We start from the raw sequence: 112,091 nt of genomic DNA, 5'->3' as shown, positions 1-112,091 counted from the left end.
TTTATCGATTAACGGGCATATTTTCAGGTAGCCTTGTGAAGGGGCTACCTGAAACATGATGCCGTATGGCCAAACATCTGCTTCCCGTGGCTTGCTGCCCGGCGGAATCATGGGCTGTTTGGCTTTTAACGTTGAATAACTATTCTACAGGAAACTTGATGCAACAATAAAACCCGGCCGCCGAAACAGCAGGGTTTGGTTGTGTTAGGATTGGTAAAATTCCAACAGATTGCCGGCGCAAGGCCGAATTGTGCCACATTGTTTCACTTTTTGAGAATGTGCGGGCATAAGATTGCCGGAATGTAAAAACCTCCCAGCAATTTGCCGAGAGGTTTGAAATTGGTTGCGGGGGCAGGATTTGAACCTACGACCTTCGGGTTATGAGCCCGACGAGCTACCATGCTGCTCCACCCCGCGTCAGGGAAGGCGAACTATACGCGCCTTGGTGGGGCTTGTCAAGTTTGTGCGCCACCTAAAGGCTATTGGCCTGCATGGTTTGATTAATTTTATTTGCGCAATTTGGCTAGCCAACACAGCGCAGGCTACCTGAAAGCGATGTCTTGGCAAAGCCAAGGCTGAGCTTCTGCGAAGCTAAAGCGATGATTGGGCGAGGGCAAAGCTGAGTTTCTGCGGGCGCAAACCTGATTCACTCAAACAGCCGCCCCTGCGCCAAGATTTCCCGCACAGGAGCAAAACTGCGGCGGTGTTCGGGCAGCGCGCCGTGGCGTTGCAGGGCGGCGAGGTGTTCGGCGGTGCCGTAGCCTTTGTGCCGCTCGAAGCCGTATTGCGGATAACGTTCGGCCAGGGCATACATTTCCGCGTCGCGCGCGGTTTTGGCCAGCACGGAGGCGGCGGAAATCTGGATGATTTTGCTGTCGCCTTTCACCACGGCTTCGGCCTCGCAGCCCAAATCGGGCGGCACGCGGTTGCCGTCTATCCACGCTTTTTCAGGTAGCCTTTCCAGCCCGTGTACGGCGCGGCGCATGGCCAGCATGGTGGCGTGCAGGATATTGAGCCGGTCGATTTCTTCCACCGAGGCGGCGGCCACGCACCAAGTCAGCGCCTGCTGTTTAATCAACACCGCCAATTCGTCGCGGCGGCGTTCGCTCAGTTTTTTCGAGTCGGTGAGCCCTGGCAAATCGTATTCGTCCAGCAGCACCACGGCGGCGGCAAACACGCTGCCAACCAATGGCCCGCGCCCGGCCTCGTCCACGCCGGCCTGCCAAATCATGGGTTTGCCCCTGCGGCGGCCAGCACTGCCGCTGCAGCTTCGGCGGCGGTATCTTTGCGCAATAAACGGTGCAGCTCGGTGAAATCCTGTTGCAGCGCAGCGGTTTTCTCCGGCGAGCGATACCAGTCCAGCAGCGCGGCGGCCAGCTTTTCCGGCTCGGCATCGTGCTGCAGCAGCTCCGGCACGGCGGCGCGGCCGAGCAGCACATTGGGCAGCCCCACATAGGGCACTTTGATTTTGTGCTTCACCAGCGCATAGGTGAGTGGCGAAATTTTGTAGCTGATTACCATCGGCCGCTTGCACAGCGCCACTTCCAGCGTGGCCGTGCCGCTGGTGACCAACACCGCATCGGCCGCCGTGCAGGCCTGCGCCGTGCTGCCCGGGAGCAGTTGCAAGGGCAGGCGGCAATACGGCTCGGCAGTAAGCAGGCTTTGCAGGCGCGCGTAGGTGGCTTCGGTGGCATAGGGCAGCAGGAACTGCGCCTCGGGAATTTGTTGCCACACCAGCTGCGCAGCTTGCAGAAACAGCGGCGCCATATAGTCGATTTCGCTCACGCGGCTGCCGGGCAGCAGGGCGAATATGGGCTGAGTTTTAGGTAGCCCCAACTCACGGCATGCGGCGGCGCGGTCGGCTTCCAAAGGCAGGGTTTGCGCCAACGGGTGCCCCACAAATCGCGCCCGCCCGCCGGCTTGTTGGTATAGCTCCGGCTCCATCGGGAACAGGCACAGCACTTCATCTGCCTGCTGCACGATTTTGTGCACCCGCTCGCGCCGCCACGCCCACACCGAAGGGCTCACGTAGTGCAGCGTGGGGATGCCCGCCGCCTTGAGCGCGGCAGCCACGCCCAGGTTGAAATCTGGCGCGTCGATGCCCACGAACACATCTGGCTGCTGCCGTTTCATTTCGGCAATCAAGTCCTTGCGGATGCGCCAAATCGCCGGCAGGTTTTTCAGCACCTCCACATAGCCGCGCACCGCCAGCGTTTCTTGGTCGAACAGGCTTTCCAGCCCCACCGCCTGCATACGCGGGCCGCCGATGCCGGTAAACCGTGCCTGCGGGCAGCGCGCGCGGATGGCCTCAATCAGGTGTGCGCCGAGCAAGTCGCCCGAGGCCTCGCCTGCGCACAGGGCGATAAGGGGGGAAGTGTTCATGGTGGGAACGGCTGGAAATGAAGATGCGGTATTGTACCTAATAATGCGGCTGCGGGCGGATGGAACGTTGAAGGCTACCTGAAAAATTCAGCTTCGCAAGAAGTTCACTTTGACTGCGCTAGAGCCTCGTTCTAACTGCGTTGAAGAGCTTGCACTTTATAGTGGATTAACAAAAACCGGTACAGCGTTGGCCCGCCTTGCCGTAACGTGTGTACTGTTTGCGGCTCGCCGCCTTGTCCTGATTTTTGTTAATCCATTATAGTTTCGCAGAAGCTCGGCCTTGTCTTTGCCAAGACATTGCTTTCAGGTAGCCTCAAATCCGTTTCGATGGCTGCAAAAAAGGCTACCTGAAACCGGCGGCAGCTGTTTTCAGGTAGCCTTTAATCAGAAAACTGCGTTCAGAATGATAAAGCAAATCGAAGCCAGCAGGCCGGCGGCCGGCACGGTGATGACCCAGGCCAGGGCAATCGGCTTCATCAGCCGCCAGTTGGCGTTGCGGTTGACCAGCCCGATGCCGAGCACGGCGCCCACGAGGATGTGGGTGCTGGATACGGGCAGCCCAAGCGCGGAGGCCAGCATCACGACGGTGGCGGCGGAGAGCTCGGCCACGAAGCCGGAGGAGGGGTGCATTTTGGCCAGGTTTTCGCCCACGGTGGCAATCACTTCCCGCCCGATAAACCACAGCCCCACCACCAGCGACACGCCGAAGGTGAGCATGGTAATCGGCGGAATGTCGCCGCTGCTGCCGATGGTGCCGCTGCGCAGCACGTCCATGATGGCGGCAAACGGGCCGATGGCGTTGGCGATGTCGTTCGAGCCGTGGCTGAAGGCGAAGCAGCAGGCGGTGAACACTTGCAGCCAGCTGAACATGATGAAGGTGGCACGGTCGAGGTTGGCGCCGGTTTTCAGGGTGCGGGCGTAGGCAAATGTGCCCATCCACAATACCGCGCCCACCATGCCGACGATTAACAGGTTATCCAGCGTGCTCAGGCCTAAGTTGAGGTGTTTCAGGCCTTTAAACAGCAGCATCGCGGCCATCACCATGCCGCCCACCGCGCCCGCCAGCGGCACCCACAGTCGCAGGGCACGGAAGGCGTTGATTTCATCTTTGCGACAGTCGATTTCGTGCAGGCCGCGATAGTAGTCGGATACCAGCTCTTCGGGCCGGTAGTTGCCTTCGTTGTAAAGCTGGGCATCGCGCACGATGGTGGCGGTGTAGGCCATCTGCTGCAATTCGCTCATCTGCTCGAAGCGAGTTTTGTGTTCTTTTTTGTAGGCCAATTTCTGCTTGCGCAGGCGCTGCACATGGCGGCTGGAGGCCACGTTGTAGCCCAGGATATAGGTTTTGATGTTTTTAAACACCAAATAGGAAGTGACCCCGCCCAAGAGCGGCGAGAGCACCCAGGAAATGGCGATTTCGCCGATTTTTTCCCAGCGCACCATGTTCAAACCGGCCAGGCCGCTGTTGTAAAAGCCCAAAACCAGCGCCGCGCCCACAATGCCGCCGATGATGGAATGCGTGGTGGACACCGGCAGGCCTTTTTGCGAAGCAAACAGCAGCCACAGCGAAGCGGCGGCCAGCGCGGCCATCATGATGTAGACAAACTGCACCGGCTCCAGCGACAGGCTGCCCAAATCCACAATGCCGTTGCGGATGGTGTCGGTTACGCCGCCGCCGGCCAGCATCGCGCCGCTCACTTCAAACACTGCTGCCACGGCCAGCGCCTGCGGGATGCTCAGCGTGCCGGCGCCCACCGAAGTGCCGAAGGAGTTGGCCACATCGTTGCCGCCGATATTGAATGCCATAAAGATGCCGAACAGTGCGGCGAGCACGAACAGCGCGGAATGGTGGTGTTGGATATAGCCCAGCCCCCAATAGATAAAATAGCAGGACACGCCGAACAGCACGGCCATACCGATGAAATTGATGCTTTTCAAACGCAGCGGGGCAGAAGAACCGGGCATGGTAAAGGCTTCGCAAACAAAATGTTGAATAGGGCGGCTGAACATATAGCGAGTTGAAGTCGGAATGGGCAAGACGAGCCGACGCTGTAGCATCCTTATGCTCGTTCACTCTATTTCGGCGCAGCCGGGCAAACGGGGCGATTATACCAAAAGCCCATAGCGGCACGATAAAAATAGGCTGCCTGAAACGCTGCCTGAACATTCAAACCATCCGCCCGCCGGGACATTTAAATTCGCTGCCGCCTTCGGCGATGAAATTTCCATGTTTCATGCCCGAATCGTAAGCCTTTGGGAAACTTTGGCAAGAAGGCCGATGAATAGGTTGCCCAAGGCATTTCCCCGGCTTGCCTGCTATGCGATGCAGGTTTAAACTCAGGCCGTTTATTCGCGCCGATGCGTTTGCCAAACGGTATCGGCTCTTGCTTTAGCTACATTTTCAGGTAGCCCGTCATTCCCCAAAGGAGACCCCATGAATCCGCTTCATTCTTTGCAGCCGCAGGCTGTTTGGCAGTGGTTTGCCGATATTTGCGCCATTCCGCACCCCACTTATCAAGAAGCCACGCTGGCCGAAATGATTGTTGCCCGCGCCAAGGAAAAAGGCCTGGCGGTGCGGCAAGACGAAAAGGGCAATATTTATATCCGCAAGCCGGCGCACGGTGCGGGCATGGCCGATAAGCCCGGCGTGATTTTGCAGGGGCACATCGATATGGTGGCGCAGAAAACCCCCGATTCGCCGCACGACTTCGCCACCGACCCCATCCGGCCGCAAATCATCGACGGCTGGGTGCACGCCATGCACACCACGCTGGGCGCGGATAACGGCCTCGGCTCGGCCATGGGCTTGGCCGTGGCGTTTGCCGACGATATCGAACACCCGCCCTTGGAAGTGCTGCTCACGGTGGAAGAAGAAATCGGCATGGATGGTGCGCGCCAAATGCGTGGTGATTTGCTGCAAGGCCGCTATTTGATCAACTTGGATACCGAAGAAGCCGGTTGCGTGTATGTGGGCTGCGCGGGCGGGCGCGATGCCGATTTGAGCCTGCCTTTTACCACCGAAGCCGCCGAAGGGCAGCATGTGCGCATTACCGTGTCTGGTTTATTGGGCGGGCATTCCGGCATCGATATTCACCGCGGCCACGGCAATGCCATCAAGGTGTTGGCCGACCTGTTGGCACGCCTGCCGGAAGAAAGCGGCTGGCGGCTGGCTGCTTTCCACAGCGGTGCGTTGCGTAACGTGATTCCCTCCGAGGCAGAGGCCGAAATCGTGCTGCCACAGGCATTTGTTGGCGCGCTGACCGAACTGGCCGGCACCGTGCGTGCCGAAACGCAAAACGAATTGGGCAAGTTTGCCGACAAACTGGCGATTCAGGTAGCCCCGCTCGGCCAGGGTGTACAGGCCGCCAGCCATGCCGACAGCCGCCGCATCGTTGATTTGCTCGTTGCCGTTCCCAGCGGCGTGCTCAAATGGAGCGAAGAGTTCGACGGCGTGGTGGACACCTCCAACTGCCTAAGCGTGGTGCACACGGAAGACGGCAAATTTACCGCCGCCATGCTGTTGCGTTCACTGCGCGAACGGCCGAAAGACGACTTCTGCCGCCTGCTCGGCTCAATCGCCCGCCTCTCCGGCGCCGCGCTGCACACTGATCAGGACTACACCGGCTGGGAGCCGCATATGTCGTCTGCCTTGCTGCAGAAAACCATCGAATCCTTCGTCGCCGTACGCGGGCAGCAGCCGCAAATCGAAGTGGTACACGCCGGCCTGGAATGCGGCCTGATGCAAAAACACCTGCCGCACACCGAAATGATTTCCTTCGGCCCCACCATCAAAGGCGCGCACTCGCCCAAAGAGCGGGTGCAGATTGATACCGTGGAAGAGTGCTGGCACATTTTGCTGGATTTGCTCAAACGGATTGCTTAACGAATTGAGCCAAGCATTGAAAATTCCTGCCGACCAGCGATTTTGGTCGGCATTTTTCATGCAAAATTATATTTTTTAGGGGAAATACATGCCGAAAAACGGCTTAGGAAGGGTTTTTAAACGGTGATAGACTAATATTATTCATAAAAATCAGTTGCCTGCGCGCTATTTGCTGGGTTATAGTGAATTAAATTTAAACCAGTACAGCGTTGTCTCGCCTTGCCGTAACGTGTGTACTGTCTGCGGCTCGCCGCCTTGTCCTGATTTAAATTTAATCCACTATATATTCCGCTCCGGGCTGCCGCACTGTTTCGGCGGCCGATTAAATTAGGGCGGATGAAGTTCAAATTTCATCTGCGATAGGAAGTACAAAGGAATACCATGAGCACCAACCAAGAAACCCCGCATAGCCTGCAACGCAACCTGAAAAACCGCCACCTGCAACTCATCGCCATCGGCGGCGCCATCGGCACCGGCCTGTTTATGGGTTCGGGCAAAACCATCCATCTGGCCGGCCCCTCCGTGATCCTCACCTACATCATCATCGGCGCTTTCCTGTTTTTCATTATGCGCGCCATGGGCGAGCTGCTGCTTTCCAATCTCGAATACAAATCCTTCACCGATTTCACCCACGATTTGCTGGGCCCGGCCGCCGGTTTCTTTGTGGGTTGGACATACTGGTTCTGCTGGGTCGTTATCGGCATGGCCGACATCATCGCCATTACGGGCTACACCCAATTCTGGTGGCCGGATGTGCCGCTGTGGCTGCCCGGGCTTTTCTGTATCGTGGTGATGGCGGGCATGAACCTGCTCACGGTGAAACTGTTCGGCGAAATGGAATTTTGGTTCGCATTGATTAAAATCATCGCCATTTTGCTGCTGGTGGTGGTCGGCCTGTTCTTGGTATTCACCGGCTTTATCGACCCCTCTTCCGGCGAAAAAGCTTCGTTTGCGCACTTGTGGAACAAAGGCGGCTTCTTCCCGAACGGCATTGGCGGTTTCTTCTCCGCCTTCCAAATCGCCGTATTTGCCTTTGTCGGCATTGAATTGGTCGGCACGGCGGCTGCGGAAACCAAAGACCCGGAAACCAACCTGCCCAAAGCCATCAACCGTATTCCCGTCCGCATCATCGTGTTTTATGTGCTGGCGCTGGGCGTGATCATGACGGTAACGCCGTGGAGCGAAATCGACCCCGCCAAAAGCCCGTTCGTGAATATGTTCACCCTCATCGGCATTCCGATTGCCGCAGGCTTGGTGAACCTGGTGGTGCTCACTTCCGCCCTCTCTTCCGCCAACGGTGGCATATTCTCCACCGGCCGTATGCTCTACGGCCTCTCCGAGGCCGGCGTGGCGCCGCGCATGTTCAGCCGCCTCAACCGCAACGGCGTGCCCGCCACCGGCCTGCTCTATTCCTGCCTCTACCTGATTGTGGCCGTATTCCTGCTGTATCAGGAGGGCGACATCATGGCCATGTTCACCGTGGTCACCACCCTCTCCAGCATCGGCTTCATTTTCGTGTGGATGATTATCCTGCTAGCCTACCTCAAATACCGCAAAACCCGCCCGCATCTGCACGAAAAATCCATCTACAAACTGCCCGGCGGCACCGCCATGGTGTGGCTGTGCCTCGCCTTCCTCGCCTTCGTGCTGGTGCTGTTCTCGCGCGATGCCGACACCCGGCTGGGGCTGATGTGCATGCCCATCTGGTTTGCCGCCTGCGCCGTGCTGTATTGGGTACTGTACCACCGCAAACACGGCGGCAATAAAACCTTGCCGCCGCAATAAGGATTCGGCCAAAGAAAGGCTACCTGAAAATTTTCAGGTAGCCTTATTTACGCAGGCTGGCGAAGATGGCCAGAATGGCTATGGCGCCCAGCGTGGAGGCAATCCAGCCTGCGGGCTGGCCGATGGCATACCAGCCCATCGTCTGCCCGACCCAGCTGGCCAGCACCGAGCCGCCGATGCCGAGCAGCGTGGTCATGACGATGCCCAGGCGCTGCCCGCCCGGATACAGGAATTTGGCCAAAACGCCGATGATGAAGCCGATGATAATGATGCCGATCATGGTGGGTTCTCCTCTTATGGTGTGGATAGGTAGCATACATATCAGGCAAATGGCTGGCTTTTCAAGAGAAAGGCTACCTGAACTTCAGCTTCGCAGGAACTCGCGGGGCTCGTTTTAACTCCGTTTAACTCCGTTGAAATTCACGCTTTCAGGTAGCCTTTTTATACCAAGGCAGCAAACTAAATGCCTACCAAAGCTGTTCCTGCGAAACTTCCTGCAGGCCTTGGCGCACGCTGGTGCCCACGCCTTTGCCGAACAGGCGGCTGATGTCGTCGGCGGGGGTGTAGTCCACCAGCTCGGGGGCTTTGATGATGTCGCGCGATACGCTGTAGATGTCGCCCAGGCTGTCGATGAGGCCGGTTTTGAGCGCTTCGTTGCCGGTGTACACGCGGCCGCTGAACAGGTCGGGATTATCCGCTTCGTTCAGGCGTTTGCCGCGCCCGTCGCGCACGGCTTTGATGAATTGCTGGTGGATGTCGTCCAGCATGCCTTGCCAGATGGCGGTTTGCTCGGGGGTTTCCGGGCTGAAGGGGTCGCCCATGCCTTTGTTGCTGCCTGCGGTGCGCTGGCGGCGCTGGATGCCCATATTGCGCATCAGGCCGGTAAGGTCGAAGCCGCTGCCAACCACGCCGATGCTGCCGACGATGCTGGATTGGTCGGCATAAATTTTGTCGGCGGCGGCGGCGATGTAGTAGCAGCCGGAGGCACACATGTCTTCGGCCACCACATACACGGGGATATTGGGATGCTCGGCGCGCAGGCGGCGGATTTCGCGGTAGGCCACGCCGGATACCACGGGTGAGCCGCCGGGGCTGTTGGCGCGGATGATGATGCCGCGCACCTGTTTGTTTTTATAGGCAGCTTCCAGACCTTGTCGCAGTTTGCCAGCCTGGTTTTCGCCGGCGGTAATCGTGCCTTCGAGGCGGATTACGGCAGTGTGCGGCTCGGCGGAAGCGGGGTTGAGGCTGCCCATCTTGCCGAAAACGGCAAACAAATAGAGTGCCAGAAAGGCGATGAGCAATAGTCGGAAAATGAGCTTCCAAATGCGGGCACGGCGCTGCTCGCGGTAGGCTTCAAGCAGGAGTTTTTCCAGCGTGTCGCGCTCCCAGTTGCCGCTGTTGGGCTCGCTATTGCGGCGGATGATGTGTTTCATGGGGTAACTTTCTTTGCATGATGTGGAAAGCCGGAAAGGCTGCCTGAAAGCATTCGCTTCAACGGAGTTAAAGGTATGCGCCTGATTCCGGCGGGGAAGAACGGCTATTGTAACACGCGAGGGCAACAACAGTTTCAGGTAGCCTTAGGCAAGCTGCTCGCGGAATGGAGGTATTCATTCATATTCGCCACCCACTGTTGCCTACAGGCTACCTGAAAGGCAGAAATGAAGTAAAACAAGCAGATATTGATTATTCATGTTACAATCAACCCCTTCATAAATTCAAAGAGACACACACCATGCGCCACCGCAAACTAGGCCGGCAACTCGCCACCTTCCGCCACACCCTCACTTGGACCTTTCTCGCCACCATTATCTTCCTGCTCCTGATGTTTATCCTGAATGCGGCCATAGGCAAAGACATCCGCGCCTCAGGCGACCCGGCCAATGTTGTGGGCTGGTTTAACATATTGTTCATCGCTTGGTATGGCATTTATGTAGTGGGGCAGTTCAGATCGCGCCTCACGCTGTACGAACACGGCTTTATCCTGCAAACCCTGTTTAAAGAACACGTTGTGGTGTATCGGGAAATTCGCGGCATTAAATCCAAATTCTCGCAAATCGAATCGCCCGGCTCGTTTATGCACGCCCGTATCGATACGCCGCAAGGCCGCGTGCTGCTGAAAAACAACTGGAAGCCGCGTAGAGATTTCTACAATTTCATCGCGCAATTCCTGTTTCAGGATGATGAAGACGACATAATCTTCCACTAAGCGGATTCAGAAAAAGGCTACCTGAAAATTTCAGGTAGCCTTTTATTCATCTGATCACAACAAACTATTTTTCAGCCTGCTTTTCAGCTTGAAGCTGAGCCTTACGCTCTTCCAGCCAGTGCTCCAGATAATGGATGCTCACGCCGCCTTTGGCGAAGCCGGGGTCGCGGAACAGGTCGTCGTGCAGCGGGGCATTGGTTTTGATGCCGCTCACGGTGAGCTCGGCCAGTGCCACGCGCATTTTGGCCATGGCTTGCGCGCGATCTTTGCCATACACGCAGATTTTGCCGATGAGGCTGTCGTAGTTCGGCGGGATGCGGTAGCCCTGGTAGATGTGGCTGTCCACACGCACGCCGAAGCCGCCAGGCAGATGGCAGCTGGTGATGCAGCCCGGGCTGGGGATGAAGCTGTAGGGGTCTTCGGCGTTGATGCGGCACTCGAAGGCATGGCCTTGGATTACCACGTCTTTTTGCTTGTATTGCAGCGGCAGCCCGGCGGCGATACGCAGCTGTTCCTGCACGATGTCGATGCCGGTAATCAGCTCGGTTACGGGGTGTTCCACCTGCACGCGGGTGTTCATTTCGATGAAGAAAAATTCGCCGTCTTCATACAGAAATTCAAATGTGCCGGCGCCGCGGTAGCCGATGCGTTTGCAGGCGGCCACGCAGGCTTTGCCGATTTTCTCGCGCTCTTTGGCGGTGATGCCGGGCGCGGGCGCTTCTTCGATTACCTTTTGGTGGCGGCGCTGCATGGAGCAGTCGCGCTCGCCCAGATAAATGGCGTTGCCGTGCTCGTCGGCCAGCACCTGCACTTCCACGTGGCGCGGGCGTTGCAGGAAGCGTTCCATATACACCATCGGATTGCCGAAGGCGGCTTCGGCTTCGGCCTTGGTCATTTCCACGGCCTTAATCAGGTCTTCGCGTTTTTCCACCACGCGCATACCGCGCCCGCCGCCGCCGCCGGAAGCCTTGATGATCACGGGGTAGCCCACGCGTTCGGCGGTTTTCAGGATTTCGTCGGGATCGTCGGAAAGCGCGCCGTCCGAGCCGGGCACACAGGGTACGCCGGATTCGAGCATGGCTTTTTTGGCAGACACTTTGTCGCCCATCAGGCGGATGGTTTCGGCACGCGGGCCGATGAAGATGAAGCCGGATTCCTCCACCTGCTCGGCAAAGCGGTCGTTTTCAGCCAGGAAGCCGTAGCCGGGGTGGATGGCGTCGGCGCCGGTTACTTCGGCGGCGGCGATGATGGAGGGAATGTGCAGATAGCTCTGTGCAGAGGGGGCGGGGCCGATGCAGACGGATTCGTCGGCCAGCTTAACGTGCAGGCTGTCGTTGTCGGCAGTGGAATGCACGGCCACGGTGGCGATGCCCATTTCGCGGCAGGCGCGCAATACGCGCAGAGCGATTTCGCCACGGTTGGCGATGAGGACTTTTTTCAGCATGAAATTCACTCTTTCATTCGGATACCACTGAATTTAATGGTTAAATAAGCTGATTACAGCTTCTCGGTTTTTTCCTGCGGCGGCATAGAATGCTTTCAGGTCGATTAGTAAGGGCTGTAAATCGTCCCATGCTTCATCATCATTTGCCCAAGCATCCGACAAATAAACATCGGCTTCTGCCATAGCCGTTACATTGCAGCGTTGCCTAGCCTCTTCCAACGATAGTTCGGATAGCGCCCAATTGAAGAAACCAACTTTTTTCACAGATATGTAAAACGTGGGAATATGTTCGAAACGATATTGGATACGGGAATAACCAAGAATAACATGGGTAAGCAACTCCCCCTCGTTTTCAGCAGTACGGGGCTGTCCGCTTACGAGAAAAGTCAGCGCATCCCAATATTTATCCACATACAGCACGCTCGGATCGTCAAACGGCCACTCTTTGTCCAAAAACTTCCGAAAACGGCGGGAATCGGAGGCATATGCCCTGAGTTTCTCCTCCGATACCCTATGCATTTCAACAGTCATTCCCATAGGCATGCACCGATAAAACAGGCAAAAAGGCTACTTGAAAAATTATTCGATGATAAACAGCGGCTCACCAAACTCTACCGGCTGGCCGTTTTCCACCAAAATTTCTTTCACCACGCCGCTGCGTTCGGCTTCGATTTCGTTCATCAGCTTCATGGCTTCGATGATGCACAAGGTGTCACCGGCGTTCACGCTCTGGCCCACTTCCACAAACACCGGCGCGTTCGGGCCGGGGGCGCGGTAGAAAGTGCCCACCATGGGCGAGGTTTGCGCCTTGCTCAAATCGCGCTCGGGCACGGCAGGCGCGCCTGCGGCTGCAACGGGCGCGGCGGCGGGAGCCGGAGCGGCGGCCACGGCAGGCGCGGCGGCATACACGGGCTGCGGCGCGGCCAGCGAGCGGGTGATGCGCACTTTTTCTTCGCCTTCGGTTACTTCAATCTCGGCAATGCCGGATTCTTCCACCAAGTCGATGAGTTTTTTGAGTTTGCGTAAATCCATAATCAGAGGTCCTTTTAAGGGATTCAGAGCCGGGCTTTAACCGGCTTGTTTTTGTTGCAAGTATTCAATGGCGAAATCCAGCGCGGCGGCGTAGCCGTGTGCGCCCAGCCCGCAAATCACGCCCTGCGCCAAATCGGAAAAATAAGAATGGCGGCGGAAGGGCTCGCGGGCGTGCACGTTGGAGAGGTGGACTTCGATAAAGGGTTTGCCGGCGGCGGCGAGCGCATCGCGCAGGGCGACGCTGGTGTGGGTGTAGGCTGCCGGGTTGACGATGATGAAGGCGGTATGGTCGGCCATGGCCGCCTGGGCACGCTCCACCAGCACGGCTTCGGCATTGCTCTGCACGGCTTCAAAGGCAAAACCGGCGGCTTCGGCGCGCGCCTGCAGGCCGGCATTGATGTCGGCAAGGGTGGTGCGACCGTAGATTTCCGGTTCGCGCCGCCCCAAAAGATTGAGGTTGGGGCCGTGCATAACGAGGATGGCGGGTTTCATGCTGGGGGGCAGTTTAAATTCGGTTGAAATGAATAATCGCGCCTGAAAACGCGCTTTGCCGCCGGTAGGGCAAGATGCGCATTTTCGGCGATAGTGGGGGAAATGTCCAGTTTTTGTATTTATCTGTATGGAAACAGCAGGGTTTGTAAAGCAGGAGGCTACCTGAAAACGCTGGCGGCGCAGAAATCCTGCCGCGCTGCATTTTCAGGTAGCCTCCGTTTTTTGGGGCGAATCAGGCTTTATTTATGGTCGTGCTGTTTCAGAATCTGATAAAGCTGGTCTTTCAGCTGCAATTTCTGTTTTTTCAACACTTCCACTTCTTCCAGATTGCCGGTAATCGGGTTTTTGGCCAAGTTGGCGATTTTTTCGTCCAGCTCGTTGTGTTCGTCGAACAGGCGGGCGAAGCGTTTGTCGGATTGTTTGAGCTGGCTGATGAGGTCGCGGTATTCGGGGAACATTATTTTCTCGCTTTCGGGTTGGTTAAGGGTTGAACAAACTTTTTATCTTGCCTGCCACTTTACCATAGCCGGCGGGAAAAATCGAACGGCTCACGCCTTTATTCGTTTTATAATGAAACCCCCGAAACTATTGCCTTGCCGCCATGCCCGAAATCGAAAGCCACCCCTTCCCCGCCCTGCTGCCGCCGGATGCCACCGTGATGATGATGGGCACCTTCCCGCCCAAGGCGGAAAAGCATGCCATGCAGTTTCACTATCCCAATTTCATCAACGACATGTGGCGCGTGTACGGGCTCGTGTTCTTCAACGATGCCGCGCATTTCCAAAAAACGGGCGAAAAAGCATTTGACGCGGAAAAAATCAAAGCCTTCCTGCACGAGCGCGGCATCGCCTCCTGCCCCACCGTGCTCAAAGCCGTGCGCGAGCAAGATAATGCTTCCGACAAATTCCTGCGCGTGGTGGAAACCGTGGATTTGCCCGCCGTACTCGCCCGGCTGCCGCGCTGCCGCCATATATGCACCACCGGCGGCAAGGCCACCGAAGTGCTGCTCTCCCTGCTGCCCGATGCGCCGAAAATGCCGAAAACCGGCGAAACGCTGCCCTTCACTTTGGCCGATCGGCACCTCACCCTCACCCGCCTGCCTTCCACCTCGCGGGCGTATCCGCTGAGTTTGCAGAAAAAGGCAGCGGCATATCGGGCGTTTTTCGAGATGGCGGGATTGGTATAGTTTTCAGGTAGCCTTTCACGGCGGCTTGAGGCTACCTGAAAATTGGAAGGACGGCAGGCGTAGTTTGGTTACACCAACGGCTAATCCAACCTAATCTTGCCACCAAGAAAAAATATGGCCATTAGAAGCAATTCAAAACAATCTGTTAAACACGGAGCCCTTATGTATTTATCCCAAATTCAATCCATTCCTGAAATCAAAGCATGCTACGATTCGCTATTTGAGCGCTACAAATATTATCAAGACCACCCTGAGGAATTAAAAGCGATTGTTGAAAAAACGTTTACTCAGGTAACATCTTGGAAAATTGCTAAAAATGGCACTGCCGCCTATCCTACGCCATACATCATGGAACTGATGGGGCAAGGATTTAAAACGCCAAGACTATTGAAAAAACCGTTTATTTCATTGGCAGAGGAAGCAAAACGAGGTTATGACAGTTATGGTTTCTGCGGCGAGAAATTATTATTGGACATCAACCCATTACAAGATGACGCAGATGAAATCCTATCATGCTACATTTATGAAAATGAAAAGATAACCAGATTTGGTATCCGTTATAGGCATTTTGAATTATTAAACAATAATTGCCTTACTTTTCCTTACAGGAATCAATTTTCACGTTTTGAAGTTCTGGCTGTGCACGATTTTTTCTGGTTATCGGATACCGTGCAAGTTTCAGTTAGTATTAATTACCATCTTGGTTATTACACCAGTGCATTCGTATATGATGCAAACAAACAATTAAAATACGTTGTCCAAACCGTACATTACCATGATAGCGTACGAAAGCAGAATTTGGGGCGCGCGCGTGCCGAATTTGTATCTGTGCTGCATTATGATGAAAAAGGAAAACTGAGCCATATTACGGCTGTACCAAATACTTGATTCTTTAAACGGGCAGGAAAACACTTGCTGCCTGCATCCCCTTTCAGGCTACCTGAAAAGGCAATAGAGAGCAGGCCGGGTTGATAAGCCCAACGTTTTTCAGGTAGCCCATCCCTTCTTTCGGGCTACCTGAAAAGGCAGCCCCAACGAAATTAAACCCGCACGGGCAGCAATGCCCGCCTATCCTTATGCCAAGCGCCGGTTCGGCAAAGCCGCCCTACTCAAAGCCGTTACCCAGGGCTATAATCCGCCCCTTGAGTCGGGGTGCTGCCTTGTGCGGCTGAGAACATACCCGTTGCACCTGAACCGGTTAATGCCGGCGGAGGGAACTCGCGGCCGGTTTGGGCGGGATGCTGCCCGGTTTGATTGGCCGCAGGCGGCAGAGCAGATTCTGCCGCGGCAACGTGATGATGCGCTCCGATTGATCGGGGCGTTTTTTGTTGCCTGCCGTCCTGAGCATGGCATGCAATATTTGTCCGTAAGTAGCTGTGTTTTAGAAGTAAATGTTTTTCAGGTAGCCTTCCATCAGTAGCGGCGGGCTGTTGCAAGAGGAGCAAACCATGCGTTTCCGTATTTGGCAGGCAAACGGCCTGCCGCACCCTTATGTGATGCTGTTTTTGGCACCGGCGTTCTGGGCCACGAGCAATGTGGCGGGCAAGCTGGGCAAGGCTTGGCTTTCGCCTGATGAGTTTACGTTTTGGCGCTGGGTGCTGGCGGCTTTGCTGCTTTCGTGGCTGTTCCGCGCGCGGATTCAAGAGGATTTGCCTGTGCTCAAAACGCGTGCGTTGTGGCTGTTGCTGGTGGGCGGCAGCGGGTTTGCGCTGTTTAATATTGTACTCTACAGCGCGTTTGCACGCGGGGCGGCGGTGGTGAATGTGTCGATTATCACGGCGCTGATTCCAGTGATGGTGTTGCTCGCGGAGGTGCTGTTTTGGCGCACGCGGGCGCATGGGCTGCAATGGCTGGGGGTGGGGCTGTCGTTTGCGGGCGTGGTGTGGGTGGTGGGCCGGGGCAATCCGGCCGCGCTGCTGGAAACGGGTTTGGCGCAAGGGGATGCGCTGGCATTGGCTACTTCTTTGATTTATGCGGGCTATTCGCTGGCGCTGCGTGCGGCGCCGAAGGTGCATTGGGCGAGCCTGCTGTGGGCGATGTGTGTGGCGGCGGTGGTGGCGAGTGCGCCGTTTTATGTGTGGGAAGGGGTGGAGAGGGGCTTCCGGCTGCCGCCGTGGCAGGCTTGGTTGCTACTGCTCTATGTTTCTGTGTTTATTGCGATTTTGTCCAAGCTGTTTTATATGGAAAGCGTGATTGCGATTGGCGCAGGGCGGGCGGCGCTCACGATGAACCTGCTGCCGGTGTTCGGCGCGCTGGTGGGCGCGGCGACCTTCCCAGACGAGCGGCTGGGCGGCTATGTGCTCACGGCCTTAATCTTGGTGGCGGCGGGGATTGCGGCTTCGGAATGGGGCGCGGCGAGAAAACGGGCTTTGGAAAGCGCGGGATAAGCGGTTAGAATGGAGTCCTTCATATTCATGAAGGCTACCTGAAACAGGTTTGGCATTTTCAGGTAGCCTTTCTACCCCATTACTAAAGGACGAACCATGCAAAACTACCAAGCCCCCGACGAGAAGGGCTTTTTCGGCGAACACGGCGGCGTGTACGTTGCCGAAACCCTGATTCCCGCCCTGCAAGAATTGGCAGCGGCCTACCAAGCTGCGAAAAACGACCCCGCGTTTTGGGAAGCGTTCCGCCATGATTTGAAGCATTATGTCGGCCGCCCCAGCCCCGTGTACCATGCCGCGCGATTGTCCGAGCATCTGGGCGGCGCGCAAATCTGGTTGAAGCGCGAAGACTTGAACCACACCGGCGCGCACAAGGTAAACAACACCATCGGTCAGGCACTGCTTGCCCGCCGCATGGGCAAAAAACGCGTCATCGCCGAAACCGGCGCGGGTCAGCACGGCGTGGCCTCCGCCACTGTCGCCGCCCGCTTCGGTATGGAATGCCATGTTTACATGGGCGCAGACGACATCATCCGCCAAGCGCCCAACGTGTTCCGCATGAAATTGTTGGGCGCAAACGTGGTCAGCGTCGATAGTGGCAGCCGCACGCTGAAAGACGCGATGAACGAAGCCATGCGCGAATGGGTCGCCCGCGTGGACGACACGTTCTACATCATCGGCACCGCTGCCGGCCCCGCGCCGTATCCCGAAATGGTGCGCGATTTCCAATGCGTTATCGGCAACGAAGCCAAAGCGCAGATGCAGGAAGCCATCGGCCGCCAGCCTGATGTTGCCGTGGCCTGTGTCGGCGGCGGCTCGAACGCCATCGGCCTGTTTCACCCGTATATCGGCGAAGAAAACGTGCGCCTCGTCGGCGTGGAAGCCGGCGGACGCGGCACGGACACCCCTGACCACGCCGCGCCGATTACCAGCAAAGCCCCCATCGGCGTATTGCACGGCTTCCGCAGCTACCTGATGCAGGACGAAAACGGCCAAGTCTTGGGTACACACTCCGTGTCCGCAGGCTTGGATTACCCCGGCATCGGTCCGGAACACAGCCACCTGAACGACATCAAGCGCGTCGAATACACCGTCGCCAAAGACGACGAAGCACTCGAAGCCTTTGATTTGCTGTGCCGCTTTGAAGGTATCATCCCCGCGCTGGAGAGCAGCCACGCCGTGGCTTGGGCAGTGGAAAACGCGCCGAAGATGGGCAAAGACCAAGTGATTCTGGTGAACCTGTCGGGGCGCGGCGATAAGGACATCAATACCGTGGCGAAGTTGAAAGGGATTGAGTTGTAAGGTTTCAAGTAGCCTTTGGGCTACCTGAAATTTTACCTGCATCATCATGCTGGATATTCACCGCCTCCCCGCCCCTCTACTCAAAGCTTGGGATAAAGTGCAAGCCGAACGCGAGCGCGAACAATTCCGCGACAGCGTAAAACGCCAATGGCTGGAACAGTTATTCAAAGCCGAACTCAAAACGCGCGGCTTTCAGACGGCCTCCGGCGGTTTTATTTATTGGGTTAAAGACGGCTACATTTTCAGCGTTGTCCAGGCCTATTTGGTGGCCGTGTTTGACGGCAAACCCATCAGTGAGCGTGTATCCATCCGCATAGAAGCCAAACCGGATTGTCTGGATTCGTTGTTTTTCAAACTGTTTGGCGAAGAAGAGATGATAAAAAGCTTCAGCAGCCGGCTCAATGGCGAACCGTCGCTGGGTTTAACGGGGATACAAGACGAGTGGTGCATACAAGAACCCGACTTCGCCCACTTTACACTTGAGCAAATGCTGGATTGGGTACGGCAGCCTGCCGGGCAAATAGAAGCCGACATTGCCCGCTTTACGCAGCAAGTGCCCGACTTAGGGGGCTTCTGCCGCTTCATGCAGAGCCGCCCGTTAGCAAGCGGCATGGAAAACGAACTCTATGCGCTGGTATTGTTCCGCCTGCAGCGATACGGCGAACTGCGCCGCTTCCTATCCGGCAGCCCCGATTTCTACCAATTTGCCAACGGCACAACCCTGTTTGCCGCCCTGCAAAAAATGTTGGATGAGCAAGCGTAGTCCGCATGGGTAGAGCAAGCGTAGCCTGCACAGGTAGGGTGTGTGCGAAACGCACGCACGCGGTTTCAGCTTTCAGGTAGCCTTTTCGTGTCTTCTGCCAAACGTCCTAGCGCGGATGGCGCATGATGATGCGCAGCAAGCGGCCCGTATGAGTAGAGTGTGTGCGAAACGCACGCAGTCTTAGTTTTCAGGCAGCCTGAAAGCTCAGTTTCAACGAAGTTAAAAAACGCGTGGGCATAAATGGCTACCTACCTATACTAAGCTTGCCAGCTTATTATCTGATTGGGTTAATTATGGGTTTTCTCACTAGATTTATTCATTATATAAATAATCATTTTTATGTAGATTATTCATGGTTTTCATTAATTGCATTTTTCTTTGCATTGGGAGGTAATTTGATTTGGTTGGGAGATTCTTGGTATCAGCGAAAATTGCTCCCACCAACCGAGATTGAAATAGTGGCTGATAGAATCACCCTAGTGTCCAATAGGACGGGAAGTAGGATGGATAGTGATACAGTGTTTCTTTATATAGATGATGAGCTTTCACCTAAATACTCTGCACCATGCGGAGGGAATGTTTCCTTATCCTTTTGTGGTTACCGTAAAGAGACTGTAATAAATAATGCGAAGATGAAATTTATGATTTTATTAGTTGACAACAGAGACAGGAGGAATAAAAGTTATTATGGGAATATATTATCATTAACGGGTAATGATGATAATGTAATTATTAAATATGATGTAGGAAGTGTTGGGCCTACAAGGAAAAGAGTGGTAAATAAACGTATTTTTGGGTTGTTTTCAATAATTTGTTTTTTTGTTGCTTTTTTTATCTTATTAATCAGAATGGTTAATAAGTTTCAGAAAGGTTGGTAGCAATCAAGCGCAGCCCGCACAAGGTAGGGTGTGTGCGTCCCGCACGCACGCGGTTTCAGCTTTCAGGCAGCCTGAAAACGCAGTTTCAACGAAGTTAAAAAATGCAGGCTGCTTTCAAAGCCCTCAAACGGTTCAAAAAGCAGCCTGCACAGCAAACACGGTTCGGATTCCCAAATCCACCGCCCGGCCAAAGCCGTCTGAAAAAAATCGTTCGGCTGTGTGTAGCTCATGGCAATCTTTCTTGCAGGAAAGGCCGTATGCTACCGCATACTGGCCTTTTTCTGTTATGGAAAGTTGCACTTCAAATGCGAATCCGCCGCCGTCTGAAAAGTTGCAACGGCATTGAAGCTGCATTTTCAGACGGCCTCCAATCCTTTCAAACCCGCCTAGCGGAAAAACGACGGTACCTTTTGCATTCTCATGCCTTTGTCGGGGAAGATGATCCCGGGGTCTTCGTAGCGGCAGGATTTGTTGGTGACGACGTTGCAAGGGACGGCGCAGGAGGGAGTTGCCCCGACGGTGGGGTGGCAGCCTTGGCCGCCCTGGTTTTGGCAGTTGCCCGTTGCCGTTATTTTGGCAAACTCGTGGGTGGGGCCGTAGCCCATTGCGTCAAAGCCTTTGCCGTTGCGTCGCCCCTGCGCCATGGTAAAGCACAGATTGCTGTAAAGAACGGCGGTTTGGCAGTTTCTGCCGCCGGCCTGGCGGCATTGTTTGAGTGCGTCTGCCGAGGCGGCTTCGGGGGTGTCGAAGGCTTTGTCGGTTGTCCATAGCATTTTTATCTCGGGCGAGACGGCATATCCGCCCCATTTGCGCGGGTGCATTGGGCGCGTGGCCAGTTCCGCTTTGGAAGGCAAACCTTTCATTGCTTCCACAATCGGCATCATGGATTCGACATCCTGTGCGGAAGGGCCGTTGTTTCCTTTGGCAGCCTGCAACACTTCGTAGGCAAGCGAACCCTGGCAGCCCGCCAGCAGAGTAGCCAGCGCGGCGGCGGCCAGCAGGTGTTTTTTGTGAGACGGCATAATCATCCCTTATTTATGGCGGTTAAAACAGATTGCTGTAATGTGGCGCGGATTATACCATCCCACCCATGCCTGACGCATTACTTTTTACTTTCCGCCCCTGCTGCAGCGGCATATGTCATATAATACACAGTCTGACGAAGTTCAAAAATGCAGGCTGCTTTCAAAGCCCTTAAACGGTTCAAAAAGCAGCCTGCACAGCAAACACGGTTCGGATTTCCAAATCCGCCGCCTCGTTCAAAGCCGTCTGAAAAAATCGTTCGGCTTGCCGCCTGAAATTTCACCCCTTTATCACCACAAGCAAGCGTAGCCCGCACAGGTAGGGTGTGTGCGTCCCGCACGCACGCGGTTTCAGCTTTCAGGTAGCCTTTTCGTATCTTCTGCCAAACGCTCTAGCGCGGATGGCGCATGATGATGCTCAGGATACTTTCGTCTAATTCTTCATCCGGCTTATTCAAGCCTACTGGCTTCACTTGGCCGTTGAAATGGCCATATGGCAATGGCGCGCCACACACGGGGCTTGGCCGGTGTGTTGGCTTTATTGGCTGCGCTACCGGCAGCTCCCGCACTATCAGCGGCTTGCGGCCTGTTTTACAGCTTGAGCTCTTCGCGGTATTCTTCGCAGCCGTATTCTTTATCGGCATTGCCAAAGAAGGTATCGCGCACTGAGAGGATGGTGCCGTCGGGCTTGGTTACCACGATGCGGTATTCGTGGCCAACGTAATGGCGGTAGTTTTGGTAATACTGCACATTGCCGGATTGGCCCACATACGCCTGACGGACGTCGTAGTACTCGATGCGCCAGGCATAGAGGTCGCGCACTTCATTATTTTTCACGCAGTTGCGGCGCACGATATCGGGCATGCGCTGGGCGTCGGCAACAAAAGCGCTGATGCCTTTGCCGCGCCAGCGCAGAGTGTCGATCGGGCTGATGGTGGTGGCGCAGCCTGCCAGCAGCAGGGCGGCGGCAAACGGCAGCAGCCGTTTGGTTTTGCGGGATGCGGTTTGTGGACACATAAATACTCTCCGTTTTGTTCTGGGTTTGGCTCGACTATGCCATACGGCGCAAATCATACAGCAAAGCAGGCCGAAAACATATAACAAACCGGAAGGCTAACGATACCGGGCGGTGAACCGCAGACGATACGGCAAGGCGAACCGGTGCCGCCGCGAAAGCACGGTTGGTTGGCATAACTGCGGCAAAATAAACTTGCCGCCACTTAGAGATTTTCGGATAGAGGCGGCCTGAAAGCGCGGGCGCAGGCTTCAATGGCGTGAAACCGGTGTTGCCACCCGGCCTTTTGCGTTTTTATTTTCAGGTAGCCTCAATCCCAGCGTGGGCATGTGCAGCCGTATCGAAAAATAAGCTTATCCGCTATATAATCCCGCCCGTTTAACCACCTTTCAGGAGAATCCCATGTCTACTTCACGCTTGTTTGCGGCTGCCGTATCCACCGCCCTGCTGCTGGGCGGCTGCGCCAACAGCTCCGCCCTGCAATACACCACTTCCCAAGCGCAAAACACCGCCCGGGTTTACTACGGCGAAGTGCTGTCGGTAACGCCCACCCGAATCCGCGGCGAAGACAACCCGCTGATCACCGCTGCAGGCTCGCTGCTGGGCGGCATCGGCGGTAGCAACTTTGGCAATGGCCGCGGCGAGGCGGTGAGCGCGATTTTGGGCGCGGTGGTGGGCGGTTTGGGCACTCAGTCGCTCACCCGCGGGCTGGACAGCCAGCGCGGCTATGAAATCGTGGTGCAGCTGGAAGGCTCGCGCGACGCGATTTCCGTGGTGCAGAAAGACGACATCCAATTCCGCCCCGGCCAGCGCGTGCGCGTGTTGCAAGGCGCCAACGGCATCACCCGCGTGCTGCCGGCGAGCCAATCTTCGGCCTACTAAAAACCTGTTTACAGCCCTTAATCGGCTGCACGGTAAGGATAAAAGGCTACCTGAAATTTTAGGTAGCCTTTTTGTTGAATACCAGCAGGCGGCCTTAAATCCGCTTGGCCAGCTCTTCCGCTTTGCCCACATACAGCGCGGGGGTAAGCGCGAGCAGGCGTGCTTTGGCCTCTTCGGGGATGTCGAGGCTGCGGATGAAGGATTGGAGGGTGGCGGGCGTGATGCCGTCTTGGCCGCGGGTGAGGGCTTTGAGCTGCTCGTAGGCCTGCGGCACGGCGTGGCGGCGCATCACGGTTTGGATAGGCTCGGCCAGAAGCTCCCAGGTGGTGTCGAGGTCGGCCTGCATGGCGGCGGGATTGGCTTCGAGTTTGTTCAGACCGCGCAGGTGGGCGGCCCAGCCGAGCAGGGTGTAGCCTGCGCCCACGCCCATGTTACGCAGCACGGTGCTGTCGGTGAGGTCGCGCTGCCAGCGGGAGACGGGCAGTTTCTCGGCCATGAAGCCGAGGATGGCGTTGGCGGTGCCGAGGTTGCCTTCGGAGTTTTCAAAGTCGATGGGGTTCACTTTGTGTGGCATGGTGGAGGAGCCCACTTCGCCGGCCTTCACTTTTTGTTTGAAATAGCCGAGCGAAATATAGCCCCACACGTCGCGGTTGAAATCGATGAGGATGGTATTGATGCGGCTGAGGGTTTGGAAGAACTCGGCCATGTAGTCGTGCGGCTCGATTTGGATGGTGTAGGGGTTGAAGGTGAGCCCGAGCGATTGTTCGACAAAGCGGCGGCAATGCGCTTCCCAATCCATATTGGGATAAGCGGAGAGATGGGCGTTGTAGTTGCCCACGGCGCCGTTGATTTTGCCCAAAAACTCCTGTTTCTCCAGCTGGGCGGCTTGGCGCTGCAAACGGGCGAGCACGTTGGCAATTTCTTTGCCCAGGGTGGTGGGGGTGGCGGGCTGGCCGTGGGTGCGGCTCATCATGGGTTGGGCGGCCAGGCTGTGCGCCATTTGGCGCAGTTTGGCGGCGATTTCGGCCAGCTTGGGCAGCAGCACGCTATCGCGGGCTTCACGCAGCATCAGGGCGTGGGAGAGGTTGTTGATGTCTTCGCTGGTGCAGGCAAAGTGGATGAATTCGTTTGCCTTTTGGATTTCAGGTAGCCTTTCGAAGCGCTGCTTGAGCCAGTATTCCACGGCTTTCACGTCGTGGTTGGTGGTGGCTTCGATGGCTTTCACTTCGGCGGCGTGTTCGGGCGAAAAAACGGCAATCACGGCATCGATTTCGGCCAAGGTGGCGGCGGAAAAGGGTGGCACTTCGCTAATTTCGGGCGCGGCAGCCAGCGATTTGAGCCATTCCAACTCCACGTGCACGCGGGCGCGGATCAGGCCGTATTCGGAAAAAACGGGGCGCAGGGCTTCAACGGCGGCGGCATAGCGGCCGTCGAGCGGGGAAAGGGCAAGCAGGGCAGACATGTGGTTTCCTATGAAAAAAGGCCGACAAAACGGCGGTATTCTACCCGAAAAGCGGGAAGGCTACCTGAAAGCGATGGTTTGGCGCATTCTACGAGGCTTAAAGCAGTAAAATACGTTTTCACTTGATGCTTTCAGGTAGCCTCACACATGAGCCGCTTTATCCGCCAAACCCTAACCCGCCCGGATGCCCTCGCCATCAGCGTGGATTTATCCCGCATCAAAACCCCGCACAGCCTGATGCAGCGCATGCAGGAAGCCTTCGAACTGCCCGCCTATTTCAACAGCGGCAGCCTCGATTCGCTCAACGACTGTATGCGCGACTTGGGCTGGCTGCCGCAACGCGAAATCCACATCGCCTTTTGCGGCCTGTCCGACCTCAAGCAACGCCAGCCCAAACTGTTTGCCGATATTGCCGACTGCCTGGAGCTATACCGCGATTATTGGCACGGCAACCCGCAGGAGCATAAAATCGTGCGGATTTCGATAGCAGATTAAACCGCCAGCCGCTCCCCATTTACACTTCGCTGAAGCTCACGCTTTAGCGCCAGAACAACGTTTTTCAGGTAGCCTTTTATGACCTTTACCCTTCCCATCCTGCTTGCCGCCTGCTTTGCCGCTGCCCTACTCTGCGCACTCATCGTCTGGCTGTGGCAAAATGCCCGCAACCAAGCCGCGCAACACCGCCACCAACAGGAAGCCGACCGCCTGCAACACCAGCTCGCCCTGCAACAGCAGGCCTGGCAGCAAAGCGAACAGCAACTCGGCCACACCGCCCAAAGCCTGGCCGATAGCCAACAGCAGCTTTCGGCCGCCCGCCAAGCCGCACAGGATTACCAAACCCGCGCCGCCGCCGCCGAGCAATCGGTGCAACATTTCACCAACCGCCTAGCCGAGGCCGCCGAACGGCAACAGCAACTGTTGCGCGAGCTTGCCGCCGCCAAGCAGCAATCCGCCGCTGGGCAGGAAGAAGTGCAAAGCTGGCAAACCCGTGCCGTGGCTGCCGAACAATCCAAACAACATCTCGACCGCAGCTTGGCCGAAGCCGCCGAGCGCCAACAGCAACAGCAGCAAGAGCTGGCCGCCGCCAAGCAGCAGCTCGCCGCCGAACAGGAAGCAAACCAAAGCTGGCAAACCCGTGCCGCCGCCGCCGAAAAATCCGTGCAGCACCTCAACAACCAGCTGGCCGAAGCCGCCGAACAGCAACAGCAGCTCCAACAGCGCTACGAAACCGCCCGCCAAGAGCTGGCCGCCAGCCGCCTGCAGCACGAACGCGTGCAAACCCAAATCGAACAGCAGCAGCAAGCCCACGCCGAACAAATCGCCCTGCTCAACCAAGCCCGCCAAAACTTGGGCGAACAATTCCAAAACCTGGCCAACCAAATCCTCGAAGAAAAAAGCCGCCGCTTTTCCGAGCAAAACCGCCAAGAGCTCGACCAACTGCTCAATCCCTTGAGCGAAAAACTGCAAGGCTTCAGCCAGCTCGTGCAAAACACCTACGAAAAAGAAGCCAAAGAGCGGCTCACGCTGGAAAACGAGCTCAAACGCCTGCAACAGCTCAATGCCCGGCTGCACCAAGACGCCCAAGCCCTCACCCAAGCCCTCACCGGCAGCCGCAACAAAAGCCAGGGCAACTGGGGCGAGATGATTTTGGAAAAAGTGCTGGAAAACTCCGGCCTGGTGAAAGGGCGCGAATACTTCGTGCAAAGCGGCGGCCGCCAAACCGACAGTGACGGCGAAAGCCGCTACCTCCAGCCCGACGTGCTCATCAACCTGCCCGACAACAAACAAATCATCGTCGATTCCAAAGTGTCGCTCACCGCCTACGTACGCTACACCCGCGCCGAAAGCCCCGAAGCCGCCGAAGCCGAGCTCGCCGCCCACCTCGCCTCCGTACACCAGCACATCAAAGAGCTCGCCGCCAAACGCTACAGCGACATCGAAGGCCTGGTATCGCTCGATTTCGTCTTCATGTTCGTGCCCGTAGAACCCGCCTACCTGCTCGCCCTGCAGCAAGACCCCGATCTCTTCCAAACCTGTTTCGACCAACGCATCATCCTGGTCGGCCCCAGCACGCTGCTGGCCACCCTGCGCACCGTGGCCAACATCTGGCGGCACGAATACCAAAACCGCCACGCCCTGCAGATTGCCGACGAAGGCGGCAAACTCTACGACAAATTCGTCGGCTTCGTGGAAACGCTGGGAAAAGTGGGCAAAAACCTCCAGCAGGCGCAAGAAAGCTACCAAACCGCCCACAAACAGCTTTACAGCGGCCGCGGCAACTTGGTCAGCCGCGTGGAAAAACTGCGCCAAATGGGCGTGAAAGCCAGCAAACGGCTCGACGCGCAGCTGGTGGAGCAGGCCGGCAGCGAAGCGGCGGAGATGCTGGAAGACAAAACAGACGGCGGGCAGCCGGAGGCTACCTGAAAAACATCCTGCAGGCGCAACGCCTTTTATCGGCTGCCAATCCGCGTAAAGCAAATGTTTTCAGGTAGCCTTCTCCGGCTGCCAAGGCTACCTGAAAAAGCAACGGGTCTTGGCAAAGCCAAGGGCACAAGCCGCAATGGGGCGAAAACAATATGGTGGATTAACAAAAATCAGGACAAGGCGGCGAGCCGCAGACAGTACACACGTTACGGCAAGGCGAGACAACGCCGTACTGGTTTTTGTTAATTCACTATACATTCGATTTTCAGGTAGCCCTTCCCTCCTTTTGCTACAATCCCGCCTTTCCCACCACCGCCGCCCGATTATGAAGCTCCTCGCCGTCATCCCCCACTACCGACATCTCGGCACGCTGCCGCAGGTGGTTTCCGCCCTGCGAGATTGCGGCCTGCCCGTTTTGGTGGTGGACGACGGCTCGGGCGAAGACTGCCGCGCCGGTTTGGAGGCCTTGCGTGAAGAAGGCGTTCAGGTAGCCTTCCGTCCAACCAACGGAGGCAAGGGCAGCGCGATGAAGTGGGGCTTCAAGCTGGCGGCGCAGCAGGGTTTCAGCCACGTTTTGCAGATTGATGCCGATGCGCAGCACAACTTTGCCGACATCCCGCACTTTGTGGAAACCGCGCAGTCGCAGCCGCAGGCGGTGGTGTGCGGGCGGCCGGTGTACGGCGGCGACGTGCCCAAAGCCCGCTTCTACGGCCGCAAAATCACCGATTTTTGGAACGTGCTGCATACTTGGTCGTTCGACATCAAAGACGGCATGTGCGGCTTCCGCGTTTATCCGCTCGATGCCGTGCTGCCCATCCAATACGGCGGCGCTATCATCGGCGAGCGCATGGATTTCGACAACGACATCCTCGTGCGCCTGCATTGGGCGGGCACGCCCTTCGTTTGGCTGGACACGCCCGTGCGCTACGAAGCAGGTGGTATTTCGCACTTCAACCTGCGCCGCGACAACCTGCTCATCAGCCAAATGCACGCCCGCCTGTTTTGCGGCATGGTTGCCCGCCGCCTCGGCCGCCTGTTTAAACGGCCTCAAGCGGCACAGGCCGCCCGGGCGCATTGGTCGGCACAGCACGAACGCGGCCACCGCCTCTTCCTCAAGATTACCGAATGGCTGGTGCGCTACCTGCCCCTGTGGCCGGTGCACATCATCGCTGCCGCGGTATCTTCCTATTTCTACCTCACCTCCGCCGCCCAGCGCCGCAGCGTGCGCCAATATCAAGGCTACCTGAAAGCCAGTTTCCCCGATGCGCCGCTGCCCGCACGCTTCCCCGTATACCGCCAGTTCGCCGCCTTCGGAGAGGCCGTGGCCGACCGCTTCGCCGTGTGGCAGCACAAAATCACCGTACCCGACCTCGTGCGGGAAGACCCGGACGGAATCTACACCGATGTGGAGCAACACAACACCCGCGGCCAAATCCTCATCTGCTCGCATCTGGGCAACATCGAAGTGTGCCGCGCCCTCGTCTCCCACCACCGGGGCTTCAAACTCAACGTGCTCGTGCACAACGCCCATGCCGAAGATTTCAACCGCGCCCTCAAAGCCGCCGGCGCCAGCGATTTGCAGCTGATTCAGGTAGCCGACCTCGATGCGGCCAAAATGCTCCAGCTATCGCAAAAACTCGATGCCGGCGAATGGCTCGCCATCGCCGCCGACCGCACCCCCGTGCGCGGCAACAAAACCGTGCCCGTGCAATTCCTCGGCCACACCGCCCACCTGCCGCAAGGCCCCTGGCTCTTGGCCGGCCTCTTGCGCGCGCCCACCAATACCGTCTTCGTGCTAAAAGAGCACGGCCGCTATCATTTATGCCTGAAACGTTTTCAGGTAGCCCCGAGCTGGACGGCCGCCACGCGCAAACAAGTGATTGAAAGCATGGCGCAGCAATACGCCGACATTTTGGCCGCCCACGCCGCGCGCGCGCCGCTGCAATGGTTCAACTTCTACAACTTCTGGAACAACCCTCATGGCTAAACACACCTACTGCCGCCACAGCGCCGAAATCGAAGTCCCCTTTTTTGATGTGGACGTAATGCAGATCGTCTGGCACGGCCACTACGTGAAATACCTCGAAGTCGCCCGCTGCGCCTTCCTCGATGCGCTGGGCTACAACTACACCGTGATGCTGGAGCACGGCCACGCCTGGCCGGTGGTGAAGCTCGACCTCAAATACGTCCGCCCCGCCCGCTTCGGCCAGAAAATCCGCGTGGACATGGCCATGACCGAATACGAAAGCTGCCTGCGCATCGACTACACCCTGCGCGACGCGGCAAGCGGCGAAATACTCACCCGGGCGCACACCACGCAAGTCGCCCAACGCCTCGACAACGGCGAAATGCAGTTCCAAACCCCCGAAAGCTGGCAGGAGGCGGTGCGGCAGTTTGCAGGGTTTGTACCGTTGAAACCCCGTTGAGGCTACCTGAAAACCATATGGCAGGCCGGATTTATAGTGGATTAACAAAAATCAGGACAAGGCGGCGAGCCGCAGACAGTACACACGTTACGGCAAGGCGGGCCAACGCCGTACCGGTTTTTATTAATCCACTATCATCCGCAGCCTGAAAAAAACCGCTTGAGAAGGCATACCTTTTCAAGCGGTTTGGTTTGATTATGAGAGCCGGGTCAGCAGCAGCGGCCGCCGTTGGCTCCGCACCGGCGTTTGCGGCAGTAGTCGGCAAACTGCTGCTCGGTCATCACCGGTGCGTTGGGGTTGTAGCGCCGTTGGCGTGCCACGTAGTTGGCATAATCCGGCACGCCCACCATCAGGTTGGCAGTCAGCTTGGCTGTTTTCCAAGCCTGATGGAGGCGCTGTTTCAGCTTACGCTTCATTCACAGCCTCGGAGCTTGCGCCGGTGGTTTCGTTACGGAATACCGGCGGGATTTCGTGGGCAGTCGGCCAGCCGACTTTACGGGCTTTCAGGGCTACCTGAAGGCCGTAAATCCCCACTACAACCACTACGGCCAGGAAGAGCACGGTCAGACCGGAGTTTACATAGTCGTTGAAGGCAATGCGACCCATTTCCTCAGCGGTTTTGGCCGGAGCCAGGATTTCGCCGTTAGCCAAGGCTGCTTTATATTTGGCAGCATGAGCCATAAAGCTTACGCGAGGGTTGGAATCGAACACTTTTTGCCAACCGGCATAGCAGGTTACCAACAATACACCGAGCGCCGGAACCAAAGTAACCCAAATGTAGCGGTCGCGTTTCATCTTAATCAGAACCACGGTACACAGGATCAGAGCCACACCTGCAAGCATCTGGTTGGCGATACCAAACAGCGGCCACAGGGAGTTGATACCGCCCAGCGGGTCGGTTACACCGGTGTAGAGGAAGTAGCCCCACAGTGCAACGGCCATAAAGGTGGCAATCAAGTTAGCCGGTAGGCTGTCGGTGTTGCCGAAGGGTTTGTAGAAGATACTGCCCAAGTCCTGGATCATGAAGCGGGCCACACGGGTACCGGCGTCCACAGCAGTCAGGATGAACAGGGCTTCAAACAGCAACGCGAAGTGATACCAGAATGCCATCATGCTTTCGCCCGGGATCAGCTGGCTCATAATGTGAGCCATACCCACGGCCAGAGTCGGCGCACCGCCTGCACGAGACAGGATAGTGTGTTCGCCCACTTCTTTGGCCACGTGCAGCAGGGTAGCTTCGCTTACCGGGAAGCCCAGCTGGGTGGTGATCACGTGTGCGGCATTGGCAGCGTCGGTGCCGATCAGGGCAGCCGGGCTGTTCATGGCGAAGTACACACCAGGATCAAGCGAAGAAGCGGCAGCCAGCGCCATAATGGCCACAAAGCTTTCCATAATCATGCCGCCGTAGCCGATCATGCGTACGTGTTCTTCGTTTTCCACCATTTTCGGCGTGGTGCCTGAAGAAATCAGGGCATGGAAGCCGGATACCGCACCGCAAGCGATGGTAATGAACAGGAAGGGGAAGAGATGGCCTGAGAATACCGGGCCGGTACCGTCGATAAAGCGGGTAACAGCGTGCATTTGCAGCGGCGGGCTAACAATGACAATGCCCAAGGCTAATGCAATGATGGTACCGATTTTCAGGAAAGTGGAGAGGTAGTCACGCGGGGTGAGCAGCAGCCACACTGGCAGCACGGAAGCGATGAAACCGTAGATCATCACCGCCCAAGCGATAGACAGACCTTCCAGGTCGAAGATATGCCCAAAGGAGCTTTCGGCCACGTTTTTACCGTACACAATCGCCAACACCAGCAGGATAAAGCCGACGATGGAAATCTCGCCGATTTTGCCCGGACGGATATAGCGGGTGTAGATACCCATAAACAGAGCGATCGGGATGGTAACGGCGATGGTGAAGGTACCCCACGGGCTGTGGATCAATGCTTTCACCACAATCAGCGCCAACACGGCCATGATGATCACCATAATCATCAGAATACCGATGGAGGCAATCACGCCGGCTACAGTGCCCAGCTCTTGTTTCACGATGTCGCCCAAGGATTTACCGTCACGGCGCATGGACACGAACAACACCATCGCATCCTGAACCGCACCGGCAAACACCACGCCGAAGATAATCCACAGTGTGCCGGGCAAATAACCCATCTGCGCGGCCAACACCGGGCCTACCAACGGACCGGCACCAGCGATGGCGGCAAAATGGTGGCCGAACAGCACGCCTTTGTGCGTCGGTACATAGTCCAAGCCATCGTTATGGCGCTCGGCCGGCGTAAGCCGGTTGGGATCGAGCTGCATTACGTTTTTGGCAATGTAGAGGCTATAAAAGCGGTAGGCAATGGCATATACGGAGACGGCAGCAATCACCATCCACACCGCACTGACCTGCTCACCGCGATGGATAGCCAGAGTGGTAAAGGCGGCCAAGCCAGCCAACACCACAACGCCCCATATCAGGAAGCTTTTGAGTTTGTTCATAATAACAATACTCCGATTCAACAAACATAAAACGGCTGCTTGGCCAGGCCGTACCGCCCAACTTCGGCAGCCCCCTATCCGGCAATCGAACGCTACGCTTAAAGACGCAAACGTCTTAACTACCAAACGACATAAGCTTAACATATTTGCGGGAATAATTACGTTAAATTTTCAAGTGAGCGAAGCTGTTTTTGCTACGTTTTAGACGGAAACGCCTAGATTCAGTACAAAAATATACTGGAGCAAGAATAATTTGATTTAGATCAACAAATCGCCGATCGGATAACAATATTGTTGGTTTTTACAAAAAATCAGCAGGTGAAGGTAAAGTTTGTTTGTCGGGTTTGAGCTGTATTGCCGCTTTTCAGGTAACCTCTTGAGCCGTTGGCAATCGCCGAGATAGCAGCAAAAGGCTACCTGAAAATATGGGGCGCAGACAGAGCAAAATGTCAGGGCAATACCAACCTAACCATCAAGTTTCAGGTAGCCTCCCGCCAGGTAATGGCTGTTTGCTGCTGGTATGCCCCCAAGGCTACCTGAAAACAATAAAAACCGGACGGCTGTATGCCCGTCCGGTTTTTATTGTTTTCAGGTAAATCGGATGCCGAATTACTGCGCCGGCTGTGCCGTGGCGGCAGAAGCTTTCCGGTAACGGCCGGCCATGGCTTTATACACCATGCTTTCGTAGCGCAAGGCCTGGTAGCGGGCTTCGAGCAGGCTTTGCGCGTCGGAATATTCGGTGTTCAGCGCAGAGAGCCAGTCTTTGAGCTCATTGCGGCCATGTTGATAGCGCACGCGGTAGTAGCGGCTGTTTTCAACGTCGAGCCGGTGGCGTCGGCGCTGGTTTTCCAGGGTTTGGCGGCTGGCACGGTATTGGCGGTAGTTGGTATCGACTTCGTTGAGCGCGGTGGTGAGGGCTTTTTCGAAGGCGAGTTTGGCATTTTCAAAGTCGGCTTCGGCGCTGCGGTCTTTCCAGTGCATGGTGCGCCAGTTGAGGAAGGGCAGGTTGAGGCTGACGCTGCCGCCCAATATCGGCACGTTGAACAGGTTTTTGCTGTGTTCGGACGAGGTGCTCAGCGCGGCGTTTAGCGTGATGCTGGGATACCAGCTGCGGTATTGCGCCTGCTGGCTTTTGAGGGCGGACTGCAGGCGGTAGTCGGCGGCGATGAGGTCGGGGCGGGCGGCGAGGGTGGAGATGGGCACATTCAAATCAAGTTTGCCGCCTTCGGGCAGTCGGAAGGATTCGGGCTGCACGGCCATTGCCTGGCCGGGGCGCAGGTTGAGCAGGTTGCGCAGGGTGGCTTCGGTGTTGCTGCGGCTCTGTTGCAGCGACAGCAGGCTGTTTTCGGCGGCAAGCAGGGATTGCTCGGCCTGGGTAACCTCAATCGCGGTCACGCGGCCGTAGCGGTATTTGCTGCGGGCGATTTGCAGGATTTGTTTGTATTGCTCGATGGTTTTTTCGGTGAGCTTGATGGCTTCGTTGAGATAGGCTACCTGAAAATAGGCGTCGGCCACATTGTTGATTACGGTGAGGCGGGTGGCGGCCAAGTCTTGCTCGGTGGCGCGCTGTTCCCACGCTTGGGCGGAAGCGGTGGCGTTGAGTTTGCGCCACAAATCGAGCTCGTAGCTTAAGCCGAGCTGACTGCTGTAGCTGTGGCTGTTTTGGCGGGTGTCGAGATTGCGGTTGGCATTGGCGCCGAGCGAAGCGTTGAATTCGGGCACGAGATTGGCGCCGAGAATGTTGGCCTGATACAGGGCTTTGTTCACGCTAACGGCGGCCTGTTTTAAATCCACATTGTTGGCCAAGGCCTGCTCCACCAGGGCGTTGAGCCCACTGTCGCTGAAGCTTTGCCACCAATCGCCTTCGGTTTGGTAGGCGCATCCGGCGGGATCGGGGCAGTGGCCGCTTTCGCCGGCGGCGGTTTGCACGCTGCCATCGCGCTGAGCTTGGGCGAGGCCGATTTGGGTGTTGGGAGTTTGGTCGATGGCGCAGCCGGCGAGCAGAAGCAGCGCCAGCGCGGCAGCACGGATGGGCGGGTGGGTTGTTTGGTTCATAAACCCTCGTTTCTTGGTTGGGTGTCGGGTGGGTTTCAGGTAGCCTGGATTACCGGTTGGAGGCTACCTGAAAAATCGTTCACTTTAGCTTACAATCCTGTTTACCCTGTTTTCAGGTAGCCCCTACCTACTCTTGCAGGCTACCTGAAAATATCGGGCGGTTTTAGCTTGATGGCTGCTCGCGCTTTCAGCCCGCCGCTAATCGCGCGACAAGGCGGCAATCGGGTTGAGCTTGGAGGCATTTTTGGCGGGCATGAAGCCGAACAGCACGCCGATGAAGGTGGAGCAGCACACCGCGCTCACAATCGACCAGGTGGAGAACGACATGGCAAACTCGCTGGCCAGCGCGTTGAAGCCTAAGCCGATTAAGTAGGAAAGCAGGATGCCGGCTGCGCCGCCGATGAGGCAGATGAGCACGGCTTCAATCAGAAACTGCTGCAAAATATTGCCCTGCCGCGCACCGATGGCCATACGCACGCCGATTTCCTTGGTGCGCTCGGTTACCGACACCAGCATGATGTTCATCACGCCAATGCCGCCCACCACCAATGAAATCAGGGCGATACAGGAAATCAGCAGAGTCATCGCGCCGGTGGTTTTTTCGACGGTCTGCTTGATGCTGTCGCTGTTGCTGGTGAAGAAATCTTCCTTGCCGTGCCGCGCCAAGAGCAGCTCTTTGATGCCCTGCTCGGCCACGGAGGTGCTCACATCGTCGCGGATTTTCACGGTAAGCGAGCTGATGTGGCGCTCGCCGGAGATGCGGTTCATCACCGTGGTGTAGGGCGCCCACATTTGCAGGCTGTCGCCGCCGCCCCAGCCGTTTTGGTCTTCGGCACTGATGCCGATCACGCGCAGCGGGCGTTTGCCGAACAGGATGGTTTGGCCGATGGGGTCGGTGCCGTCGGGGAAGAGCTGTTTGCGGGTGTTCGGGTCGATCACGACAACCTGCGCGGCGGCGTCTACGTCGGCCTGGTCAAACAACCGCCCGCGGTCGAGCTTGATGCCGCGCACGTTGAAATACTGCTCGCCTGCGCCGTAGAGCTGGGCGGTGAGGTTGGTGTTGCGGTAGGTAACCGTGCCGCCGGCGGATACCATCGGGGTGATGCTGTCCACATAACTTTGTTTGCTGATGGCTTCGGCATCGGCGATGGTAAGCGTGCGAATGCGACCCCGATGGCGGTCGCCGAAGCTTTTGCCGGGATACACGCCGATGGTGTTGGTGCCGATGGCGCTGATGTCGGAGAGGATTTTCTCCTGCGTGCCGCGCCCCAGCGCCACCACGGACACCACCGAGGCAATGCCGATGATGATGCCGAGCATGGTGAGCAGGGAGCGCATTTTGTGCGCCATGATGGCCTGCACCGACATTTTGAAGGCTTCCACAAACTGGTCTTTGAAAAACAGCCAAGATGGCTTTTCGGTTCGGCTTTCCACGCTGCTGGGCGGGATGCTTTCGTTTTTGCTGGTGTCGGAGATGATTTCGCCGTCTTTGATTTCGATGACGCGGTTGGCAAAGGCGGCGACTTTCGGGTCGTGCGTGACCAAAATAATGGTGTGGCCTTTGGCGTGCAGTCCTTTGATGATTTCCATCACCATCTCGCCGCTGCCGGAATCGAGCGCGCCGGTGGGCTCGTCGGCCAGGATGATTTCGCCGCCGTTCATCAGGGCGCGGGCAATGGACACGCGCTGCTGCTGGCCGCCGGAGAGCTGGTTGGGCTTGTTGTCTTCCTTGCCTTCCAAGCCCAAGTCGGCCAGAAGCCGGGTGGCGCGTTCATACCGCTCTTTCTGATCCATGCCGGCATACACGGCGGGCAGCGCCACGTTTTCGCGCGCGCTCAATGCGCCCAAAAGGTTGTAGCGCTGGAAAATGAAGCCGAATTTGCGCCGGCGCAGCGCGGCCAGTTCGTCGCCGCTCATCTGCACGGTTTCCACGCCGTCGATTTGATACGAGCCGGAAGTGGCGCTGTCGAGGCAGCCGAGGATGTTCATCAGCGTGGATTTGCCGGAGCCGGATTGGCCGATGATGGCGATGAAATCGCCTTTTTGGATGGTGAGGCTGATGTCTTTCAGAATGTGGACGCGGTTGGCGCCTTCGCCGAAATAGCGGTTGATGTTGCGGCATTCGATTAGGTTCATATGCATGCGGCTTTCGTTGCGGCAGGGAGGCTACCTGAAACAATAGAAGCAGGCTTTACAGCATGGTTTCAGGTAGCCTTTAGGTTTTCAGGTAGCCTGATATGGCAAAGCGAGAGCCGGCCTACACCGGCGGGCCGCCCTGCCACTCTTTCACCGTGCCGTCGCTCTCCGACACAATCACTTTCTCACCCTCTTTCACGCCCGATTTCACTTCGGTGCGCGTACCGTCGCTGATGCCCACGGTAATCGTGCGCTCTTCCACCTGGTTTTCGGCTTTCAGCACGCGCACATAGCGTTCGCGGCCGCGCTGCTTCACTGCGGTGGAAGGTACGGTGAGCACGTTTTTGGCCTCGCCGATCACGATGTTGTTTTGCGTGGTCATGCCGATGGCGAGCTTGCCGTCTTCGTTCGGCACGAGTGCGCGGGCGTAGTAGTAGATGGCGGTGCTGGTGGTGTCGGTGCTGGTGGTGTAGCTGCCTTGCGACAGGGTGGTTAAGCCCGGATCGACACTATCCAGCTTGGCTTCCCGTTCTTTGTCGGGGTCGGCCAGGGTGGTGAACAGCAGGGTTTGGCCGGCGCGCACTTTGGTTACATCTCCCTCGGCAATCTGCATTTTGTTCAACATGCGGCTCAAATCGGCCACTTGGCCGATGGCGGGCGTGGTTTGCACCGCATTCACGGTTTGCCCTTCTTCCACTTTCACCGAAACCATCGTGCCGGAAATCGGCGCGGTGATGCGGGTGTAGCCCAAATCGGCTTCGGCCGTGTTGATGGCGATGCGGGTTTGGCGGATGGAAGATTGCAGCTCGCCCACCTGCGCCTTGGCGGCGGCATACGAGCCCTGCGCGCTTTCCAGCTCTTCTTTGGAAGTGGCGTTTTCCGCCCACAAGGCCTGCTCGCGGCGGTATTTGCGCTCGGCGGTTTGCAGCGCCACACGGGCAGACACGAGCTGCGCCTGATAAGTTTCCAGCTTGGCCTTATTTGTGTTGAGCGCGTTGAGCTGGGTGGTGGAATCGATTTCGGCGATGAGGTCGCCTTTTTCCACATGCTGCCCGAGCTTCACGTATAGATGCTTGATCTGGCCGGAAGCCTGGGCGCCCACGTCCACCAGCTGCGCGGCAGAAATCTCGCCGGTGGCGGATACGGTTTGGCGCACATCGGCGCGTTTCACTTCTTCGGTGAGATAGGTGGTTTGCGGCTTGCTCGGCTTCAAAAAGGCATAGCCCGCTGCACCCACGGCCAGCGCCGCCACCGCCCACAATGTCCATTTCAACGGTTTTTTCATCTTGTTCCGCCTGCCCTTTCCGGCAGCTGTTAAGAAATGTGGCTATTCTAGGAAACTACCGCCGCCTGCGCCATCTGATTAACCTATCCTTACCCCGCCGAGGCTTTATTGTCAGGGCTTTACGGAAATTAGGAGACGGGCAGATAGCAAGCGGAACAGGCTACCTGAAAAATAGTCGCCCAAGGTGCAATCGTTTCAGGTAGCCTGCAACTGTATTTCCCAATCATGCGCAAACAAACGAAAGGCTACCTGAAAACATTTCAAACTGTTTTCAGGTAGCCTCTTATAGTAGATTAACAAAAATCAGGACAAGGCGGCGAGCCGCAGACAGTACACACGTTACGGCAAGGCGAGCCAACGCTGTACTGGTTTTTGTTAATTCACTATATTTCGAACCGTTTTCAGGTAGCCTCTTAGTTAAAATGCGCCTTACCAACGCTTAAAGATTAATGATGTGTTCACGCCGCCGAAGGCGAAGTTGTTGTTCATCACGTATTCGGTGTCGATGCGGCGGCCGGAGCCGGTGAGGTAGTCGGCTTCGCCGCAGCGGGGGTCGATGTTGTCCAAGTTCAGCGTGGGGGCGAACCAGCCGCCGCGCATCATTTCGATGGCAAACCATGATTCGAGTGCGCCGCAAGCGCCGAGGGTGTGGCCGAGGTAGCTTTTTTGCGAGCTGATCGGGATGTGGCCGAACACGGCGGCGGTGGCTTGGGTTTCGGCGATGTCGCCCTGTTCGGTGGCTGTGCCGTGGCCGCTGACGTAGCCGACGGCGGAGGACGGCAGGGCGGCGTCTTCGAGGGCAAGCTCCATGCAGCGTTGCATGGTGCGCATCTCGGGGCGGGTGATGTGGCTGCCGTCGCAGTTGGCACCGTAGCCGATGATTTCGGCGATGATGTGCGCGCCACGTGCTTGAGCGTGTTCCAATTCTTCCAGCACCATCATGCAGCCGCCTTCGCCGAGTACGAGGCCGTCGCGTGCGCTGTCATAGGGGCGGGGGGTGAGTTCGGGCTCGCCGTTGCGGCGGCTGGCGGCGTAGAGGCTGTCGAACACGAAGGCTTCGGATGGGCAGAGTTGGTCGGCGCCGCCGGCCAGCATCATGGGGATTTTGCCGTATTTGATGGCTTCGTAGGCGTAGCCTATGCCCTGGCTGCCGGAGGTGCAGGCGCTGGAGGTGGGAATCAGGCGGCCGGTGAGGCCGAAGAAGATGGCCACGTTGGCGGCGGTGGTGTGCGGCATCATGCGCACATAGGTGTTGGCGTTGAAATTGTTGGGCTGGTGGGCGAGCAGCAGGCCGATGTCGAGCACGTCGGCAGTGCTGCCGCTGGAAGAGCCGGCGGCCACGCCCATGCTGCCGTTGCGGATGACGGGGTCGCCGAGCAAGCCTGCCTGTTTCAGTGCTTGTTCGGCGGCATCGGTGCAGTATTGCGCCAGCGGGCCCATGCTGCGCAACTGTTTGCGCGTCCAATGTGCGGGCGGTGCGTAGGCGGGCAGCGGCGCGCCGAGGCGGGTTTCCATTTCGGGGAAGGCATCCCACGCTTCCATGCGGCGCACGGCGTTTTTGCCTGCACGGAAAGCGGCTTCGATTTCGTGCCACTCGCGGCCGAAGGCGCACACCGCGCCCACGCCGGTAATCACCACCCGTTTTGTTTTCATCAACACAATCCTCCATTTACCGCAATCACCTGCCGCGTAATGTAGGCGGCGTGTTCGCTCATTAAAAAGCGCACGGCATGCGCCACTTCTTCAGGCAGCCCCATGCGCTGCGCCGGAATGGCTTTCAAAATTTCTTCCACCGGCACGTTTTCATCCAAAATTTCCGTATCGATCAAGCCGGGAGCGACGCAGTTTACCGTAATCTTGCGTTTGGCCAGTTCCACCGCCAAAGCCTTAGCCGCGCCAATCAGCCCCGCTTTCGACGCGCTGTAGTTCACCTGCCCGCGGTTGCCGACCAAGCCGGACACGGAGGCCATGCACACAATCCGCCCCGGCGCGCGGCGGCGGATCATCGGCATGATGAGCGGGTGCAGCACGTTGTAGAAACCGTCCAGATTGGTGCGTAATACGCGGTCCCAATCCTCGTCTTCCAGCGCGGGGAAGGCATTGTCGCGCGTGAGCCCCGCATTCAGCACCACGCCATAATACGCGCCATGCGCTTCAATATCCGCTTCCAGCACGCGGCGGCATTCGGCGCGGTCGGCCACGTCAAACTGCAACACCCGCGCCTGCCGCCTCAGCGCGCGAATTTGCTCCGCCACCGCTTCGGCATCCGACATGCGGCTGCGGCCGTGCACCACAATGTCGAAGCCGTCTTGCGCCAAGGCCAAAGCCGCCGCACGGCCGATGCCGCGGGTGGAGCCGGTGATGAGGATGGTTTGGGTCATGGTGGTTGTCCTTAATATATAAAGGCAGCCTGTTGGGAGGAAGGCTACCTGAAAACGTAAGCTTCAATGAAACGGATTGATGTCCTAACGAAGCCAAGGCGGGATTTTGCCATGCTTATCCCGGTTCGGGAACAGGGAAGTGTGTCCGGAGCGGTTTCGGCCAGCCTCAGGCTCTTTGGAGTCTGCCAGCAAATATCCCTTCTTGATTGTATAGTGGATTAACAAAAATCAGTACAGCGTTGGCTCGCCTTGCCGTAACGTGTGTACTGTCTGCGGCTCGCCGCCTTGTCCTGATTTTGTTAATCCACTATATTTAAGAAAGGCAGGTATCCGCTACCTGCCTTTTCGCATCGGCTGTAAAGAGGCTGCCTGAATATTCAGGCAGCCTTTGCCGTCTTAGGCTTCTTCCTCGTCCATGCCCACAATCGCCAGGCTGTCGATGCCGGATGCCTGGCCGGCATTGCCGCGCTTGCTGTTGAGCCGGATGTTGAGGCGCAGGTCGTTTACCGAGTCGGCGTTTTTCAGGGCGTCATCGTAGGCAATGTGGCCGGCTTCGTAGAGGTCGAACAGGGATTGGTCGAAGGTTTGCATGCCCAAATCGCGGGAGCGGGCCATGATTTCTTTCACGCCGTGGATGTCGCCGTTCAAAATCAGCTCGGCAATCAGTGGGGAATTGAGCAGCACTTCCACGGCGGCCACGCGGCCTTTGCCGTCGGGCTTGGGCACGAGGCGCTGGGAAATGAAGCCTTTGAGGTTGAGCGAGAGGTCGTTCAACAGCTGGGTGCGGCGCTCTTCGGGGAAGAAGTTGATGATGCGGTCAAGCGCTTGGTTGGAGTTGTTGGCGTGCAGGGTAGCCATGCAGAGGTGGCCGGTTTCGGCGAAGGCGAGCGCGTAGTCCATGGTTTCGCGGTCGCGGATTTCGCCGATGAGGATCACGTCGGGGGCCTGGCGCAGGGTGTTTTTGAGGGCGGCAAACCAGTTTTCGGTGTCCACGCCCACTTCGCGCTGGGTGATGATGCAGTTTTTGTGCGGGTGCACGAATTCGATCGGGTCTTCGATGGTGATGATGTGGCCGTGGCTGTTTTCGTTGCGGTAGTCGATCATGGCGGCCAGGGAGGTGGATTTGCCGGAGCCGGTGCCGCCCACGAAAATCACGAGGCCGCGTTTTTCCATCACCACCTGTTTCAAAATCGGCGGCAGGTTCATGTTGTCGAACTTGGGAATCTGGCTGGTGATTACGCGGCACACGAGGGCGGCGGCTCCGCGCTGCACCATGGCGTTGATGCGGAAGCGGGACACGCCGGCCAAACTAATGGCGAAGTTGCATTCTTTGGTGTTGTCGAATTCTTCGGCCTGTTTGTCATCCATCAGGGCGCGGGCGATGAGGGCGGTGTGGTCGGCGGTGAGCGGTTTGTCGGTAATCGGGGTGAGCTTGCCGTCGAGCTTCATGGCCGGGGGGAAGCCTGCGGTGATGAACAGGTCGGAGCCTTTGCTCTGCACCAGGTGGTTGAGCAGGCCGTGGATGAATTTTTTCATCTCTTCGTTGTAAGCGGGGATTGCCATAGATCGTTTTCCATTTGGGTTGTGAGTTATTAGATGAAGTTTTCAGGTAGCCTTGCCGCATAGTCGGGAGGCTACCTGAAAATATATAGTAGCTAGGCTTCGTCGTCCGGGCGGCGAAACAGCAGCACGGGCAGGGGAGACTGGCGCAGCACGCCTTCGGCCACGGAGCCCATCAACAGATGAAGCAGGCCGGAGAAGCCGTGGGTGCCCATGGCGATGAGATCGCACTCTTGGCGCACGGCTTCTTTAATCAATACGTCGGCAATGCGCATGCCGTCGTTTTCCAGGGTGGAGACCTCGTATTTCACGCCGGCCTGTTTCATCACGGCTTCGGCATGATCGGCCACCTGCATTTCGGCCGCATACAGCTCTTCGGAATTGGGCAGGCGGCTGGCTTCGTGCTTGAGGTCGGTTAAATCCACCACGTGCACGGCCACCAGTACGGCATCGGTTGCCTTGGCCAACCGGCAGGTTTGCTCCAGGGCGTAGAGAGAGGTTTTGCTGTCGTCTATCGGAACGAAAATCCGTTGATACATTTTGCCACTCCTTTTGTTTGCCGGCGGCCGGTCGGAAAGCGCAGCCGCCAATCCGTTACAGTCCGAATCACTTTACCTGTAATGGGATTGTAAAACAAATTGCATTACTTTACAGCGGCTGCCCTGTTTATCGAGGCAGGCTACCTGAAAACTGTGGCGGCTTGGCACAGCAACATATCAATTAAGTCGTACTTATAGTGAATTAACAAAAACCGGCACGGCGTTGTCCCGCCTTGCCGTAACGTGTGTACTGTCTGCGGCTCGCCGCCTTGTCCTGATTTTTGTTAATCCACTATATCTGCACAGCTTAAAGGCTACCTGAAAAACGGAATGGTTTTTTCAGGTAGCCTTTGATTGACAGATACCAAACTACTCTTCGTCCGGCGGCAAATCGGCGCTGCCCATGCGGCGCAGGATGATGCGGGTTTTGTTGCGCAGGCGGCGGTCGTTGCGGTGTTGTTGGAAGTATTTGGGGTTGGGCAGCATGGCGATGAGGGAGGCGGCTTCGCCGGCGCGCAGGCCGGATGCCGGCTTGTGGTAATAATGCTGGGCGGCGGCTTCGATGCCGTAGATGCCTTCGCCGAATTCGGCCACGTTCAGATACACGGTAAGGATGCGCTCTTTGCTCCACATTTTTTCCATCATCACGGTAATCACGGCTTCTTCGGCTTTGCGCACGTAAGAGCGTTCGGCAAACAGGAATAGGTTTTTGGCCAGCTGCTGGCTGATGGTGGAGCCGCCGGCGCGGATGGTGCCGCTGCGCTGGTTGCGGCGCATGGCGTGTTCGATGCCGTTCCAGTCGAAGCCGTCGTGGTTGCTGAATTGGGCGTCTTCGCTGGCAATGGCCGCCTGTTTCACCACGCGGGCGATTTGGCTGTCGTCCACCCAGGTTTGCTGCACGCGGGAGAAGGTGGAGAGGTTGTGGCGCAGCATAAAGGCGCTGGTGTGCACAGGCTGGCCTTTCCAATAGGCTAAGAGCAGGAAAACCAGCAGGTGGAAGCCCAGCAGGAAGAGAATGATGCTCCACACCAAACGCTTAAACCAGCGGCGCAGTAGGCCGGGGCGTTTTTTGGCGGGCGGGGCGGCGGGAGCGGACTGGGAGACGGGGCTGGAAACGAGTTCGGTGGGCTGGGTATCCATCGGCAAATCAATCGTGGCAAAACGGGGCGATTATAAAGGAATCCGGCTTTAAGTTTGGTGAAGCTTGTGTTTTGGCTTTGCCAAGACACTGTTTCAGGTAGTCTTTCAGCATGGCCGACAGGCTACCTGAAAACATCGGCTCCAACCTGGCTGGCACAAGGCTGGGGCGAAACAACCAACCGTTAAATCGAGAAGTCTTCGCGGATGGGTTCGTATAGCGCCTGCTCGATGCGTTTGCGGGTGAGGCTGGGCAGATAGAGCTGCATGAAATCATAGGCATAATTGCGCAGGTAGGCATCCTGCCGCACCACGATATAGGTGAAAGCTGGCTTAAACAGATGGTCGGCAGGCAGGCAAACCAAATCGGCATCGCGCTGCGGGTCGTAGGCCGTGTCGGCCACCAGCCCCACGCCCAAACCGGCACGCACATAGGTTTTAATCACGCCAGCGTCCATGCTGGAAAGCGCCACCTGCGGCAGGGCGAGCCCGCTGCCGGCAAAGGCCTGCTGCAAAGCCGTATCCTGTTCGGCATCGGTGTAGCCGATGAGCGGCACGGACGACAAATCCGCCAAACCGATGCGTCCTTTGCCCGCCAGCGCGTGCCCCTGCGGCACCAGCACGCAGCGGTTCCAAGCCCGCGCACTGATGTGGCGCAGCTCGGAATGGCGTGCGTCCGCTTCCGAATTGATGGCGAAATCGGCCAAACCCTCGGCCACCATCCTGTCTACCGCCGAAGGCTCGGCGGGCAGCAGCGACAAGCCCACTTTCGGATACTGCCGGAAAAACTCGGCCACCACCGGCGGCAGCACATGCCGCGCCTGGGTGTAGGTGGTGGCGATCGTGAGGCGGCCGCTGTCCTGTTCGGCAAACTCCGTGCCGATATTGCGGATGCTCTGCACATCGCGGAAGATGCGCTCGGCAATTTCCAGCACGGCCTGCCCCGGCGGCGTAACCGCCACAATGCGTTTGCCGTGCCGCACAAACAGCTGCACACCCAGCTCGTCTTCCAGCAGTTTTATTTGCTTGGAAATGCCCGGCTGGGACGTAAACAAAATTTCCGCCGCCTCCGAAATATTCAGATTGCAGCGGTAAACCTCCAAAAAATAGCGCAGCTGTTGCAGTTTCATGATGCATCCAAGTGATATTTGTCGGATTTATGCGACAGGCCAACCGTCAAAGTGCCGCCGAAATCACCGGCTTCGCCCGAAACCGGCAAGGGCTGGATAGTATCATAGCCCGCCATCGTTATTTTGCCGCATGCCGGTAATTTTCGGCGGGATTTGTTGCTTTTTAGCAACTTATGAGGAAATATCCCTTCCTTTTGCCATTATCCTGCTGACAGCTAGGGTAATTTTGGGCATGATTGGGCACGTAGGAAACGGAGGCACCCGTGCAGCGGGTAGCCAATTCCTTATTGACAGTTCGGGCACGGTTTTTTATAGTGACACCCCGAATATATTTGGATTACCGCAGTATTTGGGCGGTCCGTATATGGTGATTTTTGTGAAGGCCGGCATGCTGCAAAGCTTGCCAAGTCTGCGCATAACAAACTTTTTGATGAGGGAATAACATGACCAAACAGCTTAAATTAGGCGCTTTGTTCTTGGCCTTGGTTGCTTCCGGTGCCGCCATGGCGGACAGCAGCTTCAACAATGAAAAATACGGCTACACCATTAGCGAGCAGTCTCGCGAAGTGGTTCGCTCCAACGTTGAGCCCAACGGTGCTCACGAATGTTGGGAAAACAGCTTCTTGAACGGCGAAGTGGATCGCTTGGGCTTGGTAGAGTGTGGTGACCGTCAGGCAGAAGCTCCTGCTCCTGCTGAACCGCAAGTACGCGAAGAGCTGGTATCTCTGTCATCCAACTTCCTGTTTGGTTTTGACAAATTCAATCTGCGCCCTGAAGCTCGCACCACTTTGGATGAGCTGGCTCAGCGCTTGACCAACAGCAACGTACAATCTGTACGTGTTGAAGGTAACACTGACTTCATGGGTAGCGATGCCTACAACCAACGCTTGTCTGAGCGTCGTACTAACACTGTTAGCGAGTACCTGGTTGGCCGTGGCGTACCGGCTGAGAAAATCTCTGCCGTTGGCTTGGGCGAGTCTCAAGCTAAGATGACTGAACAGTGTCAGCAAGAAGTTCGCAACTTGGGTCGTCGCGTTTCTGCCGCTCGCAAACGTAGCGCTCTGATTGCATGTATCGAGCCGGATCGTCGCGTAGACGTTCGTATCCGTACTCTGGTTGAACAGCCTGCTCAGTAATCGCTAACTGATTAGCGTTCAATATTGAAAAACCGGACTTTGTATAAAGTCCGGTTTTTTCGTACGTACTATTTGTAGCTAGGGGCAACATAAAGAAATAGCTGCTTGCACTACATCTCCCATTGCCTATACAGGTGCGATGGCGCAAAATTCGCCTGCTGGAAAATATTTTATTAAAAAAATCTTATGCTGGAAAAACTTCTACTTCTCTGCCAAAACTATTCTCGCCTGCTATTAACATTCGCGCTCTTCTTTTATTTTCAGGTAGCCTTTGCTATCGATTTCGGCCGTATTCAGCCGGATGAGGTTGCGGTTTATGTGCAAGACCTCGATAGCGGACAAGTATTGCTTGCGCATCGGGCCGATGCTTCCATGAATCCTGCATCCACCATGAAGTTGGTCACCACCTTCGCCGCCTTGCGCGGATTGGGCGGTGATTACCGCTGGCAAACCCAGTGGCGCAGCAGCGGCACGGTGGCCAATGGCACTCTGCAGGGTGATTTATATTGGGTAGGCAGCGGCGACCCCTCTTTCGACCAGCCCGATTTGTTGGATATGCAGCAGCAACTGGTACGGCAGGGCATTATGTCGTTAAACGGCAAAGTGGTGCTGGACCGGCGCGTTTGGGGCAGCCTTGCCGGTGCGGAAGGTTTTGAAAACGATGCAGACGAAAGCTTCGTGGTGCCGCCCGACCCCCACATGATTGCCTACAAATCCCTTTGGATTACTGCCGCCCGCAATGAAGCCGGGCAACCTGTTTTCCTACTCAACCCGCCACTATACGGCATTCAAACCGATCTCAGCCAACTTACAGAAACCAACGGTCGCTGCGGCAAACTTTCCAATCATGTTTCTGCCAAATTTGAAAACGGCATGCTGGTATTTCGTGGCCGCCTGCCGGCTGCTTGTATGGGCGAGAAAATGTTTATCAATCTGTTCGATGCCCCGCGCTTTGCCGAAGAAAGTTTTCGCGGCCATTGGCTTGCGCAGGGCTTGGGTGGCCTCTATGGCTTTGGTCGGGGTGCTGCCCCCGGCAACAGCCGCATCTTGGCCACGCACTTTTCCAAGCCGCTGAGCGAGGTGCTGACCGATATGAACAAACACTCCAACAACCTGATTGCCCGCAGCATTTTCCTCACACTCGGCCATCAGGAAAACGGCCCGCACAGCGTGCAGAACGCCGAAGCCGCCGTGCGGCGGCAGCTGGTTTCGGCCGGATTGGACGACGAAGCGCTGGTGCTGGAAAACGGCTCCGGCCTTTCCCGCCGCGAGCGGCTTACCGCCCGTTTTCTCGGCAACATGTTGTTTCAAGCCTATCGCTCCCCCTTCCGCGATACTTTCATCCACACCCTGCCGATTGCCGGCACCGACGGCACCCTGCGCGGCCGCTTCCGTCAGCTAGGCCGCTCGCTGCGCATGAAAACAGGCACCCTGCGCGACGTGCGCGCGCTGGCCGGCTACTGGCTGCCGCCCAATGGGCGCAAGCTGGCTGTGGTGGTGATTATTAACAGCCACCGTTCCGGCGGCTACCTGCCCGATATGGACGCCATGGTGCGCCGGATTGTGCACGATGCCGATGTATTGGATAACATGCAAACCATACCCGCCCAATAATTGGCCATGCGGCGGGAAAGCCGCTGAACACTTATCCCACAAGGAAAAGCTGGCAAAGCCGGGCATTTTCAGGTAGCCTAACGCAGTTTATAGCGGATCAATCCGCCATATCACCATTTTGATTTTTCCACCCCTTTTCTCAGGAGTAAATCATGAGCGAACAAGAACAACAGCAACCGATTTTCAACGTAGAAAGACTGTATGTAAAAGACTTGTCTTTGGAAGTGCCGCACGCACCGGAAGTATTCCTCAGCCAGGATGCGCCGAACGTGGAAATCCAAGTGCACACCGATTCTAAGCAACTGGAAGAAGAACACCACGAAGTAACCGTTACCGTAACCGTTACCGCCAAGCTGCCCGATGGCAAAGTATTGTTCCTGAACGAAGTGGCACAGAGCGGCATTTTCCGGTTGGCACACATTCCCGAGCAAGACGTGAAAGTATTGCTCGGCATCGCCTGCCCGAACATCCTCTACCCCTATGCCCGCGAAGCCGTGTCTTCCTGCATCACCCGCGCCGGCTTTCCGCCCGTGGTATTGATGCCGATCAACTTCGAAGCCATGTACGAACAGCAACAAGCCGCCGCCAACGCTCCGGCTGCCGGCAACGCTTAATTCGAAGCCGGATAAGGCAAACAGGCTATGGCAGGGAAAACCATAGCCTGCTTTTTGTTTTATAGCGGATAAAATATAGTGGATTAACAAAAATCAGGACAAGGCGGCGAGCCGCAGACAGTACACACGTTACGGCAAGGCGAGCCAACGCCGTACTGGTTTTTGTTAATTCACTATAAAAACGCTGCCGCATTGGCCTGCCTTACGTGTGCTGCCTGCGGCTGGCCGCCTTGCCCCGTTCTTAAATTTAATCCGCTATATATAAAATGCCAATTGGAAACCCCTATACGGCTCCCTTATTCAGGTAGCCCACCCAAGAAATTCCGGTTTTAGCAGAACGGCCAAACCTAGCCCGCCGCCCATCGCGCTATAATCCGCCGTTTAAAGGCTACCTGAAACCCAATCCCCGCTTTTCAGGTAGCCCCCATCCTTATCACACGCCACCGCATCATGCACACCGAACCCGCCAAATTCCGCACCGCTTCCTACATCCTGATGGCCGCCGCGCTGCTGGTTATCCTATATTTCCGCTTCCTGCCGCTGCTGCTCTCCATCATCCTCACCTACATTTTCATCAACCGCACCAACGGCCTGATTTTGTGGATGCGCCACCGCCTGCTGCCGCACAACACCTTCCTGCACCGCTCGCTCAATGTGCGCAACATCAACCTTGTTTCCGCCACGTTCACCATCAGCCTGGTGCTCTTGGCCATCACCTTAATGGCGTTGGGCGTGTACCGCCTGATTCACAGCGGGCACATCACCGTGATGCTGGCCAAGCTCGCCACCATTCTGGCCGACACCAAAAACAGCGGCGAGCTGCCGCCTGCCATTTTAAACATGCTGCCCGAAAATCTGGACGAAATCAAAGCCGCCGCAGCCGAACTGCTCACCGAATACGGCGCCACGCTCACCCGCATCAGCAAAAACAGCTTCACCTCCTTCGTATACGTACTCATCGGCGTGATTATCGGCGCGCTGCTCAGCTTCCACCGCCTCAACACCCGCCGCAGCCGCCATCAGATGCCGCCGTTCAAAGCCCAGCTGGTGCGGCGCATTACCAACTTCCAAACCAGCTTCGAGCGCGTGTTTATCGCCCAGGTGAAAATCTCCTTAATCGACACCGCCGTTACCGCCGTTTATCTGTATCTGATTCTGCCCGCCTTCGGCGTGGAGCTGCCTTTCCGCCTCACCGTGCTGGTGATTGCCTTTGTGGTGGGGCTGGTGCCGGTGGTCGGCAATCTGGTGTCCAACACGGTCATCATCATCCTCAGCCTGGGCGCGTCGCTGTATGTGGCCGCGGCTTCGCTGGTGTTTTTGGTGGTGGTGCACAAGCTGGAATATTTCCTCAACGCCAAAATCATCGGCTCGCAAATCGAATCGAGCGCATGGGAATTATTGCTGGTGATGGTAGTGTTCGAGCGCATTTTCGGCATCGGCGGCATCATCATCTCGCCCGTGTATTATGCTTATTTGAAAAACGAGCTGAAGCAGGCGGGGCTGATTTAGCCGGATAAAGGCTACCTGAAACTTTCAGGTAGCCTTTTGCATGACGGCAGGGCACAGAAAACCCGCTACGACAAAGCCGGCAACCTCATCGGCAGCACCGACCTCAGAAGCGGCACGACGGATTACACCTATGACAAACTGGGCAGGATTCTCGAAGCCGCCAACGCAGGCAGGAACACCAAAGAGAAGTTCGCCTTCGACCCCGCAGGCAACATACTGGACGAGCTGGCCCGAAACGCCCGCGAAGGCAGCCTGTACCGCCCGCAGGGCAACCGCATTGCCGGATATGACGGGACACAGTACCATTACGACGCCCTAGGCAACCTGACCCTGCGCGAACTGCCAAACGGCGAAACCCAACTGTTCGAATACGACACCGAAAACCAACTCATCCGCGCCAAACTGTACAAACCCGACGGCGAAGTACAGCAATGGCAATACGCCTACGACCCCTTCGGCCGCCGAATCAGCAAAGAGCGCATCGACAAAGGCAGCCTGCACAGCACCGACCCCAAACGCACCGTCTTCATCTGGGACGGCAGCAGACTTGTCCAAGAATACAACTACAAAGGCGTTTACACTTACTTTTACACCGACCAGGACAGCTACGAACCCCTGGCGCATGTGTTCCTGAACAAAAAGGACGAGAAGCTCTACCTGTCCTACTACCACACCGACCAAATCGGCATACCGAGGGAGCAGACCGACCAGTTCGGCAGCCTGCTGTGGACGGGGGAATATGATGCGTGGGGCAGCCTGCAAACAGAAAACAAGATATACCCGAACGCGCATCAGCCGTTCAGACTTCAAAACCAGTATTTCGACAGCGAGACGGGGCTGCATTACAACTTAATGCGCTATTACGACCCAGTGTGCGGGCGGTTTATTAACCAAGACCCGATTGGGTTGGCCGGGGGCGAGCATTTATATATGTTTGCGCCGAATGCGCAAAATTGGTTTGATATTCTAGGTTTGGCCAAAACCCCAAGAGTTAAATTGGGTTCTCTAGGTGAAGTCCGCGCTGCTTCAGTAATCTTAAAACGTAGCCATTTAGGGAAAGGAAAGGCTACAAATCAGGGTAACCGTGATTATGCGCGAGGATTAGGCAAATGTGATGATGATGCAGGGCATATTTTAGGCAAACTTTTAGGTGGTTCAAGAAGTAATCAAAATATGTTTCCTCAGTTAAGAAAAATTAACAGGGGAGCTTATAGAGATTTTGAAAGGAAAGTTCATAATATTATAGATAAAGATGGCAAGGCATTATTGAAATGGAAATTTGAATATGCCAATGGCGGAACACGGCCTACTGGTATTGTTTATGAAGTATTTCAACGCGGGCAGCGTGTTTTACGTGGGAAGTTTAATAACTGAAAAGGATTGAATTATGTATGAAAGTATTGAAACAGTATTAAATAGTTTTTTGATGGAAATGTATAAATGGGAAGATAATGCCAATAAGCATATTGATGCAGGTACAGATATTCCTGATGAGGTACTGAAGCAAACATTAAAGGAAATATATGATAAATACCTAACGGATAAACCAAGAAAAATGGGAAAGTTGGAATGCATGGCTATCAGTTATCCACCAATATTTGATCCAAATAATGAAAAAATTATTGAAATAGAAAAGAAAGGTAATTCAATAGGTGTTAAGTGTGATGTGCTTTATGCCGGCATGGAAGTACAAAGAATTTATAAGTTCAAGAAACAGGCAGGCCTCTGGAAATTGGATAATGTCAAAGAATTTGATAGTTATGATGGAAAATGGCATTCTATACATATCTAAATCAAATTGATTAGCAAACGTAGCCCGCGCGGTAGGGTGTGTGCGGAACGCACGCACGCGGCTTTTAGGCTGCACCTCATCCCTAAAAGGCTACCTGAAAAAAGTGCAGGCTGCTTTTTAAAGGCTTCAAAGTCCTAAAAAAGCAGCCTGCACTCCACCGACCAGGACAGCTACGAACCCTTGGCGCATGTGTTCCTGAACAAGAAGGACGAGAAACTCTACCTGTCCTACTACCATACCGACCAAATCGGCATTCCGAGGGAGCAGACCGACCAGTTCGGCAACCTGCTGTGGACGGGGGAGTATGATGCGTGGGGAAAACTGACCGCAGAGAACAAGATATACCCGAACGCTCATCAGCCGTTCAGGTTGCAGAACCAGTACTTTGACGCAGAGACGGGGTTGCATTACAACCTGTTCAGGTATTATGCGCCGGAGTGCGGTAGGTTTATTAACCAAGACCCAATCGGGTTGGTGGGCGGAATGCACTTATATTCGTTTGCGCCGAACACAAATGTATGGGCTGACCCATTAGGATTAGAAAAATGCCGATTATGCACAAAAGATATGGCTAAGCTAAATTCAACAAAACCTAGTGACATGAAACATCCTCATAAGCATCATATCGTCCGTGAAAAAGCCCCTGCTAACTGGACACCTGAGAACCAGAAATATGTTACTGGCGCACAAGAAATTCTTAAAAAATTCTTAACTACCAATGGAAAGCCTTTTGACATAAATAAAGATATAAGGAATTTTACCTGGGCTGAAAACGGATGCGGAGTTCATTCTATTGAGAATGCAAAAAAAGTATATGATGAATTATCGAAAGCTAAGAATGGAAAAGATGCTGAGAGAATATTAAAAGAACTTGGAGAATATTTCCGCAATATTCGTAGTGTTTGATTAAGGTTTAATCATGGAAGAATTATCAGACAAAATCAGAGAACTGGTTTACAAAGACAACGCAGCCGAACTGGATAAAATCCTGGAAAAGCATTCATATTTCGCTTTCCGCAATTTTCTTTCCAAAGGTTTGCTGCAATTTGCCGCAGGGGAGAATGCGTTAAATATCTGCAAGCTGCTGCACTCAAAAGGTATTTCTCCGGAGGATGTGGCAGGACAGCTGCAAAATACCGCCTTGCAGGAGGCGGTTAGCTACAATCATCCCGCTGTATACCGATGGCTTTTGAGTATCGGGGCAAATCCCAACGGCAATGTTGCCGCCCTTGCGCCCGCTATCGACCCGGCTGTTGTCGATAACAATAGCGCGGCGGTAAAGGCGCTTTTGGAAGCAGGGGCAGAACCGAATTTTCTCTATTCCGCCAGAAACTGTACGCCGCTGGATGTCTGCCTTGCCTTCGGACATACCGAATTGGCGGATTTACTGAAAGAATACGGCGCAGTACAGGCTAGGATTCCGTTTGATTTCTCAGAATATGAAAACAGCGGCGTACTGGATCATATCCATACCCATGTCGGCAATATTTTGAATATCGAATTTGCCGTAAATCCGGAATATTCGCTGCGGCTGGCAACCATTAGAAGAGACAGGGACTTCAAACTTCTGTTTACCAACGGGCTGTATAAAAGACAGCCGCGTTATGAACTAATGGTCTGCATCGACTACCAATGGCCGGTAAACCAACGCCTGATTCCGGAAAACAATCCCTATGCTTTTTTCATGCTGATTTTGGAAAAGATTGCAGGCTGCCTGAAAAACGATACGCCCAAAGAAGGCATGATTTTTGACCGTTCCGATTTTGACTCTATTCCTTGGCCGAGCAATATGGACGGGCTGATGCTGGTGGATTACCAGTTTGATAAAGATAAAGATACGGATGGGCAGACAGGAGATGAAGACGTAACCCTATGGCTGCTGGTGCCTTTTTCCCACCCTTTACCGAAAAATACCGAGAAACTCATCGCACGGTATAAGACGGCCAAATGGAAAAAAGTCGGCTACCGATGGCAACGGGATGATACGGCTACCGTGATTCCGGCTTTTCCGGAAATGCAGCAAGCGTAGCCCGCCTGCGTAGTGTGTGTGCGTCCCGCACGCACGTGGTTTCAGCTTTCAGGTAGCCCATTCCCCCTTCAGGCTACCTGAAAAAACACAGCACCAACGCAGTTAAAAAGTGCAGGCTGCTTTTTAAACCGTTTGAACTCTTAAAAGCAGCCTGCACATCCGCATCCGCACTGACCTCAGAAGCGACACGGCCCACTACTGCTACGCCCTCCTCGGCCGTATCATTACTCAAGGTAACGGTAAATAAAATCCCCATCCTGAACAGAAATGTCTATTGTTTGAATTTTATTTCCTTCTGCTGTACGGCTGAGTAATTCTCGACTGATCTGCGGCAAAATAGTATTGGTAAGAATCGCATCGATCATGCGTCCACCTGATTCTATTTCGGTACAGCGTGAAATAACTAATTGCAGCAAGCGTAGCCCGCGCGGTAGGGTGTGTGCGGAACGCACGCACGCGGCTTTTAGCCTGCACCTCATCCCTAAAAGGCTACCTGAAAAAAGTGCAGGCTGCTTTTTAACGGCTTCAAAGCCCTAAAAAAGCAGCCTGCACTCCACCGACCAAGACAGCTACGAACCGCTTGCCCACGTCTTCTACAACAACAAAGACGAGAAACTCTACCTGTCCTACTACCACACCGACCAAATCGGCATTCCGAGGGAACAGACCGACCAGTTCGGCAACCTGCTGTGGACGGGGGAGTATGATGCGTGGGGAAAATTAACCGCAGAGAACAAGATTTACCCGAACGCGCATCAGCCGTTCAGACTTCAGAATCAATATTTTGATGCAGAGACGGGGTTGCATTACAACCTGATGCGGTATTACGACCCGAACTGTGGAAGGTTTATTAACCAAGATCCGATTGGGTTGGCCGGGGGCGAGCATTTGTATGTGTTTGCACCAAATGCTCAGATATGGGTTGATCCGTTGGGATTGAGTGGTTATACATTACGTAGGAGTATGGAAAGACAGGGTATTTTTAGACCTAATTCAACTTGGCAAACACATCATTTAATTCCGGAAGAAGTTTGGAAATCACATAAAAACTTTTTTAATAGAATTGGAATGAAAGGAAGAGATAGCTATCCTAATGGATTATATATGCCATCAGATAATGATGAGGCCACAAAATGTAAACGAAAATTTTATCATCGTGGGAGTCATGATAATTATAGTGCATTGATAGAAAAACGCATTCAGCGTTTAGAAGATAAATTAGATAAAGGCTTAATTACTCAACAAGAAGCTTTTGATAGTGTTCAGCGGCTTCAAAAAGTAGCAAAACGATTTTTATCCATGACCAGCAAAAACCCTATGAGATTAAATTAAAAGGATTCTATTATGAAAAACTTGATAATTTGGGGCTATCCAAGGAAAGATATAGATAAACAAAAAGAAAACAATATTCCTGTTAATCGTCTAATCGGGATTTCTGAACATTTTAACCCTAAAAAAACGCATCCAGATTTTGATTATGATTGGGTAAGAGGTGGGATACATGACAAAATTGTACCGATGCCCAAAGAAGTTATTATCTGTATAAAACAAATAAAATCAATTTCATTTGATTTTTTACCATTTATAGGAAAATTCTATTTAATTTATAAAAATTTATTGGATTTTATAGTTAACGAAGGGTTTGATTATAATTTTGAAAAAAGTCTTGCTCTACTCGTTAATACAAAAGGTATACCGCTAACAGAAGAACCTTTTTATCTAATGAGAATAATCAGATGGAAAATAAAAGAAGAGATTATTTATCCTGATTTACATGGGAAAAATGATGGGTTTTCTCTAGATGCGTTTTCAAAATCAGATAAAAATGTATTTTTAACACAAAATGAAAATTATATTGGAACATTAATCTTCAATGAATTATTAAAAGATGAATTATTATCGCGTTTTAAAAATCCATTTCTATATACATTAACAGAATGGAAAACTCATTCGTAAATGATAAATAAATCAACAGCAAGTGTAGTCTGTAGTAGAAGATTTAATTATGGATGATAATGAAATAAAAAATAAACTATTGGAATACGATACCCTGCTTTATGATTTTCAAATAGCAGTTTCAGAGCTTTCAGGTAGCCCCTAACAGGCTACCTGAAAAAAGTGCAGGCTGCTTTTTAACGGCTTCAAAGCCCTAAAAAAGCAGCCTGCACTCCACCGACTAGGACAGCTACGAACCCCTAGCCCACGTCTTCTACAACAACAAAGACGAGAAACTCTACCTGTCCTACTACCACACCGACCAAATCGGCATACCGAGGGAACAGACCGACCAGTTCGGCAACCTGCTGTGGACGGGGGAGTTTTTCAGGTAGCCTCTGCGTTATAATATTGCCCCTCCCCCCACGCGAGCCGAATCGTGAGCTTCTTCGAGCGTTTTATCCATGCCTTGCTGTTTGAAACCGGCGCGGTGCTGATTTCCGCCGAGGCTGTGCTGCTGTTTGGGCTTTCCCATGCCGGCACGGCGTTTGGCATGAGCGTGGCGGTATCGGTAACGGCGATGGTGTGGAATTTCCTGTTCAACTGGGGGTTCGACAAAATCTTCACCGGCCGGCGCGAGCGGCGCGGCTGGGGAGTGCGGATGCTGCAAACCGGCGCGTTTGAAGGCGGGCTGCTGTTTTTCTCCACGCCGCTGATTGCCTGGTTTCTGCAAATTACGCTATGGCAGGCGCTGCTCACCGACATCAGCCTCACCCTCTTGATTGTGCTTTATTCTTTGGCCTACAACTGGGCGTTCGACCACATACGCGCCTATTGGCTGGCCACTCGGCACAAGGTTTCCTAGCCGCCAGATTTTATTCTTTGTATAGATGGAGTAAAATCCGTCCAACACTCCAAACAGGCTACCTGAAACAGCCAAATCCCTTTTCAGGTAGCCCTAATCTTTATCCGAAACCGCAATTTATGGACAACAAACAACAACTGCAAGAAGGCCTTGCCGCCCTCGGCCTCAGCCTTTCCACCGCTCAGCAGCTTTTGCTGCTCGAGCACGCTTCGCTGCTGCAAAAGTGGAACCGGACTTATAATCTCACCGCCCTGCGCCGCAACGACCAAATCATCAGCCGCCACATTCTCGACAGCCTCACCTTGCTGCCCTATGTGAAAGAGGCAAAAACCTTGATGGACGTGGGCTCCGGCGGCGGCATGCCCGGCATTCCCACCGCCATCTGCCGTCCCGACCTGCAAATCACCCTGCTCGATGCCAACACCAAAAAAACCGCATTCCTGCAGCAAACCGTGATCGAGCTGGGCTTGGGCAACGTTACCGTGGCCGCCGGCCGTGTGGAAACCATCTACGATAAAAAAGTAGATGTGGTCACCAGCCGCGCCTTTGCCGAGCTGGCCGATTTTGCCGCGCTCACCAAACACCTGCTCAATGAAAACGGCTATTGGGCCGCCATGAAAGGCGTGTATCCCTACGAAGAAATCGAGCAGCTGCCCGCGAATATCGAAGTGGTGTCTGCCGATAAGCTCGACGTACCCTTGCTGGAAGCCGAGCGGCATATGGTGATCATGCGCCCCAAGCGTGCATGAATCCGCCTTAGCCTGAATTTCCAGCTTCCCCAACCCTTCCCATAGAAAGGCCGGATGATGAGCGCTACCGTTATCGCCATAGCCAACCAAAAAGGCGGCGTGGGCAAAACCACCACCGCCGTCAATCTGGCCGCCTCCCTGGCCGAACGCAAACAGCGCGTGCTGGTGGTGGATCTCGACCCGCAGGGCAACGCCACCACTGGCAGCGGCATTGACAAAAGCAGCCTGCACAGCGGCACTTATCAAGTGCTGCTCGAGCAGGCCGCAGCCGCCGATTCCCGCCTCAAAAGCCCGCACGGCCGCTACCACATCCTCGGCGCCAACCGCTCCCTGGCCGGAGCAGAAGTGGAGCTGATTCAGGAAATCGCCCGCGAGATGCGCCTCAAAACCGCCATCAAGCCGCTTCTGCCCGAATACGACTACATCCTCATCGACTGCCCGCCCACCCTCACCCTGCTCACCCTCAACGGCCTGGTGGCCGCCGACCGCCTCATCGTGCCCATGGTGTGCGAATACTACGCCCTCGAAGGCATTTCCGACCTCATCGCCACCGTGCGCAAAATCCGCAAAGCCATCAATCCCAAGCTCGACATCCTCGGCATCGTGCGCACCATGTACAACCCGCAAAGCCGCCTGTCGCTGGAAGTGGGCGAGCAACTGGAAAAACACTTCTCCCGCCTCGTGTTCAACACCATCATCCCGCGCAACGTGCGCCTGGCCGAAGCCCCCAGCCACGGCATGCCCGCCCTGGCCTACGACCCCAAAGCCAAAGGCAGCATCGCCTATCTGGAACTGGCCGACGAGGTCATCGCCCGCTGCAAAGCGGCTTAAAATCAGAGAGAAAGGCTACCTGAAATTTTCAGGTAGCCTCTTTTCCGTAGGGCGGGCAAGCCGTTGCCCGTGCAGAAATCATATCCGCGTCCGCTCAAGCATAGCAATACCGGAGCGAAAGTTATAGTGGATTAACAAAAATCAGGACAAGGCGGCGAGCCGCAGACAGTACAGATAGTACGGCAAGGCGAGACAACGCTGTACTGGTTTTTGTTAATTCACTATAAGCTGACTGGCCGCAGGCTACCTGAAACCCCGTTTGACAAGCCCCGCCTTGCTTTGTAAAGCCCCATTTTCCCACCACCCTCACGGAGAAGCCCATGCGCACCCTGTTTAAAGCCCTTGCCGCCTTCGCCCTCACCCTGTTTATTGCCGCCTGCTCCGGCAACACACCCGAAAAAACCGCCGAGCAGTTCAGCCGCAACGCCTACAACGGCGACGGCGACGCCGTGGTGGCCATGCTCTATATCCCCGCCGATGCCAAACCCGGCGAAAAAGAAATGGTGGAAGACAAAATGCGCGCCGTCGTCGCCGAAGTGAAAGCCAAAGCCGATGCGCGCGGTGGTGTGAAAAACATCACCGCCGAACCCGCCGAAATCAGCCAGCAAGACCCGAACCGCGCCAGCGTGAAGCTCGCCATCGAATTCGGCAACGGCGAAACCGACAACGACCGCGTGCAGCTGATTAAAATAGACGACGTCTGGAAAGCACGAGTCTTCTAACCATGCGCCGCCTCGTCCCGATTGCCGCCTGCCTGCTGATTGCAGCGTGTGCGGCAATCTTTTTGGCCAGCCACCCGGCCTTTTCAGGTAGCCTCACCGCCGATACGCCGCTGCCTGCCCGTACCGCCATCCTGCCCCCGAACGGCCTCCTGCAGGAAGGCGACTGGGTATTCCGCCACGGCACCGCCACCGACAGCCGCCTCATCCGCGAGCTCAGCCGCAGCCGCTTCTCCCACATCGGCATCGTGGTGCAAACCCGGCCCGAAGTATGGATTGCCCACGCCACCACCGACGACGATCCCGCCCGCCCCAACCAAGTCCTGCTCACCCCGCTGGCCGAATTTGCCGCACCCCACCTCTCCCGGCAAACCGCCTACGCCCGCCCCCGCTTCCTCAGCCCCGAACAACGCCGCGCCAGCGCCCGCCACGCCGCTGCCCAAGTTGGCCGCCCCTTCCGCCTCACCGCCCGCGCCGAACAGCCCTACTACTGCACCATCCTCCTGCTCAACGCCGTGCGCACCCAAACGCCCGCCTTCAATCCGCCCTGGCAACATATCGACCTGGCCGTATTCCGCGGCGAATACCTCTTCCCCGAAGCCTTCGCCCAAAGCGACATCGAATGGCTCGCCGTCATCCCCGCCCAAGCCGCCGCCGATGTCCGCTAAAGCAGCAAGCCCGGCGGCCAAATGTTTTCAGGTAGCCCCACCCCGCTTTGAGGCTACCTGAAAAATTGAAATCCGCGCCGCCGCCCTAATCTGCCGCCTATTCCCAACCGTTTCAAAAAGGAAGCACCATGCAGCAATTCGACGGCACCACCATCGTTTCCGTGCGCCGGGGCGGCCAAGTCGCCATCGGCGGCGACGGCCAGGTCAGCCTGGGCAACACCATCATCAAAGCCACCGCGCGCAAAGTGCGCAAACTGTATAACAACACCGTTTTGGCCGGATTTGCCGGCGGCACGGCCGATGCGTTTACCCTGATTGAGCTTTTTGAAGCCAAATTGCAGAAACACCAAGGCCGGCTCACCGTATCCGCCATCGAGCTGGCCAAAGAGTGGCGCACCGACCGCGCCCTGCGCCGCCTTGAGGCCATGCTGATTGTGGCCGACAAAGACAACACCCTCATCATCACCGGCAACGGCGACGTGCTCGAACCGGAAGGCGGCATCGCCGCCATCGGCAGCGGCGGCTCCTACGCCCAGGCCGCCGCCCGCGCACTGGTGGAAAACACCGAGCTGCCGCCCGAAACCGTGGTGAAAAAAGCATTGGAAATCGCCGGCAGCATCTGCATCTACACCAACGACCAGCACACGGTGGAAACGCTGTAAGCACCGGCCGAATGTAAGAAAGGCTACCTGAAAACGGTTCAAACCGGTTTTCAGGTAGCCTTTCTGTTTTGCACCAACGACTTTGCGGCTCACCTATAGGGGGAAAGGAACAGGTTTCAGGTAGCCTGCGGCATATGTGTATGGTTGGCGAAGGGGTAGCGGATTTGAATAAGGATGGCCAACGCCTCAGCGTTTTTATTTTAATACGATAGGAACACCCAACTGCCGTCATCGGCTTGATTCAAACACCAGGCTCGCAATAAGGCTACCTGAAAATAATCGGTTCACGGTTTTCAGGTAGCCTTTGGCCATCAGCCCCAATATTTATTTTCCCTTTTTCCTTTTCTCCGGCTCGCTGTTCCACCAGCGCCACAGCAGGCGGCCGAATTTGGGCAGCAGTTGGCGTTGTTTGTGGGCGGGCAGGACGGCGGCCTGCCACAGCAGCATGGCCAAGGGCAGGCTGTCGGCCAGTTTGAGCCAGTCGATGGGCCTGTTGGTGCGGTTTCGGCTTTGTTGGCGCAGCTGTTCGCTGCGGATTTTCAGGCGGGCGAGTTCGGCCTGCAGGGCGAGCAGTTCGCGCTGCTGCGCTTTGCTGAGCGGCTGCTGAGGCTGGGCGTTCATTCGGGCTGCTCCGGTACGGTGTCGGCAGGCTGGGTATTTATGCCGGAAGTGTGGCCGCGCAGGGTATCGAGGTCGCGGCGCATGTCGGCAAGGGTGGAGGCTACCTGAACGCCCGCCTGCCGCCAGCCGGACAGGGCGCGGGCGAGCAAGAACCAGGCGATCAGCAGGAGCAACACGGGCAGGCCGAAAAACACCCAGATTTTGGCGTGCACGGGCAGGACGGCATCGAGGCCGAAGAAGAGGCTGACCAAGGCGGCGAGCAGCAACACGCTGCCCGCGAGCAGGGCGGCGGTGATTTTGATGAAGCTGGTGGCTTGGCCGGAAAGGTCGATGCCGAGGATTTGCAGGCGCAGCAGCAAGAGCTCCGCGCCTTGGTTGACGAGGAAGCGGATGTGGTTGATGTTGTGTTTGAGGCTCATGCGGCGCTCCCGGTGGGATGGGGATGGGGTGCCAAATAGGCGGCAACGCGATGCCCTGCCTATTTGGCGCAACGATATAGTGGATTAACAAAAATCAGGACAAGGCGGCGAGCCGCAGACAGTACACACGTTACGGCAAGGCGAGACAACGCCGTACTGGTTTTTGTTCATTCACTATAAAACGCCCGCCTGCACAGGGCGGGGCGGGCGGCCGGGCGGCAAGGATTAACGGCGGTTGAGCAGCACGCCCACTACCAAGCCGGCGAGGGCGGCGAAGCCCATGGCGTAGTAGGGTTTGTCTTGCACCAGTTGGTCGGCTTGGCGGGCGGTGTGTTTCACGCGCTCGGCAGCCACTTCTTCAAAATCGCCCAATTTGCGCTGGGCGGCCTGCAATTTGCGCTGCAGCTTGCCGCGCAGCTGCTCGGCTTCTTTGCTACCTTCTTCAACGCCGCTGTGGTACAGCTCTTCCACATCGTCGAGTACGGAGCGCACTTCTTGCAAGAGTTCTTCTTTCTGCTGGTCAAAATCTTTACTCATGTTTAATCTCCTGATTAGGTTAAGAGTAACGGCATTCGGCCTGCCGTTTAAGATTATATGGAGCGGTGGGATGGTTTATCAAGGCTACCTGAAAAATATACCGCCATCTTTTCAGGTAGCCTTCCCCGCTCTGCCTGAGGCTACCTGAAACTCTGCGCCGTATGCGGCAAACCGATGGGGCGGTTTGATTTCACTTTTGCCACACCGTGGGCCAACCGCTGCCCGATTAGTATCGAATAGCGTTAATCCATTATATAATCAAGATTTTCTGTATTCTTTCCCCGGAGTGTTCGTGTCGGATTTGAGCAAAGGCGTGGTGTTGTGCCTGCTGTCGCAACTGCTGTTTAGCGTGCTGTATCTGTTTAGCCATTGGATGCAGCCGATTAGCGGCACGGATGTGTTCGCACTGCGCATGGTGGTGATGGCGGCGGGGCTGTGGCTGATCACGCTGCGCCTCATCGGCCTGCCTGCCATGCTGCGCTTTGTGCGCACGCATTTGAACAGCCGCCGCCGTTGGCTGCTGTTTTTATTGGGCACGGCGGATGTGGCCAGCCAGTTTTGGCTGTTTATGTGGGCGCCGGTCAATAACGAGGGTGTGAATGTGGCGATGGGCTATTTCCTGTTTCCGGTGGTGATGGTGCTGGCGGGGCGGTTTTGGCTCAAGGAGCGGCTCAACGGCCTGCAAACCGCAGCGCTGGTGCTGGCAGGCTTGGGCGTGGCGCACGAAATATGGACGCAACAGGCCTTTTCGTGGACCACGCTGTGGGTGTGCCTGGCGTATCCGGTGTACTACCTCTACCGCCGCGAGATGAAAATCCCCGCCCTGCAAGGGCTCACGCTGGACCTCACGCTAATCCTGCCCTTTGCGCTGGCCTATCTGCTGTGGCACGCGGATATGACTGCCTGGGTGCTGGGCGAGCCGCGCTATTGGCTGCTGCTGCCGCTGCTGGGCATGGCCAGCGCGGTGTCGATGTCGCTTAATCTGAAATCGGGGCTGCTGCTGCCGGTTAATTTGTTCGGCATGCTCAGCTATGTAGAACCGGCCTTGCTGTTTTTACTGGCGGTGTTGGTGCTGAAAACGCCGGTGCAGCCCTCGGCCTACATCACCTACGGCCTGATTTGGGCGGGGCTGCTGCTTTTGGTGGCCAACGGCTGGCGCAGCATGCAAAAATCTCGCCATAAACAAGTTTAATCAAACCATGCTGCATTAATAGCATAAAATAATTCTTTTATTTCACGCACCGAGGAACACCATGACCGAATCCCAAACCCGCCAGCTGCCCGCGCACGAACTGGTGATGTCCGAACTGATGATGCCCAACACCGCCAATTTCAGCGGCAATGTGCACGGCGGCGAGCTTTTGCGCCTGCTCGACCAGGTGGCCTATTCCTGCGCCAGCCGCTACAGCGGGCACTACTGCGTTACCCTGTCTGTGGACAAGGTATTGTTTAAAGAGCCGATTCACGTGGGCGAGCTGGTTACGTTCTACGCCAGCGTCAACTACACCGGCCGCACCTCCATGGAAGTCGGCATCCGCGTGGAAGCACAAAACATCCGCACCGGCCAGGTGCGCCACACCAACAGCTGCTACTTCACCATGGTGGCCGTGGAAAACGGCAAGCCCGTGCCCGTGCCGCCGCTGCAAATCACCAGCGAGCGCCAGCGCTGCCGCCACGAAAAAGCGCTGCAACGCAAACAGCTCAGCCTGCAAGCCTCCGCCTCCCTTTCCTGCGGCTGCGAAGCGGAATAAGGCTACCTGAAACTTACAGGCCGGGCAGAAATGCCCGGCAAACCGGCACGGGCGCAAAAGGCTACCTGAAAATAACCGGCAGCCTTCAGCCCGCGCACCGCTTGCGATAAAATACCGCTTTTTTCCAGGATTCCCGAAATGTTCCGAACTTTGCTGGGCGGCAAAATCCACCGCGCCACCGTTACCCGTGCCGATTTAAACTACGTAGGCAGCATCACCGTGGATTTGGATCTGCTCGATGCGGCTGGCATCTGCGTGAACGAGAAAGTGCAGATTGTGAACAACAACAACGGCGAGCGGCTGGAAACCTACACCATCGCCGGCGGGCGCGGCAGCGGCGAAATCTGCCTCAACGGCGCGGCGGCGCGGCTGGTACAGCCGGGCGACGTGGTAATCATCATGTCGTACGTTTTGCTCTCCGAGCCGGAAATTGCCGCACACCGGCCGAAAGTGGTGCTGGTGGATGCGCAAAACAAAATCCGCGACGTCATCGACTACGAGCCGGCCAATACCGTTTTGTAAACACCCAAGGCTACCTGAAAGCAAGGCCTCGGCAATGCCGGGCTTGGATTTTGTGTAGCCAAAGCGGCCGCTTTAACAGCGCCAAAATCCCAAACCGAGTTTCAGGTAGCCTGCCGCCCCGTTTTCAGGCTACCTGAAACCCCAAACCACCCGTTTTCAGGCAGCCTCAAGCCAACCATGAATATCCTCATCAGCAACGACGACGGCTACCAAGCCGAAGGCCTCGCCATCCTCGCCCGGGTGGCCGCCGAATTTGCCAACGTGCGCGTGGTCGCCCCCGAGCGCAACCGCAGCGGCGCCAGCAATTCGCTCACGCTCGACCGCCCGCTGCGCATTCAGGAAGCCGCCAACGGCTTCTATTTTGTGGACGGCACGCCCACCGACTGCATCCACCTCGCCCTGCACAGCCTGCCCGATTTTCAGCCCGATTGGGTGTTTTCCGGCATCAACCACGGCGCCAATATGGGCGACGACACCCTCTATTCCGGCACCGTGGCCGCCGCCACCGAAGCCTATCTGCTCGGCATTCCCGCGATTGCCTTTTCGCTCAACGACAAAAGCGGCCGCTATTGGCGCACCGCCGAACAAGCCGTGTGGCGGCTGCTCACCCATCTGTTTGCCGCGCCCAAGCCCACCGTGCCCGTGCTGTGGAACGTCAACATCCCGGCGGTGCCGGAAAACCAAATCCAAGGCATCGCCACCGTGCGCCTGGGGCGGCGGCATCATCAGCAAAGCGTGGTGGCCGCCCGCAGCCCGCGCGGCGAGAATGTGTATTGGATTGGCGCGGCCGGCGAAGTGCTCGGCCGCGAAGAAGACACCGATTTCGCACAAAACGAAGCCGGCATGATTACGGTTACCCCGCTCTCCGTGGATTTAACCGACCACGCAGGTCTAGGCGGCGCGGCGCAATTCTGGCAGGGCGCCACACGATGAACGCAGCACACTCCGGCAGCAGCTTCGATTGGCGGCGGCGCAATATGGTGCAGCGGCTGGCCAAAATGGGCATCGGCCGCGCCGACGTGCTCGCCGCCATGGGCAACGTGCCGCGCCATGTGTTTGTGGAAGAAGCCCTGCGCTCGCGCGCCTATGACGATATGTCACTGCCCTTGGGGCTGGGGCAGACCATCTCCCAGCCCTACACCGTGGCCGTGATGACCCAGCTCATGCTCGGCGACGCGGCAGCGGAAAACTTCGGCCCGGTGCTGGAAATCGGCACCGGCTGCGGCTACCAAACCGCCGTGCTGCAAGCCGTGGGGCTCAAGCAGATTTATTCGGTAGAGCGGCTGCAGGCGCTGCACGAAAAAGCCAAACACAACCTGCGCACCGCCCGCCTGCTCGGTGGCACGCGGCTGGTGTGCGGCGACGGCTACCTCGGCCTGCCCGAAGTCGCCCCGTTCAACGGCATCCTCGTCACCGCCGCGCCCGCCGAAGTGCCGCTGCCCCTGCTGCAACAGCTCGCCGTGGGCGGCCGCATGGTGATCCCGCTGGACGAAGGCGGGCAGCAATACCTGTGGCTCATCGAAAAAACCCCCCACGGCTTCCACGAAACCTGCGTGCACGAAGCCCGCTTCGTGCCGCTGATTAACGGAACTTAACCGCGATATACGCCGCCCAACCTTGCATGAAACCGCACGGATTGCTTATGATTGCGCTGTTTCCGTGCACAGAAAGCCCGTATCCCCATGAATCAATTATTTACCTTCCGCACCCTTCCCCTCATCCTCACCGTTTTCCTCGGCGCCTGCGCCCTCACCCAGCCGCCCGCCCCCGTAGTGTCCGGCAACGGCGCAGGCTACGGCAACAACTACGGCGGCAACACCGCCGCGGCCGACAGCAACCCCTACGGCGCGCAGCCCTACAGCCCGCCTGCCGCCACCCAATCCGCCAACACCACCCCCTACTCTCCGCCCGCTGCTGCGCCCGCCCCCTACTCTCCGCCCGCAGTCGGCGCCACCCCTGCCGGCGGCAGCGGCTACACCCCGTCTTACGCGCCCGTTGACCCCAACGCCGCCCAGCACACCGTGGTGCGCGGCGACACCGTGTACAACATCGCCCGCCGCTACCGCATCAGCCAAGACAATCTGCGCGCTTGGAACAATCTGTCCGACAACAACATCAACATCGGCCAAGTATTGCGCGTGAAACCCGCAGGCTACACCCCGCCCGCCACCGCGCAAACCCCACCGCCCGCTACTGTGCCGCGCACCACCCCCGCGCCTGCGCCCACGCCCGCCCCGTCGGCCAACACCGCGGCCACCCCGGCCGCCACGCCTTCCGTATCCGGCAGCACCCGCAGCGCCGCCGGCATCACCTGGCAGCGCCCCACCGCCGGCAACATCCTCACCCGTTTCGGCGGCAGTGAAAAAGGCATCAACATCGGCGGCACCGCCGGACAGCCCGTTGTGGCCGCTGCCGACGGCAAAGTGGTGTACAGCGGTTCCGGCCTGCGCGGCTACGGCAACCTCATCATCGTGCAGCACAACCAAACCTACCTCACCGCCTACGGCCACAACCAGCGCCTGCTCGTGCGCGAAGGACAAACCGTGCGGCGCGGCCAAAGCATTGCCACCATGGGCAACAGCGACAGCCAGCGCGTGCAGCTGCACTTCGAGCTGCGTAAAAACGGCCAGCCGGTAGATCCGCTGCAATATATTCCGAACTAATCCCTCGGGCGAAACAAAGGCTACCTGAAAATTTTCAGGTAGCCTTTTATTTTAGTCGAAGAGCCTATTGCTCCGGTTGTTGCTGTTGCTGCCGCTCTTGCTTGGAGTGATAGAAATAGAGATAGGCCAAGCCGAAGGGCGCGATAAAAACAGACATTGTCCAGCACAAGGTAATGGTGAAGATTTTGCTCACCAGCATCACGATCGGATTGACCAAAACAATATTCCTGCCGAGGATGAAACCGACAACGCTCTCATAAACGAACCGGGAGTAAGGATACAGGAACTGGCACAGGGTAAACAGCGGGATATGGCGTAGATTCCCCGTCTGGACGGACATCCAAACCACCCCGCCATAAAGCACTAAACCAAATAAGAAATGCCGAACATAATAGGCCGTTGTCAGGCCGCCCAGCGTTTTGCGGAGAAAATCGTGGATGGAATTCATTTTGCCCTCCTGTAAGTGATATTGACGGTTGTTTCAATGTTACAATCACATTGTAAATTCAGCCGTTGCCGCCAAACCAGCCACGCTTAGGGCAGAAAAAACCCGACTGGTGGGCAACTTTAACCGAACAAGGTGTCTTAATGAATGTAAACGACAAAATCAGAATGCTGCGGGAATTCAATCATTGGTCGCAAGAGGAGATGGCCGAGCGCTTGGGTATGTCGCACAACGGATATGCCAAAATCGAGTGCGGCGAAACCAAGCTTTATCTGGACAAACTCAGCCAGATCGCCCAAATTTTCAACATCAACCTCTCCGATTTGGTATCCGACGGCGAGAAAAACGTTTTCTTCTTCCTGCAAGAAACGCAAGACCACACCAGCGCCAATTACTATGGCTCGTCCGATCTGGCGGCCGAAATCGAAAAATTGAAGCTGATCGTCGCCCACAAAGATGAAATCATCGAACAGAAAAACAAAGAGCTCGCCGCCCAGCAGGAAATCATCGCCCTGCTGAAACAACACGTCCGGCAGGAATAAACCACCCGGCTGTCCGACAGACTAAAGGCTACCTGAAAACCGCAAACCGGTTTTCAGGTAGCCTTTCGTTGAATATGGCGGCTGCCGCGTTTCCGCTATACCGCCTTCCGCCCGATGCTCACCCTATCCAGCCCGGCCAAGTCGCGCAGGGTATCCACCTGCTGCCAGCCGTGTTCGGCCAAAATGCCGCGCACGGCTTCGCCTTGGTTCCAGCCGTGTTCCAGCAGCAGCCAGCCGCCCGGTTTCAGGCAGCCTTGGGCTTGGGCGGCGAGGGTGCGGATATGGCTGAGGCCGTCGGCAAAATCGGTGAGTGCGGCGGTGGGCTCGAAGCGCAGGTCGCCTTGTGTCAGGTGTTCGTCGCCAGCCTCGATGTAGGGCGGATTGCTGGCGATGATGTCGAACAGGCCTTCTGCCGCGGGCAGAGCCGCAAACCATGAGCCTTGCGCCCATTCGATGCTTGCGCCCAGCACAGCGGCATTGGCTTGCGCCACAGTCAGCGTATCGTGGCTGATGTCGGAAGCGCGTACGGCGGCATCGGATCGTTCCAGCGCCACGGTAATGCCAATGATGCCACTGCCGCAGCCCAAATCCCACAGCCGCCCGCCCGGGGGCAGGCGTGCAAGCGCGGCCTCCACCAAAAGCTCGGTTTCGGGGCGCGGAATCAGCACGGCTGGCGACACGCGGAAACTTCTGCCGTAAAACTCGCGGCTGCCGAGCAAATAAGCCATCGGCTCGCCCCGGCGGCGGCGCGCGGCCAGCATATCGAGTACGGCGCGCTGCGGCTGCGGCAGCTCGTCGCCGCTGCGGCTGATCAGCCGCACATGAGAGATGCGGCACACGGCTTCCACCAGCAGCCGTGCCTCCAGGCGGGGCAGGCGGCAGGAATCGAGCCATTGTTGAAAAGTCATGGTTGCTTCTTTGTTAAATCAAACGGCGGCTATGGTAGCTGAAACGACGGCACGGCAAAAGGCTACCTGAAAGCGGCGGCTCTGCGCAGCGATAGTGGATTAAAATGAAAATGGCAGCGGCTATATTGAAGCGATGTTTTCAGGTAGCCTCCCATCCTGCCCGCCTGGCAACCATTTTCTATGCCAAATAGGCCGTTTTTGCCGACGTAGTTGAACAGTGTGCCCATGCGGAAGGCTACCTGAAATTTAGTCGGCTGCCTGTGCTCCAACGGCATCCATCCCTAACCTGTCCGCCCATCTGCCGCAGGCAATAATCTGCCAAAAAAACGCGGCTATTGCAGCTTTATCCCTTACCCACAAAAGCTGTGGAAAACTTTGTGGAAAACCCTGTGGGAAGCGTAAGATTTCCTGATAAATCAGGCCTTGGCTTAGGTTGCGTAAAAAATGGCCAATTTTTTAAAAGTATAAAAATATCAAATGATTAAATGAAAGCGAAACTTGTCAAGCAGCAGATTTGAGCCTTTATGCCAATCCGAAAGCGGCTTCCTTAGCCCCTTGTGGGAAAACCAAAAAAATTTCCGCCAAAACGCTTGACAGAGCGCGCAGCTAACGTAAATTGCCGTCCTGTCTGAGGATTTGCCCAGCGAAAGATTTATCGTGCCATCAAACCCGTTTTTTCCATCCAAACATACCGACACCCCGCCCGCCGCCTGGTTGTTTTGCCGCGTGATCGACAACTACGGCGACATCGGCGTTTCCCTGCGGCTGGCATGCCGACTGAACGAAGCCGGTTTTCAGGTAGCCCTCTGGCACGACCATCCCGCCGCGCTGGCCAAACTGCTCGGCGATGCCCCGCTGCCCGCCGATATTCGGGCACACCACTGGCAGGGCGACGCGGCCGAAAGCATTGCGGCTGAATTGGCCGCAGTTGCGCCCACCTTAGTAATCGAAACCTTCGGCTGCGATTTGCCCCCCGCCGCGCTTGCCGCCGTCCGCGCACACCGCCCGCTGTGGCTCAATTGGGAATACCTCAGCGCCGAACCTTGGGCGGAAGCCATGCACGGCAAGCCTTCGCTGCAAGCCGACGGCACGGAAAAATATTTTTGGCTGATGGGTTTTAGCGAAACCAGCGGCGGCCTCCTGTGCGAAGCAGGCTACCTGAAAAAGCAGCAGGCCTTTCTCGCCAACCCCGCCGCCCAAGCCGCCTTGCGCCGCCACTTGGGGCTACCTGAAACCCCGCGCCGCGCCGTGCAATGTTTCTGCTTCGGCTATGCCGGCGCACAGTGGGCCGATTGGCTCGCCGCCTGGCAGGAAGCGGGCGAAGCCTTAGACGTATGGCTGGCCGACCGGCAAATTATCCACAGCCTGCACCAAGCCGGCGCGATTCCCGAGCACGCCCTGCGCGGGCCCGGCAGCGTGTGGCAGGCCGGTGCGGTGCGGCTGATCCGCATCGGCTTTGTGCCGCAGGCCGAATTTGATGCTGTGCTGTGGCTGGCCGATATGGCCATCGTGCGCGGCGAAGACAGCTTCGTGCGCGCCCAGCTCGCCGGCAAACCCCTGCTGTGGCACATCTATCCGCAGACCGAGCAGGCACACCTGCCCAAGCTGCACGCCTTCTGGCATAAAGCCGCCGCGTTTGCCCCGCTGCCCGCCGCCCACCAAGCCCTTTCCGACGACCTGAACCACGCCGCCGCACTCACGCCCGCCGCCCGTGCCGAAAGCTGGCGGCAACTGCTGCAACAACTGCCGCAATGGCAGCAGGCTGCCGAACAATGGCAGGGCGGACTGCTGCGCCAACCCGATGCCGTAGAGCGCGTGTTGGCGCGCTGGCCGGGGCTGTTGGGCTGAAGAATACATTGCTGCCGCCCAAACAGCTTCAGGTAGCCTTTCAAAGGCTACCTGAAAACCAATCCGGGCAATAAATTACATTTACACGCCGCAAAAGCCCGCCCGCACAGATTTCGGTATAATGCGCCCGTTTTTAACCATCTTAATGAGAACAAACCCATGAAGCACACCCTCTCCGCCATCTTGCTGGCCGCGCTGCTGCCTTTGGCCGCCTGCAACGCCCAGCCCGCCGCGCAGCAAAACGCCTCCGGCGCTGCTGCTTCGGCCGCCTCCGCGCCCGCCGGCAGCCCCGAAGCCGTTATCCGCAACAAGCTCACCCAAACCTACGGCGATCAAGGCCTGGAAGTGTTGAGCGTTATCCCCGCTCCCGTCAGCGGCCTGTATGAAGTGTTCCTGTCCGGCAACCAGCTGGTGTACATGACTGCCGACGGCAACTATATGTTTACCGGCGATTTGATCGATGTGAACAAACGCAGCAACCTTTCCGAAACCCGCCGCGAAGAGCTCAACCGCATCGATTTCTCCACCCTGCCGCTCGATTCCGCCATTAAAGAAGTGCGCGGCAACGGCAGGCTGAAAGTGGCCGTGTTCTCCGACCCCGACTGCCCCTTCTGCCGCCGTTTGGAAAAAGAATTCGAGCAGATGACCGACCTCACCATCTACAACTTCATGATGCCCATCCCCAGCCTGCACCCCTCCGCCGAAGCCAAAGCCGTGCGCATTTGGTGCAGCCCCAACCGCACCGCCGCTTGGACCGAATGGATGCGCAAAGGCACCGTGCCGCCCGAATCCGCCGGCTGCGAAAACCCGGTGAAAGAAACCATGGCGCTGGGCAACCGCTACGGCTTCAACGGTACCCCCACCGTGGTATTCCCCAACGGTAAGGTGATGGCCGGCTATATGCCGAAAGAAGAATTGCAAAAAGTATTGGAAGCCAACCAGAAATAAGGCCTGCACCGATAGTTTGCAAACCAACAACAGGCTGCCCGAAAACCATTTTCCGGTTTTCGGGCAGCCTGTTGCTTTGGAATGCAGTTGGGCACTATAGCCTGAAAACCGGTTGTTTGGCCGGAGGAAGGCTACCTGAAAATGCAGTGCGGCGGGTTTGGCGGGGCGGAAGCCGCTACCGCCCCAAAATCGCGTCTAAAGCCTCGCGGCTGGTGGGACTGAATACGTTGAGTGCGCCGGAGAGGAGCAGTGTGCCGGGTGTGAGGTCTTCGCGGTCGGGGGGCGGGGTGCGGCAGGTGAGGACGCAGTCGAACACGCCCATGTTGGTGGCGTTGTCTTGCCAGGACAGGGTGATTTGTACGTCGAGCACGGTGCCGACGGGGATTTCAGGTAGCCCGAAGGTGAGTTTGCGGGTGCCGAGCAGGAAGCCGAGCTGCACGGGGCGGCCGGCGTCCAGCGCATGCGCGCCCGCCCATGCGCCCACGCCTTGCGCCATGATTTCGAGGCCGAGCCAGCCGGGCAGGGCGTTGGCGCCGTCGGGAAGCAGGATGCAGTCGGGCCGGATGGTGCAGGCGGCGTGCAGGTTGTTGTCGTCGTAGGATAGAACTTCGTCCAGCAGCACCATGCGGCCGCTGTGCGGCAGGAGGGCGGCGGGTTGTTTAATCGGACATTGGGGCATGTTCTTCTCCGATGATGAGGACGCTGTTGTTGCCGCCGAAGGCAAACGACGAACTCGCGCCGATGCGCCGCCCTTGCGGCCACCGGCTGCCTGAAGCGGTGAGCGCGATAGGCGGCAGTTCGGGGTCGGCTTGGCCGTCCCACAGTTGGGGCGGCAGGCTGCCTTCCGGGTTGTCGCGGCGGCTGGCGATGCCCCATACGAAGGCGGCTTCGAGCGCGCCGGCTGCGCCGAGGGTGTGGCCGGTGAGCGGTTTGGTGGAAGTGGCGGCGGTGTGGCTGCCGAACACTTCGGCCACGGCGCGGCTTTCCATGCCGTCGTTGAGCAGCGTGCCGGTGCCGTGCAGGTTGATCCAGCCGATGCTTTCGGGCGGCAATCCCACATGGTTTAAGGCTACCTGAAAAGCCTGCGCCGCGCCGAGGCCGTCGGGGCGGGGGGAAGACATATGGTGCGCGTCGCTGCTGGCGCCGTAGCCCAAGAGCGGCAGGGCGTCGCCGTTATCTTCGCGGGTCATCACGAATACGGCGGCGGCTTCGCCGATGTTGATGCCGTTGCGGTTGCGCGAAAACGGGTTGGCCATGCCGTCTGAAAGTACTTCCAGCGAGGCGAAACCGTTGATGGTGAGCGGCGAGAGCGTGTCCACGCCGCCGCACAACACCGCGTCGCATACGCCCAGCCGCAGCAGCCGCGCCGCGCTGATGAGCGCCCGCGCGCCGGACGTGCAGGCGGTGGATACGCCGTAGCACGCGCCCTGCAGGCCGTACGCCGCCGCGGCAAAATCGGCGGGCGAGGAAAGCAGTTGCGCCTGCTGTTTGAACGGAATGTCCGCCCAGCCGCCGCCGTTTGCAACGTGTTGGAACAGCGGGATATTTTCATCCGCGCCGCCCACCGACGTGCCGATGACCACGCCGATTCTGTCTGCGCCGTAGCGGCTGAGGGCTGCCTGAATCTGCGGCTCGATTTGCGCTAAAGCGTCCCACAGCAATTGATTGTTGCGGCTGCGGTGTTCGGCGGGCAGATGGTCGGGAAACGGGCGCAACGGGCGGTTTATCGCGCCGAAAGCACGGTTTTTGCCCTTCACCCATTCGGTGGAAAACGTGAGCGGGCTGTTTTCAGACGGCCTCAACAAACCATCCAAATGCTCCGCCAAACCGCTGCCCAAAGCCGACACCAAACCCGGCCGGCCGAGGTATGCCCGTGCCTTATTCATCATTCTCTCCCAAAGGCGTTAGCCGCCATTTCGCCCCGCCGCCCTCCAACTCGCGCGGCCGGCCGTCTGAAAAACCGTTTTCCAACAGCGGGAACATTGCCGTGAACACCGCCTGCGCGGCATGGTTCGGCGGCACGAAGCCGTCGCGCCGCCAGCCGCTTTTCGTGGCCAGCAAACGCGCCAGCGGCGCACCGAACGCATCGGTTTGAATCCAGCGCGACTGCCCGCCCGTCTCGCCCTGCACCACCAACAGCGACACCTGCTCCGCCGCGCCGGTTTCATCCAGCCGCTCCAGCTTGAAACGGCGGCTCTCGCCCGCCGCCAAATGCGGCAAATCCTGCGGCGCGAAAGTGGCACCGCAGGCGGCAAGCAGCAGCGTGGCAAGAAGGGGGGTAAGGAATTTCGGCAAAGTCATTTTCAGGTAGCCTTTCGGGGCGGGAAGGAAGGCGGGATTATAGACGAAGCCGGGCGCGGCTGCTTGGAAAGCAAAGGTTAGGCTGCGGATTTTTCAGCCATTAGAGATGATGGCGGCCTTAGCCGCATATAGTGAATTAACAAAACCAGTACGGTGTTGGCCCGCTTTGCCGTAACGTGTGCACTGTCTGCGGCTCGCCACCTTGCCCTGATTTTTGTTAATCCACTATACTTCCCCAAACAAACCGATTTCCGAAATACCAGCTGATCGGGAGATACGCAGGGTTAAAGATGAGTTGAACCGCCGGCCGAGAAAAACACTTGGCTGCGAAACGCCAAGTGTTTTATTCTTGAATCTGTTCTAACCGCTAGTACCTAAGTGTTGCGCTTGAAATCCGAATTCAAGAACCTTTATTACTGCCGTATTCAAGCCCTACCACTCAAACGGCAGCCCGAGCTCCTCGGCCAAGCGGCGCATTTCGTCCAGCGTTTTGGGCAGGATGGGAATACCGCTTTGTTTGCGTTCGCGGCAGCATTCGGCTTCTTTTTCGCCGTGGATATAAATCCGCTCTTGGCCGGCGGCTTTTGCCGATTCGCGCAGCTCTTGCAGATAGGCGCTGAAACGGCTGCGGATGGCTTGGGCATCGCCGAAGATTTCCGGGTTGAAGGCGGCGAAATGGTGGCAGATGCCGGCATGGCCGTTTTTCATGGTGTGGTTGGACGTGGTGCCTTGCGACAGGCAGGCGGAGAAAAATTCCACCAGCACGGCATAGCCGTAACCTTTGTGGCTGCCGAACAGCTCGCTGCCGCCGCCCAAGGGATACATGCCGCCGCCCAAGCCTTGGCGTACGCATTCCACGATAATCTGCGGGTCGGTTTCGTCTACGCCCCGGCTGTTAATCGCCCAGCCCAGCGGGGCGGTCAGGCCTTTTTTGAGGTATACCTCGGGCTTGCCGAAGGCAACCACGGAGGTGGCGGCATCGAGGCTGAAATCGGTCGGGCTGGCGGGAATGGCCACGGCAATGGGGTTGGTGCCCATCATCGGGGTACGGCCGTAGGTGGGCACCACGATGGGGAAGGAGTTGGTCATGGAAATGCCCACCAGGCCTTGGCTGGCGGCCATGCTGCTGTAGTAGGCGGCGATGCCGTAGTGGTTGGAATTGCGCACCGACACCATGCCGATGCCGCTTTGTTTGGCCTTGTCGATGGCAATCTGCATGGCATAGCGCGATACGAGCTGCCCCATGGCGGCATGACCGTCCACCACGGCCGACACGGGCGTTTCAAACACGGTTTCCGGTTTGGCGCCGATGCGCACGAAGCCGCCGTTGATATGCTGGCGGTACATTTCCAGCCGCTGCGAGCCGTGTGTGTCTACGCCGCAGAGGTCGGCAGCCATCAGCACATCGGTAATCTGCGCCGCTTCTTCGGGCACGAAGCCGTATGCCTTAAAGGCGGCCTCGGTAAACGCGCGTAGGGCTGCGGCATCAATTTTTTTAATCGTTTGCATTGCTTATCCTCCTCCGCTTCTGCGGCAACAAAAAACCGGTTCTGGCCTGATGTGTTTTTCCTGCCCGCGGCTGCGGCGGCAGGCTGATTATTTATTGTTATATTGTTATTTTCATCCCAAATAGTAGAGCGTGCAAGCCCTGCGGAAACAATAGCGCGGCAAGGCAGCCTGCACGGCGTTTTGGCTGCGTTGAAGCTTTGCTTTCAGGTAGCCTTTAATCAGTAAACAAGCCCGGTTGGGGAAGCTGCATCCTTGAAAGAGTTGGCAAAAAAGAATATGCTGCGCCCACAGCATCGATCGAATGCTGTTTATGTTATCGGAAGTGGGCAACCAGCCCGCAATTCTTAGGAGAACCAACGAAATGGCTAAAAATCTGAACGTTTTCGACCGCGAATACGGTCTGCTCATCAATGGCGAGTGGACAAAGCCCGGCAACTTGCTGGAATCGCACAACCCCGCCAACGGCGAACTCTTGGCTAAATTCACCGACGCCACCGACGCCGATGTGGATGCCGCCGTAGCCGCCGCACAGGCCGCGTTTAAAACCTGGCGCAAAACCACCACCACCGAGCGCGCCGCCATTCTGAACAAAATTGCCGATGTGATTGATGAGCATGCCGAACTTTTCGCCCTGCAGGAAACGCTCGATAACGGCAAACCCATCCGCGAAACCCGCGCCGCCGACATTCCTTTGGCCTCCGACCACTTCCGCTATTTCGCCAGCGTGATTCGCGGCGAAGAAGGCAGCGCCAACCAACTGGACGAAGAAGACCTCTCCATCGTATTGCGCGAGCCGATCGGTGTGGTTGGCCAAATCATTCCGTGGAACTTCCCCTTCCTCATGGCCGCTTGGAAAATTGCTCCCGCGCTGGCCGCAGGCTGCACCATCGTGATCCACCCCTCTTCCAGCACCTCACTGAGCCTGCTGTCTTTCGCCCAAAAAGTGAACCACCTGCTGCCCAAAGGCGTGCTCAACGTGATTACCGGCAAAGGCAGCAAATCCGGCGAATACATGCTGCACCACAAAGGCTTCAACAAGCTCGCCTTCACCGGCTCTACCGAAGTGGGCCGCCGCGTGGGCATCGCCGCTGCCGAGCTGCTGATTCCTTCCACACTGGAATTGGGCGGCAAATCTGCCAATATCTTCTTCGACGACATGCCTTTCGACAAAGCCTTGGAAGGCGCGCAAAAAGGCATCTTGTTCAACCAAGGCCAAGTATGCTGCGCCGGTTCGCGCATTTTCGTGCAGGAAGGCATCTACGATAAATTCGTCGCCGCCCTGGCCGAAGAGTTTAAAAAAGTGAAAGTCGGCCTGCCTTGGGAAGACGACACCCAAATGGGCGCACAAGTGAACGCCGGCCAGCTCGAAACCATTCTGAAATATGTGAAAATCGGCGAGCAGGAAGGCTGCCGCATCATCACCGGCGGTAAAAAAGTGGAAGGCGCATTGGGCAAAGGCGAATTTGTCGAGCCCACCCTGATTGCCGCCGACAGCAACCACAGCCGCATCGCCCAAGAAGAAATCTTCGGCCCGGTGGCTACCGTGATTAAGTTCAAAACCGAAGAAGAAGTTATCGCAATGGCCAACCACAGCGACTACGGCCTCGGCGGCGGCGTGTGGACGCGCGACATCAACCGCGCCCTGCGCGTATCCCGCGCCCTGGAAACCGGCCGCGTGTGGGTGAACTGCTACAACCGCCTGCCCGCCGGCGCCCCCTTCGGCGGCTACAAAACTTCCGGCATCGGCCGCGAAACGCACAAAATGATGCTCGCCGCCTACACCCAGGTGAAAAACATCTACATCAGCACTCGCGAAGAGCGCGAAGGCATGTATTGATTTTGCCGTTTGGCGGAAACACCGAAGCTGCCGGGAATACCGGCAGCTTTTTTTGCGCCCGGCAGGCGACTTTGCCTTCGCTGTTTGGTTTTTCAGGTAGCCTCCTGATGGAACAGGCTACCTGAAACCTGCCAATCAGCCTTTTTGACTTCCACCCATGCCCCCGCTATGCTTTTCCCTTTTTTACCGCCTCATTCAGGAGACCGCCATGCCGGATACCAAACAAACCGTCCTCGAAGCCTTCCACCGCCGCTATGCCTGCAAGAAATACGACCCGGCCAAAAAGATCAGCCGTGAAGATTTCGAATTTATTTTGGAAACCGGCCGCCTGTCGCCCAGCTCCTTCGGGCTGGAGCCGTGGTGTTTTCTCGTGATCCAAAACCCCGCGCTGCGTGCCGAGCTCAAACCGCTGGCTTGGGGCGCGGCAGATAAAATCATGGATTGCAGCCACTTTATCGTATTCCTCGCCCGCACCCAAGCCGCGATGCAGCCGGACTACCGGCACAAAATGTGGAGCGGGGTGCACCATATTCCGCCGCATATCGTAGAAATGCGCGAAGGTTTCTTCCAGCAGTTTGCCGAACATAACTTCCGCATCACCGAAAGCCCGCGCACCTTCCACGATTGGGCCAGCAAACAAAGCTATATCGCCCTGGCCAATATGATGACCGCCGCCGCCTTTATCGGCATCGACTCCACCCCGATCGAGGGCTTCCGGCAGGAAGAAGTGAATGCCTTCTTGGCCGAAAAAGGCCTGTTCAACCCCGCCGAATACCGCGTCAGCCTCATGGCCGCCTTCGGCTACCGCAACGAAGAGCCGCGCGCCAAAACCCGCCTGCCGATGGAAGAGATTGTGCAGTGGGTGGAATAAACCTTTGATTATCAAATTTCAGGTAGCCTTCATCCCGCACAAAGGCTACCTGAAAACCTGCCCCAACGCCGTTAAATCAAACCTTCCCTATGTATATCGGACGCTTCGCCCCCAGCCCCACCGGCCTTTTGCACATCGGCTCGCTGCTCACCGCCCTGGCTTCCTATGCCGATGCCCGGGCGCAGGGCGGGCGCTGGCTGGTGCGGATGGAAGACCTCGACCCGCCGCGCGAAATGCCCGGCGCCGCCGCCCATATCCTGCGCACCCTCGAAGCATTCGGCTTCGAATGGGACGGCGAAGTGGCCTATCAAAGCCGCCGCCACCCCCTCTACCGCGCCGCCCTGCAAAGCCTGCAGCAAAGCGGCCTCGCCTACCCCTGCTATTGCAGCCGCAAACAATGGCATGCCCAAGCGCGGCAGGGCGCGGACGGCTTCGTTTACAACGGCGCCTGTGCACAGCTCGCCGCCCCGCCGCCCGCAGCCGCCGGCAGAGTGCCCGCCTGGCGGCTGCGCGTGCCCGATGAAACCATCGTCTTCACCGACGGCATCGTTGGCCATTATGCGCAAAACCTCGCCCGCGACATCGGCGATTTCGTCCTCCTGCGCGCCGACGGCCTGTGGGCCTACCAGCTCGCCGTGGTGGCCGACGACGCCGAACAAGGCATCACCCACATCGTGCGCGGGCAGGATTTGCTCGTTTCCACCCCGCGCCAAATCTGGCTGCAACGCTGCCTCGGCCTCCCCACCCCGCACTACGCCCACCTGCCCCTGCTCACCAATGCCGAAGGGCAGAAATGGTCGAAGCAAACCCTCGCCCCCGCGCTGGATTTGCAACGCAAAGAAGCCCTGCTGCGCCAAGTGATGGGCTACCTGAAACTGCCGCCCGCGCCCGCAGTGGACAAACCGCAAGAACTGCTGGATTGGGCAGTGCAACACTGGCGGCTGCAAACCGTGCCCACCCGGCCGATAGTGGCTGAGGCAGCAACAGATAAGGTGTAGAAATCAGTAGCGTTGTTTACAGTGATTTCCTACAATTAACCCACCCTGAAAAAGCAGCCTGCACCTTTGTTTTCCAAGTGCAGGCTGCTTTTCAAAGCCCCGGCCAATAAGCGCCACCGCATTCGTGCAAGGGCTAATTTTTCATCGGCAAACATTTAACGCCGCCCAACTTAAAGGAACCCTCATGTTGACCAAAACGCTTGCTACCGCGCTGCTTTCCGCCGCCTTTACCGCCCATGTGCAGGCTGCCCCCGCACCGCTGCCCTTCAAAACTATTACATTGGAAGCCAAAACCCACGATCACGGGAACTACCATGAATCCACCGTTGCCTATCCGGTCACGGGCGACCGCCATCTGGACAACTGGGTCAGAAAACAAATGGGCGGCCGACTGCCCACCCGCCGTTCCGTCCAAGCCGCACTGGACCGCAGCGAAAATGTGAAACTGGCCAATCAAAGCAACCGCGAAATTCGGCGTAACGGCGGAGATAGCAATATATGCAGCCTGCGCCTTGTCGACACGCTGGAACTGGGCGGCTACACGCCCCATTACGCCGTATTCGACCGCGAAAATTGGCAATATCTCTGCGGCACGCACGGCAACGGAGTCCAAACGCTGACCGTGCTGAAACGCGGCACACCCAACCCGAAACCGCTGACACTGGACGACATCCTGCTGCCCGGCCAGAAAGCCAAGCTGACACACCTGCTTAAAGAAGCCTATATCAAATATCTGACGGGAACTTTCGAAGACAGCGAACAAGCCGCGCGCGAATATGTGGACAATTTCAACAAAGAAGGCTTTTCCGCCACCGGCAACTGGCGTTTTGACAAAAACGGCCTAACCTTCCTGTATCAAACCTACGAAATCGGCGCATACTTTTTGGGCAGACCCGAATTGACCATTCCCGTGAAAGATTTGCAGGGCATCATCAAACCCGAAATCCTGCGCGAAACCCAATATTACCGCGCAAAACCGTAACGCCGCCCCCGATGTTCAAACGGCAAAAAGCAGCCTGCACTCGAACCATCCAAGTGCAGGCTGCTTTTTTCAATGCAAAATCAACGGCGGATAGCAAGTGTAGCCCGCGTGGTAGGGTGTGTGCGGAACGCACGCACGCGATTTCAGTTTTCAGGCAGCCTTTAAGGAGACAAAGGCTGCCTGAAAGCCACGGTAAAGTAGGTTGGTTTGACAGACCCAACGTTTTTCAGGTAGCCCATCCCCATATCAGGCTACCTGAAAAGCCGTAAGTCGGATTCTTAAACCCGGCGGCCACCCAAAGGCTGCCTGAAAGCGCGGTTTCGGCAAAGTGCAAAAACCCGGCGCATTTTAACTGCGTTGAAGCTTCGCTTTCAGGTAGCCTTTTGCATGGCGGCGGGAAACGGATACAGCCGGCCGAAGCCCGCCGATACGGCCGGTTTGCCGCCCTGATCCGTCCGTTGCCCGGCCGCCCGGTGCGGAGTAAACTGCCGCTTTCTCGCCTGCTGTGCTTCGGCTAAGGAAACACCGTGCTCTACCAAATCATCGCGCTCATTTTATGGAGCAGCGCCTTCATTGCGGCCAAATACGCCTACACCATGACCGATCCGCTCCTGATGCTGCTGTGCCGCCTGTTGCTGGCCGCTATCTTGGTGCTGCCCGCCGCGCTGCGTTTCGGGCGCGGCTTGGAAAAACGGCATTGGCGGCCGCTGCTGTGGCTGTCGTTTTGCAACTATGTGGTGGTGCTCGCGCTGCAGTTCGTGGGGCTGAAATACACTTCCGCCGCCAGCGCTTCCACCATCGTCGGGCTGGAGCCGCTGCTGATGGTGTTTATCGGCCACTTCTTTTTCCGCGACTTTGCCCGCTGGTATCACTGGCTGTGCGGGCTGGCGGCTTTTGCCGGGGTGGCACTCCTGATTGTCGGCGGCGGCGGGGAGGGCGGCATCGGCTTGTTCGGCTGCCTGCTGGTGTTCGGCGGCGGCATCGTGTTTTGTGCCACCATGCGGCCCTCGCAGCGGATGATTGCCCAAATCGGCGCGCCCGCCTTCACCTCGCTTTCCATGGCCGTGGCGCCGCTGTTGTGCCTGCCGGTGAGCCTGGCCTTTGCCGACAGCCTGCACATCAATTGGAACCTGCCCGGCACGCTGGGGCTGCTTTATCTGGGCGTGTGCTGCAGCTGGCTTTCCTACACGCTGTGGAACAAGGGCATGAGCAGCGTGCCGGCCAATTTCTCCGGCATGCTCACCGCCTCCGAGCCGGTGTTCGGCACGCTGCTGGCGGTGCTGGTGTTGGGCGAGCGCGTTTCCGCGCTGTCGTGGCTGGGCATTGCGCTGGTGATTGCCGCCACGGCGGTTGCGGTGGTGGCGCCGAAGCTGTTGGAGAAGCGGCAGGCGGCATAAGGCTGCGTGAAACGCCACGGAGGAGATGATGCCCGCCGCCAGGCAAAAGGCTACCTGAAAAACAGCCCCGGTCTGTTTTCAGGTAGCCTTTTTCCATTACAATACCGCCAAACCGCTTCAAACCCTCCCTAACGCCGTCCCCATGCGCACCCTCGTTTTCTTCCTCTTCCGAACCCTGGCCGCACTGCCGCTTTCCGTGCTGCACTTCATCGCCAACTGCGCAGACGGCCTGCTTTATTGTTTCGCCCACGCCGACCGAGAACGCATCCGCAACCACCTGCACACCGCCGGCCTGCCCAACGATGCCGCCCACGTCCGCGCCGTATTCCGCGAAACCGCCAAAGGCGCGCTCGAGCTGCCGTTGGCCTTTTTCCGCAGCCCCGAGCAGGTGGCCGCACTATTTGTGGAAACCCACGGCTGGGAACACATCCAGGCCGCCCTCGATGCCGGCGAAGGCCTGCTGCTCATCACCCCCCACATCGGCAACTACGACCTTGCCGGCCGCTACATCAGCCACCGCCTGCCGTTCCCGCTCACCGCCATGTATAAGCCGCCGAAAATCAAAATTTTAGACGACATCATGCAGGCCGGCCGCGTGCGCGACAAAGGCCGTACCGCCCCCACCAACCTGCACGGCGTGAAGCAAATTATCCAAGCCCTGCGCCAGGGCGAAGCCACCATCGTTTTGCCCGACCATGTGCCCGACGAACACGGCGACGGCGTATGGGCGCCCTTCTTCGGCCGCCCCGCCTACACCATGACCCTGGCCGGCCGCCTCGCGCAAGTAAAAAACGTGCGCCCCCTGTTTTTCGCCGGCATCAGGCTACCTGAAAACCGCGGCTTCGCCCTGCACGTTGAGCCCGTGGAAGGCAGCTTCAACGGCGACAAAGCCCACGACGCCGAAATCATCAACCGCAACGTGGAAAACTGGGTGCGCCGCTTCCCCGAGCAATACCTGTTTGCCTACAACCGCTACAAACATCCCGCCGGTGCGCCGCTGCCGCCGCAGGAACTAAGCAGTGGTGGCGGGCAAAAGGCTACCTGAAAGCCGCCGCAGGCAAACGCGGCATAAAATATTCCGCCTTCCTGCCGAGTCGGTTTGCCGTGCCGCCCGAGGTAGGGCAATCATTGTTTCAGCTATAAAATATAGTGAATTAACAAAAACCAGTACAGCGTTGCCTCGCCTTGCCGTACTACCTGTACTGTCTGCGGCTCGCCGCCTTGTCCTGATTTTTGTTAATTCACTATACCGCCAACTTGATTTAGGAAAACCGCTATGCAACAGCAGCCAGACGATCAACAAGAATGGGTGAGCAAAACCCGCCGCAAAAAAGAAATGCACGATTTGCAGGATTTGGGCATGCAGCTTGCCCGCCTGTCCGGCGATACCTTGAAGAAAATCGAATTGCCCGAGGAATTGCGTGAAGCCATTGCCATGTATAAGAAAATCCACAGCAATGGCGCGCTCAAGCGGCAAACGCAATACATCGGCCGCCTGATGCGCGATCTCGATCCGGAGCCGATCCGCGAGTTTCTCGACAAACTGCAGGGCAGCCACGCTGCTTACAACGCGTTCTTGCAGCGCGTGGAACAGATGCGCGAAACCCTGTTGGAAAACGACGATGCGCTCACCGCCTTCCTGCGCGATTACCCCGCCGCCGAAGCCGGCCAGTTGCGCACCTTGATCCGCAACACGCGCAAGGAACGCGAGCAGACCAAGCCGCCCAAACACTTCCGCGCGCTCTACCGCTACCTGAAAGAAGCGATGGAGGCGGATAACCCCGCCGCAGACGCGCCGGAGGCGGAAGACGGGCAGGGCGGGGAGCAGGAATAAGCGGTTTGGCCCGAGCTAGCAAGAAAGCAAGAAAAGGCTACCTGAAAAACGGTTTTCCAGTTTTCAGGTAGCCTTTATAGCGGATTAACAAAAATCAGGGCAAGGCGGCGAGCCGCAGACAGTACACACGTTACGGCAAGGCGAGCCAACGCTGTACTGGTTTTTGTTAATTTACTATATTTTGTTTGCCGGTTGGTGTCAGGCTTGGTGCTGATAGCGGATGAAAATCAAAATAGGGCAGGGCGAGCCAATGCCGTATTGAATCCGCTATGCTGCGGCCAGCCGGGCTTGGTTGAACATCGCAGTTCCATCCTTTTGATTTCGCTGTTTGGGATATGCTGAACAGGGGGAGGGCATCCATCCCGATTGTGGCTTAATCTTGCCGTTTCGGCAAACGCGCTATAATGCCGCGTTTTCCAGTTTTACCACCCCGCAGCGGAGCAGCACCATGACCTCATCCAGCCAACGCCCAGCCGATTCTTCCCATGCCGACGGCCAAATGCCGAGGCGGCGCGCGTGGGCGGGCTATACCGACCGCCGTGCCGTGGCCATGCTGTTGCTCGGTTTTGCGGCGGGGATTCCGATTTTGCTGATTTTCTCCAGCCTCTCGCTGTGGCTCACCGAAGCCGGCGTAGACCGCGCCACGGTTACCATGTTCAGCTGGGCGGCATTGGGCTATTCCTTCAAATTCATCTGGGCGCCCTTAATCGATGCGCTGCCGCTGTCGTGGCTCACGCGCCGTTTCGGGCAGCGGCGCGGTTGGCTGCTGCTGGCGCAGGGGCTGATTATCGCCGCGATTTTGGCGATGGCCGCGCTCAACCCGGCCAATGCGGCGGTGTTGCCATGGATGGCGGCAGCGGCGGTATTGCTCGGCTTTTCTTCGGCCACGCAGGACGTGGTGATTGATGCCTACCGCATCGAAAGCGCGCCGGGCGATGCGGCGATGCAGTCGGTGATGTCGGCCACCTATACGGCGGGCTACCGCGTGGGCATGATTGTGGCCGGGGCGGGCGCGTTATGGCTGGCCAGCGGCTTCGGCTCGGAAAAGGGACATTATCTGTATGCCGCCTGGCGCAACACATATTGGCTGATGGCAGCCACCATGGGCACCGGCGTGCTCACCACACTGTGGGTGGCCGAGCCTGCGGTAAAACGTGAACGGCCGGCCGGCTTGGCGCTGGGCGACAATGCGCGGCTGGTGGGCTTGTTTGTGTGTGCGGTGGCGGCTTTTGTGCTGGTGTTCCGCTGGGCTGGCGGGTGGCTACCTGAAAACCAAGGGCCGCTGCTTTCCCTGTTGTGGGAGGGCGCGCGGCTTTCGGCAGCACTGATGGCGGCGGTGCTAACGGGTCGGCTGTTGGTGTTGCTGGGGCTGGTGCGCGGCGAAGTGGTGCGGCAAACCTGGGTGTTGCCGCTGGCCGACTTTTTCCAGCGCTACGGCCGCCATGCCGCGCTGCTGCTGGCCTTAATCGGGCTATACCGCATTTCGGATATTGTGGCCGGGGTGATTGCCAATGTGTTTTATGCCGATATGGGCTTCAGCAAAGACGAGATTGCCGGCGCAGTGAAAACCTTCGGCGTGCTGATGTCGATTGCCGGCGGCTTTTTCGGCGGCCTCTTGGCGCAGCGGTTTGCCGTGATGCGCATGATGATGCTCGGCGCCGTGCTGGCTTCGGCCACCAATTTGCTGTTTATCCTGCTGTTCTGGCAGGGGCATAATCTGCTCTTCCTCTATTTGGCCGTGGCCTTCGACAATCTGGCGGGCGGCTTGGCCAGCGCCGTGTTCGTGGCCTTCCTCTCCTCGCTCACCAGCATCCGGTTTACCGCCGTGCAATACGCCCTGTTCAGCTCGCTGATGACGCTCTTGCCCAAAACGCTGGGCGGCTACTCCGGCAGCATTGTGAACCAAATCGGCTACGACGGCTTCTTCCTCTTCACCGCGCTCTTAGGCCTGCCGGTGCTCGGACTGGTGTGGCTGGTGGGGCACAAACTGCCGCTGCAGGGTAGGTTTTCAGGTAGCCTCAAGCGGGGCAGAAAGGCTACCTGAAAATCGAAATCCCAACGAAACCAATCTTGATTGGCTATAGTGAATTAACAAAAACCAGTACGGCGTTGCCTCGTCTTGCCGTACTGGTTTTTGTTAATCTACTATATTTGTACTGTCTGCGGCTCGTCGCCTTGTCCCGACTTTTGTTAATTCACTATAAAAATATTGATACAAAACAAGCCGTAACCTTCCCATGTAGACACGCCGTCCGCCTTTTGGTGTAGACTGCGCGCCACCCAGCGTTTTTATTCTTAGGAGCAAACTCATTATGCTGAAAAATATTCTTACCGCCGCCGTATTGTCCGCCCTGCTCGGCGCCTGTGCCGCCACCGGCAGCGGCGAAGCCTTCCCCGCCCGTGCCGACCAGCTGTCTGCCCGCACCGAGCAGGCCGCAGCCGCCGTGCGCCAGCGCGAAGCCAAGGAAAACATCATCGCCTACTACGATGCCGACGGTGATGTCGCCGAACGCCCGATGAAAGGCGGCTACTACCGCGTGCTGCTCGGCCGCACCGCCGAAGGCCGCGCCGTGGTGCAGGATTTCTACCAAGACAGCCGCACCAAGCAAATCAACCCCGTGGTTATCGGTAAAGACAGCGAGCTGAAAAACTTCAGTTCCGATGTGATTGAAGGCTTGGTGGTGTGGTACACCCCCGAAGGCCGCCTAACCAGTTTTGCCGAAATCCACAACGGCAAACAGCTGCGCGCAGGTAAGTATGGCGAAAACGGCCAGCTGGCTTTGAGCATTGTGGGCGAACCCGATGTGAAAGACACGCCCTTAGAGATGAGGGGCTTCTACGAAAACGGCAAACCGATGTTCGAGCTCATCGACAACCACACCGACAACGGCCTGGTGCGCACCTACTATTACGCCAACGGCAACAAGTTGATGCAGCTCGTAGGCAAAGAGGGTGCCGCTAAAACCGAATTCTGGAAAGAAGACGGCAGCAGCGCTACGGCAGAGGAGGTGCAACCCCAGCTGCGCGAAGGCCTTCAACGCGTGAATTATTTGATGAGCAAACACCTGCGCTAAGCCGGCGCAAGCTGTACAGGCTGGCGGATTCGTATTTGAAGTGCAACTTTCCATAACGGAAAAAGGCCGGTATGCGGCAGCATACGGCCTTTCCTGCAAGAAAGATTGCCATGGGCTACACACAACCGACCCAAGACGAACGATACCCTGTCCGATACCTGTCACGCCACTGCACCATTACCGAAACCGCCAAACAGCTTAACCGCCACAAAAGCACCATCAGCCGGGAAATCAGGCGGCACTGCATCCAAGGGCGGCAATACAGCGCCGAACAAGCCCAACGGCAAAGAGTTCTACCAACACACCAAAATAGCCAAGGCATTGAAGGCGGAAACTTATTTTTGCCGTCCTTATCATTCTTGGGAGAAAGGGCTGAATGAAAACACCAACGGACTCATCCGACAATATAGTGAATTAACAAAAAACAGTACGGCGTTGGCTCGCCTTGCCGTAACGTGTGTACTGTCTGCGGCTCGCCGCCTTGTCCTGATTTTTGTTAATTCACTGTACTTCCCCAAACAAACCGATTTCCGAAACACTAGTGATCGGGAGATACGGAGGGTTCAAAATGAGTTGAACCACCGGCCGAGAAAAACACTTGGCTATGAAACGCCAAGTGTTTTATTCTTGAATCTGTTCCAACCGCTGGTATCCGAGTGTTGCATTTGAAATCCGAATGCAAGATACGAATCTCTCCCGTAAACACATCGTCAGCACCTTCTTTCTTAAGCCTATTAAATTCTTCTATAGCTTTCTTCAAGTTTTCGGTTGTAATCTCTTTCCCATCCGCACCAAATCCGACACCTGCACCATTAAAAATGTAGGTAGTTTTAATCAACTTATCTCCCGTTTTTTTATTCTTTTCATTACGGTGCAAAATATTAAACGCTGTAGCCAAATGCCCGCCCAAGCTATAGCCGGTCATATATAGCGGTTTGTTAATCAAACCTTTTTCCTGCAAAATCGCAAACCAGTGCTCCATATTGGCAATCTGCCCGAATGCCCAGCCTTTTTCTTTGATTTCCAAAGTATTGGTGGAGCGGCTGTCATGCATATCGTCATCCACAAACTCAGTGCTGCGGAAAGACATCACCAAATCTTGAGCCTTGATACGGGTGCCTTCTATATCTTTCTTCGCCCTAAACAGGCTACCTGAAAATCCGGTTGTAGTATTAGCAATATGTGCCACCATCTCCCAGTTTTTATCAAATTCTTCTGCATCAGCCTCGGTAAACTTACTGTTATGATCATTACCAGACTGTAAGCGCTTCTTGGTTATTAGATTATCAAAGGATAAGTTCCCTATATTTGGGTTATCAACCGTAATTTCCCAGTTAGGTATAGCATTTTTAAGATCATATAAAACTTCTGCTGCCAACTGTAATCTAGCAAACTCTAAAATAGTTGCAGGATTAGTATTAGTATTTTGTTGTTGATTAGTCATTTTGTAGTCTCCGGTTTGAATGATGGTGAAAGTAAAACTCTTTTTACAAATGTACTGGTTCTCTGTTCATAGGAATTTTCATTAGGACGGCATCTTTCCCCTCTACCCCAAGGATTCGGATTTTGTTCAAACTTAGAATATCCTAGTTCGGGCACAAAAACATACATTGTTTTTTCAGCCATCAGTGTGTTAGTTTGGGTATCGATAATCTTGATGGTTGTTCCCGCTATCCAATGTTTTCGGTTTTCCCAAGAAACATCATTCTCATAGGTAACTGCGTAGCGGGCAGGATGTGCTGGATTAGTCTCTTGATTAAACGGTTTGTCTGACATATGCCAATCACCACTATAGCGGATGATAGAACCGTCTTTTTGCAATACATCAACATAATCATAATGGGCACGGGAAAAATATGGCAAAAAGCTGGCAACATACTCCTCTCGCTCGAATTCACTTGCCACCGCCGCATCCTCCCACATCTGGTCTTTCAGCGGGTTGTAGCGGTTACTCTGATACTTCTCGTCATCCCCACGCACTTTCAGCAGCAGGATGCCGTCCACATTGTCTGCGGTGCGGTAGATCTTCTCGCCGGCGTTTTGGCACAGCCGGTCGAAGCGGGCTTTGGCGGGCTCGTAGCGTTTGCGCCATTCGGCTTCTTTCTCGGCAGCTTTCTGCTGATCCCGCTTAAGCTCGTGCACCAGCGGCGAAATGCACGAATAAGGCACGGCTATCGCAATCAACAGGCCTACCCAAAGCCGGTTTTTTCGGGCTGTGAATTTGAACCCGATAGCCATGGCAATGATGGTGACCAAAGCAATACCCAGCAGCCCGCCCCAAACTATCAGCTTGCCTAGGTCGCTTGGTGTGAACATGGGTTTGTCTCCTTGAAGTGTTTGGTGGTATTCAGCGGATTAAATTTATAGGCTGGGTTTCGGCTTTGCTGTGATGTTTTCAGGTAGCCTTTCAGTATGCGGTTTTCTTCTTGAGGCTACCTGAAAAACGTTCCTTTACTCTTTACCAATCCCCACCGCCTGTTTTCAGGTAGCCTCTTGCCACCCTCCCCCGTCAAACAAAAACACCGCTGTGCGCAGCATGAAGGCCATGCTGGCGGCAGCGGTGTTGCCGTGTGGTGCGGCGGTACGGCGTGTTCGCGGGGGAATCCATTTGGGCTCTGGATTGGGTCGTATCGGTATGGTTGATGTGCGGCATGGTAGCCTGCGGGACGGCGGCCGGCAAGCCGATGTTCTGTATGGGTGGGTGTGCGGAGCATACGTACTCAGTTTTTATCTTTGTTGAAGCTGCGTTTGGGCTGCGCAGAAACTTAGGGCGTTTGTTTTAGCGGAGCTCGCTGTGCTCGTTTTTACTACGCAGAAACTCGCTTGCGTCCATTTTAACTCCGTTGAAGCTTACGCTTTCAGGTAGCCTTTTGGGGGCATGGCAAACCGGCCGGGCTTTCGCTACGGCCCGGGTTCGTCCTGCCGTGCTTCTGTGCTGTCTGCGGCTCGCTGCTTTGTATCGGAAGCCCATTCGGCCTGCTATGTGTTTATTTGCTTTGTTCTATTTTGGCGTTGAGCATATCGAGCATGCTGCGCAGGTTGGCTTTGCCTTCTTCGTGGCTCACGATGGGTTCGCCGCCTTTGCGGCCGAGGATTTTGAGGTCGGCTTGGGGCATTTCGCCGATAAAGCGGCTGGGCTCGGGGAATTGCCAGCCGCCTTGGCGGCGGCGTTTGACGCAGTGGGTGAGGGTGAGGCTGTGTTTGGCGCGGGTGATGCCGACGTACATGAGGCGGCGTTCTTCGTCGAGGTTGCCTTCTTCTACGCTGTCGGCGTGGGGGAAGAGGCCTTCTTCGCAGCCGGCGAGGATAACGTGGGGGTATTCGAGGCCTTTGGAGGCGTGTAGGGTGGAGAGGGTGACGGTGTCGGTTTCTTCTTTGCTGCGGCTGTCGAGCAGGTTCATCAGGGCGATGGTTTGGGAGAGTTCGATCAGGGTTTTGCCGTCTTGTTCGCCTTTTCTGGCCAGCCAGGCGCATAAATCTTGCACGTTGCGCCATTTGATTTCGCCGCTTTTGCCTTCTTCGTGTTCGAGCAGGTAGGTTTCGTAGCGGATGTCGGCCAGGAGCTCTTGGATGAGGCTGCCGGCGGGCTCGCTTTGGGCGCGGCTTTGGTAGCTTTGCATGAGGGCGGTGAATTGGCGCAGGGCTTCGCGGCCGGCGGCGGGAAGTTGGGCTAGGGCTTCGGCGGTGTTGGCGGCGGCGTAGAGGCTGCAGGAGGCGGCTGAAGCGTAGCGGTTGAGGCTGCTGAGGGTGGCGTCGCCGATGCCGCGTTTGGGGGTGGTGGCGGCGCGCAGGAAGGCGGGGTCGTCGTCGGGGTTGGCGAGCAGGCGCAGGTAGGCGAGGATGTCTTTGATTTCGGCTTTTTCAAAGAAGCTTTGGCCGCCGGAAACGCGGTAGGGGATGTGGGCGCTGCGCAGGGCTTCTTCAAACAGGCGGGCTTGGTGGTTGCTGCGGTAGAGGATGGCGAAGTCGGCGTAGTTGAGGCTGTCGCCGCTTTGGTTGCGCCGGCGGATGATGCTGCCGGCGGCGTATTCGGCTTCGTGTTGTTCGTTTTGGCAGGCGATGATGCGCACGGGCTCGCCTTCGCCGTATTGGCTCCAGAGGGTTTTGGGGAAGAGTTTGGGGTTGTTGGCGATAACTTGGTTGGCCACGCGCAGGATGCGGGCGGAGGAGCGGTAGTTTTGCTCGAGCTTGATGATTTTGAGGGCGGGGTAGTCTTGCTGGAGCAGGCGGAGATTTTCCATGTTGGCGCCGCGCCAGGCGTAGATGCTTTGGTCGTCGTCGCCCACCGCGGTGAAGCGGCCTTCGGCACCGGTGAGCAGCTTCATGAGGGTGTATTGGCAGGTGTTGGTGTCTTGGCATTCGTCCACCAGGAGGTGCAGCAGGCGCATCTGCCATTTGATTCGGATGCCGGCTTCGTTTTGCAGCAGGCGGGTGGGCAGGAGGATGAGGTCGTCGAAATCGACGGCTTGGTAGCTGTGCAGGGTTTCCTGATAGCCGGCATAGAGCCGGGCGGTTTGGCGTTCCCATTCGTTGGAGGCTACCTGAAAGGCTTGCTCGGGGGTGAGCAGGTCGTTTTTCCACAGGGAGATTTTGTGCTGGGCGCGGAAGACGGCGTCGCGGCCGCTGCTGCCGAGCAGCTCGGCGATGATTTTGCCGCTGTCGGAGCCGTCGAACACGGAGAAGTTTTTTTTGTAGCCGATGTGTTGGGCTTCTTCGCGCAAGAGGCGCATGCCCAGCGAGTGGAAGGTGCAGACGGTAAGCCCGCGGGTTTGGTGGCTGCCGAGCATGGCGGCGGTGCGCTCCTGCATTTCGGCGGCGGCTTTGTTGGTGAAGGTGATGGCGGCGATGTTGTGCGGGGCGTAGCCCACTTCGCGGATGAGGTGGGCGATTTTTTCGGTAATGACGCGGGTTTTGCCGCTGCCGGCGCCGGCCAGCACAAACAAGGGGCCGCCAAGATAATGCACGGCTTCGAGCTGCTGGGGGTTGAGTTGGAAGGGTGATGTGGACATGGGGAGGTGGATAAGGCTGCTTGGGTTTTGGCGAAACTCGCTGCGCTCGTTTTCAGGTAGCCTTTGGGTGGTTTGGGTAAGGGATACAGGCTACCTGAAAACGGTTTGCCTGATTTTCAGGTAGCCTCTTTTTTCTGTTTGGCGGCGGCTTTGCGGCGGCGGTTTTCTTTCGGGTCAATGAGCAGGGCGCGGTACACTTCCACGCGGTCGCCTGCGCGCAGCGGGGTGCTGTCTTTCACTTTTTTGCCGAAGATGCCGATGGGCGCGGCGGCAAAATCCACGTGCGGAAATTCGGTTGGCAAGGCGGATTGCAGCACGGCCTGCCGCGCGGTGGTGCCGCTGGCTACCTGAAAAGCCAGCAGGCGTTGTTTCCCCGGCTCGGTATAGGCCACTTCGATATGGAGCGGGGTATCGCTAGGCATAGCGGCGGCCTGCCTCTTTCACGAAAGCGTCCACCAGCGTGCCGCTGATGTGGCTGAACACGGGGCTGATGAGCGCGGAAAGCATACGGCTGGAAAATTCGTAGTGCAGCTCGAATTCCACTTTGCAGGCATCGTCGCCCAAGGGCAGGAAGTGCCAAGTTCCGTTCAGGCTTTTAAACGGGCCTTCCAGCAACACCATACGGATTTCGCGGCCGGGGATGTTGCGGTTGTGCGTGGCAAACGATTGGCGCACGCCCATATAGTCCATAAACAGCCGTGCTTTCAATTCGTTGCCGCTGCGCTCGATGATTTCGGTGCGGCTATACCACGGCAGAAACTGCGGATAATCCTCCGCTTTGTCCACCAGCTCGAACATCTGCTCGGCAGAATGCGGCACGAGCAGGGATTTCTTCACGGTTTTGAGCGACATACAAACGGCCTTGGCAATACAAAGTGCGCATTATATAGCGAAACGCTAAACCTCCCCACCGCCAAGCACGCATATGGCGCTTAAAAACACAGATTATCAATCATAAACAATAGATTAATTCGAATCCACTATTCTTGGCTCGAAACTTGCTTGAAGTTTATTCGATACCGTTCGGCAGCTGCCGAGCCGCTTCCCCAACCCCATTCCCCCGCACGCAAAAACCCATGAAAAATTCCGCAGAACGTTTAGCCTGGATACAGCTTGCGCTGATGCCGTATATCGGCGCGGAAACGTTTTACGAATTGTGCCGCCACTACGGTTCGGCAGCCGCCGTGTGGGCTGCCGAGCAGGAAGTGGGCGCCATTCTGCCCAGCCGTCCGGCGCAGGAAGCCTGGCGCAGCCGCCGCCACGAGGCCGAAGCCGCTGCTGAAGCTGCGTTGGCATGGGAGCAGCAGGCAAACTGCCGTTTATTGTTGGCTTGCGATGCAGATTTTCCACCGCAATTGGGTGAAGGCATCACCGCCCCGCCCTTATTGTTTGCCCGCGGTAACACTGAATGGCTACACCGGCCTTCGGTGGCCATCGTGGGCAGCCGCCATGCCACACCGCAAGCGATGCGGATTGCCGGCGAATTTGGCGAAGCGCTGGCCGCAGCCGGCATCGTAACCGTATCCGGCATGGCTGCCGGCATCGACAGCGCCGCCCACGAAGGCGCATTGCGCAAGCAGGGCGGTACGGTGGCGGTGTGGGGCACGGGCATCGACCGCGTATATCCCGTAGCCAACAAAGCTTTGGCGCACCGCATTGCCGAAGAAGGCTGCGTGCTCTCCGAATTCCCCTTGGGCACGCGCCCGCTGGCCGGCAACTTCCCGCGCCGCAACCGCCTGATTGCCGCCCTCTCCTCTGCCGTGCTGGTGGTGGAGGCCGCTTTAGAATCCGGTTCACTGATTACTGCACGGCTGGCGGCAGACATGGGGCGCGAAGTGTTTGCCGTGCCCGGCTCCATCGACAACCCGCACAGCAAAGGCTGCCACGCGCTGATTAAGCAGGGTGCGAAGCTCACTGAAACGCTGGCCGATATTTTGGAAGAATGCCCGCAGCTGCCGCAAACCGTATCGCCTAACCGCCAAACGGCAGTCCAAGCCAAAAGGCTACCTGAAAGTGAGCGCAGCGAGTTTCTACAAAACCAAAACGCAGATGGTGAACATCGCCAAGCCGAATTGCTCCCAAACGAGCAGCCAGCCTTGGCCGATACCGCGCCGGAGCCATCCGAAACGGAAACCTCGCCGCTGCTGCAAGCCATGGGTTACGACCCGGTACACCCCGACAGTCTGGCCGAAATGCTCAAACTGCCCGCCGCCGATGTGTATGCCGAACTGACTTTATTAGAAATCAACGGCCAAATTGCCCCGCTCTCCGGCGGCCGCTACCAACGGATTGCTCCAAATAGGAATACCAAATGATTGATGTAATTGCCTTTCTGATAAACAACTTCCAAGACTTCGACACTTGCCCGCACAGTGAGGCCTTGGGCAGCCTCTTGGAGCAGGTGGGTTTCCAGGATGAGGAAATTCGTGATACGCTATTATTTATGAACGTGCTCCAAGAACGCAGCCGCTCGCTGCACCGCAATTTCCGCGAGGAGCAGGCAATGCGCGTGTATCTGCCCGAAGAGCTGGCCGCTTTGCCGCCCGAGGCTTTGGGTTTATTGCACTTTTTGGTGCAAAACAGCGCGCTTTCTGTGGAGCAGCGGGAATTTGTGCTGCTGGCGCTGATGCACCTGGCAGACAAGGCAGACGAACCGCTCACCGATGCGCATGTAAAAGTACTGTCGCTCTTGGTGTTGTGGGCAGACAAATCCGAGCTGCCGATGCTCATCAGCGATGATTTGGTTAATGCCCTACTGCACGGCCAGGCGGTGATGAATTGAGAAAGGCCGCTGCTCTTTAGTATAAAAAGGCTACCTGAAAAACTAAGGTTTTCAGGTAGCCTTTGATTGAATACGCCGCGCTTGCGCCAAGATGGATTAAAGGCTACCTGAAAGCTTGCTTTTATCAGCTAAAGCACTATATTTCTTTAGCTACAGCGTGGCCAAAAACAAAAGTATTATGCGAGGAAACTATGTCGAAAAACCTGTTGATTGTGGAATCTCCCAACAAAATCAAATCGATTAAAAAATACCTGGGCAGCGATTTTGAAGTATTGGCCTCCTTCGGCCACGTGCGCGATTTGGTGCCGAAAAACGGCGCCGTCGATCCCGAGCACGATTTCGCCATGAAATACGAAGTGCCGGCCAAGAGTAAAAAACACATCGACGCCATCGTGGCGGCCGCCAAAGAAGCCGACACCCTCTATCTGGCCACCGACCCGGACCGCGAAGGCGAAGCCATTTCCTGGCATATCTACGAAATCCTCAAATCCAAACGCGGCATCAAAAATCTGGACGAGCGCACCCTGCGCGTGGTGTTCCACGAAGTTACCAAAAAAGGCGTGCAGGAAGCCCTCAAGCAGCCGCGCAAGCTCGATATGGGCTTGGTGGACGCGCAACAGGCGCGCCGCGCCTTGGATTACCTGGTCGGCTTCAACCTCTCCCCGCTGCTGTGGAAAAAAATCCGGCGCGGCTTGAGCGCCGGTCGCGTGCAAAGCCCTGCCCTGCGCCTGATTTGCGAGCGCGAAAACGAAATCCGCGCCTTTGAAACGCAAGAATACTGGAGCGTGCATCTCGACAGCCACAAAGGCCGCCAAAAATTTGCCGCGAAGCTCACCCAATGGCAGGGCGGCAAACTGGAGCAGTTCTCACTACCCAATGAAGCCGCCCAGGCCGCCGTGTTGGCCGCCATGCAGGGCAAATCCGCGCAAGTGCTCGATGTGGTGAAGAAAAAAGCCACCCGCAAGCCCGCCGCGCCCTACACCACCTCCACCATGCAGCAAGATGCCGTGCGCAAGCTCGGCTTCACCACCGACCGCACCATGCGCACCGCCCAGCAGCTGTTTGAAGGCGTGGATGTCGGACAAGGCTCGGTCGGCCTGATTACTTATATGCGTACCGACAGCGTAACCCTGTCGCAAGACGCGATAGCCGAAATCCGCCACTACATCGACAACAAAATCGGCGCCGATTTCCTGCCCAAATCGCCGCGCATGTACCGCACCAAATCCAAAAACGCCCAAGAGGCGCACGAAGCCATCCGCCCCACTTCGGTATACCGCACGCCCGAAAGCGTGAAGCCCTTCCTTTCCGCCGACCAATTCAAGCTCTACCAAATGATTTGGCAGCGCACCATGGCCTGCCAGATGGTGGAAGCCAAATTCGACGCCACCACCGTGGACATCGGCGTGGGCGAAGGCGTGTTCCGCGCCACCGGCCAAGTGCTCGTATTTGCCGGCTTCCTGAGCGTGTATCAGGAAGGGCACGATGACGACGACGAGGATGAAGACAACAAAAAACTGCCCGAATTGGCCGTGGGCGACGCCCTGCCTGTAGACAAACTCTACGGCGAGCAGCACTTCACCCAGCCGCCGCCCCGCTTCAACGAGGCCACGCTGGTGAAAGCCTTGGAGGAGTTCGGCATCGGCCGCCCCTCCACCTACGCCAGCATCATCAAAACCCTGAAAGACCGTGAATACGTAACCATCGACCAGCGCCGCTTCCTGCCCACCGACACCGGCGAAATCGTGAACAAATTCCTCACCGAACACTTCACCCAATACGTGGACTACGATTTCACCGCCAAGCTCGAAGACCAGCTCGACGACATTGCCAGCGGCAAGCGGCAGTGGATTCCCGTGATGGACAAATTCTGGAAAGGCTTCCACAAACAGATTGAGGAAAAAGCCGGCATCGAGCGCGCCAAAATCACCACCGAAGAGCTGGACGAAACCTGCCCCAAATGCGGCCAGCACAAGCTGCAAATCAAATTCGGCAAACGCGGCCGCTTCATCGCCTGCTCCGGCTACCCCGACTGCGACTACACCCGCAACCTCAACGAAACCGCCGAAGAAGCCGCCAAGGCCGCCGAAGAGCCCACCATCGTAGAAGGGCGCGAATGCCCCAAATGCGGCGGCCAGCTCGTGTATAAAAAAGGCCGTTTCGGCAAATTCATCGGCTGCGCCAACTACCCCAAGTGCAAACACATCGAACCCTTGGAGAAACCCAAAGACACCGGCGTGGCCTGCCCCAAATGCGGCAAAGGCAGCCTGATCGAGCGCAAATCGCGCTACGGCAAGCTGTTCTACAGCTGCAACACCTACCCCGATTGCGACTACGCCACCTGGAACCCGCCCGTGGCCGAAGAGTGCCCGAAATGCCATTGGCCGGTGCTCACCATTAAAACCACCAAGCGCTGGGGCGTAGAAAAAGTCTGCCCACAGAAAGAATGCGGCTGGAAAGAGCAAATCGAACCGCCCGCTCCGAAAGGCTGATGTGTGCCGGCCGGGAAAACAAAGGCTACCTGAAATTTCAGGTAGCCTTTTTTGCCGATTGGGGCTTATTTAATCTGAGTATACAACTGGATAACCGGCGCTTTTTCGCAAGCTTCCACCAAAACGGGCACGATACGGGTGAAGTGGGCGGAGGCGGAATGCGTGTCCAGCACAGCCTGGTTTTGCCACAGCTCGATAAAGCTGACTTGGTTGGGCTGCTGGGTGTTTTGATAGAGGTGGTAAGACAGGCAGCCGTTTTCCTTACGGGTTTCGGCAATCAGCTCATCACAATGTTGCAGAAACTGATCCAGCTCGGCCGGTTTGACTTCGAATTGGGCAACTACGGTAATCATCATGACTCCTTGGTATTGGTGGATAGGCGGTTGGCAGCATTTGATTGAGGCTACCTGAAAAAGAGTGTAACAGAATTTATGGTTGAAGTACGCCCCATGCCGCGCCGTGCTGTTTTCAGGTAGCCTGGAAGGGGGAGGGACTGGCTGAAAAACGTTGTTGGGCTGATCAACCCGGCCTATTTGTTGCACAGGAACACGTGGCAAGCGGCTGGTAGGAAACTTACCGGTGTGGTGCTTGTACGGCTTTTGAGCCAGCCCAAACAAACACGGCGCGTTGGGAGGAATGCGGCGGCTTTTATCGGCGCACTCTTTAATAATATACAGGCTGCTTTCCAAGCCGTTTTGGGGCTTTGGAAAGCAGCCTGTAGTTTTTTTAGACGGCCTTGGGGTGCCGGATTTGAAAACCCGGCCTATGGCTGAGGCCGGGGCGGGTGACGGCTTGGGTTTGCAGTTGAATAGGGCGGTAAGGCCGACCCGGGTTTTGCGGGTTCTGCGGAGGGAATTTTCAGGTAGCCTTTTCGGTTTGGCGGATTATTTGTTTACTGGTTTGTCTGCCGGTGCGGCAATGGCTTTTTCCGGAGTGTTGCCGGCCGGGGGGAGGGTGGCGTTGCCGGCGTTGCGGTCCATGCGGATATCGCCGGTGTAAACGGCGCCGTCTTCCACTTGCAGGGATTGGGTGCGGATATTGCCGGTTACGCGGGCGTTGGGTTTGAGGTGGAGTTTTTTCACTTCGATCAAGCCTTCGGTTTTGCCGAATACGATCAGATCGCTGCCGCGGATGTCGCCGTTCACCGCACCTTTGTCGCCGATGATGACGGTGCCGCCGGCTTGTACGTTGCCTTGGATTTGGCCGTCGATTTTCACCGATTGCTGGCTGAGGATGTCGCCCTGAATCCGGCATTGTGCGCCGATGATGGTGTCGATGGCGCCGGGGGCGGCGGCGGGCTGGGAACGGTCTTTTTTGTCTTTAAACATGATATTTCTCCGGAAGCTTGATGGGAAGGATGCCGCGCTTTATTTGGCGAGGCTGAGGAAGGTGGCGGGGTCGTGCGGCTCGTTGTTGAGGCGTACTTCATAGTGCAGGTGCGGGCCGGTGGAGCGGCCGGTAGAGCCGATTTTGCCGACGAGGTCGCCCGCTTTAACCGTTTGGCCGGGCTGCACGTCGATGTGCGACAAATGGCCGTATACGGTACTGTAGCCGTAGCCGTGGCGCACTTTCACCACTTGGCCGTAGCCGTTCATGGTGCCGGCAAATTCTACGGTGCCGTTGGCGGTAACGTACGCGGGGTCGCCTACGTTGCCGCGAAAATCCAGGCCGTGGTGGAACTCGCTGCCTTTGCCGCCAAACGGGTTGTGCCTGGGGCCGAAGCCGGAGGAGAGCCCGCCTTGGGCAGGGCGGCCGAGCGGTACGGTACGGGCGGCTTTGAGCAGGTTTTCAATGGTTTGGCTGAATTCGGGCGTGTCGGCGGGGGGCAGGATGCTGCGCGGGCCGCCGGCTTGGCTGATGGGTTTGCCGGGCTCGGAGGCGGCAGGTTTGGGAACGGGAACGTTTGCGCCGCGCTGGCGCAGGTAGTTTTGCAGGTCGGCCACGGCTTTTTCGGATTGGGCGAGCTGGTTGAGCTTGGCGTTTACTTCGGCGGAGCGGGCTTCTTTCAAGTCTTCGATTTGCTGATTGAGCGCTTGGGTTTGCTGTTGTTGTTGCGCAAATTGGCTGTAGCTTCGGTAGTGGTGCCAACCCAAAGCCAACAGCGCGGCCAATAGCACCGCCGTGGCCAGGGAAAGGCCGATGATGGTGGGTTTGATGGCGCGCAGCCGAGATTCGGCGATAACGAAGGTTTCGGTGCGGTGCTCGTCCAGCACCATCACCGTAACGGTTTTCTTTTGCTTATCCATTGATTTGATTGGAAAATGATTGATTACTCAGGTTCGCATTGTATTACAAAATGCTATCATTTGGCAAAAACAAATCTATCGTTTGGCGGGCGGTTTGCGGTTGGGCAACCGGCGGCTTTCAGGTAGCCTCGAGCCTATGCGTGGCTTATTTTGCCGGTTTCACTATATAGTGAATTAAATTTAAACCAGTACAGCGTTGTCTCGCCTTGCCGTAACGTGTGTACTGTCTGCGGCTCACCGTCTTGTCCTGATTTAAATTTAATCCACTATACTATCGGCCGGCGTAATCTAGGAAAGCAAATGGGCAATTTTTTCCACACCATACGGCGGATGCATCAGGAAAGGGAACGGCTGAACCGCGACTTTGCGAAGGCTTGGTTCAGCCTGCCGGGGCTCTGGCTGAGCGGTATGCTGCTGGCTGCCGGGCTGGGTATGGGCGCATTGGTCACTTCGGCCGAGTGGCACAAGCGGCAGCAGCATTTGAGCGTGCCCGTGGCCTATACGCATCATGCCGCCGCCGAGCTGAGGCGGCGGCAGTGGGAGAAAGGCCATGATGCTGCCCTCCACGTGGCCGGCAGCATCCGCACCGCCGAAGGCCAACAGCTCAATTTGGATTGCCGCAACCTAGCCGACCCGTTGTGCCAATATGATGAGAACATTTGGCAGGGTGAAGAAAAGTTGCCCGTACAAAGCATTACCCAAGCCCATTGGCTGAACTACCACGTGATTACCGAGCTCGCCTACACCAAAGACGGCAGCGAACGGCTTTACCGCGCCGCCTTCAGCCCGCAGGAAGAAACCGAAAACTGGCGGCTGTATGCCCGCTTGTGGACGCACGCCGCCACCGTGGCCGGAGCAGGCTGGCTTGGGCTCAGTATTGCTTGGTATCGGCGTGCCAGACGGCGCAAAAAGGCACGGCAAAAGGCTACCTGAAACCTTCATTCCTGTTTCAGGTAGCCTTTTTCAGGTAGCCTGCCCCGCCGCCTTTCTTTTAAAATACAGCATTCCGCTTTTTCATCGTTTTTCATGCGCCTCACCCACATCAAACTTGCCGGCTTCAAATCTTTCACCGACCCCACCACCATCCACGTACCCGGCCAGCTGGTGGCCGTAATCGGGCCCAACGGCTGCGGCAAATCCAACGTTATCGACGCCGTGCGCTGGGTGCTGGGCGAAGTCTCGGCCAAACAGCTGCGCGGCGAGAGCATGCAAGACGTGATTTTCAACGGCGCCGCCACCCGCCGCCCCGCCCCCCGCGCCTCCGTGGAGCTCGTGTTCAGCAATGCCGACGGCAGCCTGCAGGGCACATGGGGGCAATACGGCGAAATCAGCATCCGCCGCCAGCTCACCCGCCAAGGCGAATCCAGCTACTACATCAACGGCCAGCAAGTGCGCCGCCGCGACATTACCGACCTTTTCCTCGGTACCGGCGTCGGCGTGCGCGGCTACGCCGTGATCGAACAGGGCATGATTGCCCGCATCATCGAAGCCCGCCCCGAAGAATTGCGCGCCCACATCGAAGAAGCCGCTGGCGTATCCAAATATAAAGAACGCCGCCGCGAAACCGAAAACCGCCTGCGCGACACCCGCGAACACCTCCAACGCCTCGGCGACTTGCAGTCCGAACTCGGCCGCCAAGTGGAAAAACTCCAGCGCCAGGCCGCTGCTGCCGAACGCTACCGCAGCCTCACTGCCGAGCTCAACCAGGCGCAAAACTGCCACGACTTCGCCCAATGGCGGCACACCCTCGCCGCCGCCGACCGCGCCGCCGCCGAACACGAACGCGCCCGCGAGCGGCAAGACGAACTCGCCCGGCAAAACCAGGCCATGAACGATGCCGTGCAAGTGTTGCGCCAAACCGAGCAGCACCAGCAGGCCGAGCAATATCGGCTCAACCAGCAGCACGCCCTGCTGCGCGAGCAAACCGCCCGCCTTGAAGAGCAAATCCGCTCTCGGCAGAGCCAGCGCCAGCGGCTCGAACGCGAACAGGCTGCCGCCCAAGCCGCCCTCCAGAAAATCGACAGCGAACACGCCGAGCTGCAACAGCAGCACGCCGCAGCCGAACAGTCCGCCGAACAGCAGCAGATGCAGCTCGAACTGCTGACCGCCGAAGCCGCCGCCCTCGAAGAGCAACTGCCCGAGCTCGAAGCCGCCCAACAGCAGACCGCCGAACAGCAGCAAAGCCGGCACGACGAAGCCGCCCGCCTCCGCCGCGAGCTCGCCCTGAAGCAACAGCAGCTGCAACACAGCCGTCAAAGCATCAGCCGGCTGCAAGAGCGCCAAGCCCGTTTGCAGCAGGAAGCCGCCGCCCTGCAAAGCGATGCCGGGCAGGACACCGCCGCCCAAGCCCGGGCCGACACCCTCGCCGCCCAATACCGGCAGGGCGAGAAGCAACTGCAACGGCTCGAAGAGCAAACAGGCTACCTGAAAACCGCCCTCGCCGCCGCCCGCGAACGCGAACAGGAACACGAACGCCGCATCCTCGCCGCCGAAGCCGAGCAGAAAACCCTCGCCGCCCTGCTGGCCGACACCGCCCGCCACAACTTCTGGCAGGGCAGTAAACAAGCCGATGCGCCCGCCCTGTGGCAGCACATCCGCGTGCCTGAAGCATGGCAGGGCGCGCTGGCCGCCGTGCTGGGCGAGCGGCTCAACGCCCGTGCGCTGCCCGCTGATTTCCAGCCGCCGTCGCCGTTGCCCGAATCTCCCGCCGCCTGGTTCGACCGCGAAGCCCATGCCCACCGCGCCGCCAGCCCGGCTCAGGCGCTGATTCACCAAATCCAGGCCGAGCCGCCTTTTCAGGTAGCCTTAGCCCACTGGCTCGAAGGCATCTTGTGCGCCCCTAATTTGGATTACGCGCTGGCGCACCGCAGCCGCCTCGAGCCCGGCCAAGAATGGCTCACCCCGCAAGGCCACCGTATCGACCGCATGGGCGTGTTGCTGCATCATGCCGACGGCGGCAACCGGCAAATGCGCCACCGCGCCCGTCACGACGAAATCACCGCCGCCTTGGCCGAATGGCAGCCGCAGTTTCAGGTAGCCCGAGCCGAAGCCGAGAAACTGGCGCAGCAGCAAGCCCAAGCCGAAGCCGAGCTGCGCCAAGCCCAAACCGAGCAACGCCGCCTCGCCGCCGAGCTGGCCGCCGCCCAACAGCAGGCCGGTGCGCTTGCCGCCCGCGCCGCACAAGCCGGGCAACGGCGCGAACACATCGCCCAAGAGCAGGCCCAGCTGGCGCAGGAGGCGGAAGAGCTGGCGTGTGCCGCCGAAATTCTGGCCGAAGAAACCGCCGTCCTCGAAGAGCGCCTGCCCGAACTGGAAGCCGAGAGCCGCGCTCAAGCCGAACACAGCCAGCAGGCGCAGCAAGCCCTGCGCCAAGCCCGCCAAGCCGTGCTTGAAGCCGACCGCCGCCGCAGCGCCGCCGAAATCGAAACCCACCGCCAAACCCAGCAGCTGCAAAACCTCGCCACCCACATGGCCACGCTGGTGCAGCAAAAAGCCGATTGGAAGCAACGCCAGGGCGAGCTCGCCCTCACTTACGCCGAAGACAGCGAAGACGAGCAACGCCTGCAGCTGGAAGAACTGGCCGAAGCCGCCTTCACGCTGGAAGAACAAATCCAAGCCGCCGCCGCCGAGCTGGCCGAAACCCAAGAGCAGGGCAGGCAGCAATACGCCCGCCAGCAGGCGCTGGCCGCCGAGTTGCCGCAATGGCAGCAGGCCGCCCAAACTGCCCTGTTGCAGCAGCAGGAAGCCCTGCTCAACGCCAAACGCTTCCACGATAACTTATTGGCGCGCCAAGCCGATATCGCTGCGATCGAAGCCGAACAGCAGGCAGGCTACCTGAAAACCGACTGGCCGCAGCAAATCGACAGCATTTCCCGCCGCATCCAAGCCCTCGGCGCGGTGAACCTGGCCGCGCTCGACGAATTGGCCGAAGCCCGCGAGCGCGACGGCTACTACCAAAACCAACGTGCCGACCTGCAATCCGCCATCGCGCTTCTGGAAGAAGCCATTGCCCAAATCGACGGCGAAACCAAACAGCGCTTCCAAGCCACCTTCGATGCCGTGAACCAAAAAGTGCAAACCTTCTTCCCCACCCTGTTCGGCGGCGGCGAAGCCAGCCTGCACATGGTGGGCGACGATTTGCTCACCGCCGGCGTATCCATCATGGCACGCCCGCCCGGCAAGAAAAACAGCACCATCCACCTGCTCTCCGGCGGCGAAAAAGCCCTCACCGCCATGAGCCTCGTGTTTGCCCTGTTCAGCCTCAATCCCGCCCCGTTCTGCCTGCTCGACGAAGTGGATGCCCCGCTGGATGACGCCAACACCGCCCGCTTCTGCAATCTGGTGAAAGAAATGAGCGTCCAAACCCAGTTCCTGTATATTTCCCACAACCGCCTCACCATGGAAATGGCCGAGCAGCTCATCGGCGTTACCATGCAGGAAAAAGGCGTGTCCCGCATCGTGGTGGTGGACATCAAACAGGCGCTGGAAATGGCGGAAACGGATTGAGAAGAAGTTTTCAGGCAGCCTCACCCTTGGCAGAGGCTACCTGAAAGCCGATAAGGCAGACAAAATAAAATGTCGGCACCCTGCCGACCCATCCCAAAGGCTACCTGAAACATGGAATCCATCATCGAACTGCGCCACCTCAAAACCCTGCTCGCCCTGGCCGAAACCGGCAGCGTGTCCCTGGCCGCCAAGCGCGTGTTCCTCACCCAATCCGCCCTGTCGCACCAAATCCGCGCCTTGGAAAACCACTTCGGCACGCCGCTGTTCGAGCGCAAAACCACCCCCCTGCGTTTCACGCCCGCCGGCGAGCGGCTGTTGCAGCTGGCGCGCGAAGTGATGCCGCACCTGGCTGCCGCCGAGCGCGACCTGGCGCAGATTGCCGGCGGCGGCGCGGGCGAATTGCGGCTGGCAGTGGAGTGCCACACCTGTTTCGACTGGCTCATGCCCGCCATGGGCGACTTCCGCCCGCTGTGGCCGAAGGTGGAGCTCGATATCGTGTCCGGCTTCCAGGCCGATCCGGTGGGGTTATTGCTGCAACACCGCGCCGATTTGGCCATCGTGTCCGAAGCCGTGCCGCAGGCGGGCATCCGCTACCAGCCGCTGTTTGCCTACGAGATGGTGGGCATCTGCGCCCAAGATCATCCTCTGGCGGCCAAACCCGTGTGGCAGGCGCAGGATTTCGCCGCCGAAACCCTGATTACCTATCCCGTGCCCGACGATATGCTTGATTTGCTGCGCAAAATCCTGCTGCCCGCCGGCATCAACCCGCCGCGCCGGCACAGCGAGCTCACCATCGCCATCATCCAACTGGTGGCCAGCCGGCGCGGCATCGCCGCCCTACCGTATTGGACGGTGATGCCCTATCTGGAAAAAGGCTACATCGTCGCCCGCACCATCGGCAGCCCCCCGCTCACCAGCGAACTCTATGCCGGCATGCGCAGCGACGACGCGCATAAACGCTACCTCGACAACTTCTGCCAAATCATCCGCGAACGCGGCTTTGCCGACCTGCCTGGGCTGAGTGTGCTGGAATAGCGGCACGGGCGTTGTATAGTGAATTAACAAAAACCAGTACAGCGTTGACTCGCCTTGCCGTACTATCTGTACTGTCTGCGGCTCGCTGCCTTGTCCTGATTTTTGTTAATTCACTATAAAAAACGGAGAAGCCGAAGCCTGTTCCTCTTTCCCGTGCGAGGGCAGACGGCAATCCGGAGGTTTGTATGCGGATGCCGAGAGGCTACCTGAAAATAAGCGGGGCGAATGCTGCCAAACCATACTTTGATTGTGTTCAGGCATGATTTTCAGGTAGCCTTTACCCGAATCCACACCCGAGAGCCAATATGCCTTCCGAACAACAAAACGACATCCTCAGCATCAACCAAGTGCAGCTGCTGCTCTCGGAAAAGCGCACCGCGCTTTCGGTGATGCGCACGGGCATTGCCGTGCTGGCGCTGCCGCTTTCCATTTTCAGTGCGCTGATTGCCACTTCCAAGTGGTATAACGTGGTGGAAGTGTGGCCGTTGCTCATGTTGGTGGTGGGCATCAATTTGGGTCTGGCGGTGTTCGGCGTGTATCTGATCGCCCGCTCCATGCTGCGCATGCGCCAATACGACCGCCTGATTGCCGATATTAAGCACAGCCACGATTCGCTGCGGCGGCTGATTAAGTCGTAGGCAGGGTATGCCGCGCTGAACAGAAAACTGCGTTTCGGGAGGCGGATAGGGTTGCCTTAACGATGCGGGATACCTTCAGCGGCAAAGTGCCGCATCTTTAAATATGACAAACAAAAAGGAGCCAGGGCAAACCAGGCTCCTTTTTTCAGGTAGCCTGCCTGAGCGTTAAGGCTACCTGAAACATGTTTCTGCAAAGCTCAAAATCATCCCTGCCGCTTCTTGCACAGCAGCACATCCAACGACCATTTGCCGCCGCCGGCCGCCGCTAGATACAGGAACACAAAGCTAAACAGCGCAGCCGCCTCGCCGCCGTTCATAAACGGAATCAGCGCATGGCCGCCGTCGGCAACGTGACCGATGAAATAAGCCACCGCCATCTGGCCGGAAAGGATAAACGCTGCCGGGCGGGTAAACAATCCGAGCAACACCAACAGACCGCCGCCCAGCTCCAGCATACCGGCCACGCCGTAGAGCGAGAAGAGCTGCAAGCCGTCAAACATTTCCACGTGCGGCAGGCCGAGCAGCTTGGCCGAGCCGTGCAGCATAAACATATAGCCCGCCGCGATACGCAATACAGACAACACCATGCTGCGGCAGTTTTCCCAATGTGTATTCATGATTTTTTCCTCTTGATACGTGAAACAATGTAAATTGGAAGTACCTGTGCAGTATAATCATTTCCCCGTGGCGAAAACATAGCCGATCCAACAACACAGTTTTTCCCCAAGAGAAAACATGGATACCTTATTAAGCATGAAAGTGTTCTGCCAAGTGGTGCATAGCGGCAGCTTTACCCGCGCCGCAGAGCAGCTGGATATTTCCGTGCCCATGGCCAGCAAACACGTGGCGCATCTGGAAAAAAGCGTGAATGCCCGCCTGCTCTACCGTAACAACCGCCGCCTCAGCCTCACCGAGCAGGGCGAAGCCTACTACCGCGACTGCCTCTCCGCGCTCGACATCCTCGAGCAGGCTGCCGCCCGCGCCGCAGGCAGCACCGCCCGGGTGCAGGGTCGGTTGCGCGTGAGCATCCCCGTGTGGTTTGCCAACCCCGTATTTGCCGCTTGGATTACCGAATACCGCCGCCGCTACCCCGACGTGTCGCTGCACCTCACGCTCACCAACCACAGCGTGAATTTAGACGGCGACGGCGAAGACGTGGCGCTGCGCCTCTCCAAGCAGCCGGCCGAAAACCTGATTGCCCGCGCCCTGGCCGAAATCGACTTCCATTTGGTGGCCGCACCCGCCTATTTGGCCGAACACGGCACGTCCGCCGCCCCGCAGGATTTGGCGCAGCACCAAGCCATCCTGCCCAGCTACACCGACGTATCCGGCCTCACCCTGCAAGGCCGTGGGGAAAGCCACGCCGTTCACCTGCAAGCCGCCATACACAGCAACAACACCCAAATGCTCTACCAGCTGGTGTGCGCCGGTGCCGGTATCGGCTACCTGCCCGAATGGCTGCTGCGCGCCGACCTGCAAACCGGCCGCCTGCGCCGCCTGCTGCCCGACTACCGCACCGCGCCCGTGCCCTTCTACGCCGTTTACACCCAGCGCAAACTCTTAAGTGCGAAGGTGCACAGTTTTATCGACTTTATGGTGGAGAAGGCCGCGAGCGAACAGGCTACCTGAAAATTGAAGAACGGGCTGCTTTCAGGTAGCCCCCAGCTCTGCCATCTATATTAAAAGCAAGCCTATAATCCCATTCCTCCAACCCGCCAAACGGAGCTTCACTATGAACAAACTCTCTCCCATCGCCGCGCTGTTGCTGTTGGCCGGTATTTCCACCGTTCACGCCGCACCTGTGCCCAATGTGCAGCAGCAGTGCCTCGCGCTGAAAAACAGTCAAATTGCCGACACCTCCATCACCAAAGCCGAATGGTCGAACGGCGAAATCAGTGCCGACAGAATGGCATCCTTCACCGGCGGTTCAACCAATATCTTGCAGGCGAAACCTCATTGCGTGATTGAAGGCGAAATCGGTGCGCGCACAGGTGCGGATGGTAAATACTACGGCACGAAATTCCAACTCAGGCTGCCTGAAAACTGGAACGGCAGCTTCCTGTTCCAAGGCGGTGGCGGGGTGGACGGTTTTGTCGCCCCTGCCGTCGGCAGCATTCCCGTGCGCACCTCCACCGCGACGCCTGCGCTGATGCGCGGTTATGCCGTAGTTTCTATGGACGGCGGCCACCCCACGCCTACACCTGACTTCGGTGCAGACCAGCAGGCGCGGTTGGATTTTGCCTACCAGTCCACCGGCAAAGTTACGACAGTTGCCAAGCAGTTGATTCAGAAAATGTATGCCGCCGTACCGCAGCACAGCTATTTCATGGGCTGCTCCAACGGCGGACGCGAAGCAATGATGGCCGCCCAGCGTTATCCGCTGGAATTTGACGGCGTGATTGCCGCCAACCCCGGCTTCCGCCTCTCCCGTGCCGCCGTTGCCCAACAGTGGGATTACCAGCAGTTCATGAAAATCGCCCCCAAAGACGCACAAGGCAACAAAATCCTGGCCAACGCCCTGACCCAAGCCGATTTGGACAAAGTGAGCGAAGCGGTGAAAAACCGTTGCGACGCGCGCGACGGCCTGAAAGACGGCGTGATTAACGCTTGGGAAAGCTGCGATTTCAAAGCCGAACACGCCGGCCTGTCCCCCGCCAAAACCGCCGCCCTCAAAGCCGTGATGGACGGCGCGCGCGACTCACGCGGCAACCCGATTTACAGCGGCTGGTATTACGACACCGGCCTGAACCAGCCCGACTGGCGCGCATGGAAGCTTGGCAGTTCGCAAACGGCTAAGCCCGATTCGCGCGGCGTAACGCTTGGCGCAGGCTCGCTCACTTGGTATTTCATGACCCCCGCCGTGCCGAACTTTGATTTGAACAAATTTGATTTCGACCGCGACACGCCCAAAACCTACCAAACCGGCGCGATTAACGATGCGGTGTCCACCGATTTGAGCAGCTTCCGCGCACGCGGCGGCAAACTGATTGTGCTCACCGGCGTGTCCGACCCCGTGTTCTCCGCCAAAGACCAGGTGGCATGGTTCCGCCAAATGAATGCCGACACGCTAAACGCCCAAAGCTTCAGCCGCCTGTTTATGGTGCCCAGCATGAACCACTGCGGCGGCGGCCAAGCCTTCGACGACTTCGACCCGCTCACGCTTTTGGAAAACTGGCACGGCAAAAACCAAGCGCCCGAGCGCATGATTGCACAAGGGAAATCCTTCCCGAATAAACAAATGCCGATTTGCGCCTATCCGAAAGTCGCCACCTATATCGGCGGCGATGAAGGCAAAGCGGAAAGCTTTGTGTGCCGCTAATGGGCATGAGCAAAGGCTACCTGAAATTTCAGGTAGCCTTTTTTGCTGCCCAATCCGCGCCGTTAACGTATACCGGCTTGGGGATAGTGGATTAACAAAAATCAGGACAAGGCGGCGAGCCGCAGACAGTACACACGTTACGGCAAGGCGAGCCAACGCTGTACTGGTTTTTGTTAATTCACTATAGAATAGCCGACCAAAGCAAAGGCTACCTGAAAACGCCAAATGGTTTCAGGTAGCCTGTTTTGATGCCCAATCCGTGCCGTTAACGTATACCGGCTTGGGGATGACGGTTTCCTTATGGGCAATGCCAAAGGAATAAGGCTACCTGAAAAAGCCGGCAATGCTGCCCTGCAATGCCGCCCTACATTTTCAGGTAGCCTTTAAACGTGAAACTACAGTTTCAGGGTTGCCCAATATTGCGGCAGGCGTTTGAGGCGTTGGCGGATGGCTTGGGCTTCGCTGTCGCCGTGTTCGGCGAGGTGGCGGGCGGCGAGGTCGAGGTAGGAGATGGCGGCCAGTTCGCTGTATTCCTGATAATCGGCCGGGTCGGTGCAGCCGTCGGCGAGCAGGTCTTCGGCATCTTCCAGCAGGAGGGTGAAGTCGCCCAGTATGGCGCGGCACATTTCCTGTACGGCTTGGCTGTTGCCGCGCCGTTTTTGCAAGCGCATCGCGGCGTGCATGAAGGGGCCGATTTCGGCACGATAGTGGGAAACCACGGCGAAGGCGGCGGTACCCCAGCATTCAACGGCTGGCGGCAAAAGCTCGTAGAGCCTTTGCTGCTCGAGCCATTCGGCGAGGGCGCGGGCGGTGTTCACGATTTGGTAGCCATCCCTCCACACGTCGGCGCTGATGGTTTGCTTGGGGTAGTCGTTGCTGTTGTCGGCGATGTGCCGGGCTTGGATGTTGAGCTCTTTGAGGTAGGCTTTAATGGCGGGGATGTCGGGCGGGAGTTGGCAGAGGGTGTCGAGGTTGCTTTGATGCTTGCCTCTGTTTTTGCTCATGTCGTGCCTTTCTATAGTGAATTAACAAAAACCAGTACAGCGTTGGCTCGCCTTGCCGTACTATTGTACTGTCTGCTGCTCGCCGCCTTGTCCTGATTTTTGTTAATCCACTATAAGAAGGGTTTCAGGCAGCCTGCCGCAGGGAAAACAGGCTATCTGAAAAGAGGATGGCGGCTTTCAGGTAGCCTGTTTTTGCTGCTTAATCCGCGCCGTTGGCAGCCAGCAGGAAGGCTTCAAGGCTTTCGGCTTCCCGAATACATTCGCCGCTGTCGTGGTCGGGCAGCCATACCGCGCCGTCGTGCAGCATAAAGTAGTTGCCGCTGCCGTCGCCCGCGAAGGCGATGCCGTGTTGCAGCAGTTCGGCGGGCAGGGTTTCGTGCCGGGTAAAATGGCGGCGTACCCATTTTGTGTTCTCGACCACCTGCGCCAAATCGTCGATTTCTACGCCCAGATAGCAGTTTGCGCCGAAACGCAACAGCAGGGCGCGATACGGGGCGGGGAAGGGTGTGCCGAGCTCTTGTTCGGCGGCGGCAATTTCGGCTTCGGATACAGGCTCGCCTGAGAGGAATTCTTCCGCCAGGCCGTCTTGTTCGGCGTATTCGGCGCGGATAAGGGCTTCGAGTTGGTCGAGAAAGGCTTGCATGTGACGGTTTCCTTGTGGCGATGGGTAAGAGGGGAGGCTGCCTGAAAACGGAATAGGGCGGATGAAAATCGCCCTGCGACGGCATCGGCTTGTCTTGGCGTACTTTCTGTATGCCTTGCAGTTCGCCGCCTTTTCCTGATTTTTGTTAATCCACTATATTTTAGCCCACCGTGAATAGGCCGCAGGGTGGAAATGATGGCTGTTTGACAGCTGTTTCTGTTCACGGGAAAAGCAAAAGGCTACCTGAAAACTTAAGCCATTGCATCAACCCGATAAAAAAGCTGCCTATATCAGGCAGCTTTTGGTTTTTGTCCGCTTACTCTTCGCTCATAAAGCCGCGCATCTTCTGGATGGCTTTGGCTTCAATTTGGCGGATGCGCTCGGCGGATACGCCGTATTCGGCGGCCAGTTCGTGCAGGGTGAGGCCGCCGTCGTCTTGCAGCCAGCGGCTTTCCACGATGCGGCGGCTGCGCTCGTCCAGCTGGGTAAGTGCGTTTTGCAGGCCTTCGGTTTGCATGGCGTAGCGGGCTTTTTGGGCGATCTGCTGGGTGGGCTCGCTACTGGTGTCGGCCAGCCAGTCGATGGGGGCGTAGCTGTCTTCGTCGCCATCGCTGTTGTCCGGCAGCAGGGCAACGTCTTTGCCGGTCATGCGCTGTTCCATTTCCAGCACTTCGTCCATTTTCACGCCCAAGTCGTCGGCAATGGTTTGCGCTTCTTCGGGCGAGAGGGCGTTCATGCTTTTACGCATGCTGCGCAGGTTGAAGAAGAGTTTGCGCTGCGGCTTGGTGGTGGCCACGCGCACCATGCGCCAGTTGCGCAGGATGAATTCGTGGATTTCAGCCTTAATCCAATGTACGGCAAAGGAAAACAGGCGGGCGCCGCGATTGGGCTCGTAGCGTTTTACTGCCTTCATCAGGCCGATATTGCCTTCTTGAATCAGATCGGCTTGGTTGAGGCCGTAGCCATCGTAGCCGCGCGCGATGGATACCACCACGCGCAGATGCGACAAAATCAGTTTCTTGGCGGCTTCCAGGTCGCCTTGCAGCTGGCGAACGGCCAGGCTGTGTTCTTCCTCTGCGGTGAGCAGTGGAATGCTGTTTACCGTGTGAATGTATTGCTCCAGGCTGCCGTGGCCGCTGGGGATGGGCAATGCAAATGTGTTATTCATTGTTTATTGATTCCTTTTAATATTTTCCGCCTTCGGCGGTATTCGTCTTTTTCTATCTCTTTAATTACAGGCGTGATTAAACACCTATATTGTGTGATTTTGGTTTACGATAGGTTAAATTTTGTATTTTTAAAATTTTAATTTATTTTCTATATTGCATTAAATGGCACCAACTCCGGGCAAACGTATTTATTTGCCCTCATCTTTCGGTTCGGCACTTGGCTCACTGGCGTTTTCAGGTAGCCTCTCCCCCGCAGTATCGGGAGCAGGTTTGCGCCGAGGCAGATAGCCGGCCAGCATCAGCAATACGGCCAAACACAACAAACCGCACACCAATGGCAGCGAGCCGCCCATTTTCATATACGGGGTTTCGCCGCGATAGCCTTCAATAGTGCCTTCGAGCACGGTGCGGGTGTCGGGCGGGGCGAGTTTCACCACGCGGCCTTGCGGATTGATGATGGCGGTGGCGCCGGTGTTGGTGGCGCGCACCATGTAGCGGCCGAGCTCGAGGGCGCGGGTTTGCGATATTTGCAAATGCTGGTGGACGGCGTTGGAACGGATAAACCAGCCCAAATTGCTGACGTTGGCCAGGAGGCTGGCTTGTTTAGCAGAGGCAATCAGTTCGTCGCCGAAGCCGTCTTCATAGCATACGTTGAACGCCACGCGCTGGTTGGCCAAAATCAGCGGGGCTTGGGCACGGCCGCCGCGCTCGAAACCGGCCAGGGGCATGTTCATCATGCGGTACAGCGGCTCGGTGATGGCGGGCAGGGGTTTGTATTCGCCAAAGGGAACGAGGTGGTCTTTGGCGTAGAACGGGATGTCGTCGGGGCGGTCGGGGTGGTAATTGCTTAAGTTGATAACGGCGTTCAGGTAGCCTGTGCGCTGCTGGTTGTATTGGGCGATGCCCATGGCGAGCGCGCTGCCGTTGCGCTGGGCTTCGTAGGCAAATTGGTCGAGGATGCCGGGGTTGTATTCCTGCAAATCCTGCCGCATCACGGGGATGGCGGTTTCGGGTAGGATGGTGATGTCGGCATGGCTGTTGGCTACTTGCTCATAGTAGCTTTGCATGGTTTCACTCAGATATTCGGCGTCCCATTTCAAAGTTTGCGCCACATTGCCTTGCGCCAGCGCCACGGTTGCGCTGCTGCCGTCGGGTTCGGTGAAACGCACTTGGTGCAGCTGCCAACCGCCGACGATAACGCCAATCAACAGCACAAGCGGCAATACCCGCCGTTTCCAGCCTTGGTTGTGCAGCACCAGCACCAGCCACGCGCCGCAAAAGGCGCACAGCAGGGTAAGCAAGTGCACCCCGCCCACGGGGGCATAACCGGCCAGCGGGGAAAGGTCGGCCACTTGGCTGTAGCCCAGCGCACCCCAGCCGAAGCCGGTAATCGCCCGCTCGCGGGCAAATTCGGCCAGCGTCCACAACACGGGTAATAAGAGGCCGATGCGCCAGCCGCGCGGCAAACGGGCTTTTTCCAGTAACCAGAAGCAGGCGGCGGGATAAAGCGCGAGATAGGCGGGCAACAGGATGGTGAGCGGCAGGGCATACAGATTGGGCAGGCCGGATATGTCGTGCAGCGCGGTGTGTATCCAATAAAACTGTGCGGCGTAGCCCACCAGGCCGAAGCAATACGCGCCGGAGACGCTGTTTTGCGGCCTCAGCTCGGTGAGCCGGATTAGGGCGCCGAACAGCAGCGGCATCAGCCAAAAATGGCAATACGGCGCAAACGCCAGCGGCGTGGCGGCTGCCAGCAGCATCACCAGCGGCCAATACACATAGCGCCGACTACACCAATCCTCAAATTTTGCAACCCAATTCATGTTTTCAGGCAGCCTTGATAAAGAAGCGGCATTATATAGCCAAATCATTGCCGCATGGTGCTTTCAGGTAGCCTTTTCAGTTGGGGCTACCTGAAAACGCCATGGCCGGATACGTAAGGGAACGGCCTGGAAGCCGCCCAAAATAAACTTGCGCCGCCGCCGCAAGCGGGGTAGGCTTCGCCCGTTTTTAATTTGTCGTATGCAAAATCACTCATGAAACCACACCACCGCCGCGCCGTTTACGCCGGCAGTTTCGACCCGCCCACCAACGGCCACTTATGGATGATCCGCCACGCACAGGCCATGTTTGACGAGCTGGTGGTGGCCATCGGCACCAATCCCGACAAGCAGGCCACCTACACACTGGAAGAGCGCACTGCCATGCTGGAGGACATCACTGCCGAATTTCCCAATGTGCGCGTTACCCATTTCCACAACCGCTTTCTGGTGGATTTTGCCGACAGCATCCAAGCCGATTTCGTGGTGCGCGGCATCCGCAGCGGCGCCGACTACGAATACGAACGTGCCATGCGCTACATCAACGCCGATCTGCAACCGGCCATCACCACCGTTATCCTGATGCCGCCGCGCGAATTTGCCGAAGTGTC

The 112,091-nt window shown here is 57.1% G+C and carries 109 protein-coding genes, 1 tRNA gene, 7 pseudogenes and 1 riboswitch (1 of these 118 only partly in view); of the genes and pseudogenes, 66 read left to right on the top strand and 51 right to left on the bottom strand.

All coding sequences use genetic code 11. From position 1 onward, the window contains the following. Positions 1-340: 340 nt before the first annotated feature. The 4 genes from ELB75_RS00965 to ELB75_RS00950 all read right to left on the bottom strand — a co-directional run bounded on the left by ELB75_RS00965 (position 341) and on the right by ELB75_RS00950 (position 4,347). Positions 341-417, bottom strand: a tRNA-Met gene (locus ELB75_RS00965). A 229-nt stretch (positions 418-646) separates the two neighbouring features. Continuing rightward, complete coding sequence (gene rnhB / locus ELB75_RS00960) at positions 647-1,231, bottom strand: ribonuclease HII (protein WP_126982300.1); 585 nt, start codon at positions 1,229-1,231, stop codon at positions 647-649. Further along, entirely contained in the window at positions 1,228-2,382 is a 1,155-nt protein-coding gene (gene lpxB / locus ELB75_RS00955; RefSeq protein WP_126982299.1) for a lipid-A-disaccharide synthase, read from the bottom strand. The genes rnhB and lpxB overlap by 4 nt, the downstream gene beginning before the upstream one ends. Before the next feature lie 384 nt (positions 2,383-2,766). Further along, positions 2,767-4,347, bottom strand: a complete 1,581-nt coding sequence (locus tag ELB75_RS00950) for an inorganic phosphate transporter (protein WP_126982298.1) — start codon at positions 4,345-4,347, stop codon at positions 2,767-2,769. Positions 4,348-4,816: 469 nt separating this feature from the next. On the opposite strand from ELB75_RS00950, the gene ELB75_RS00945 reads away from it, so the two are divergent. Together ELB75_RS00945 and ELB75_RS00935 are read left to right on the top strand one after the other, a co-directional pair. Then, a complete protein-coding gene (locus ELB75_RS00945; RefSeq protein ID WP_126982297.1) occupies positions 4,817-6,265 on the top strand; it encodes an aminoacyl-histidine dipeptidase in 1,449 nt (482 codons plus the stop codon). Positions 6,266-6,646: 381 nt separating this feature from the next. After that, positions 6,647-8,050 carry an amino acid permease gene (locus ELB75_RS00935; RefSeq protein ID WP_126982296.1) on the top strand — a complete coding sequence of 468 codons (1,404 nt, stop codon included), beginning with the start codon at positions 6,647-6,649 and terminating at the stop codon, positions 8,048-8,050. A 43-nt stretch (positions 8,051-8,093) separates the two neighbouring features. On the opposite strand, the gene ELB75_RS00930 is transcribed toward ELB75_RS00935, so the two are convergent. Together ELB75_RS00930 and ELB75_RS00925 are read right to left on the bottom strand one after the other, a co-directional pair. Further along, complete coding sequence (locus ELB75_RS00930; protein WP_126982295.1) at positions 8,094-8,330, bottom strand: GlsB/YeaQ/YmgE family stress response membrane protein; 237 nt, start codon at positions 8,328-8,330, stop codon at positions 8,094-8,096. A 187-nt stretch (positions 8,331-8,517) separates the two neighbouring features. After that, positions 8,518-9,483, bottom strand: a complete 966-nt coding sequence (locus ELB75_RS00925; protein WP_126982294.1) for a S49 family peptidase — start codon at positions 9,481-9,483, stop codon at positions 8,518-8,520. Positions 9,484-9,782: 299 nt separating this feature from the next. Here ELB75_RS00925 and ELB75_RS00920 point away from each other — a divergent pair, with 299 nt between their 5' ends. Next, on the top strand, positions 9,783-10,256 hold the full coding sequence (locus tag ELB75_RS00920; protein WP_126982293.1) for a DUF6585 family protein: 474 nt from the start codon (positions 9,783-9,785) through the stop codon (positions 10,254-10,256). 64 nt (positions 10,257-10,320) lie between these two features. On the opposite strand, the gene accC is transcribed toward ELB75_RS00920, so the two are convergent. The 5 genes from accC to ELB75_RS00895 form a co-directional block, all read right to left on the bottom strand. Continuing rightward, complete coding sequence (accC, locus tag ELB75_RS00915; protein ID WP_126982292.1) at positions 10,321-11,700, bottom strand: acetyl-CoA carboxylase biotin carboxylase subunit; 1,380 nt, start codon at positions 11,698-11,700, stop codon at positions 10,321-10,323. A 33-nt stretch (positions 11,701-11,733) separates the two neighbouring features. Next, positions 11,734-12,237, bottom strand: a complete 504-nt coding sequence (locus ELB75_RS00910; protein ID WP_164726755.1) for a DUF1877 family protein — start codon at positions 12,235-12,237, stop codon at positions 11,734-11,736. A 42-nt stretch (positions 12,238-12,279) separates the two neighbouring features. Beyond that, positions 12,280-12,732: an acetyl-CoA carboxylase biotin carboxyl carrier protein gene (accB, locus tag ELB75_RS00905; RefSeq protein ID WP_126982290.1), complete on the bottom strand. Its 453-nt coding sequence runs from the start codon at positions 12,730-12,732 to the stop codon at positions 12,280-12,282. Positions 12,733-12,768: 36 nt separating this feature from the next. Beyond that, complete coding sequence (aroQ, locus tag ELB75_RS00900) at positions 12,769-13,224, bottom strand: type II 3-dehydroquinate dehydratase (RefSeq protein WP_126982289.1); 456 nt, start codon at positions 13,222-13,224, stop codon at positions 12,769-12,771. Between the two features lie 239 nt (positions 13,225-13,463). Beyond that, positions 13,464-13,682 (bottom strand): HP1242/YdcH family protein, encoded by a 219-nt coding sequence (locus ELB75_RS00895; protein ID WP_064090661.1) that lies wholly within the window; start codon positions 13,680-13,682, stop codon positions 13,464-13,466. 143 nt (positions 13,683-13,825) lie between these two features. Between ELB75_RS00895 and ELB75_RS00890 the strand changes: the two genes are divergently transcribed. The 6 genes from ELB75_RS00890 to ELB75_RS00865 all read left to right on the top strand — a co-directional run bounded on the left by ELB75_RS00890 (position 13,826) and on the right by ELB75_RS00865 (position 19,737). Continuing rightward, positions 13,826-14,410 carry a DNA glycosylase gene (locus tag ELB75_RS00890; RefSeq protein WP_126982288.1) on the top strand — a complete coding sequence of 195 codons (585 nt, stop codon included), beginning with the start codon at positions 13,826-13,828 and terminating at the stop codon, positions 14,408-14,410. A gap of 162 nt (positions 14,411-14,572) precedes the next feature. Beyond that, positions 14,573-15,298 (top strand): hypothetical protein, encoded by a 726-nt coding sequence (locus tag ELB75_RS00885; RefSeq protein ID WP_126982287.1) that lies wholly within the window; start codon positions 14,573-14,575, stop codon positions 15,296-15,298. A gap of 250 nt (positions 15,299-15,548) precedes the next feature. Continuing rightward, positions 15,549-15,643: riboswitch (TPP riboswitch) on the top strand. 215 nt (positions 15,644-15,858) lie between these two features. Beyond that, on the top strand, positions 15,859-16,797 hold the full coding sequence (locus tag ELB75_RS00880; protein ID WP_126982286.1) for a DMT family transporter: 939 nt from the start codon (positions 15,859-15,861) through the stop codon (positions 16,795-16,797). A 96-nt stretch (positions 16,798-16,893) separates the two neighbouring features. After that, positions 16,894-18,096 (top strand): tryptophan synthase subunit beta, encoded by a 1,203-nt coding sequence (gene trpB / locus ELB75_RS00875; protein ID WP_126982285.1) that lies wholly within the window; start codon positions 16,894-16,896, stop codon positions 18,094-18,096. Positions 18,097-18,142: 46 nt separating this feature from the next. Continuing rightward, positions 18,143-18,859, top strand: coding sequence for a hypothetical protein (locus tag ELB75_RS00870; RefSeq protein ID WP_126982284.1), 717 nt, complete (start codon positions 18,143-18,145; stop codon positions 18,857-18,859). Positions 18,860-19,152: 293 nt separating this feature from the next. Then, the gene (locus ELB75_RS00865; RefSeq protein WP_126982283.1) at positions 19,153-19,737 is read left to right on the top strand and encodes a hypothetical protein; all 585 of its coding nucleotides are present in this window, start codon (positions 19,153-19,155) and stop codon (positions 19,735-19,737) included. Positions 19,738-19,869: 132 nt separating this feature from the next. Here ELB75_RS00865 and ELB75_RS00860 read toward each other — a convergent pair whose 3' ends face one another. The 3 genes from ELB75_RS00860 to ELB75_RS00850 all read right to left on the bottom strand — a co-directional run bounded on the left by ELB75_RS00860 (position 19,870) and on the right by ELB75_RS00850 (position 21,776). Further along, on the bottom strand, positions 19,870-20,091 hold the full coding sequence (locus ELB75_RS00860) for a hypothetical protein (protein ID WP_126982282.1): 222 nt from the start codon (positions 20,089-20,091) through the stop codon (positions 19,870-19,872). A 32-nt stretch (positions 20,092-20,123) separates the two neighbouring features. Continuing rightward, positions 20,124-20,759: a DUF4189 domain-containing protein gene (locus ELB75_RS00855; protein ID WP_241236095.1), complete on the bottom strand. Its 636-nt coding sequence runs from the start codon at positions 20,757-20,759 to the stop codon at positions 20,124-20,126. Positions 20,760-21,350: 591 nt separating this feature from the next. Further along, positions 21,351-21,776, bottom strand: a complete 426-nt coding sequence (locus tag ELB75_RS00850) for a hypothetical protein (RefSeq protein WP_126982280.1) — start codon at positions 21,774-21,776, stop codon at positions 21,351-21,353. A 400-nt stretch (positions 21,777-22,176) separates the two neighbouring features. Here ELB75_RS00850 and ELB75_RS00845 point away from each other — a divergent pair, with 400 nt between their 5' ends. Further along, entirely contained in the window at positions 22,177-22,656 is a 480-nt protein-coding gene (locus tag ELB75_RS00845) for an outer membrane lipoprotein (protein ID WP_126982279.1), read from the top strand. Between the two features lie 94 nt (positions 22,657-22,750). Here the strand turns inward: ELB75_RS00845 and purB are convergent, their stop codons facing one another. Continuing rightward, positions 22,751-24,118 carry an adenylosuccinate lyase gene (gene purB / locus ELB75_RS00840; protein ID WP_126982278.1) on the bottom strand — a complete coding sequence of 456 codons (1,368 nt, stop codon included), beginning with the start codon at positions 24,116-24,118 and terminating at the stop codon, positions 22,751-22,753. Between the two features lie 147 nt (positions 24,119-24,265). On the opposite strand from purB, the gene ELB75_RS00835 reads away from it, so the two are divergent. The 5 genes and pseudogenes from ELB75_RS00835 to ELB75_RS00820 all read left to right on the top strand — a co-directional run bounded on the left by ELB75_RS00835 (position 24,266) and on the right by ELB75_RS00820 (position 28,968). Further along, the gene (locus tag ELB75_RS00835; RefSeq protein WP_126982277.1) at positions 24,266-24,613 is read left to right on the top strand and encodes a barstar family protein; all 348 of its coding nucleotides are present in this window, start codon (positions 24,266-24,268) and stop codon (positions 24,611-24,613) included. A gap of 78 nt (positions 24,614-24,691) precedes the next feature. Beyond that, entirely contained in the window at positions 24,692-26,542 is a 1,851-nt protein-coding gene (locus ELB75_RS00830; protein ID WP_126982276.1) for a DNA recombination protein RmuC, read from the top strand. A gap of 136 nt (positions 26,543-26,678) precedes the next feature. Next, a pseudogene (locus ELB75_RS13095) lies at positions 26,679-27,215 on the top strand (glycosyltransferase); the annotation flags it as partial. 174 nt (positions 27,216-27,389) lie between these two features. Further along, positions 27,390-28,529 carry a lysophospholipid acyltransferase family protein gene (locus ELB75_RS00825; RefSeq protein WP_241236140.1) on the top strand — a complete coding sequence of 380 codons (1,140 nt, stop codon included), beginning with the start codon at positions 27,390-27,392 and terminating at the stop codon, positions 28,527-28,529. Then, a complete protein-coding gene (locus ELB75_RS00820) occupies positions 28,522-28,968 on the top strand; it encodes an acyl-CoA thioesterase (RefSeq protein WP_126982274.1) in 447 nt (148 codons plus the stop codon). Before ELB75_RS00825 ends, ELB75_RS00820 begins: the two co-directional genes overlap by 8 nt. Positions 28,969-29,177: 209 nt before the next feature. Here ELB75_RS00820 and ELB75_RS00815 read toward each other — a convergent pair whose 3' ends face one another. From ELB75_RS00815 to ELB75_RS00765, 11 genes are all read right to left on the bottom strand, one after another. Continuing rightward, a complete protein-coding gene (locus ELB75_RS00815) occupies positions 29,178-29,384 on the bottom strand; it encodes a YbdD/YjiX family protein (RefSeq protein WP_431306049.1) in 207 nt (68 codons plus the stop codon). Then, a complete protein-coding gene (locus tag ELB75_RS00810; protein WP_126982273.1) occupies positions 29,374-31,464 on the bottom strand; it encodes a carbon starvation CstA family protein in 2,091 nt (696 codons plus the stop codon). The genes ELB75_RS00815 and ELB75_RS00810 overlap by 11 nt, the downstream gene beginning before the upstream one ends. 609 nt (positions 31,465-32,073) lie before the next feature. Beyond that, positions 32,074-33,519: a TolC family protein gene (locus ELB75_RS00805; protein ID WP_126982272.1), complete on the bottom strand. Its 1,446-nt coding sequence runs from the start codon at positions 33,517-33,519 to the stop codon at positions 32,074-32,076. A 198-nt stretch (positions 33,520-33,717) separates the two neighbouring features. Beyond that, positions 33,718-35,655: a MacB family efflux pump subunit gene (locus ELB75_RS00800; protein ID WP_126984165.1), complete on the bottom strand. Its 1,938-nt coding sequence runs from the start codon at positions 35,653-35,655 to the stop codon at positions 33,718-33,720. 121 nt (positions 35,656-35,776) lie between these two features. Continuing rightward, a complete protein-coding gene (locus ELB75_RS00795) occupies positions 35,777-36,940 on the bottom strand; it encodes an efflux RND transporter periplasmic adaptor subunit (protein WP_126982271.1) in 1,164 nt (387 codons plus the stop codon). 429 nt (positions 36,941-37,369) lie between these two features. Further along, entirely contained in the window at positions 37,370-38,593 is a 1,224-nt protein-coding gene (locus ELB75_RS00790) for a beta-ketoacyl-ACP synthase (RefSeq protein WP_126982270.1), read from the bottom strand. Then, positions 38,593-39,321, bottom strand: a complete 729-nt coding sequence (gene fabG / locus ELB75_RS00785) for a 3-oxoacyl-ACP reductase FabG (RefSeq protein WP_126982269.1) — start codon at positions 39,319-39,321, stop codon at positions 38,593-38,595. The genes ELB75_RS00790 and fabG overlap by 1 nt, the downstream gene beginning before the upstream one ends. A gap of 396 nt (positions 39,322-39,717) precedes the next feature. Continuing rightward, positions 39,718-40,884 carry a PilT/PilU family type 4a pilus ATPase gene (locus ELB75_RS00780; protein ID WP_126982268.1) on the bottom strand — a complete coding sequence of 389 codons (1,167 nt, stop codon included), beginning with the start codon at positions 40,882-40,884 and terminating at the stop codon, positions 39,718-39,720. A 92-nt stretch (positions 40,885-40,976) separates the two neighbouring features. Next, positions 40,977-41,420 carry a universal stress protein gene (locus ELB75_RS00775; protein WP_126982267.1) on the bottom strand — a complete coding sequence of 148 codons (444 nt, stop codon included), beginning with the start codon at positions 41,418-41,420 and terminating at the stop codon, positions 40,977-40,979. Between the two features lie 369 nt (positions 41,421-41,789). Continuing rightward, positions 41,790-42,560 carry a monofunctional biosynthetic peptidoglycan transglycosylase gene (gene mtgA, locus ELB75_RS00770; protein ID WP_206501472.1) on the bottom strand — a complete coding sequence of 257 codons (771 nt, stop codon included), beginning with the start codon at positions 42,558-42,560 and terminating at the stop codon, positions 41,790-41,792. Positions 42,561-42,742: 182 nt separating this feature from the next. Then, positions 42,743-43,687 carry a LysR substrate-binding domain-containing protein gene (locus ELB75_RS00765; protein ID WP_126982266.1) on the bottom strand — a complete coding sequence of 315 codons (945 nt, stop codon included), beginning with the start codon at positions 43,685-43,687 and terminating at the stop codon, positions 42,743-42,745. A gap of 443 nt (positions 43,688-44,130) precedes the next feature. On the opposite strand from ELB75_RS00765, the gene ELB75_RS00760 reads away from it, so the two are divergent. The 8 genes from ELB75_RS00760 (at position 44,131) to ELB75_RS00725 (ending at position 52,381) form a co-directional block, all read left to right on the top strand. Then, positions 44,131-44,823: an OmpA family protein gene (locus ELB75_RS00760; RefSeq protein ID WP_126982265.1), complete on the top strand. Its 693-nt coding sequence runs from the start codon at positions 44,131-44,133 to the stop codon at positions 44,821-44,823. A 186-nt stretch (positions 44,824-45,009) separates the two neighbouring features. Beyond that, a complete protein-coding gene (dacB, locus tag ELB75_RS00755; RefSeq protein ID WP_126982264.1) occupies positions 45,010-46,437 on the top strand; it encodes a D-alanyl-D-alanine carboxypeptidase/D-alanyl-D-alanine endopeptidase in 1,428 nt (475 codons plus the stop codon). 152 nt (positions 46,438-46,589) lie between these two features. Then, positions 46,590-47,051, top strand: coding sequence for a protein-export chaperone SecB (gene secB, locus ELB75_RS00750; protein ID WP_064090592.1), 462 nt, complete (start codon positions 46,590-46,592; stop codon positions 47,049-47,051). A gap of 450 nt (positions 47,052-47,501) precedes the next feature. Then, positions 47,502-48,560: an AI-2E family transporter gene (locus ELB75_RS00745; RefSeq protein WP_126982263.1), complete on the top strand. Its 1,059-nt coding sequence runs from the start codon at positions 47,502-47,504 to the stop codon at positions 48,558-48,560. A 36-nt stretch (positions 48,561-48,596) separates the two neighbouring features. Further along, a complete protein-coding gene (locus tag ELB75_RS00740; RefSeq protein ID WP_126982262.1) occupies positions 48,597-49,934 on the top strand; it encodes an RHS repeat-associated core domain-containing protein in 1,338 nt (445 codons plus the stop codon). Between the two features lie 13 nt (positions 49,935-49,947). Beyond that, positions 49,948-50,352 carry an NTF2 fold immunity protein gene (locus tag ELB75_RS00735; protein WP_126982261.1) on the top strand — a complete coding sequence of 135 codons (405 nt, stop codon included), beginning with the start codon at positions 49,948-49,950 and terminating at the stop codon, positions 50,350-50,352. Between the two features lie 189 nt (positions 50,353-50,541). Further along, entirely contained in the window at positions 50,542-51,258 is a 717-nt protein-coding gene (locus tag ELB75_RS13090) for an RHS repeat domain-containing protein (RefSeq protein ID WP_346962724.1), read from the top strand. 13 nt (positions 51,259-51,271) lie between these two features. Further along, positions 51,272-52,381 carry an ankyrin repeat domain-containing protein gene (locus ELB75_RS00725; protein WP_126982259.1) on the top strand — a complete coding sequence of 370 codons (1,110 nt, stop codon included), beginning with the start codon at positions 51,272-51,274 and terminating at the stop codon, positions 52,379-52,381. 224 nt (positions 52,382-52,605) lie between these two features. Here the strand turns inward: ELB75_RS00725 and ELB75_RS12785 are convergent, their stop codons facing one another. Continuing rightward, positions 52,606-52,746, bottom strand: coding sequence for a hypothetical protein (locus tag ELB75_RS12785; RefSeq protein ID WP_241236094.1), 141 nt, complete (start codon positions 52,744-52,746; stop codon positions 52,606-52,608). Between the two features lie 181 nt (positions 52,747-52,927). On the opposite strand from ELB75_RS12785, the pseudogene ELB75_RS12390 reads away from it, so the two are divergent. The 10 genes and pseudogenes from ELB75_RS12390 to hslV form a co-directional block, all read left to right on the top strand. Further along, positions 52,928-53,260, top strand: a pseudogene (locus ELB75_RS12390) (RHS repeat-associated core domain-containing protein); the annotation flags it as partial. Positions 53,261-53,275: 15 nt separating this feature from the next. Then, positions 53,276-53,713: an AHH domain-containing protein gene (locus tag ELB75_RS12780; RefSeq protein ID WP_126982257.1), complete on the top strand. Its 438-nt coding sequence runs from the start codon at positions 53,276-53,278 to the stop codon at positions 53,711-53,713. 12 nt (positions 53,714-53,725) lie between these two features. Then, complete coding sequence (locus tag ELB75_RS00710; RefSeq protein WP_126982256.1) at positions 53,726-54,337, top strand: Imm43 family immunity protein; 612 nt, start codon at positions 53,726-53,728, stop codon at positions 54,335-54,337. A 281-nt stretch (positions 54,338-54,618) separates the two neighbouring features. After that, positions 54,619-54,711, top strand: coding sequence for an RHS domain-containing protein (locus tag ELB75_RS13085; protein WP_346962723.1), 93 nt, complete (start codon positions 54,619-54,621; stop codon positions 54,709-54,711). A gap of 44 nt (positions 54,712-54,755) precedes the next feature. Further along, the gene (locus ELB75_RS00700; protein ID WP_126982255.1) at positions 54,756-55,181 is read left to right on the top strand and encodes a PACE efflux transporter; all 426 of its coding nucleotides are present in this window, start codon (positions 54,756-54,758) and stop codon (positions 55,179-55,181) included. 119 nt (positions 55,182-55,300) lie between these two features. Further along, positions 55,301-55,930, top strand: coding sequence for a 16S rRNA (guanine(527)-N(7))-methyltransferase RsmG (gene rsmG, locus ELB75_RS00695; protein WP_126982254.1), 630 nt, complete (start codon positions 55,301-55,303; stop codon positions 55,928-55,930). A gap of 57 nt (positions 55,931-55,987) precedes the next feature. Next, entirely contained in the window at positions 55,988-56,761 is a 774-nt protein-coding gene (locus tag ELB75_RS00690; RefSeq protein ID WP_126984163.1) for a ParA family protein, read from the top strand. 320 nt (positions 56,762-57,081) lie between these two features. Then, a complete protein-coding gene (locus tag ELB75_RS00685) occupies positions 57,082-57,483 on the top strand; it encodes a DUF4878 domain-containing protein (RefSeq protein WP_126982253.1) in 402 nt (133 codons plus the stop codon). Positions 57,484-57,485: 2 nt separating this feature from the next. Beyond that, on the top strand, positions 57,486-58,148 hold the full coding sequence (locus ELB75_RS00680; RefSeq protein ID WP_126982252.1) for a YiiX/YebB-like N1pC/P60 family cysteine hydrolase: 663 nt from the start codon (positions 57,486-57,488) through the stop codon (positions 58,146-58,148). A 128-nt stretch (positions 58,149-58,276) separates the two neighbouring features. Then, positions 58,277-58,810 carry an ATP-dependent protease subunit HslV gene (gene hslV / locus ELB75_RS00675; RefSeq protein WP_064106263.1) on the top strand — a complete coding sequence of 178 codons (534 nt, stop codon included), beginning with the start codon at positions 58,277-58,279 and terminating at the stop codon, positions 58,808-58,810. Between the two features lie 324 nt (positions 58,811-59,134). Here hslV and ELB75_RS00670 read toward each other — a convergent pair whose 3' ends face one another. The 3 genes from ELB75_RS00670 to ELB75_RS00660 form a co-directional block, all read right to left on the bottom strand. Continuing rightward, positions 59,135-59,431, bottom strand: a complete 297-nt coding sequence (locus tag ELB75_RS00670) for a hypothetical protein (protein WP_126982251.1) — start codon at positions 59,429-59,431, stop codon at positions 59,135-59,137. Beyond that, on the bottom strand, positions 59,428-59,850 hold the full coding sequence (locus ELB75_RS00665; protein WP_126982250.1) for a phage holin family protein: 423 nt from the start codon (positions 59,848-59,850) through the stop codon (positions 59,428-59,430). The genes ELB75_RS00670 and ELB75_RS00665 overlap by 4 nt, the downstream gene beginning before the upstream one ends. Before the next feature lie 225 nt (positions 59,851-60,075). Further along, positions 60,076-60,387: an ElaB/YgaM/YqjD family protein gene (locus ELB75_RS00660; protein WP_126982249.1), complete on the bottom strand. Its 312-nt coding sequence runs from the start codon at positions 60,385-60,387 to the stop codon at positions 60,076-60,078. Positions 60,388-60,679: 292 nt separating this feature from the next. Here ELB75_RS00660 and rarD point away from each other — a divergent pair, with 292 nt between their 5' ends. The 6 genes from rarD to ELB75_RS00630 all read left to right on the top strand — a co-directional run bounded on the left by rarD (position 60,680) and on the right by ELB75_RS00630 (position 65,323). Then, a complete protein-coding gene (gene rarD / locus ELB75_RS00655; protein WP_164726754.1) occupies positions 60,680-61,579 on the top strand; it encodes an EamA family transporter RarD in 900 nt (299 codons plus the stop codon). Between the two features lie 61 nt (positions 61,580-61,640). Continuing rightward, positions 61,641-62,138 (top strand): acyl-CoA thioesterase, encoded by a 498-nt coding sequence (locus ELB75_RS00650; protein ID WP_126982247.1) that lies wholly within the window; start codon positions 61,641-61,643, stop codon positions 62,136-62,138. 138 nt (positions 62,139-62,276) lie between these two features. Continuing rightward, positions 62,277-62,660 carry an aspartate 1-decarboxylase gene (gene panD / locus ELB75_RS00645; protein ID WP_064090581.1) on the top strand — a complete coding sequence of 128 codons (384 nt, stop codon included), beginning with the start codon at positions 62,277-62,279 and terminating at the stop codon, positions 62,658-62,660. A 177-nt stretch (positions 62,661-62,837) separates the two neighbouring features. Next, a complete protein-coding gene (surE, locus tag ELB75_RS00640; protein ID WP_126982246.1) occupies positions 62,838-63,593 on the top strand; it encodes a 5'/3'-nucleotidase SurE in 756 nt (251 codons plus the stop codon). After that, positions 63,590-64,255, top strand: a complete 666-nt coding sequence (locus ELB75_RS00635; protein WP_126982245.1) for a protein-L-isoaspartate(D-aspartate) O-methyltransferase — start codon at positions 63,590-63,592, stop codon at positions 64,253-64,255. The genes surE and ELB75_RS00635 overlap by 4 nt, the downstream gene beginning before the upstream one ends. An 87-nt stretch (positions 64,256-64,342) precedes the next feature. Then, positions 64,343-65,323, top strand: a complete 981-nt coding sequence (locus tag ELB75_RS00630; RefSeq protein ID WP_126982244.1) for a peptidoglycan DD-metalloendopeptidase family protein — start codon at positions 64,343-64,345, stop codon at positions 65,321-65,323. A 64-nt stretch (positions 65,324-65,387) separates the two neighbouring features. On the opposite strand, the gene ELB75_RS00625 is transcribed toward ELB75_RS00630, so the two are convergent. After that, positions 65,388-65,771 carry a hypothetical protein gene (locus ELB75_RS00625; RefSeq protein WP_126982243.1) on the bottom strand — a complete coding sequence of 128 codons (384 nt, stop codon included), beginning with the start codon at positions 65,769-65,771 and terminating at the stop codon, positions 65,388-65,390. Positions 65,772-65,911: 140 nt separating this feature from the next. On the opposite strand from ELB75_RS00625, the gene ELB75_RS00620 reads away from it, so the two are divergent. Next, positions 65,912-66,310, top strand: a complete 399-nt coding sequence (locus ELB75_RS00620) for a helix-turn-helix domain-containing protein (protein WP_126982242.1) — start codon at positions 65,912-65,914, stop codon at positions 66,308-66,310. A gap of 95 nt (positions 66,311-66,405) precedes the next feature. Here the strand turns inward: ELB75_RS00620 and prmC are convergent, their stop codons facing one another. Continuing rightward, a complete protein-coding gene (prmC, locus tag ELB75_RS00615) occupies positions 66,406-67,218 on the bottom strand; it encodes a peptide chain release factor N(5)-glutamine methyltransferase (RefSeq protein ID WP_126982241.1) in 813 nt (270 codons plus the stop codon). Between the two features lie 62 nt (positions 67,219-67,280). Continuing rightward, positions 67,281-67,445 (bottom strand): hypothetical protein, encoded by a 165-nt coding sequence (locus ELB75_RS12585; protein ID WP_206501471.1) that lies wholly within the window; start codon positions 67,443-67,445, stop codon positions 67,281-67,283. Between the two features lie 430 nt (positions 67,446-67,875). Between ELB75_RS12585 and earP the strand changes: the two genes are divergently transcribed. Both earP and ELB75_RS00605 read left to right on the top strand, forming a co-directional pair. Further along, positions 67,876-69,066, top strand: a complete 1,191-nt coding sequence (gene earP / locus ELB75_RS00610) for an elongation factor P maturation arginine rhamnosyltransferase EarP (protein WP_164726753.1) — start codon at positions 67,876-67,878, stop codon at positions 69,064-69,066. 159 nt (positions 69,067-69,225) lie between these two features. Then, the gene (locus ELB75_RS00605; protein ID WP_126982240.1) at positions 69,226-70,014 is read left to right on the top strand and encodes a DsbC family protein; all 789 of its coding nucleotides are present in this window, start codon (positions 69,226-69,228) and stop codon (positions 70,012-70,014) included. 175 nt (positions 70,015-70,189) lie between these two features. Here ELB75_RS00605 and ELB75_RS00600 read toward each other — a convergent pair whose 3' ends face one another. From ELB75_RS00600 to ELB75_RS00590, 3 genes are read right to left on the bottom strand one after another with little or no spacing between them, the layout of a single operon-like run. Further along, the gene (locus ELB75_RS00600) at positions 70,190-70,693 is read right to left on the bottom strand and encodes a hotdog family protein (protein ID WP_126982239.1); all 504 of its coding nucleotides are present in this window, start codon (positions 70,691-70,693) and stop codon (positions 70,190-70,192) included. Next, positions 70,674-71,900: a beta-ketoacyl-ACP synthase gene (locus ELB75_RS00595; protein ID WP_126984161.1), complete on the bottom strand. Its 1,227-nt coding sequence runs from the start codon at positions 71,898-71,900 to the stop codon at positions 70,674-70,676. The genes ELB75_RS00600 and ELB75_RS00595 overlap by 20 nt, the downstream gene beginning before the upstream one ends. Continuing rightward, entirely contained in the window at positions 71,893-72,315 is a 423-nt protein-coding gene (locus ELB75_RS00590; RefSeq protein ID WP_126982238.1) for a hypothetical protein, read from the bottom strand. Before ELB75_RS00590 ends, ELB75_RS00595 begins: the two co-directional genes overlap by 8 nt. A gap of 228 nt (positions 72,316-72,543) precedes the next feature. Between ELB75_RS00590 and ELB75_RS00585 the strand changes: the two are divergent. Then, positions 72,544-72,679 (top strand): annotated as a pseudogene (locus ELB75_RS00585) (IS30 family transposase); the annotation flags it as partial. 68 nt (positions 72,680-72,747) lie between these two features. Here ELB75_RS00585 and ELB75_RS00580 read toward each other — a convergent pair. Further along, positions 72,748-73,824, bottom strand: coding sequence for an Ldh family oxidoreductase (locus ELB75_RS00580; protein WP_126982237.1), 1,077 nt, complete (start codon positions 73,822-73,824; stop codon positions 72,748-72,750). Positions 73,825-74,185: 361 nt separating this feature from the next. Here ELB75_RS00580 and ELB75_RS00575 point away from each other — a divergent pair, with 361 nt between their 5' ends. The 8 genes from ELB75_RS00575 (at position 74,186) to yjgA (ending at position 81,743) form a co-directional block, all read left to right on the top strand. Beyond that, a complete protein-coding gene (locus ELB75_RS00575; protein WP_126982236.1) occupies positions 74,186-75,661 on the top strand; it encodes an aldehyde dehydrogenase family protein in 1,476 nt (491 codons plus the stop codon). Between the two features lie 208 nt (positions 75,662-75,869). Then, a complete protein-coding gene (locus ELB75_RS00570) occupies positions 75,870-76,532 on the top strand; it encodes an NAD(P)H-dependent oxidoreductase (protein WP_126982235.1) in 663 nt (220 codons plus the stop codon). An 89-nt stretch (positions 76,533-76,621) separates the two neighbouring features. Continuing rightward, positions 76,622-77,530, top strand: coding sequence for a tRNA glutamyl-Q(34) synthetase GluQRS (gluQRS, locus tag ELB75_RS00565; protein WP_126982234.1), 909 nt, complete (start codon positions 76,622-76,624; stop codon positions 77,528-77,530). 184 nt (positions 77,531-77,714) lie between these two features. Next, positions 77,715-78,512: an RsiV family protein gene (locus ELB75_RS00560; protein ID WP_126982233.1), complete on the top strand. Its 798-nt coding sequence runs from the start codon at positions 77,715-77,717 to the stop codon at positions 78,510-78,512. 527 nt (positions 78,513-79,039) lie between these two features. Next, positions 79,040-79,909, top strand: coding sequence for a DMT family transporter (locus tag ELB75_RS00555; RefSeq protein WP_126982232.1), 870 nt, complete (start codon positions 79,040-79,042; stop codon positions 79,907-79,909). A gap of 6 nt (positions 79,910-79,915) precedes the next feature. Beyond that, positions 79,916-80,041, top strand: a complete 126-nt coding sequence (locus ELB75_RS12970) for a hypothetical protein (protein WP_277600822.1) — start codon at positions 79,916-79,918, stop codon at positions 80,039-80,041. A 10-nt stretch (positions 80,042-80,051) separates the two neighbouring features. After that, entirely contained in the window at positions 80,052-80,954 is a 903-nt protein-coding gene (locus tag ELB75_RS00550) for a lysophospholipid acyltransferase family protein (RefSeq protein ID WP_126982231.1), read from the top strand. Positions 80,955-81,185: 231 nt separating this feature from the next. Then, positions 81,186-81,743, top strand: coding sequence for a ribosome biogenesis factor YjgA (yjgA, locus tag ELB75_RS00545; protein ID WP_126982230.1), 558 nt, complete (start codon positions 81,186-81,188; stop codon positions 81,741-81,743). Between the two features lie 166 nt (positions 81,744-81,909). Here yjgA and ELB75_RS00540 read toward each other — a convergent pair whose 3' ends face one another. After that, positions 81,910-82,104, bottom strand: a complete 195-nt coding sequence (locus ELB75_RS00540) for a hypothetical protein (protein WP_126982229.1) — start codon at positions 82,102-82,104, stop codon at positions 81,910-81,912. Positions 82,105-82,242: 138 nt separating this feature from the next. On the opposite strand from ELB75_RS00540, the gene ELB75_RS00535 reads away from it, so the two are divergent. The 5 genes and pseudogenes from ELB75_RS00535 to ELB75_RS00515 all read left to right on the top strand — a co-directional run. Further along, the gene (locus ELB75_RS00535) at positions 82,243-83,787 is read left to right on the top strand and encodes an AmpG family muropeptide MFS transporter (RefSeq protein WP_126984160.1); all 1,545 of its coding nucleotides are present in this window, start codon (positions 82,243-82,245) and stop codon (positions 83,785-83,787) included. 268 nt (positions 83,788-84,055) lie between these two features. Then, complete coding sequence (locus ELB75_RS00525) at positions 84,056-84,817, top strand: toxin-antitoxin system YwqK family antitoxin (RefSeq protein WP_126982228.1); 762 nt, start codon at positions 84,056-84,058, stop codon at positions 84,815-84,817. Positions 84,818-84,888: 71 nt separating this feature from the next. Then, positions 84,889-85,020 (top strand): annotated as a pseudogene (locus tag ELB75_RS13155) (hypothetical protein); the annotation flags it as partial. A gap of 76 nt (positions 85,021-85,096) precedes the next feature. Next, positions 85,097-85,222 (top strand): annotated as a pseudogene (locus ELB75_RS12775) (IS30 family transposase); the annotation flags it as partial. Positions 85,223-85,324: 102 nt separating this feature from the next. Continuing rightward, positions 85,325-85,486, top strand: a pseudogene (locus tag ELB75_RS00515) (IS30 family transposase); the annotation flags it as partial. Positions 85,487-86,257: 771 nt separating this feature from the next. On the opposite strand, the gene ELB75_RS12580 reads toward ELB75_RS00515, so the two are convergent. From ELB75_RS12580 to ELB75_RS00495, 4 genes are all read right to left on the bottom strand, one after another. After that, on the bottom strand, positions 86,258-87,133 hold the full coding sequence (locus ELB75_RS12580; protein WP_206501470.1) for a hypothetical protein: 876 nt from the start codon (positions 87,131-87,133) through the stop codon (positions 86,258-86,260). A 671-nt stretch (positions 87,134-87,804) separates the two neighbouring features. Continuing rightward, positions 87,805-89,826: a UvrD-helicase domain-containing protein gene (locus tag ELB75_RS00505; protein ID WP_126982227.1), complete on the bottom strand. Its 2,022-nt coding sequence runs from the start codon at positions 89,824-89,826 to the stop codon at positions 87,805-87,807. 116 nt (positions 89,827-89,942) lie between these two features. Next, positions 89,943-90,248, bottom strand: coding sequence for an RnfH family protein (locus tag ELB75_RS00500; protein WP_126982226.1), 306 nt, complete (start codon positions 90,246-90,248; stop codon positions 89,943-89,945). After that, on the bottom strand, positions 90,241-90,678 hold the full coding sequence (locus tag ELB75_RS00495) for a type II toxin-antitoxin system RatA family toxin (protein ID WP_064090673.1): 438 nt from the start codon (positions 90,676-90,678) through the stop codon (positions 90,241-90,243). The genes ELB75_RS00500 and ELB75_RS00495 overlap by 8 nt, the downstream gene beginning before the upstream one ends. A 224-nt stretch (positions 90,679-90,902) precedes the next feature. On the opposite strand from ELB75_RS00495, the gene dprA reads away from it, so the two are divergent. The 3 genes from dprA to topA all read left to right on the top strand — a co-directional run bounded on the left by dprA (position 90,903) and on the right by topA (position 95,100). After that, complete coding sequence (gene dprA, locus ELB75_RS00490; RefSeq protein WP_126982225.1) at positions 90,903-92,141, top strand: DNA-processing protein DprA; 1,239 nt, start codon at positions 90,903-90,905, stop codon at positions 92,139-92,141. After that, the gene (locus ELB75_RS00485) at positions 92,138-92,608 is read left to right on the top strand and encodes a Smg family protein (RefSeq protein WP_126982224.1); all 471 of its coding nucleotides are present in this window, start codon (positions 92,138-92,140) and stop codon (positions 92,606-92,608) included. The genes dprA and ELB75_RS00485 overlap by 4 nt, the downstream gene beginning before the upstream one ends. Positions 92,609-92,799: 191 nt before the next feature. Beyond that, on the top strand, positions 92,800-95,100 hold the full coding sequence (gene topA, locus ELB75_RS00480) for a type I DNA topoisomerase (RefSeq protein ID WP_126982223.1): 2,301 nt from the start codon (positions 92,800-92,802) through the stop codon (positions 95,098-95,100). A gap of 65 nt (positions 95,101-95,165) precedes the next feature. Here the strand turns inward: topA and ELB75_RS00475 are convergent, their stop codons facing one another. From ELB75_RS00475 to ELB75_RS13150, 4 genes and pseudogenes are all read right to left on the bottom strand, one after another. After that, on the bottom strand, positions 95,166-95,456 hold the full coding sequence (locus ELB75_RS00475) for a putative quinol monooxygenase (protein WP_206501469.1): 291 nt from the start codon (positions 95,454-95,456) through the stop codon (positions 95,166-95,168). Between the two features lie 528 nt (positions 95,457-95,984). Then, a complete protein-coding gene (locus ELB75_RS00470; protein ID WP_126982222.1) occupies positions 95,985-96,428 on the bottom strand; it encodes a bactofilin family protein in 444 nt (147 codons plus the stop codon). 39 nt (positions 96,429-96,467) lie between these two features. Next, entirely contained in the window at positions 96,468-97,346 is an 879-nt protein-coding gene (locus tag ELB75_RS00465) for a M23 family metallopeptidase (protein ID WP_126982221.1), read from the bottom strand. A gap of 164 nt (positions 97,347-97,510) precedes the next feature. Continuing rightward, a pseudogene (locus ELB75_RS13150) lies at positions 97,511-97,617 on the bottom strand (IS5/IS1182 family transposase); the annotation flags it as partial. A gap of 29 nt (positions 97,618-97,646) precedes the next feature. Here ELB75_RS13150 and ELB75_RS00460 point away from each other — a divergent pair. From ELB75_RS00460 to ELB75_RS00445, 4 genes are all read left to right on the top strand, one after another. Further along, positions 97,647-98,279 (top strand): hypothetical protein, encoded by a 633-nt coding sequence (locus ELB75_RS00460; protein ID WP_126982220.1) that lies wholly within the window; start codon positions 97,647-97,649, stop codon positions 98,277-98,279. Positions 98,280-98,372: 93 nt separating this feature from the next. Further along, positions 98,373-101,852 carry a chromosome segregation protein SMC gene (gene smc / locus ELB75_RS00455; protein WP_126982219.1) on the top strand — a complete coding sequence of 1,160 codons (3,480 nt, stop codon included), beginning with the start codon at positions 98,373-98,375 and terminating at the stop codon, positions 101,850-101,852. 111 nt (positions 101,853-101,963) lie between these two features. Further along, entirely contained in the window at positions 101,964-102,887 is a 924-nt protein-coding gene (locus ELB75_RS00450; protein WP_064085069.1) for a LysR family transcriptional regulator, read from the top strand. Between the two features lie 305 nt (positions 102,888-103,192). Continuing rightward, entirely contained in the window at positions 103,193-103,525 is a 333-nt protein-coding gene (locus tag ELB75_RS00445; protein ID WP_126982218.1) for a hypothetical protein, read from the top strand. Between the two features lie 203 nt (positions 103,526-103,728). Here ELB75_RS00445 and ELB75_RS00440 read toward each other — a convergent pair whose 3' ends face one another. Then, on the bottom strand, positions 103,729-104,142 hold the full coding sequence (locus ELB75_RS00440) for a DoxX family protein (RefSeq protein WP_126982217.1): 414 nt from the start codon (positions 104,140-104,142) through the stop codon (positions 103,729-103,731). A 118-nt stretch (positions 104,143-104,260) separates the two neighbouring features. Between ELB75_RS00440 and ELB75_RS00435 the strand changes: the two genes are divergently transcribed. After that, a complete protein-coding gene (locus ELB75_RS00435) occupies positions 104,261-105,154 on the top strand; it encodes a LysR family transcriptional regulator (RefSeq protein ID WP_126982216.1) in 894 nt (297 codons plus the stop codon). 103 nt (positions 105,155-105,257) lie between these two features. Next, on the top strand, positions 105,258-106,844 hold the full coding sequence (locus ELB75_RS00430) for a tannase/feruloyl esterase family alpha/beta hydrolase (protein WP_126982215.1): 1,587 nt from the start codon (positions 105,258-105,260) through the stop codon (positions 106,842-106,844). A 395-nt stretch (positions 106,845-107,239) separates the two neighbouring features. On the opposite strand, the gene ELB75_RS00425 is transcribed toward ELB75_RS00430, so the two are convergent. From ELB75_RS00425 to lnt, 4 genes are all read right to left on the bottom strand, one after another. Continuing rightward, positions 107,240-107,848, bottom strand: a complete 609-nt coding sequence (locus ELB75_RS00425; protein WP_126982214.1) for a hypothetical protein — start codon at positions 107,846-107,848, stop codon at positions 107,240-107,242. A 199-nt stretch (positions 107,849-108,047) separates the two neighbouring features. Beyond that, positions 108,048-108,491: an SMI1/KNR4 family protein gene (locus ELB75_RS00420; RefSeq protein ID WP_126982213.1), complete on the bottom strand. Its 444-nt coding sequence runs from the start codon at positions 108,489-108,491 to the stop codon at positions 108,048-108,050. A gap of 316 nt (positions 108,492-108,807) precedes the next feature. Beyond that, positions 108,808-109,659, bottom strand: coding sequence for an RNA polymerase sigma factor RpoH (gene rpoH / locus ELB75_RS00415; protein ID WP_126982212.1), 852 nt, complete (start codon positions 109,657-109,659; stop codon positions 108,808-108,810). A 189-nt stretch (positions 109,660-109,848) separates the two neighbouring features. After that, entirely contained in the window at positions 109,849-111,483 is a 1,635-nt protein-coding gene (gene lnt / locus ELB75_RS00410) for an apolipoprotein N-acyltransferase (RefSeq protein WP_126982211.1), read from the bottom strand. Between the two features lie 213 nt (positions 111,484-111,696). On the opposite strand from lnt, the gene coaD reads away from it, so the two are divergent. Continuing rightward, positions 111,697-112,091, top strand: partial view of a pantetheine-phosphate adenylyltransferase gene (gene coaD, locus ELB75_RS00405; protein WP_126982210.1) — the 5' portion only. Its footprint extends 121 nt past the window's final position; 395 of the gene's 516 nt are visible here — the first part of the coding sequence; its start codon is at positions 111,697-111,699; its stop codon lies off the right edge, out of view.

Origin of the sequence: Eikenella corrodens (assembly GCF_003990355.1) — a bacterium.
Taxonomy (GTDB): Bacteria; Pseudomonadota; Gammaproteobacteria; order Burkholderiales; family Neisseriaceae; genus Eikenella; species Eikenella corrodens_B.
This window is presented reverse-complemented; position numbering and strand designations above follow the sequence as displayed.

Excerpts from the sequence above, each read along its gene's own strand:
- ELB75_RS00630 (WP_126982244.1), top strand. The coding sequence starts at position 64,343 with ATGAATCAATTATTTACCTTCCGCACCCTTCCCCTCATCCTCACCGTT.
- smc (WP_126982219.1), top strand. The coding sequence starts at position 98,373 with ATGCGCCTCACCCACATCAAACTTGCCGGCTTCAAATCTTTCACCGAC.
- ELB75_RS00765 (WP_126982266.1), bottom strand. The coding sequence starts at position 43,687 with ATGAAACTGCAACAGCTGCGCTATTTTTTGGAGGTTTACCGCTGCAAT.
- ELB75_RS00935 (WP_126982296.1), top strand. The coding sequence starts at position 6,647 with ATGAGCACCAACCAAGAAACCCCGCATAGCCTGCAACGCAACCTGAAA.
- ELB75_RS00625 (WP_126982243.1), bottom strand. The coding sequence starts at position 65,771 with ATGAATTCCATCCACGATTTTCTCCGCAAAACGCTGGGCGGCCTGACA.
- ELB75_RS00790 (WP_126982270.1), bottom strand. The coding sequence starts at position 38,593 with ATGAAAACAAAACGGGTGGTGATTACCGGCGTGGGCGCGGTGTGCGCC.
- ELB75_RS00605 (WP_126982240.1), top strand. The coding sequence starts at position 69,226 with ATGAAGCACACCCTCTCCGCCATCTTGCTGGCCGCGCTGCTGCCTTTG.
- ELB75_RS00820 (WP_126982274.1), top strand. The coding sequence starts at position 28,522 with ATGGCTAAACACACCTACTGCCGCCACAGCGCCGAAATCGAAGTCCCC.
- accB (WP_126982290.1), bottom strand. The coding sequence starts at position 12,732 with ATGGATTTACGCAAACTCAAAAAACTCATCGACTTGGTGGAAGAATCC.
- ELB75_RS00420 (WP_126982213.1), bottom strand. The coding sequence starts at position 108,491 with ATGCAAGCCTTTCTCGACCAACTCGAAGCCCTTATCCGCGCCGAATAC.
- ELB75_RS00880 (WP_126982286.1), top strand. The coding sequence starts at position 15,859 with ATGCGTTTCCGTATTTGGCAGGCAAACGGCCTGCCGCACCCTTATGTG.
- ELB75_RS00775 (WP_126982267.1), bottom strand. The coding sequence starts at position 41,420 with ATGTATCAACGGATTTTCGTTCCGATAGACGACAGCAAAACCTCTCTC.
- hslV (WP_064106263.1), top strand. The coding sequence starts at position 58,277 with ATGCAGCAATTCGACGGCACCACCATCGTTTCCGTGCGCCGGGGCGGC.
- dprA (WP_126982225.1), top strand. The coding sequence starts at position 90,903 with ATGAAAAATTCCGCAGAACGTTTAGCCTGGATACAGCTTGCGCTGATG.
- ELB75_RS00620 (WP_126982242.1), top strand. The coding sequence starts at position 65,912 with ATGAATGTAAACGACAAAATCAGAATGCTGCGGGAATTCAATCATTGG.
- ELB75_RS00580 (WP_126982237.1), bottom strand. The coding sequence starts at position 73,824 with ATGCAAACGATTAAAAAAATTGATGCCGCAGCCCTACGCGCGTTTACC.
- ELB75_RS00795 (WP_126982271.1), bottom strand. The coding sequence starts at position 36,940 with ATGAAAAAACCGTTGAAATGGACATTGTGGGCGGTGGCGGCGCTGGCC.
- panD (WP_064090581.1), top strand. The coding sequence starts at position 62,277 with ATGTTCCGAACTTTGCTGGGCGGCAAAATCCACCGCGCCACCGTTACC.
- ELB75_RS00475 (WP_206501469.1), bottom strand. The coding sequence starts at position 95,456 with ATGATGATTACCGTAGTTGCCCAATTCGAAGTCAAACCGGCCGAGCTG.
- trpB (WP_126982285.1), top strand. The coding sequence starts at position 16,894 with ATGCAAAACTACCAAGCCCCCGACGAGAAGGGCTTTTTCGGCGAACAC.
- rpoH (WP_126982212.1), bottom strand. The coding sequence starts at position 109,659 with ATGAATAACACATTTGCATTGCCCATCCCCAGCGGCCACGGCAGCCTG.
- ELB75_RS00650 (WP_126982247.1), top strand. The coding sequence starts at position 61,641 with ATGACCGAATCCCAAACCCGCCAGCTGCCCGCGCACGAACTGGTGATG.
- ELB75_RS00575 (WP_126982236.1), top strand. The coding sequence starts at position 74,186 with ATGGCTAAAAATCTGAACGTTTTCGACCGCGAATACGGTCTGCTCATC.
- ELB75_RS00825 (WP_241236140.1), top strand. The coding sequence starts at position 27,390 with ATGGATTTCGACAACGACATCCTCGTGCGCCTGCATTGGGCGGGCACG.
- lnt (WP_126982211.1), bottom strand. The coding sequence starts at position 111,483 with ATGAATTGGGTTGCAAAATTTGAGGATTGGTGTAGTCGGCGCTATGTG.
- ELB75_RS00470 (WP_126982222.1), bottom strand. The coding sequence starts at position 96,428 with ATGTTTAAAGACAAAAAAGACCGTTCCCAGCCCGCCGCCGCCCCCGGC.
- ELB75_RS00910 (WP_164726755.1), bottom strand. The coding sequence starts at position 12,237 with ATGGGAATGACTGTTGAAATGCATAGGGTATCGGAGGAGAAACTCAGG.
- ELB75_RS00800 (WP_126984165.1), bottom strand. The coding sequence starts at position 35,655 with ATGAACCTAATCGAATGCCGCAACATCAACCGCTATTTCGGCGAAGGC.
- ELB75_RS00495 (WP_064090673.1), bottom strand. The coding sequence starts at position 90,678 with ATGTCGCTCAAAACCGTGAAGAAATCCCTGCTCGTGCCGCATTCTGCC.
- ELB75_RS00505 (WP_126982227.1), bottom strand. The coding sequence starts at position 89,826 with ATGTCCACATCACCCTTCCAACTCAACCCCCAGCAGCTCGAAGCCGTG.
- ELB75_RS00850 (WP_126982280.1), bottom strand. The coding sequence starts at position 21,776 with ATGTGTCCACAAACCGCATCCCGCAAAACCAAACGGCTGCTGCCGTTT.
- ELB75_RS00710 (WP_126982256.1), top strand. The coding sequence starts at position 53,726 with ATGAAAAACTTGATAATTTGGGGCTATCCAAGGAAAGATATAGATAAA.
- ELB75_RS00890 (WP_126982288.1), top strand. The coding sequence starts at position 13,826 with ATGCCCGAAATCGAAAGCCACCCCTTCCCCGCCCTGCTGCCGCCGGAT.
- ELB75_RS00535 (WP_126984160.1), top strand. The coding sequence starts at position 82,243 with ATGCCGAGGCGGCGCGCGTGGGCGGGCTATACCGACCGCCGTGCCGTG.
- ELB75_RS00735 (WP_126982261.1), top strand. The coding sequence starts at position 49,948 with ATGTATGAAAGTATTGAAACAGTATTAAATAGTTTTTTGATGGAAATG.
- rnhB (WP_126982300.1), bottom strand. The coding sequence starts at position 1,231 with ATGATTTGGCAGGCCGGCGTGGACGAGGCCGGGCGCGGGCCATTGGTT.
- fabG (WP_126982269.1), bottom strand. The coding sequence starts at position 39,321 with ATGACCCAAACCATCCTCATCACCGGCTCCACCCGCGGCATCGGCCGT.
- ELB75_RS00525 (WP_126982228.1), top strand. The coding sequence starts at position 84,056 with ATGCTGAAAAATATTCTTACCGCCGCCGTATTGTCCGCCCTGCTCGGC.
- ELB75_RS00560 (WP_126982233.1), top strand. The coding sequence starts at position 77,715 with ATGTTGACCAAAACGCTTGCTACCGCGCTGCTTTCCGCCGCCTTTACC.
- ELB75_RS00865 (WP_126982283.1), top strand. The coding sequence starts at position 19,153 with ATGGGTTTTCTCACTAGATTTATTCATTATATAAATAATCATTTTTAT.
- ELB75_RS00660 (WP_126982249.1), bottom strand. The coding sequence starts at position 60,387 with ATGAGTAAAGATTTTGACCAGCAGAAAGAAGAACTCTTGCAAGAAGTG.
- ELB75_RS00430 (WP_126982215.1), top strand. The coding sequence starts at position 105,258 with ATGAACAAACTCTCTCCCATCGCCGCGCTGTTGCTGTTGGCCGGTATT.
- prmC (WP_126982241.1), bottom strand. The coding sequence starts at position 67,218 with ATGACTTTTCAACAATGGCTCGATTCCTGCCGCCTGCCCCGCCTGGAG.
- ELB75_RS12580 (WP_206501470.1), bottom strand. The coding sequence starts at position 87,133 with ATGTTCACACCAAGCGACCTAGGCAAGCTGATAGTTTGGGGCGGGCTG.
- ELB75_RS00670 (WP_126982251.1), bottom strand. The coding sequence starts at position 59,431 with ATGAACGCCCAGCCTCAGCAGCCGCTCAGCAAAGCGCAGCAGCGCGAA.
- ELB75_RS00445 (WP_126982218.1), top strand. The coding sequence starts at position 103,193 with ATGCCTTCCGAACAACAAAACGACATCCTCAGCATCAACCAAGTGCAG.
- ELB75_RS00810 (WP_126982273.1), bottom strand. The coding sequence starts at position 31,464 with ATGAACAAACTCAAAAGCTTCCTGATATGGGGCGTTGTGGTGTTGGCT.
- purB (WP_126982278.1), bottom strand. The coding sequence starts at position 24,118 with ATGTCTGCCCTGCTTGCCCTTTCCCCGCTCGACGGCCGCTATGCCGCC.
- ELB75_RS00570 (WP_126982235.1), top strand. The coding sequence starts at position 75,870 with ATGCCGGATACCAAACAAACCGTCCTCGAAGCCTTCCACCGCCGCTAT.
- surE (WP_126982246.1), top strand. The coding sequence starts at position 62,838 with ATGAATATCCTCATCAGCAACGACGACGGCTACCAAGCCGAAGGCCTC.
- ELB75_RS00460 (WP_126982220.1), top strand. The coding sequence starts at position 97,647 with ATGGGCAATTTTTTCCACACCATACGGCGGATGCATCAGGAAAGGGAA.
- ELB75_RS00930 (WP_126982295.1), bottom strand. The coding sequence starts at position 8,330 with ATGATCGGCATCATTATCATCGGCTTCATCATCGGCGTTTTGGCCAAA.
- ELB75_RS00845 (WP_126982279.1), top strand. The coding sequence starts at position 22,177 with ATGTCTACTTCACGCTTGTTTGCGGCTGCCGTATCCACCGCCCTGCTG.
- ELB75_RS00745 (WP_126982263.1), top strand. The coding sequence starts at position 47,502 with ATGCACACCGAACCCGCCAAATTCCGCACCGCTTCCTACATCCTGATG.
- ELB75_RS00950 (WP_126982298.1), bottom strand. The coding sequence starts at position 4,347 with ATGCCCGGTTCTTCTGCCCCGCTGCGTTTGAAAAGCATCAATTTCATC.
- ELB75_RS00885 (WP_126982287.1), top strand. The coding sequence starts at position 14,573 with ATGTATTTATCCCAAATTCAATCCATTCCTGAAATCAAAGCATGCTAC.
- ELB75_RS00485 (WP_126982224.1), top strand. The coding sequence starts at position 92,138 with ATGATTGATGTAATTGCCTTTCTGATAAACAACTTCCAAGACTTCGAC.
- ELB75_RS00870 (WP_126982284.1), top strand. The coding sequence starts at position 18,143 with ATGCTGGATATTCACCGCCTCCCCGCCCCTCTACTCAAAGCTTGGGAT.
- ELB75_RS00830 (WP_126982276.1), top strand. The coding sequence starts at position 24,692 with ATGACCTTTACCCTTCCCATCCTGCTTGCCGCCTGCTTTGCCGCTGCC.
- ELB75_RS00815 (WP_431306049.1), bottom strand. The coding sequence starts at position 29,384 with ATGAAGCGTAAGCTGAAACAGCGCCTCCATCAGGCTTGGAAAACAGCC.
- ELB75_RS00835 (WP_126982277.1), top strand. The coding sequence starts at position 24,266 with ATGAGCCGCTTTATCCGCCAAACCCTAACCCGCCCGGATGCCCTCGCC.
- ELB75_RS00760 (WP_126982265.1), top strand. The coding sequence starts at position 44,131 with ATGACCAAACAGCTTAAATTAGGCGCTTTGTTCTTGGCCTTGGTTGCT.
- ELB75_RS00780 (WP_126982268.1), bottom strand. The coding sequence starts at position 40,884 with ATGGCAATCCCCGCTTACAACGAAGAGATGAAAAAATTCATCCACGGC.
- ELB75_RS00435 (WP_126982216.1), top strand. The coding sequence starts at position 104,261 with ATGGATACCTTATTAAGCATGAAAGTGTTCTGCCAAGTGGTGCATAGC.
- ELB75_RS00725 (WP_126982259.1), top strand. The coding sequence starts at position 51,272 with ATGGAAGAATTATCAGACAAAATCAGAGAACTGGTTTACAAAGACAAC.
- ELB75_RS00685 (WP_126982253.1), top strand. The coding sequence starts at position 57,082 with ATGCGCACCCTGTTTAAAGCCCTTGCCGCCTTCGCCCTCACCCTGTTT.
- ELB75_RS00440 (WP_126982217.1), bottom strand. The coding sequence starts at position 104,142 with ATGAATACACATTGGGAAAACTGCCGCAGCATGGTGTTGTCTGTATTG.
- ELB75_RS00680 (WP_126982252.1), top strand. The coding sequence starts at position 57,486 with ATGCGCCGCCTCGTCCCGATTGCCGCCTGCCTGCTGATTGCAGCGTGT.
- ELB75_RS00855 (WP_241236095.1), bottom strand. The coding sequence starts at position 20,759 with ATGCCGTCTCACAAAAAACACCTGCTGGCCGCCGCCGCGCTGGCTACT.
- ELB75_RS00690 (WP_126984163.1), top strand. The coding sequence starts at position 55,988 with ATGAGCGCTACCGTTATCGCCATAGCCAACCAAAAAGGCGGCGTGGGC.
- topA (WP_126982223.1), top strand. The coding sequence starts at position 92,800 with ATGTCGAAAAACCTGTTGATTGTGGAATCTCCCAACAAAATCAAATCG.
- aroQ (WP_126982289.1), bottom strand. The coding sequence starts at position 13,224 with ATGAAACCCGCCATCCTCGTTATGCACGGCCCCAACCTCAATCTTTTG.
- ELB75_RS00665 (WP_126982250.1), bottom strand. The coding sequence starts at position 59,850 with ATGAGCCTCAAACACAACATCAACCACATCCGCTTCCTCGTCAACCAA.
- ELB75_RS00860 (WP_126982282.1), bottom strand. The coding sequence starts at position 20,091 with ATGCAGCTTCAATGCCGTTGCAACTTTTCAGACGGCGGCGGATTCGCA.
- yjgA (WP_126982230.1), top strand. The coding sequence starts at position 81,186 with ATGCAACAGCAGCCAGACGATCAACAAGAATGGGTGAGCAAAACCCGC.
- ELB75_RS12585 (WP_206501471.1), bottom strand. The coding sequence starts at position 67,445 with ATGGGCACACTGTTCAACTACGTCGGCAAAAACGGCCTATTTGGCATA.
- rsmG (WP_126982254.1), top strand. The coding sequence starts at position 55,301 with ATGGACAACAAACAACAACTGCAAGAAGGCCTTGCCGCCCTCGGCCTC.
- mtgA (WP_206501472.1), bottom strand. The coding sequence starts at position 42,560 with ATGGATACCCAGCCCACCGAACTCGTTTCCAGCCCCGTCTCCCAGTCC.
- ELB75_RS00425 (WP_126982214.1), bottom strand. The coding sequence starts at position 107,848 with ATGAGCAAAAACAGAGGCAAGCATCAAAGCAACCTCGACACCCTCTGC.
- ELB75_RS00540 (WP_126982229.1), bottom strand. The coding sequence starts at position 82,104 with ATGGATGCCCTCCCCCTGTTCAGCATATCCCAAACAGCGAAATCAAAA.
- accC (WP_126982292.1), bottom strand. The coding sequence starts at position 11,700 with ATGCTGAAAAAAGTCCTCATCGCCAACCGTGGCGAAATCGCTCTGCGC.
- ELB75_RS00450 (WP_064085069.1), top strand. The coding sequence starts at position 101,964 with ATGGAATCCATCATCGAACTGCGCCACCTCAAAACCCTGCTCGCCCTG.
- ELB75_RS00550 (WP_126982231.1), top strand. The coding sequence starts at position 80,052 with ATGCGCACCCTCGTTTTCTTCCTCTTCCGAACCCTGGCCGCACTGCCG.
- ELB75_RS00465 (WP_126982221.1), bottom strand. The coding sequence starts at position 97,346 with ATGGATAAGCAAAAGAAAACCGTTACGGTGATGGTGCTGGACGAGCAC.
- ELB75_RS12785 (WP_241236094.1), bottom strand. The coding sequence starts at position 52,746 with ATGATCGATGCGATTCTTACCAATACTATTTTGCCGCAGATCAGTCGA.
- ELB75_RS00945 (WP_126982297.1), top strand. The coding sequence starts at position 4,817 with ATGAATCCGCTTCATTCTTTGCAGCCGCAGGCTGTTTGGCAGTGGTTT.
- secB (WP_064090592.1), top strand. The coding sequence starts at position 46,590 with ATGAGCGAACAAGAACAACAGCAACCGATTTTCAACGTAGAAAGACTG.
- dacB (WP_126982264.1), top strand. The coding sequence starts at position 45,010 with ATGCTGGAAAAACTTCTACTTCTCTGCCAAAACTATTCTCGCCTGCTA.
- gluQRS (WP_126982234.1), top strand. The coding sequence starts at position 76,622 with ATGTATATCGGACGCTTCGCCCCCAGCCCCACCGGCCTTTTGCACATC.
- lpxB (WP_126982299.1), bottom strand. The coding sequence starts at position 2,382 with ATGAACACTTCCCCCCTTATCGCCCTGTGCGCAGGCGAGGCCTCGGGC.
- ELB75_RS00925 (WP_126982294.1), bottom strand. The coding sequence starts at position 9,483 with ATGAAACACATCATCCGCCGCAATAGCGAGCCCAACAGCGGCAACTGG.
- ELB75_RS00895 (WP_064090661.1), bottom strand. The coding sequence starts at position 13,682 with ATGTTCCCCGAATACCGCGACCTCATCAGCCAGCTCAAACAATCCGAC.
- ELB75_RS00805 (WP_126982272.1), bottom strand. The coding sequence starts at position 33,519 with ATGAACCAAACAACCCACCCGCCCATCCGTGCTGCCGCGCTGGCGCTG.
- ELB75_RS00920 (WP_126982293.1), top strand. The coding sequence starts at position 9,783 with ATGCGCCACCGCAAACTAGGCCGGCAACTCGCCACCTTCCGCCACACC.
- ELB75_RS00595 (WP_126984161.1), bottom strand. The coding sequence starts at position 71,900 with ATGAATAAGGCACGGGCATACCTCGGCCGGCCGGGTTTGGTGTCGGCT.
- ELB75_RS00590 (WP_126982238.1), bottom strand. The coding sequence starts at position 72,315 with ATGACTTTGCCGAAATTCCTTACCCCCCTTCTTGCCACGCTGCTGCTT.
- ELB75_RS00600 (WP_126982239.1), bottom strand. The coding sequence starts at position 70,693 with ATGCCCCAATGTCCGATTAAACAACCCGCCGCCCTCCTGCCGCACAGC.
- ELB75_RS00635 (WP_126982245.1), top strand. The coding sequence starts at position 63,590 with ATGAACGCAGCACACTCCGGCAGCAGCTTCGATTGGCGGCGGCGCAAT.
- ELB75_RS00500 (WP_126982226.1), bottom strand. The coding sequence starts at position 90,248 with ATGCCTAGCGATACCCCGCTCCATATCGAAGTGGCCTATACCGAGCCG.